The organism is Bacillus seohaeanensis (assembly GCF_042684945.1).
Taxonomy (GTDB): Bacteria; Bacillota; Bacilli; order Bacillales; family Bacillaceae_B; genus Rossellomorea; species Rossellomorea seohaeanensis.
This window is the reverse complement of sequence record NZ_JBHUMF010000002.1, coordinates 1-115,343: the sequence shown is the minus strand read 5'-3', so window position 1 is coordinate 115,343 and position 115,343 is coordinate 1. Positions and strand designations below refer to the sequence as shown.

Genomic DNA, 115,343 nt, shown 5'->3' with positions numbered 1-115,343 from the left:
TGGTATTCACGAAGCGGATCTGTTTGACCATAAGCACGAAGATGGATACCTTGACGAAGCTGATCCATTGCGTCAATGTGGTCAATCCATTTTGAATCAACTGCACGTAGTAAAATAACTTTTTCAAATTCACGCATTTGTTCGCTCGACATTTGCTCTTCTTTTTCATCATAACGATTTTTCACTGCGCCAAAGATAAGATCCATCATTTCTTCAGGGTCTTTTCCTTTAAGTTGTTCGACTGTGATTTCGTCTTCATCAAGAAGCGTTCCTTTTACATAATCAACTAAGCCCTGCAAGTTCCAATTTTCCTCTTCTTCATCTTGCGTATAAAGTTGAACTTGGCGTTCGATTACGGACTTCATCATGCTTTCAACGATTTCACGAAGATTATCGGAATCGAGTACATCAAAACGCTGCTTGTAGATGATTTCACGTTGTTGACGAAGAACATCATCATACTGAAGTAACTGTTTACGAGCATCGAAGTTATTTCCTTCTACTCGTTTTTGGGCAGATTCAACAGCACGGCTGACCATTTTACTTTGGATTGGCTGTGAATCGTCCATTCCAAGTTTTGTCATCATGTTTTTCATATTGTCAGAACCGAAGCGACGCATAAGCTCATCTTCCATAGAAAGATAGAACTGCGTAACACCAGGGTCACCCTGACGTCCAGAACGACCACGTAGCTGGTTATCGATACGACGGGATTCATGACGCTCCGTACCAATAACGGCAAGTCCACCTAACTCCAATACGCCTTCACCAAGCTTGATATCTGTACCACGACCGGCCATGTTCGTCGCAATCGTAACTGCTCCCTTTTGACCAGCTTCTAAAATAATATCTGCTTCGCGTCCATGGTTTTTCGCATTCAATACGTTATGACGGACGCCGCGTTTTGTTAGAAGTTTTGAGATAAGCTCTGACGTTTCTACGGCAACTGTACCGACAAGTACTGGCTGTCCTTTTTCATTACGCTCTTTAATGTCCTCCACAACTGCACGAAATTTCCCTTCCATAGAAGCATAAATAAGATCGGCACGGTCATCACGGACAATTGGTTTATTCGTAGGAATAACCACGACATACATATTGTAAATATTACGGAACTCTTCTTCCTCTGTCTTCGCTGTACCTGTCATACCAGATAATTTTTCATACATACGGAAGTAGTTCTGGAATGTAATAGATGCCATTGTCATACTTTCGTTTTGAATATCAAGTCCTTCTTTTGCTTCAATCGATTGATGAAGTCCATCACTGTAACGACGCCCTTTCATCAGACGACCAGTGAAGGAGTCAACGATAACAATTTCACCATCTTGGACAACATAGTCAACATCGCGGTGCATACTAACATGTGCTTTCAATGCTTGGTTGATATGATGGTTTAATGTAACATGAGAGATATCAAACAAGTTATCAATATTAAAGGCTCTTTCAATTTTATTCATACCTTCATCTGTTAAAAGAACACCTTTTGTTTTTTCATCATATGTGTAATCTTCTTCTTTTTTTAGCGTGCGAACGACAGCATTTGCTTGCATATAAAGCTGCGTTGACTTTTGCGCTTGACCTGAAATAATCAACGGAGTTCGTGCTTCATCAATTAAAATTGAGTCAACCTCATCAATTACAGCAAAATAAAGTGGACGCTGAACCATTTGCTCTTTGTAAAGCACCATATTGTCACGCAAGTAATCAAATCCGAACTCATTATTCGTACCATACGTGATGTCCGCTGCATACGCTTCACGCTTTTCGTCTTTTGATAAAGAATTTAAATTTAAGCCCACTGTTAAACCGAGGAAATTATACAAACGTCCCATTTCCTCCGCATCACGACTAGCCAAATATTCATTGACCGTGATAACGTGGACACCTTTTCCTGTAATAGCATTAAGATAAACAGGCATTGTTGCTGTTAACGTTTTACCTTCCCCTGTTTTCATCTCAGAAATGTTCCCACCATGAAGGGATACACCACCCATAAGCTGAACGCGGTAAGGATATAGTCCTAATACACGTTTTGCTGCTTCCCGTACAACAGCAAATGCTTCCACAAGCATACTATCAAGGTCTTCTCCGTTTTGATAGCGTTGTTTAAAATCTTCTGTTTTCCCACGGATCTCATCATCCGTTAGCTTCTCCATCTCCGGACCTAATGTTTCTATTTGATCAGCTAGTTTTTCAAGCTTTTTGATTTCTCGTTTATTCGAATCAAATACTTTATTTAAAATTCCAAGCATGTAATACGCTCCTTTATTTTGGAAATGTGAGAGATGAAAAAGGCAAAGAGACAAGCCTAGTCACCATTTCCTCTGCAAATTCTCACCCAATACTAATTCGTGAAAAAAACAAAAAAACCTCTCACAAAAATACGCTAGATTCCCTATTAATATTACCACTATCCCAAAACAGTGACAACTTAAGACACAAACGATAGATGTTACTTTATTACGTTAATTGAGCGAGGGACGGACCTAAGGGTGGAAGATGGGGCAAACATTGTTGGATGCTTCTCGTTTTTTGATGACTGTCATTCTTATGACTGTCGTACTTAGGACTGTCACCGATTCTCCTTTTTATGACTGTCACCCCGCCCCACACAAAAAAAGACAGCCCCCACCGCCCAAAAGCGATAAAAGGACTGCCCCCCTCATACTAAATGTTTAAACTGGTTGTTTCATTAATTCCATAATAGTTTCTTGATGTTTTTCCCAAATCTGTTTGCTACGGCGAGAGATGCTGTTAGCTGAGACGCCAAATGCTTCCGCTAAGTCTTTTTGCAAATAACTTATGCCTATACCGTCGATATTTTTAGTCACATCGACGACTGCCGCAGAATAGATTTTTGGATTTCGAATCGTTGGACGTTCTGCACTTAAGTACGCTTCCAAAATCCGATTTAGAAGTTTTGATTCTTGACTGTTTTCACCTTTTTCTTGTAAAAACTGATTCAATGCATCAAAAGCTTCCTGGTAAGACGGTTGCATCCAATCGGAATCGTCTCCATCTTCTCTTTCCTCTACAACAGCTGTTTCAGCCTCTACCTCTTTTACTTCGTCTTCCTTTTGCTCGACAGCATTATTATCTTGCTTCTCTTTCTTCGTGCTGTACAAGACGAAGCTTAAATCGGCCAAAGTTAAGTAATGTGTACAAAGGTAGTCATGTAAGCTTTCCGCTTGATCTTGTTCGACTCTATTTTTCACAATTTCTGAAGCAGCTTCTTCAATCGTTGGATAAATGAAGTATTGCGCAAACGGTAAATAGCTGTCTTTATAAGGAAGAAGAATTCCTAAAAAGAAACTACCTGCCTCCAATTCCCCAAATTTCTCTTTGACCTGCAGTGTTTCTCCTGTACCAACCTCTGTCACGATAACCGTCTTGTCATCAAGCATCTTAACAGAGCCTGCAGTTAATCGAACATCTTTCCAAGACTCTACTATTTCCTTTGTTTGTGGACGCGAGATTGTACTTGAGTGTTTTTCTATAAAACCATCAATCAATCTTGTGCCATCTTCTAACTTCCTACTAACACCGTACCAGCTGACAAAAGCCATTTCAAAAACATCTTGATCTGCCTTCATCATCGCCATCTTATCCAATTGTGCGTGGTATTCTGCTTCTATTTCTGATGAGTTAGTTGTCGCAATATAATCATAGAGCTGCGCTTGCAATGTATCCAATTCCTGAGCGACTAACTCATCTATATGTACCGCTCCCGCTTTCCCACAGCACTTTTTGTATTTTTTCCCACTGCCACAAAGACAGGGCTCGTTTCTTCCAATAGTTGTCATTATTTACCTCCAATACGAACATTCCGTATACAACCATTCATTATATAACACAAACATAATAGGTTAAAGGGAAATTTCCACCAGTAGGGAGTACAGCATGTAAATTCACGTTAAACTCTCTTTCATTAGTAGCTCCATCCCCACCTCTACTAAAAAAGAGTAGCAACTCAAAGTCCACTACCCTTTTCACCTATTATTCCCTTTGATTTTTCATAAAGTCAAGTACATCTAAATCAATCATATTTTCCTCTTGCTCACGCATTTCAAAGTTTTCGGTGTGCAAGTAGTCTTTCAAACTTTGCTGCAGTGATTTTTTCTTATCCCTGTAACCAAGCCGGAACAGCTCTCGTTCTAACTCTTCTGCTACTTCTCCTTCTATTAAAACAACTCTCCCTGTTTCCGATTCAGCAAAGTATAGTCTATGGAGCTTATAAATACGGATTAATTCCTTAATAGGATCCGGATGATCATCCACACGGACATCAATATACCAATCATTGAAACCCCCGTAACCACCTTGTTCTTTTACAACCAACAGTGCAGCAGACTGCATTCCACGGGAGTCTCCACCAGCAGATTGCCCTGCATCCAGTGCAGTTAATAGTCGATGTGCAAGTGGACCTTCCGTAGAAGTAAATATTTCTCCCATTGCATGTACCGTATTTTCACCGACTAGAATATTTCCTTGAGCAGCAAAATTAGGACCTGTTATTCCACCAGCCCAATCGTAGCAGCCTTCTCCTGTAAAAGTAGCCGGGTTCCCCATTGCATCAAGGAGACCAACCTGACGTAAATGGCGTTCGGGATCATCCTTTGTGATTAGCTCTAACGCTTCCTCTGCTGTTTTCCCTTCTTCCATTAACTGCAGCGCTTGCGGACCATACGAAGTATTTGCATAGGACTGTGTCGCAACTGCCCCAACTCCTGCCTTCGCAAATGGTACTACAGCTCCCACTCCAATGAATTTTGATTGAACAGCAATTCCCCATTCTTTCGCTTCTGGATCGTATCCAACTATAGAATATGTCATAAACACTGCCTCCTTGTCTTTCTAATATCCCAGATACAGCTCTGGTAAACCTTCCTTATTTCAACGCATCCGGATTTAACCCTTTCAACTCTTCTAAAACAAAGACGCCATCTTTTCTCACTAACACATCATCAAAGTAAATTTCTCCTCCACCATAATCCGGGCGTTGAATGCACACCATATCCCAATGGACACTTGAACGATTTCCATTATCAGCTGATTCATAAGCCTGACCTGGCGTAAAGTGGAAGCTCCCACCAATTTTTTCATCAAAAAGAATATCAAGCATCGGTTCTTGAATTTTCGGATTCACTCCTAAAGCAAATTCTCCAATAAAACGAGCACCTTCATCCGTATCTAAAATCTCATTTAATTCCTTTGTTTTATCTGCCTTCGCGTCGACAATTTTCCCATCTTTAAATTCCAAATAAATATTTTGGAACGTATGTCCTTGATAAAGAGTCGGCGTATTATAGGTGATATACCCGTTCACACTATCTTTCACAGGCGCAGAATAAACTTCCCCATCTGGAATATTGCGTTCACCAAAACACATAACTGCTGGAATATCTTTTATGGAAAAATGAAGGTCCGTCCCTTCACCAGTGATTCGTACTTTATCCGTTTTGTCCATTAATTCTTTCAATGGTTTTTGTGCCTCTTCCATCTGTTTGTAGTCCACCGTACAAACGTCAAGAAGATAGTCAAAAAAGCGGTCATAGCTCATCTTCGCTTTTTGTGCAAGAGCAGAGTTCGGATAATTCAACAGCACCCAGCGTTTTTCATTGATTAAATAATCATGTGATTCCTTCGTATGCTTCGTTAGCATCTGCCACTGCTCCGCTGGCACCTCACTTAATTCTGCATCGTTCTTTTCACTAACCACTTGCACAATCGCATCAATTTCCTTATAACGTGCCATATTCAACCTATTCTGAATGATTGCTTGTTCATCATTCGCATTTGTCGCAAGAATTCTATTTAACTCCTGATCATCAATTTGATAATAAGGAATTGCTCCCATTTCATACGCTTTATTCATTAATTCCTTTAACAACGGCTTCGCTTCATAGTCGCCACCAAATAACACTTTCTCGTTTTCCTTTAATTTTAAAGAATGTGTTAACAATAGTTCCGCCAGTTTTTCAAGACGTTGGTCTTTCATATGTAACTCCCCCTATTTTGTAAGTCCATTTACATAATTCGCCAAAAATTGAGGGATTCCTTTATTTAAACTTACTAATTAAGAAGGGGGAGTATATTTTAAAAGTCTCTTTCCACAGAGATTGTTGTTTTTACTTGTGAATTCTGCCCGTTGATTTCCGCTACGGGCACTTGCTTTCCGCGGGGAGGAATGGGAGCCTCCTCGGCTTCGCCTACGGGGTCTCCCACTTTCCTCTCTTCCCGCAGGAGTCAAGTGCCCTCCGCTCCAATCAACTCAGTAGGTACAACTTAGTTTTCAGCTAAAAGCAACAATCTTTACGAAAACTCCCATGGCGGCTGAAACTAAGCCGCCACCATCTACTATAAAAAAGCAAATTTAGTGCCAAATTGGTATAGAGTCAATTCATTTTGGTTATCCTAAATGATTTTACGATGCTTAAAAATACTTTTTTTTATACAAACAGCCTTTTAAAAACAGGAAACATCTCCAAATATAATGTAATTCACCAATCCCCCTAGAATTGCAATGGGAGGTATAATAACCTATAATTATCTATATAATAAAAAATGACCGAGTGCTACTAACACTCGATCAAAGCAACTACATGCCGCATGAAGAGCGGCTGACCAAAACATAATTAGTATCATTGAAAAAAAGTAACTATCCTATCCTTTGGTCGGGGGCTGGACGGTTACTTTTTTCGTATCTCTTTGACAATTTGAACTACCAAGGCTAGTCCGTTAAGAAGAACTAGACTTGCTGTCAATGCAATCGTAATCGCTTCATATGTCGTCATTTTACCACCTCCCTTCTTTTGGGAGATGGTCAACCGCCCATCCGCTTTATGTAGTTGCTAGTACTAATTGTAGCAATTCCACTAGAAAAAATCTATCCTAGTAAAAAGGCATGCCAAATCTGAATTTGACACACCTTTCGAAACACCTTAAGCCAAAAACACCGCTCCATACACCAATGCCCCGCCAATCACATAAACAGGATGAACTTTAAGCTTTTGAAGCAGCAAATAACTCAGTCCTCCAATAATAATCGTTTGCAAAAGACCGACACCTTCGTACGAATTGGAGATAAACCCCCATGTCATCACACCGAGTAACACCGCAATCGTCGGCCTTACAAGGTTCGTCATTTTTTTGACTTTCGGTGAATTTTTGAATTTCATTAATAACCCTAACAAAGCAATCATGAGAATCAAGGAAGGGGCAACCGTTGCAAAAACGCCGACAGCCGCTCCGAGAATCCCGCCTTGTTCATAACCGATATAACCGGCCATTTTCGTCGCGATTGGACCCGGAAGCCCATTTCCTAAAGCAAGCACTTCACTGAATTCATTTACTGTCAGCCAACCGTACCGATCGACGACTTCGTTTTCTACAAGCGGTATCGAAGCAGGACCACCGCCATACCCGAGAATTCCTGGAATAAAAAACGCCAAGAAAATTTCCCAATAGATCATGAGGCCTTCACCTCTTTCTCCGGTTTTTTCTCTTTAGAAAGAAGTGCATATCCGAGGAGACCTAAGATTAACAACGCAGGATGCAACCCTAAAACCTCCATCAGTACTAAACTTCCTACTATTATAATAGAAGTAATCGCCCAACCAAGACCATTAGAAGACTTCTTCACAAAATCCCAAGTCAGCACACCGAGCATAACCGCGACAACCGGTACGACGGCATTTGCCATCCCTTGTACCCACGGTCGGTCCTTATACGAATTCAACACCGTCAGAAGTAAAATCATTAATGTGATCGTCGGAACAATCGTCGCTAGAATAGAAACAATCATCCCAAGCGCTCCGCCAACTCTCCAGCCGATATACCCTGCCATCTTCGTTGCGATTGGACCAGGCAAGGCGTTTGCCAATGCAAGCGTATCGGAAAAATCATCATCATTCATCCATTTATATTTATCAACGACCTCTTTATGGACAAGTGGTATCGAGGAAGGACCTCCTCCATATCCAAGAATCCCAACCCGGAAAAAGGCTAAAAATAATTGTAGTTGTTTCAAGGTTTCATCACCCTCTTAAGATGCTTTATTGTACGAGCTTTTACCAAGCTGCGACAGTCCCATCTGTTCGTGATTCTGTTCCACCCATTAACACACCAGTTTCCGAATTCCGCCAAATAATTTGTCCTCGACCAAAGCTTCCCGGATCTGTTGTAACGTGAATGTCATGTCCTTTCCTTGCAAGAGCTTGTGCGACATGGTTTGGAAAACTTGGCTCAACCAATACCTTTTTCCCTTCTATCCATTGCCACCTCGGAGCATCCAATGCCGCTTGCGGATTCAAATGAAAGTCAATCGTGTTCATCATTACTTGGAAGTGTCCTTGCGGCTGCATATATCCTCCCATTACACCAAAAGGTCCAACCGCTTTATTATCTTTTGTTAAAAACCCAGGAATAATCGTATGATATGTTTTCTTACCTGGCTTCAATGCATTCGGATGCTCTGGATTGAGCGAAAAATCATGCCCACGATTTTGAAGAGAAATTCCTGTGTCAGGCACAACAACACCGGAACCAAAGCCCATATAATTACTTTGTATATAAGAAATCATATTACCTTCTTCATCAGCAGCAGCTAAATAAACAGTACCACCTCTAGGAAGATCATAAGGTTCAGGCGTCAACGCTTCTTCGTTAATAAGCGATCTGCGTTTTTCCGCATAACTATCAGATAAAAGTTCGTCAACAGCACATGGCATCTCATCCGGCTGTGTAATATACGCCTTGCCATCTGTAAATGCTAACTTCATCGCCTCAATTTGTTTATGATACGTATCAACGGCATCTTTTTCTGTAAAATCAAATCCTTCGGCAATATTCAATGCCATTAACGCAACTAACCCTTGACCATTCGGTGGTATCTCCCAAACATCATAGCCACGATACTTCGTTGAAATTGGATCAACCCATTCTGCACGAAAGTCCTCTAGATCCTCTTTTGAAAGATATCCACCATGCTTTTGAACATGAGAGGCAATCTTATCAGCAAGCTCTCCTCGGTAAAAACTTTCTGCGTTCGTTTCCGCAATGGATTTCAACGTTTCTGCATGCCCTTTAGAAGACCAAACCTCCCCAATTTGAGGTGCTTTGCCATCTGGCGCAAAGGTATCAAACCACGCTTGGAACTCTTCTCCTTTTAACGTTTCTTTAAACTTTTGATAGGCTGCGTTCCAGTACTTTCCTAGTGTTGGTGTTAACGCATAACCTTCTTCTGCATAGCGAATTGCTGGTGCGAGTACATCTTGTAATGGTAACTTTCCGAACTTCTTCGATAGCTCTGCCCATGCAGAAGGCGCTCCTGGAACAGTGATTGGTAAAACTCCATGAGTAGGTATTTTATCATATCCCTGTTCTTTTAGTTTTTCAATAGAAATCGCTCTTGGAGACGGACCACTCGCGTTTAATCCATGAAGTTTATCTTTCATCCACACTAACGCAAAAGCATCTCCACCAATACCGTTCGAAGTCGGTTCTACTACGGTCAGCGCAGCCGCTGTTGCAATCGCTGCATCCACCGCATTTCCACCTTTTTGTAAAACCTCCAAACCAGCCTGTGCTGCTAAAGGCTGTGATGTTGCCACCATTCCTTTTTTTGAAAAAACGGTATTTCGTTGCGACGGATATGGATTATATAAGCAATCTACATTCATTCTGTATACCTCCCTGTTTGTTATGTGAATACTACTAGCAAGTCAGAAATTTTTTAAAAAGTTAAGCATAATGACAGGCGCTAAAGTGGTTTTCAGAAACTTGATGAAAAGCTGGTTCTTCCACTTTGCACTTTTCTGTTGCTAACGGACATCTCGAATGGAATCGGCATCCACTTGGAATATTTAATGGGCTTGGTACATCCCCTTTTAAAACCACACGCTCTCGTTTGTCATTTTTTTCAACAGATGGAACAGCAGAAAGCAATGCTTGTGTGTACGGGTGATTAGGGTTATCAAACAAGCTTTTCTTATCGGCAAGCTCCACAATTTTCCCTAAATACATCACCGCTACTCTGTCACTAATATGCTTTACCACACTCAAGTCATGGGAGATAAAAAGATAAGTAAGTTCTCTTTCTCTTTTCAACTTCTGCAGTAAATTTAAAATTTGTGATTGGACCGAAACATCTAGCGCCGAAACGGCCTCGTCACAAACAATTAACTTTGGATCCACACAAAGTGCTCTCGCAATTCCAACCCGCTGACGCTGTCCACCTGAAAATTCATGTGGAAAACGATAATAATGTTCTTTCCGCAATCCAACTTCTACCAATAAATTAGAAACGTACTCAAACGTCTCCTTTTTCGGAACAAGCTTGTGCGTATTCACAATTTCAGACAACATCGCTCCTACCGTCATCCGTTGATTCAAGGAACCATATGGATCTTGGAATACGATTTGAAGGTCTTTTCTTCTTTTTCGCAACTCTTTTCGCTTTAACGAAATAAGATCTGTTTCCTCAAATTGAATCGTTCCACTAGTAGGCTCGTGCAGTCGCAAAATCGCTCTACCCATTGTCGATTTCCCACAACCTGACTCACCTACAATCCCTAATGTTTCTCCTTTTTTTAATGTAAAAGAAACACCATCGACTGCTTTTACAACTTGTTTTTTATCAATTGCGAAATGCTTTGTTAAGTTTTCTACTTTAAGAAGAAATGGCTTGTTGGTAGTCTCCAGCACTTGTGTCATTCTGCTCTCCTCCCTCTTGATGGTTCCACTGTTCTGTATAGCTCCAGCATGCAACACGATGGTCATCGATATTGACTGTTGGAGGCTGACTAGCAAAACAAACTTCCTGTGCAATAGGACAACGATCAGCAAATCGGCATCCCACTGGCATGTTATCGGCCGTTGGTACCGTACCTTTGATAACGAATAACTCTTCCTTTTCTTCTTCATTATTAATAGTAGGAATACAGTTTAGTAACCCTTGCGTATAAGGATGCAATGGCTTTTCAAATAATTGGTCTCTCGAAGCTTGCTCCACCGCTTTTCCGGCATACATAACAAGTACTTCATCGGCAACTTCTGAAACGACCGCTAAATCATGGGTAATCATAATAATTCCCATATTCAATTCTTCTTGAAGCTTCTTCATCAACTCTAAAATTTGGGCTTGAATCGTAACATCTAATGCGGTTGTTGGTTCGTCGGCAATTAATAATTCTGGTTGACAACTTAAAGCAATCGCAATCATGACACGCTGCCTCATCCCGCCGCTTAACTCATGTGGATAGGCATCAATTCGCGCTTCCGGTGACGGAATACCAACTAGTTTCAACATATCAATTGCTCGTTGTCTTGCCGCCTTTTTATTCATTTTTTCATGAAGCATAATCGTTTCCATTATTTGTCGTCCGACTGTATGGACAGGATTTAAAGACGTCATCGGCTCTTGGAAAATCATTGATAATTTCTTTCCACGAATTTTACTCATTTGTTTTTGTGTTTTTTTCGAAAGATCGTCATCCTTAAAGAGAATTTGACCGCCGTCAACTTTCCCTGTTTTCGGTAAAAGTCCCATGATTGATAAAGACGTAAGACTCTTTCCACAGCCTGACTCCCCTACGACGCATAATGTTTCTCCTTTATTCACATGGAAGCTGACTCCGTCAACAATCGTTGTTTTGTTCTTTTTATTTTCAAATGCTACTTTTAAATCTTTTACGTTTAATAGTGCTTCACTCATCGCTGCTTCCACCACCTTTTTTCTGTCGTTTAGGTAAATTTTTAGTGTATGGAAATAAATCCTTCTCACAAACACGATATACTCTTATTAACTCCGCTACTGGATTCGAATGTTCATCCACCCGCAAATCGATATAAGGATATTGTTCGGTATCTACTATATAAAGTGCCGCCGATTGCTTGCCTCGTTTATCTCCACCTGCTTCTTGACCACTCTTTAAAACGTCTAATAACTTTTCCGGAAAAGATTTTTGAGATGTTTCGTACGTCCTTTTCATGGCATCCAATGTTTCTGGGCCAGTCAGCATATTACCTGCTACAACAAACCCTTCGCCCAGGTGATGACCCTGCCAAGGCACCGTGTCACTTCCCGTATACCCAAGAACCTCTCCATTGTTTGAAACGATTGCCAGTTGTCTTTTCTCCTTTTCCTCATCTGCGGCTAAAAGCTTTTCTAGTACTTCTTCCGGAGAAAGACCACTTTCCAAATAATTCAAACCATCTATACCGTAAAAAGGATTTACTAGCGCCTGTGTAGCAATCGCTCCGACTCCGGCCTTTACATATGGAGCGAGTGAACCAACCGCTGGACGTGCTGTCGATACGGCAACACCGAGCATCCCTGTCTCCGGACATCTCGCTGTAATCGAAAATGTTGAAAAAACTACCATACTACCTTCCCCTTACTTCGTTTTCGGATCTAGCGCATCACGTAATCCGTCACCAAATAGATTAATAGCTAAAACAGTTAAAAAGATAAACAGTCCAGGGAATAAAGCAATCCAAGGAGCATCAGCCAAGTACCCTTGACCACTTGAAAGCATCGCACCCCAGCTTGGTGTCGGTGGTTGTGTACCAAGCCCTAAGTAACTTAAGGAAGCTTCCGCAATAATTGCTCCTGCTATTGCAAGTGTTGCCTGCACTAAAATCGGTCCGAGACAGTTAGGGAAGATATGCACAAAGATAATTTTCAAATCACTTATACCAGAAGCTCTCGCCGCTTCCACATATTCTCGTTCCCTTTGACTTAATACTTCTGCCCGCATCAAACGAATAAAGTTTGGCGTAAAAACAATTCCAATTGCAATCATGGCATTTTCTAAACCAGCACCAAGTACTGCAGCCAATGAAAGTGCAAGCACTAGTGATGGAAAAGATAATAACGCATCGGTAAATCGCATAATGATAAACTCATCGAGAACCCCTCGATAATAGCCTGAAAATAAACCGATTGGAATTCCAATAATTAAGGCAATCCCAACAGAGATCATTCCAGCTTTCAATGATACTTGTGCTCCGTATATAACACGGCTTAGCAAATCTCTCCCAAGCTCATCGGTACCAAACCAATTTTCAGCACTTGGTCCTTGAAGAAACTTCGTATAATCCTGTGCCGTAGGATCACTCGGTGCAATAACTGGAGCGAAAATCCCCGTCAAAATAAGCAGGAGTGTAAAGATTCCCCCAAACACAGCTAATTTATTTTGTAAAAACCTACCTGCCATTTCTTTGAAAAACTTCTTTTTCGGACTAATTTCTTTTACTTTATAAACATTTTCCTCCACTTTCACATTCGCTGCTCCCATTATGACTTACCTCCAGAAAGCTTAATTCTCGGATCAAGGATGGAATATAAAATATCTACAACAAAGTTAACGACAATGACGGCCAAGGCCATAAACATAACAGCACCCTGAACTACCGGAAAGTCTCTCGTCAAAATAGCATCAACTACTAATCTACCAACCCCTGGAATCGCAAAAATTGTTTCGGTAATTACCGCTCCACCTAAGAAAGAACCTAACTGTAATCCACTTACAGTAATAACTGGGATCAACGCATTTCTCAACGCGTGGCTGATAATAACCGATTTTCCTAACAACCCTTTTGAATAAGCAGTTCGTATATAATCAGCATTTAAAACCTCAAGCATCGAAGACCTTAACATTCTCGTAATCTCTGCAGAAAGTCGAACACCTACTGCAAATGCTGGTAAAATCATTAGCAATAAACTTTGCTTCCAATCATCCCATATGGACACATAACCAGAAGGTGGTAACCACTCTAGCGTTACGGCAAAAATGAAGATAAATAGGATTCCTAGAAAGAAAGGCGGAATGGAAACACCTGATAAAGCAAATGTTGTACCGAGATAATCCCAAAGTGTCCCTTTTTTCGTAGCAGAAATAATCCCTGCAGGAATAGCAATAAGTAGCGAAATAGCAAATGAAAATACCGTTAATTGAAGCGTAACCGGAACCTTCTGCATCAATACTGTTAATACTGGTGTATTATCTTTTAGAGATGAACCGAAATCACCTTGGAAAATGCCACCGATCCAGTTCAAATATTGTTGATAAAGAGGTAGATTCAAGCCCATCTTTGCTCGCAATGCCTGCACCGCTTCATCTGTCGCTTCTTGACCAAGCATCATTCTAGCCGGATCTCCCGGGGTGATATGTACAAGCGAAAAAATAATAATACTAACCAAAAGTAAAATGACAATCATAAGTCCTAATCTACGAAGTAAAAATCGACCCACGTCTGTACCTCCTTTAAACCATTTTGTAAAAAAAAGCGCCATAGGGTTCATCGTTCGCGAACCCTATCGGCATGTTCAAAAAACTAATTTTCTAATGAAATGTTATGGAATCTCATCATTGTATCTGGAATATGTTTGAAATCTTTTACATAATTTTTGTACGCTTTATAATCTGTTTCATGATAAATGAAGATAAATGGAACTTCTTCTTGACCAAGTTTCATAGCTTGAGAGTATAACTCTTTACGTTTTTCTTGATCACTTTCAGAACGAGCATCATCTAATAACTGGTCCATTTTTTCATTCGAGTAACCATAATTGATTGTTCCATCCGTTCTGAATAAAGAGTGAATATTACCATCTGGATCAATACGTCCGCTCCAACCAAGTCGTATTGCATCAAATTCGTAATTATCCATTTGATCAATCATCGTACCGAACTCTACCATTTCAATCTCCACTTTGATTCCAGCCTCAGCAGCCATCGATTGAATCATTTGTGATACTTGCTCTTCAACAGGTGAAGGAGCCAATTTTAATGTGAAAGAGAATCCATCAGGGTAGCCTGCATCACTCATAAGTTGTTTTGCTTTTTCAATATCTCTTTCTTTCGGTTTAATGCTTTCATCATATGCCCATGAGCTAGGTGCAATCGCACTTGCAGCTGGAACAGCCGTACCATGCAGTGCAACTTTAATAATTGCTTCACGGTCAATAACTAAATCCAATGCTTGACGAAGTGCTTTGTTGTTAAAAGGTTCACTCTTATGATTTAGGTAAAGTCCTTGGAAACCAGGTCCAGGTACTTCTGAAAGAGTGATATCACTATTATTCTTTAATTCTTCTACATCTTTTGGTGGGATTTTATTAACAATATCGGTTTTACCGGAAACAAGGTTTGTCTTTCTTACATTTTCATCCGTGTATGGACGATAAACGATCTTATCAACCTTAGGTGCCCCGCCCCAGTAATCTTTATTTGCTTCGACTACAATTTTGTCTTGCTTCACTCGTTCAACAAATTTGAATGGACCTGTTCCAACTGGAGAATTACTAAAGTCTTCTCCTTTTTCTTCCACAGCTGTCGGAGAAACCATCATTCCCGCTCTGTCAGATAAAACAGATAGGAATGGGCTGAATGCTTCTTTCAACTGAACCTTCACTGTAAGGTCATCGACAACTTCAACTGTTTCAATAGAGCTGATTTCCGATGTACGAGCAGTACCGATGCTTGGATCAAGCATACGCTCTAAATTGAACTTTACCGCTTCTGCATTAAACGGTGTGCCGTCATGGAATGTAACACCCTCTTGTAAAAGGAACGTATATGTTTTCCCATCCTCTGAGATTTCCCACTCTTTCGCAAGTTGAGGAATAATATTTAAGTTTTCATCGACATCGACCAATTTGTCATAAATACTTTGGTAAACCTGTCGATCAACAGCAGCAGTAGAGAAATGTGGATCCAATTGCGGTGGATCAGCATCTAATCCAACATTTAATGTATTCCCTTCTTTCTTGGAAGTTCCGCTATCTGCGCTCTCCCCACTTTCAGAACTACTACTTTGTTCGCCACCACAAGCGGCCAAAACGAGAACGATTAATGAAATAAGTACTAGCACGAAATAATTCTTCTTTTGCAATATTCTTCACTCCCTTTTGTTATGTAGATATTCTACTTGTAGTTGACTTACATTATGTCTGTTTTTTTCGCAAATCAACTACGAAAAGTAAGGATATTTTGATTTATTCTTACTTTTTTTAAAATTTTAATTTATTATAATACATGTATTTTTAAAAATCTACAAATTTTCTGATAAAAATAATATTTTTGTAATAATAGGTGTTTTTCCGTATAAATTTGTTATTTAATAACATTTTATAGCGTTTATTTTGTATGCGTTTTCATTTTGTGATTCATGTATTATTGATGAGTGTGAATAAATATTCATATTACATGGTAAAAAATGTATCATTCGTTTATGAACCAGTATTCATTTCGGTACGCGAAGGGAGTGAATGATTGACGGAGAGTGGATTGAGCATTTGTTAAGGGTTCTTTCTTTTATAGATGGTATATATTCATACTGCAGTTTGTCATAGAGAAAATGGGCTTTGGAGAAGAGAATCGGTGTAGTTACGTTGACTATTTGGGTATGCGGTACCTTGGGGTCTGGCACATTTCAATGGCTTTGGGTCTGGCACCTTGGGGTCTGGCACTTTTCAATGATTTTGGGTCTGGCACCTTGGGGTCTGGCACTTTTCAATGATTTTGGGTCTGACCCCTAGGTTCCGGAGTCAAATTTGAACATTTGTATAATGTAACAAAAAATAAAAAAACCAACCTTTATGGTCAGTTTCTATTTTCCTTATTTTAATAGATACGAAGAAATACAATCGAGGGATGAATAGAATCCTTAAAGTTTAAGCCCACTTCTACTTTTAAATCTCCGTAATAGGATATGACTTTCCACTCGTGAGATCCCTTCTAGCGAATAAAGCTCATTGTTGATAAACTGTTCAAGCGCAATAAAGTCTTCGACAAGGACATGCATGTGTAATGTACTAGGACCCGTCATTTGATAGCAGCTGGCAACGCGGGGATTATCTGCAAGAGCTTGGGCAACTTCAACAAGATAAGATGGTTCACAATCAACCTCAAAGAATGCTGATACACCCATCCCGACCTTCTCCGAATTAATAACAACACTAAAACGTTCAATGATCCCCTTATTCATTAACTGACTAACCCTCTCCCGAACCGAAACCCTCGAAAGATTTAACTCCTTGCCAATATCGACATAAGAAAGCCTTCCATTTTCGGTGAGGAGCTGGAGAATTTTACGATCCACTTCATCAATCTTCATTCCAACACCACACTATTTAGAATTTTTTGTATTTTTATTATAGCAATAAACCGTAGTCTGTCAAAACATTTTTGCCAAATCGCTAAAAAGCACCCCACAACACAGTGCAGGGTGCTCATGAATATTTTATTAAACTAATAAATTAGCTGTTCGTTTCAATCAACCCATACTTCCCATCACGACGCTTGTACACGATGTTGGTAGCATCTGTATCTGCGTCTGTGTAAATGAAGAAGTTATGGCCCAGTAGGTTCATCTGAAGAATCGCTTCTTCGCTATCCATCGGTTTAAGATTGAACTGCTTCGTGCGGACTAATTCCATCTCGTCCTCTTCTTCTGTTTGCACCGCAGTACCACTTGGAGCAACATTCTTCAAATCCTCTTGCGCTGCAAAGAACTCTTTCGGACTTCCTTGCTCACGCATCTTACGGTTTACTCTTGTTTTATGTTTACGAATTTGTCGTTCTAATTTATCAACAATTAAATCAATTCCAGCATACATATCTTCATGACGTTCCTCTGCACGTAACACTAAGTTCGGCATCGGAATCGTTACTTCCACTTTTGTTTGTTTATCAGGATACACTTTCAAATTAACATGTACCGTTGCATCAGGAGTTTCATTAAAGTAACGTTCCAACTTTCCAATCTTTTTCTCCACGTGCTCGCGAATAGCTGGAGTTACCTCAATGTTCTCGCCTCGAATGTTGTAGTTCAACATGTAAACTCCTCCTTTAAATAAAAGCTTGTATATATATTTCTATATTTACCCTGTGAAATCCTTCTTAAACTTTTAGATTTTTTGTCGAAATGGAAAGATTTTTTTATGTGGACGAAGGTTATTTGAAAATAGAGTGTGGATGGTGGACAATCTAGTTTATGTTTTGGGGGATGGCTTTATTCTATTCATCTGTTGAATATTTCCTTTTATTCAACAGATGAATTTTCAAGTAAATTCACCTGTTAAAATCTTAGCTAAATTCAACTGTTGAATTGATGGTGCTTCATCTCCACATAAAACTTATAATGGCTTTTAGATCCATTATTCGTATGAGCAAGAATCCTATCCGTATGAACATGTTTATTCGATTGGTTAGTAACAAAGGCCTTGTAACTAGACCAGCGATATTCTTCTGGTTTACTAGTAATCCCTGCCTTAACAGGGTTCAAATGGATATAGCAGCTCGTGTCCATCATTTGCTTTGAATTCCTAATCAGAACTGACTTATAACGGCCTTCAAATAAATGTCCGCTAAAGCCATTTTTCTTATTAAAATATCTCGCATAGCGATAGTGAATATGATGAATGATTTTGCCAGGAGGGTGTTCCTTCGTTTCAAGGAGAAGATAAATGTGGTTTGTCATAAGGCAATAAGAGTGAAGAATAAAGGGATATTTTTCTCGGGCATCTTCCAAAATTCTAAGGTACTTGAGCCTGTCCGTGTTGGTTCGAAATATTGAGTACCTTCGATTTCCACGTGCGGTAATATGGTACATGGAGCCAGGTGACCATTGTTTTGTTGGAGACATAACATCTTCCTTTCGTTAGATAATTTTGACCAAAATACTTATTCTAGTTGTGGCTGTAAAACTCCTGCAGGTTTTGTTACTTTTTCTAGTTGAACATAAGTCTAGCTTTGGGGTGGAGGGGTATCTTTGTTTGGCTGTTGAATTTTGTTCGTTTTTTGACAGGTGAATTTTTGGTTTTATTCAACTGTTGAATTCCTCTCTTTTTTCAACAGATGAATTCCGGTCCATATTCAACTGTTGAAAAAAGACGCATTTTCATCTGTTGATTTTCATTAGATATTCAACAGATGAATCATAACCCCCAAACTAAAAAACCCCCGGCGCATCAAACGCCAAGGATTCCTTAATTTCTTATAAACGGCTTCATAACCTTCTCTACTTCCATTTTCCAAGCAGAAAATGCCGGAAATAAACTCTCTTTGATAACCTTCTCTTTTACATTTTGGTCGTTAAAGTTACCTTCTAGTTTTAACGCTTGGTTTGGTACTACATCGAACTTCTCTAGTGTTGTCAAAACCTCGTTCTCCTCTTGGAACAATTCCTTTAACAGCTGATTACTGCTTTCTATTTGACCTAGTGCAGCAAAAATATCGGATAACACTAGATCGCCTTCTGTTTTGCTGTAATCATCAAAGCTTGATTCTACGTATTCAAATGCTTCTTCTACTGTTTGGAGCATTTCTGTGTATTGGTGAATAAGCGTGTATTGTTTTTCGTCTAGTTGCTTGATTGTTGTCATCGAATCACCTATTTCCTTTTGTCGTAATAGACTCCATCAAATTGCATGTTTTCGTATGGATTGGAGTATTTTTTGACGTTTGTTTTCTTTTTATTGATTCCGTTCATGTCGCGTTTTATTTCTTCTCGCAATAGGGAAAGTTTTTGATCGATGACTTTATTCATTTTTACCATTTGCTGACCCAGTTCTTTTTCTTTCTCCGAAAAAGGGGGCTGAATATCCTTCAGTAGCCCCTCCCGTTTGTCAATAAGGTTATCAATTCGTTCGATGGTTTGGTCGCGGTCCTGTTCACCTGAGTGAGGTGCTGTTAGGACCTCAAATAGTTCTTTTGTTATGTCAAAGCAGTTTTGAACGGCGGCATTCATTAAACTTGGCCACCTTGACCAGCGTGTTGTTTTTGGCGGTTCACTTGGATAACCTGTTTCCAAGTGTCGCGGAATTCTACGATTAACCCTTCTGCTTCTTCGAGTGCTTGTACATCATTTTTGACGTTTGCATCGATTAAACGACGATTAATAAAGTCATAGAGGGACATGATATTTTTCGACATTTCCACATCCATATTTAACGTAACCATCATTTCGCTTACGATATTTTGAGCCTTTTGAATGTTCGTATTCTTTAATTCTACATTTTTATCTTGGATACCCTTTTTGGCCAGTTGGATAAATTTTAAGCATCCGTTGTATAGCATTAATGTTAGTTCGCCTGGAGATGCAGTTGTTACTGCGTTGTTTTGATAGGTTTGATATGGATTATTAACTGCCATTTTGATTGACACTCCTTTTATTTCTTGCTTTTAAAAATTACATTCCACTGAATTGCTGCATAAGATATGCCGATTGCGAGTTAGCCTGTTGAATTGCTTTTTCCATAGCGGTAAATTGGCGCCAGTAGCGGTCTTCCACTTGTTTCATGCGGTCTTCGAAGCGATCAATTCTATCATCTACATTAGATAGTTCCTTTCCAATCGCAAACTGTTGATTGGTTGAGAAGGCACCTCCCGCTTTTTCATCTAACTTTTCTTTTGTTTTATTTACGGTATCAAATAAACGATGGAGAATCCCCTGTTGAGATTCGACTGTACTGTCTCCTCCACCTCTAAATAAGTTCTCAACGGAATCTGGGTCTTCTTCAATAGCCTTCTTCAGATCCGCTTCATTGATTTCAAGCTTTCCACCTTCTAAATAACTACTCGTTGTTGTAATTCCAATACTAGCAAGTTGGTTAAATAACGGAGAAACATCGACATTTTCAACGGGTTGATAAAAGTCCATCCGCATTTCAGAAAGAACACTTGAAAGAATAGGATCTCTTCTTAATAACCCACTTTTAGCCATCTCCTCCCATTTTTCTTGTTGTTTATCAGATAACGATTCTCTTTGATCATCCGTAAGCGGTTTATAGGAACGATAGTACTCCTCTGAAGTTTTATCCTTAATTTTATCGATTAGTTCGTTATATTTTTCGATAAAGCCCTTAATATTTTCAAATACCTTTTCTGAATCATTACTAACAGACATACTGACACCATTGGGAGTGTCGGTAGCGTCGAATTTTTGTTTAACGGTAAAGGTAACACCGTTCATTTCAAAAGTATTCGAATAACGTTCTGTAGTTAAACCATTGATTTCAAATTTCACATTTGTTCCACCGGTTTCAGTTGCATTATCAGCAGTACTATTAGGATCAGAATCAAATTTTAATAATTTATTTATAAAATCGCCTGAGGTTGTAATTTCTTCCCCACCTACATTAAAATCGCCTGTTTCCGACCTCGTCAACGATACCTGATCAGCGAAAGAATCATAGAACATAGTCACACCCACATCTGAGCTATTGACTTTGTCTATTACAGCATTCAAAGAGTCATCACCTTGAATGAAAAAGTTTTCTTTCAGTTGACCATCTTCATTATGTGTAGTCAAAGAAAAGTTTGTATAGTTTTGAGTATAGTTGGCGGTAATAGTGGAATTAGCCGCCTGTTCATTTGTAAAAGTAATTTTCCCAGTATCCTTATTGATGGTACCAATTACTCCTCCATTTCCATCTTCTAAATTCGTATTCCCGTCCGTATCGGTTGTTTCAGCTAATGTATAATCCGTAGTACCTACAGTCAACGTTAACGAGCTTATCGACCCTTTTGCCAACTGAAACTCTTTTATGGGCTCTTCAAAGGTTCTTTTCTCGGTTTTATTCTTTGCAATATAATCAACTTCAATCGAGCTTTCTTTTTTTATTTCAGTTCCAAATGTAAGGCTTCCGTCATTTTCTACCAATACTTGATTATCTCCAGCAGCCCCTGAAGTGACTACTTCAAACAACTTCCCATTTACTCTTACGTTCATAGGTAGCAAGTTACCACTGTCATCAGTTTTTAATCCTGTCGTCCCTGTTAAGTCTAACTTAAAAACGGTGTCATCTCCTGTTACAGGAATCGTCTGTTTTTCAACGACTCCTGTGGACCATTTAAAGTTCGTAATATCATCAGGATCACCAAGGTCAAATTTAGTAGTTTCGTTAAAAAGACTAGCCGCTGGATCTATTTTATTATTATCATCCATTGATAGCTTTGTTCCATTATTACCGCTACTTCCGTTCACTTTAGTAGCAGCACTCGCTAACTGAGTAACCTCAGTAATAGTATAGGAAGCCTGCGACGCTGCAGTACTTGCCGTTGCCGTAACTTTTGATTCATCCGTCGAAGATGTCGTTCTTGCGCGGAAATTTCTAGTGTATTTCATCTCAGTAAGTTCTGAACGAAAGTCTAACAACAACGTATTAATTTCACGATAATCATCACGTTTCCATTCTAAAATCTGCTTTTCTTGCTTTAATTTATCAAGAGGTATCCGCTCTGCCTTCATTAAGTCAGATACTATGGAGTCGATATCCATACCGCTCGCTAATCCGCCAATCCTCATCTTCTCACTCCTCTAAATCTTTTTATCTACCATTAAACCGACAAACTCGGTCATTGCTGCATACATATCTAGCACTTTTTTCGAAGGGATCTCTTTTACCACTTCTTTTGTGCTGTCATTAACTATTGTTACGTAGTATTCTTTTAACTCATCATGAAATTCAAACTTCAAATGGGTACTGGATGTAGTTAAAAACTCATTCATTCCCCGGACGACACTTTCCACTTTTTCTTTCGTGACAGGCTCTGGTTGTATGGAATTATCTTGTTGCTCCTGTGTCTGAATTTGTTTTACTTCTTGATTATTTTCGCTATTCTCTGGTTTAAGAAATGATTGTAAACTAGTAAATCCACCCATCACTTTTTCAATCATTTTTCTTTCCTCCTATTGGTTGTATATTGATTATATCGGATGGAGGAGGGGGAAAGTTTAGTGGAAAAATGGTGAAAAGATTGAGTAAAATATTGTAGAAATGGATGAGAGGAATTGTAGTTATAATCTAGGAGATTCCTGACTGAAAGCTGTTACTGGACATGTCCCTGACTAGGTAATATTGAGAAAAGAGCTATACACCACCGTTCTATTCTAATGGACAATAGAATGTAACTGTTTTTCAAGGGAAAGCACTTCATTCTTTAAATCGTTCAATTGACCATTTAGTATGTTAATTTCAATTGGTGAAAGCTCATGTTTAAGAGCGTATTCAGCTATCTCTTTCATCTTGTGAAGCTTCTCCTCTATTTCAACTAGGATACGAGATTGTTCCTTACTCCACTGAAGCTGCTGCTCTAGGAATTTTTTCTGTTCTTGTTGGTCTTCATCCATCTTGTTCCCTCCTAGTTAACGGCTTTATATATGTATATCGTAACAGAAGAGATTGAAAGAAACTATTTTATTTAGCACTAAAGTAAGCACGAGAAGTGGATGCTTTCACAATTAGTTTAATGTGGGTGATGTACTAAGACTACTAGAAATAGAATATGTGGAACAGGATTATTCGAGTAATACTAGGCACGGGAGCCAATATGATTACATCAAAAAACCCCACCCATTTTTAAAAATAGAGTGAGGAAAAATTTACTATATTAATTTAATATTCCAATCTCCTTCAAATGCTCCCAAGCCTTTTCAATATGCTTCTCTTTAAATATTTTCCGTTTCCGTTCATTCCAATTATGAACTTCCTCTACAATTTTTCGAATATCGCCTTTTATTTCCGGCTTTGCATTAGTAACCCAATGAACCGTCGAAAGTAGTTCAAGACCATATGGCGTTTCAAAACCTTGAATTATATCCCGTACTTTTTCCAAGTGTTCAAATTCTTCTTGGTCATCTTTTATAACTTGTTCTGCTTGGTTTGCTGCACCTTCGATTAAATAGATTTCAGCGTCTCTGCTCCTATCACCAAACCCTCGAATAAAATGACCTTCCAAACGTTCTAATACATGATTAAGGTTATCCGCATACGGACCAAATTTCCCTTTTTCAAATCTTAACCTAAGAGGCTCACCAACTGTTTGAAGGAAATATGCTAATTTTTGAATTTCTAATAATGACAATTTGTATCCCGGTATAGAATAGTCGTTCATAAGCATTAGAAATAAAGCTCTGGCTCTTGTTATTTTGGGGCGATCCGTATGAATTTTTATTTTATCAGGTTTAGGACTTCCTGCTGGTTCGTATAGATGAACCTCCACACCTGACAATTGTTCAAATGCTTCGTCTATTTTTGGTCGTACATCTGCCCACTTTAATCCCCCGTTTCCACATCCAAGCGGCGGCACAGCAACTGATTTTATCTTTAATTTCTTAATTATCTTAATTAAATCCACTAACCCTGATTCTATATCATCCATTCGGGATTTGTTTTTCCAATGACGCTTTGTCGGAAAATTAATAATATATTTCGGATTAAACAGTGACTTCGTTTCAACAACGTGCATTTTCCCCGGTGTCACTTCTTCACGCCGACAAGCTTTTTTATATTCAGAAAATACTTTCGGATATGCCTGTTTAAACTGTAGTGCGATTCCTTTTCCCATTACACCTACGCAGTTTACCGTATTTACTAATGCCTCCGCTTCATCTTCAAGAAGATTGCCCTGTTTTAAAATAATCATTTCACTCACCTCCTTTTTAGTAGTACCAATTTCGAATGGCTACTGGTTTATTGAAATTATATTTATGTATAGCGTCTTCAACTTTTCGCTTCATCCCTTCATTCTTAACCGCAAAACCTAAAACTAAATCCAGCGGGACAAGATTGTGTACTAAAAATTCAGCTTGCCTGCGACGTTTTCGGTCTGGATCTTCTTCAGTATCAAACCAAAAGCGGGATTCCATTACATCCCAGTTAATCTTATTAAGGTCTTTTAATTTCTTAAAAAAATCAGTAAACCCCATAACTGCATGACCGTCTGTGAACATATACTCAAACCCAGCATTATGTATAATATCCGTCCTAGATACTAAGTAAATGATTTGCTCCTGCCCTTTTTCATATCCTTCAACTTGACCTTTATATATCGCATATAGCATTGGCGACTTAGGAGCAAAATAAAAAGGAACATAATCATGCAAATTACCATTAGGTGGAAGCGGCACAGTTTTCATAGATCTTCTATCTTGTATATTATTGTGTGCAATATTCTCATACTCAACACCCTTTTCCTTCACTACGTTACTGGCCAACAGACCACCTTCTTGAAGAATTGATTCGAGGTTATTAAAATCAGTAATATGGTAAAGTAGCTTCTTATCATCCATATATCCACATCCAAACCTTATAATTATATAAAATCCTTAACCTGCTGTCACTATCGTCATTTGTACTTATAAAGCATTTCCATAGCATTTTGTTTATCCTCTTAATTTTGTATAGAGTAACGGGACAAAATCTCTAGCGAAGAATGTCCGCTCAACGATTGAATAAGTATTAAATCCGTCCCACTTCTTTGTAAATCAGTAATGAATGTATGGCGAAGCTGGTGAACATGATACCCATATTTATGAATAAGGTTCTGTACCGTTCGTACACTGATTCTTTTCCCTCTATTGCTTAGGAATAATGCTGGATGTTGTCCTGTTCGTTCTTCCAAATATCTATGAATGGCGCGTCTAGTCTCACTATTTAATGGAATGGTACGCTCCTTACTCCCCTTACCAATAACTGTTAAGCGACCTTTCCTTTCACTCAATTCAATATCTGTCTGATCTATTGAAACCAATTCAGACACACGAATACCTGTGTTTAATAGCACCATTAGAATCGCAAAATTCCTTTTATTACCTGTGCGATCAATCTCACGAATAAGGTGATTACACTCATTTCGTGATAAGGCTTGTGGCGCTTTCTTTTTGTAATCTGGTGCTTTTACAACTGAAATACCTTCAATACATTCCTCTTTGTGAACGAACTTACAATACTTCTTAATCGCATTCCAAATTTTATTGATGGTAGAAGCACTTTTTTTCTTCACTGCTAGAAAATCTATGTACTGCTGAACATCGGACCAGGAAAATTCTTCAAGGTTAGTCCCGGTGCCATCGAGCCATTTTTCGAACTGCTCAAGGCAATACATATACGTTTTAACAGTAGTAACAGATTTCCCCCTCAGCCCTTCTTCCCGAAAGTGTGTAAGCAAATATAATCTCCCCTAAATACGACATTAAATAATTCTACGCAATAATTTCTCTTGTTTAAATTCTACATTATTATTAAAAACCCTGCAAAATAGAATTAAAAACAAAAGAAAAAAGCGTAGAATTGTAGTTCTACACTGTTATTCCACACATCTTTTTGTTATTTTGATTTATTTTCGATAAAATCTAGCAAACTTTGGGGAGTAACTAAGCACGCGACCTAAGAGGAAGTCAATTATTTTAATATAAGGCTAAAAGCTCAAAAGGGACACAAAGGTACCTGTGTCCCTTTTTATAAAGCTTAGACCATTTATTTCTAGTTGTTCATTAAACTTCTTGATAGAAGCTAAAAATTTTTTCCTCTCGGGGTGTCCCAGGCACCGAACCCTTTAAATAGCAATTTCTAAAGAGGAATAGATAAAACTGTTGATTAAAAAAGAGCACTCTTTATGATCGCTTAACATTAACTAATTAACTTTTTTGGGAATATAATTTTTCATAAACTACCTTGTATTCTGCATGTAATCGGCTGTATATATTATTTAACGCAAGGTTTGATTTGGTCAGCCAAACATTTTTCGATCGGCCCGCACTACTTTCATCAAATATCTGGACGTATAAGCCAGATCGAAATTTAATTTCGTTTCGAACAGAGAGACTTTCATTTAAAAAAATTATCAATTCATCTATTTCTCGTATTTCCCCCGTGGACATTGACTTACTGCTATCTTTGTTATCAGGGTACCTAGTCAAATAATGTTTTTCAAGCCGCTCCAGAAACGGATTAAATTTCTCTAAATGAAGGCCAGATAACTTCTGCAACTCATTTTTTAGGTCTACCAATCCATGTGATAATTTACGCGTATCCTTATTCTTATCTAAAAACAAAATACTCCCTTTCAAATACTTTTCTACGGCTTGTGCACCCAGTACTAAACCAGGAAACAAACCATTTAGGAGTAGGCATCTAGCTGAAGCATAATCTGTTGTCGCATTCATAATCATCAACATTGCTTTTTGATTTTCCCTTGCAAACATAATCATATCCTTATTTGTATTAATCTCGATTGTAAACACATCCTTCCTATATTTTGTCTAAAGTTTCGACAAAATAGGAAAAAAATCTTCTAAAAGCATTTTGTACATATGTTTCCATTACAAAATAAATAACCGTCAAATAGTCCCCACCTTCGTAGAGACTGATAACTTATCATAGACAAATAAGAGCACCATATCCCTTAAAACTTAATCCCCACCAACCTACAAATGTCAACATATCTCGGGGCGTCACAGGCACTGATCAATAAGTTCTACATTGTTATTCCACGCATTTTTTATTTTTGACAAAGTCTAGAAACCCCTTGAGGAGTGACTAGGCACGGGATCTAAGAGGCGGTCAATTATTTTAATACAAGGCGGATACAGTACTTGTGTCCCTTTTTGAAGTTTATTAAATCACTTCAATGTTATATCTCAATTGTCCCGCTGCTCCTCCTAAGTCAATAACCACATGCCAGTGTCCCGAATACGGAACTCCAATATCAAATGGCGTTTTAGTTGCTGGACCTCCATAATATTCGAATCCCTTACCACACCGGTAATTGGAATGGTTAATATCATTAAGTAACAGTACATTTGCTTGTCGATCCAGAGTAACTCTTACGATATCCCCTGCATTTAAAAATTTATGAGCATGAATATAGTCCATTTTTTTACCTCACTCCCATTATTGATTGTGTTGCTATTTATTAAAAAGAGGTCCACTTTTTCCTCTCACATAAAAAGTTTATGACAGATTATTATATATAAGCAAACGATAAAATAAGCAAAAACCCTGTAAAAACCTTGATAACATTTAATTTATCATTTATATTGGTTTCGAATAAGTTGTATAATAAACACATTAAAGTTGTCCAAATTACAATTTTAAATATAAAAGTTGTAATTTGGACAACAAAAAGGGGATTTTACATGTCGAAAAGGAGAAGAAAGACAAAGAACAATTATTGGGGTGCCATAATTCTAGAATGGTTTCACTATTTACGGGATTCTGACTTCACGAGCTTGGATTATCGAGTTCTATTCTTTCTTTGCGAGAGAATGAAATCCGACGATAACACTACATATTTGAAACAAAAGCAAATTGCTGAGGAGTTAAATTCAGATAAGGGGAATATCTCTAAGTCCATCAAAAAATTACGTGACAAACAATTTATTGTTAAAAGTCAAAACGGTTTTATGATAAATCCACATCTTTTTTATGTAGGAAAGCCAACACTAATTAGTCGGGAGGAAATAAGAGAAGAATTTGATGATTTACTTTCTGAAGAGATACGATTTTCATTTAATGAAGAGGATCGAAAACTAGAAGAGTATCCAAACCAGGATTAAAAGTTAGTTTCTCAATAAGTGCAGAATTGCTTTAAGTGTTTATAATTCTTTTGTTTTAAACATAAGAGCGACAATTACATGCTGTCACACGCCTAAAAAGAAGATTCCTCGCTATTTTGATGAATCTTTTCATTCATTATACTAATCCTCCGTGAAACAAAATTTTTCGGGGAATGACCAGGCACGGACTTTCTAAAAAGATTTCTCATCATGGGGAAAAATGGTAGAAAGCTAGACCTATCCACGTGTCCCTTCTGAAACAAGATTTTTCGAGGAGTGCCTATCACCAGTTATCATATTTGACAAAAATTCGGGGGTGTCACTGTGACCATCCTGATGTATAGCCTAAACTAAAGGATGGAAAAAAATGGTGGGACGCGGAACCTGTCCCCTTGTCTCTGACAGCGTTCCACTACTTACTTTCGTAGCAGCACTTGCTAACTGAGTAACATTATTAATAGTATAGGAAGCTTGCGACGCTGCAGTACTTGCCGTTGCTGTAACTTTTGATTCATCCGTCGAAGATGTCGTTCTTGCACGGAAGTTTCTAGTGTATTTCATCTCAGTAAGCTCTGAACGAAAGTCTAACAACAACGTATTGATTTCACGATAATCATCACGTTTCCACTCTAAAATCTGCTTTTCTTGCTTTAATTTATCAAGAGGTATCCGCTCTGCCTTCATTAAGTCAGATACTATGGAGTCGATATCCATACCACTCGCTAATCCGCCAATCCTCATCTTCTCACTCCTCTAAATCTTCTTATCTACCATTAAACTGACAAACTCAGTCATTGCCGCATACATATCTAGCACTTTTTTCGAAGGAATCTCTTTTACCACTTCTTTTGTGCTGTCATCAACTATTGTTACATAGTATTCTTCTAATTTATCATGAAATTCAAACTTCAAATGGGTCTTAGATAGAGTTAAAAATTCATTCATCCCACGAACGACACTTTCCATCTTCTCTTTTGTGACAGGCTCTAGTTGTAGTGAGTTACTCTGTCGCTCCTGTACTTGAGGTTGTTTTACTTCCTGATTATTTTCATTGTTACTTGGTTTTAGAAATGATTGTAAACTAGTAGATCCACCCGTCACCTTTTCAATCATTTTTCGTTCCTCCTATTGCTTGTATATTGATTATATCGGATAGAGGTGGGAGAAAGTTTAGTGGAAAAATGGTGAAAAGATAGAGTAAGGTATTTCGAGGAGTGGCACTGGATCCATAAGAAAATAAGTTATTTATGGGTATATAAAAAAAGGTACCACTTTACCTAAAACTGATTTATTTATGTTATAATAAGAACAAACATTCGTATACTGGAGGTGGGAGAATGGAGGAAGAAATGAGTAGTCGCTTTCATTCGCAAATATGCGGAAAATTACTTGGGGATGGATGCATCATTAAACAAACTGGAAGGAAACCAAGATTTCAATTTATGCATAGAATAGACGACTATGAATGGTCTAACTACTGCTATATGAATCTTAAAAGTTTCATTCCATTAAACGGTCCTAAATATAAACGTGCTAACGATAAACGAGTTAAAAGGGGTTTTACTGAAAGCTATATGGTTCAATCTAGAACAAGTGACATCATCACTCTGCTGGAGAAAATATGGTATTATAAAAAAATTAAACAAATTCCTTCTGACTATGTAGATTCTTACCTAAATGAAGAAGCTCTCGCATGGTGGTATCAAGATGATGGTCATTTAAAAATGGCAAATGGAACCCCTAGAAAAGTTATATTGTCCACCGACAACTTTACTACTTCCGAAAATCAACAAATCATTGGTATTTTACAACAGAAGTTTTCCTTATACTTTTCATTAGACAGTCAAAACCGTTTGATACTCTACAATCAGTCACAAATCTTATATTTTCATCAATTAGTTCGCCCATATTTACACTCTTCAATGGATAGAAAGGTAATAAAATTCAATGAAGAAAATAAGGTCTTCTCTCCCAAAAGAACAACCATTTACTTACCAACTAATATACACATTAAAAAGCCAACAAATGAAATTAACCTAAAACTAAACCTTTTGCCTCACCTTTATAAAATAATTGCTTCCCGAGAATCCTACCTAGACTTTTACAAGAAAAGAATTCTTCCATTAAGAACAATACAACCTAGGAAATCCTATCAAATTATAGTTGAACAAAAACACTGGTTCTATTTAAACATAATTAAAAAACTGACAGGGTTGAATTATAGTGAAATTGTAAATCTTTGCTTTAAACTAGAGCTTACTCGGCAGATCTAAGGTTTAGTTTTTTCATTCACAATGTTGCTTGGTATATAACCATCATATACTTCAGAATCCTTTGAATTCTAAAGTCTGAAAACCATCATTGACACAAAAAGAAAAAGAGCAACCTCAACTTGGCTACTCTAGGGCATTTCTTCTACAATTTTAAATCAATGTTACCACCCAAATGAGGCTGAGCAGCGTGTTGGATTGCTGTTGCATCAGCGGTACCCATCAACTTCTGAAGTGCCTCACCTTGTTGCTCGGCATTTCCCATTGCCATCTTCATGACTGACATCGAAGCTTGTTGCTGCACTTGCCCTTGACTTAACGCCATTGACATTAAAGCTATATCCATAAAAAACACCACCTTTCTAATGGATCACCGACTGTAACTGCTTTTCTAGAAAGTGAACCTCCCTTCTCAAAGCATTTAATTGACCGTTCAATTTGTCAATTTCCAACGATGTAAGTTCATGATCACGAGCGTACTTAGCTAGTTCTTTCATTTCATAAAGCTTTTCCTCTATCCCTTCTAAGATGCCATCTTGCTTCCTACACCATTCGACCTGTTCTTCTAGAAACTTTTTCTGCTCTTGCTCACCTTTATCCATCTAGTTGCCTCCTATCAAACAGCCTTTTTATGGAGTCTATGTGAATTAAACTATCGAACTGGGTAACGATAGTAATTGTTTTATTAAAGGTTGTAAGCAGTATTAATAATATCATTTTGCACTTTAGTTGAGTAAGAGGCTGACCCCATAGCCCGATCACGTGGAACCATTCTGTGAAATAAGATTTTCCGGGAAGTGACTAGGCATGGACTTTTATGATTGTTATTTATAAGAAAGCTAAAAAATAGTGTTATGATAACTAATAGCCCTAAACCGTAGGGACGGTTTCTTGAAATGAAGCAGAGAAACATCCCTGATGTTTCATTGCTTGTGTTGCTTAATAATGATTCTGCTTATTTTAATAGCTGTAATACTTGTTGTGGTTGCTGACTTGCACGTGAAAGCATCGGTTGAGAAGCTTGAGACAATATTTGATTTTTTATTAGTGCCATCATTTGTTTAGCCATATCAGTATCACGAATACGTGATTCAGAAGCAGTTAAATTTAATTCATAGTTTGAAACATTGTTATGAACGTGTTCAAGTGCATTTTGATAAGCACCATACTTTCCTCGTTCTGATGAAACTTTTTCCATTGCTTTATCAATTTTAGATAATGCTGATTCAGCACCTTGTCTAGTTGATAAATTAATAGTATCAATGCCTAATGCTTTTGTGCTAGCGTCAGTTAGTTCAATAGAGAATGTATCTCCACCATTTGCTCCTATTTGCAAATTTATTTTTTCTAATGCACTATTTGTCGTGTAAACAGCCGTTGAACGAAGGAACTTTCCTTCAAATGTTGAAGCAATATATTCATTGCTATTCTCCAAAAACTCAATATCTAATATTTGTGAATTACTAATGGCATCCAAATTAGTCCAGCTTTGTCCATCAGCTGCGATGAACAAATTTTCTTTGGACGGTCCATCCCACCCACCAACAATTATGGATTGATCATTTGTCGCTAAAGTATTTAGTCTTAAAGAATCTAAAGAAGACTCCACACTCCACGTACTACCATCAATAGAAGAAATCATGGTACCATTTTCTCCAACTGAAATAAATTTACCATTTATCCATTCTATACTATGTAAAGCGTTCGTTGTGTTTGAATTCTGAGAGGTCCACGTTACACCATCATCGGAAGTAGCAACCTTGCCCATATTACCAACTACAACATACTGAGTTCCATTAAAAGCAATGTCCTGATATTGGGTATTATCTGTCGAGACCGCATAAGACCAATTGATACCATCTGATGACGATAGAATATACCCCCTATCAGCAGCTATCCTATATTCGTTACCATCCCAAATACCATTGTGGAGTTGGAGTTGGGATGGATTCCAAACTCCGTCTGTCGGAAAGTTTTGTTTGGACCAATTAATACCATCATCAGTAGTGTAAAGGTTACCACGATCACCTATAGCAACCAATTGACTTCCGTTGGAAATGACTTCATAAAAATTATAAGGAGTACCAACATTCACAACGTTCCAACCTTTTCCATCTACGGACGACAAAATATTACCATCTTCCCCAACACCAATATACCGTTCTCCAATTTTATCCACTCCTGCTATATATCCAGAAAAACCTGTATCGAAACTCTCCCAATTATAACCGGGTTCTTGGGTAATTTGAGTAGATTCTACAGTTCTATTTAACAGCTTAATGTTATTAAAGTGAGTGTTATTTGCAATCTCATTTATCCCCTGCTTAATCTGTACAACCTCTTTTTGAATCTCTTGTCGATCGTCACTCGTTAATGTGTCATTAGCAGCCTGTATTGCCAATTCTCTCAATCTTAATAGATTTGGTTCTTGGATTGTTGATAAGGCAGATTCGGCAGTTTGAATGAGAGATATACCATCTTGAATATTTCTCTGCGCCTGTCCTAGTCCACGAATCTGCGCTCTCATCTTTTCAGAGATAGCAAGACCCGCTGCGTTATCACTGGCTTTGCTTATCCGTAAGCCAGATGACAACTTTTCCATTGCAGTAGCTGTGTTTTTATTGTTTTTATTTAATCTATTCAATGAATTTAATACTGATATATTATGATTGATTATCATTAATCAAAACTCCTCACAAAAGGACCTCTTTCTTATATCGGTAATTCGATCCAATTTGTTTAACAATCCTCTTTGGAGATTTGTATTTCCTATTATGTTTTTGCTGCACAGTCTTCTAGAAGGCAGGACCTATTACTTCCCCTTCCTCGGTCCTTATTATAAATATATCAACCTAATATTAGAAATTTCATTAAAAAAGAAATCCCATCATAATTGGGATTTCTCTCAAAAAGTCTAAAATTAATGAAAAGGTTGTAAGACTCCTTGTCGCTGTCGGTTGGCTTGCATTGCCGCTAGATTTTTTAATCATAGGACAGACTATATCTACATCCTAGTCTTCTTCGAATCTATTCGACAAAATTCGAGAAGTGACAGTGGACCGAATCCTAGCCCCTACTTCAGTAGAGACTTAGGTAGCTAGTATCTTGAACATCTAGTGTTCATAGAACAAACGTGCATTCTATAATTATAATATATACCTAAATATCGAATTATTACTGGTTATATATTTTACTACTTGATTTTGTATGTACAGAGGTTAATGTTAATAGGTGGATTTTCAGGGCACATCTGCGTTCCCCATTTGCCCCAAAAGAAAAAAGCTCAGTTATCTACTATTTACTACTTTTCAGAAATAGCAAGACCTGCTGCATCATCTGCAGCTCTATTAATTCGCAATCCTGAAGAAAGCTTCTCCATAATTTGGGACACTTTCACTTGTTTGTTCGTTAAGTAGCTATACGTATTTAAAGCTAAAATATTGTGTTGTAATCGCAACTTCTATCATCCTTATTATTCTAAGCTGTTATTTCTATTGTGATTACCAAGAAGTAACGTAGAGAAAAAAAGAAATTTTCTTCCCCATGTAAAAAAAGACCCTAGTAAAACTAACGGTCTATCCAATTAATCTAATAATAACTACCGAAGAAGCTGTAATACTCCCTGTGGCATTTGATTTGCTTTAGCAAGCATCGCTTGAGACGCTTGGGCAAGAATGGATGCCTTCGTTTGGTTCATCATTTCCTTCGCCATGTCAATATCTCGGATGCGAGATTCAGCACCAGTTAAATTCTCTGCTGATGTTCCTAAATTATTAATAATATATTCTAAACGATTTTGGTATGCACCAAGCTCTGATCGGAAAGAGGAAACTTTTTTTATCGCATCATCAAAAACTTCAATGGCTGCAGTAGCTTTTTCATGTGTCGATACATCTAATGCATATTCCACCACTTCGTTATCGGTACCATCCGTTACACCGTTAGATGAATTTGAATTATCAACTTCGGTATAATACGCTTTTGTTATTCCATCTTCTGCAGTAACCTTTTCACCTGCACCCCCACTAATATTTAGCGCATCTGCACGCATATCTTTTAGTTGGATATTAAAACTCTGTCCTGCATTTGCACCAATTTGTAAAGTAATATCAGAGTTTTTTGTTTCTATTGCTTCAATTTCATCACTTTCCGGCCAAACTATTTGAAAATGCTGTAGCGGTTGACCATCTGTATCTAATGTAGCTAAACTTTCATCAATGATATTCTCAGCATTAAAATCTGTACCACCATGATCGGAACCTTTGATAGAACCAGTATCTGTTTCATCAGTTCCCCAATCTAGTGAAAGTCCATTAATATAGGTCCCAGCATTTGACTTAAAGTCTGTGATAAAATCATCAAAGGTGGCAAAAGATGTATTAGCTTCTATAGCTTCTTCTACAGCTAGGTCTCCAGCAGAGCTTGAAGCTTTAATATGTCCCATTAAATCAGTAAAATCTTTCCCGCTTGTTAATTTAGTTTCAACGTATTTCATAATGACATAGCCTGCTGAATAATCAGTGTTATCACCGTTCCAAGTAACAGGGTCACCTAAACTGTCTTCACCATTTAACAGATTAGTAGCACGGGTTACAAGGTCAGTTACTTTTGTTGAATCTATAGAACCACTAGTACCTATGACACCTTTCAGCCTTTCATCTCCACCCGGGATAAATTCAGCTGAACCTTCTTTAAACCATTTTTGCATTGCATTCGTCTTCACTGCCCCAAAGGCATCATTCATAACCGCATGGACCATTTCATGAGCAATAACACGATCTGCATAATATCCCGGTCCTAGACTATTACTTCCGTTTTCACCAGTAGCAGGGTCAAAATCCGATAAATCGATATGGAGTTCCATCATGGCAGTAGTACCACCAACAGAAGCTAGCTCACCATAAGGTTCTCCTTCCTCAAGAATCACCTTCAATTTGGAGCCTTGACCCGTGATACCGTATAAATCTTTTATTTCCTGCTCTGCTACTTGGAGCCATCCACCTTCTTTTAGTCCCTTTAGTACATTATCTACAACATTAGAAGAACTTGATGATGATGGTGAAGAGGAACTATTCCCAGAGTTTAATAGTTTTTTCGTATTAAATTCAGTCGTATTTCCAATACGATTCACTTCAGATGTCAATTGATTGATTTCCTTTTGTATTTCTTGACGATCTTCAGTAGTATTTGTATCATTTGCTGCCTGTGTTGCCAATTCACGCATACGCTGTAGAATAGAGTGCGTCTCATTAAGTGCACCTTCTGCTGTTTGAATCAGCGATATACCGTCCTGTGCATTCGTTTGTGCCTGCTCTAATCCACGGATTTGCCCTCTCATTTTTTCCGAGATGGCGAGACCTGCCGCATCATCCCCTGCTCGATTAATTCGCAAACCAGATGACAATTTTTCCATTGAACTAGAAGAAGCATTGTTTGCCGTAGATAGTTGGCGATAAGTATTAAGTGCTGCAATGTTATGATTTATTCTCATACCTATATCCTCCGATTTACTCTAAAAAGAGGCCTTAGATTGAGATAATCTAAGGCCTCTAGTATGGATCCTAGTAGTAGAACTAAGATTAACGTAGAAGTTGTAGAACTCCTTGTGGTTGTTGATTTGCTTTCGCAAGCATTGCTTGAGAAGCTTGTGCAAGGATTGATTGTTTCGTTTGGTTCATCATTTCTTTCGCCATCGTGCGAACATTTACTTTCATAAATGACTAGACTATATCTTCACCCTCTAAATTTTAGTAGGGGTCGGGCACTTCGGTTTCACAATACTGATGATATATTGTTTCACCTATGGATTTCATCACCTCTTGCGGTGGTTTATCCTAGTCGTTGAACCTTCTCCACTCTTTCGAGACAGGAGCTTGGCTGCTGATTTCCCAATCTTTTCCTTTTTTAAACCATCACGTTTGTCGTTTCCAACTACGTTGTGGCAAGAAAAGCTCTAAGGGGTTTCCAGCAATTCACCCGATTATAATCTCTAGCCGTTACCAGCTAGGACGACTGTGACTATTCCTACTTATGCAGCAGCTAAGTCATAATCTACGTCACGGATACGAGATTCCGCAGCAGTTAAGTTTTCAGATGATGTACCTAAGTTGTTAATTGTATGATCTAAACGGTTTTGGTAAGCACCTAAATTAGAACGCTGTGCTGAAACTTGTTCAATAGCATCGTTGATTTTTGTTATTGCTGCAGACGCACTTTCATGCGAAGTCACATCAAGAGCTGCTTCAACTGTTGTGTTATTTGTACCGTTTGTAACAGTGTTAGAAGTAGTAAACCCATCATCTCCAGCATCTCCTGTAAGCCCTAATGCAGCAGAACGCATGTCACTAACTTCAATTGTCATTGATTGACCTTGGTTTGCACCAACTTGGAAGGTAGCAGTAAAGTTTTCTTTAGCCCCACCGTCACTAAATTCAATGCCATTACCTAATTTACCTAATGCATCAGCAGTAACATTTAATTGTGTATTAGTAGATCCGTCTTGTTCTACTTTAACTCCTTCAATTTTAGAGTTTAATTGATCGGCTATTTTTGATACTAAATTAGCACCAGTATTGCTGCTACCAACGTTAATACCAATTGCTTCTCCTTCATAAGAACCTTCATCAGCATTATAAAATTCTACTGTTTGACCATTAATAGTCCATCCTTTACCAACTAAGTCACTTGAACTAGTTGAAGAAAGATCTAATGCAGTACTAGCATTTGTAATAGAAGTTGTTCCAGCACTTGCTCCTACTGCAGTAGTTGCAAGGTCAGCCGCATCACCACTAACTGATCCAATAAATCCAGCACTTCCATCATAGTCTCCATCGGCTACAGCCTTAATTGTCACATTTTCATTAGTTACATCTACTGTATAATTACCAGCTAAATCTGAGTCTGCATCTATCATTGCTTGAAGCGCATCCCCAACCTTAGTAGCTACATCAGTGTTTGCTACTGCAGCGGCAGTAGAATCCTCATCTGAGTCCTGAGTACGATATTCTATTGTAGCTGTAGTTTTAGCACTATCTAAAGAGTGACTTCCTACAGTCCCTTCTCCAGAAGCAAGTGTTGCATTATTATTCAAGTTTACAACAAAATCTTTACCTTGAATTGAGAAGGTAGAAGAAAAGTCCCCAGTTTCTGTATCTGCTAATGCTTTAGCAGAAAAAGTAACTGAAGCTTGTGTATTTGAAGTTGATCCATTACTCAGGTTTTCAATTCCTGCAACATTTGATTTAGCAACGTCAAAACCACTATCACCTTTTAAAAGACTTTGTGTATTAAATTCAGTAGTATTACCAACACGGTTAATCTCGGAAGTTAACTGGTTAATCTCCTTTTGAATTTCACCACGATCTGATTCTGTGTTTGTATCGTTTGATGCTTGAGTAGCAAGTTCACGCATACGTTGAAGGATACTGTGTGTTTCGTTTAAAGCACCTTCAGCTGTTTGAATCATGGAAATACCATCTTGTGCATTACTTTGTGCTTGATCTAATCCACGAACCTGAGCACGCATTTTTTCAGAGATTGCTAGACCTGCTGCGTCATCTCCAGCTTTGTTAATACGAAGTCCTGAAGATAGCTTTTCCATTGAATTGGACATACCATTGTTTGCAGAACCTAACTGACGATACGTGTTAAGTGCCGCGATATTATGATTAATTCTCATTATAAATTTCCTCCTTGAATATAGAGTCCACATCCTTGTGAACCATCTAGTTTTTTAGTTTAGCAAGAGTCAAAAAAGTCGGCCGCCCTTTGTTCTCTTGCTTACACTATTATTATCGGAGGATGTTGTCGGTTTTTAATAGTTTTTGCAAAAAAATTATTATTTTTTTGCAAAAATGTCGAAAAGGTTGCTGATGCCTTTTGAGGCTTCGGCGTTTTCTTCTTGGATGGAGACGTAGATTTCTTTTCTGTGAATTTCGATGTTTTTTGGTGCGTTGATTCCCAGCTTTATTTGGTCGCCTTTGACGGAGAGTACGCTGATTTCGATATCGTCTCCAATTTGGATGGCTTCACCTGTTTTTCTTGTAAGTACGAGCATGATTATTCCCCCTGACCTTGGTGTTGTGGCTGTTCAAAGACGAGGTGTTTTGTTTCATAGCTGGTGTCGTTTAAAATGATTTGCTTCGCTTTGCTGTTTGCTAGGTTTATAACAATCGGTGCTTGAAGATTGGTTGTTGTTTTGTGTAGCGGTTCTCTTACGGTTAGGATTGATAATACTTTGATATTTTTTTCAGACGGATCTTCTAATTGATCTACTGTCGATGGATTTAGTGTGAAATCGTAGTCCTCAAAAAAGAGAAATGGATCTGTCACGACAAACCCTAGTTCGGCTGTTTTCGTAGACTGGAGTACATAGAACCAATCATTTTCTGGTAATGGTAGCAATACAAATTCTTTTTCTTCTTTAAAGCCTGGAATGCCATTTATAAAATGTAAAATTTCTTCTTTATGTATCTCAATTAATCCGTGGTATTTCGTTTCGATGTTCATTGGTCACTATCCTTTCTTGGTCTTAGTGTAGACATATTTCAAGTTACAAAATCAATTTGCAGAGAGTTTTGCTGTTTTAGATGGTAATTCACGCTTCCTTGTTGGTAATTAATAACCGGCTTTTGGGGCGTTATACTACTAATTACCTTTTGAGGCTGAACATTTATCTGCACATCACCAGGTTGATAATTAATTTTCACACTAAAAGGCGAAGGAATAAATCCGAGACCAAATTCGTGCTTTGGAAGCTGGCCATTTCTTTTTGCTTGTGCGGCTATCGCTCCGCCACCGTTTTCAATTTTCATTAATTCGCTGCCTTCTTGTGCGGTTTTCGCTAAGTATTGCATCCACGCTTGATTGCCCTCCGCAGCAGCTTCTTCGTTTCTTCTTAGTATACTTTTCAAATTCATATCTGCCCATGCTTGAGTTTGATCGATGTTTAGCTTTGGTGGAAGCCGTTTCATTTCCATTGTAGCTTTCGGTTGTTGAAGCTCCATTTGTGCATGGGATTGCTGTATATGTAATCTAGCGTTTGATTTTTCAATTCCTAGTATTGCTGGAGTAGATTGCATTTGAATTTGAGGAAGCTGCATTATGATCACCTCGTAATAAAAATGTGGGAGCGGTTTCTTCAAAGGCAACAAGTATTTCCGTAAGAATAGAAGAGGTCTTCTTTTGACTTCAGCTGTTTTACGAAGATAACCTTTAGTACCTAACCGCTAGAACTACATAAAAGGACTATCCATAGCATAAATAATACCATAGATAGTCCTAGTAGAAATCTAACTTACCTTAAGAAATCCATCAACGTAGGTTGAATAATCTTTGCCCCTACGCTTAATGCTGCGCGGTGGATACTTTCTTGAATAGTCAAATCGGTGATTACCTTTTCCATGTCCGCATCTTCGTTATCAGAAATTATTTTATTGGCCATTACTTCCGTTTTTCCTAAACGGTTATCGATCATTTCTAATCGGTTATAGCGTGCACCTATTTCGGAACGCTCTGCTTGAAGGGTGTCTAGTCTATTGTCGATATCTTCTAGGTATTGGTCCATTTGTGCAGAATCATAGTTTCCATCAAATCCTTGAACAACATTTTGAAGGGTATCAAACAATCCTTGGTTAAACACATTTTCTGGATTGATGTTCGTTTTTATATCCACTCCAGCTGATACTTGTACCATATAATCTTCTGTGTTCAAGTTAACGGTTGGCGGATTTCCATCAGTAACAGGGGCATTATCCACTTCTGTTCCATTAAAAATATAGCGTCCTGCAACCTGTGTGTTGGCGGTTTCTACCAAGTCCTGTTTCAGTTGCTCAATCTCTTTTGCGATTGCATAACGGCCATCTTCATCATTTGTGCCATTTTTCCCTTGGATAATCAATTCGCGGACACGTTGGAGCGCGCTATTCGCTTGCTCAAGTCCCGCATCGGAGTTATCCATCCATAAATAAGCTTCGGAAAGGTTGCGTTGATATTGTTCCACTTCATTCAAGTTGGAACGATAGTACATACCCTTCATTGCCACAACCGGATCCTGGGAAGGACGACTGATCTTTTTTCCTGTGTTTAGCTGATCTTGGTAGTTACCTAGTTTCTCATAACTATTACTTAATTGACGTAAGGAATTGGATGCTAGCATACCTTGTGTTACGCGCATTTCATTTTCACCTACCTATCTTTCTTAAGCTCCCATGCCATTAATGATTCTGTCGAGAAGTTCATCTTGAAGGGTAATCATTCTCGCTGAAGCATTGTAGGCATGTTGGAACTTAATCATATTGGTCATTTCTTCATCTAATGAGACAGCACTTGTCGACATTCTTCTTTTTTCAACTTCTTGTCTTAATGTGCCACTATTCTCGGTTAGTCGGACAGCATTTTGAGTGTCGACAGCCATTCCTCCAATTAAAACCTCATAATAACTCCGGAAACTAGCCTTTTCAGAATCTTCTCCGTTAGCGTAATCGAATTCTTGGTTGACAAGATCCGCTAACGCTTGCAGTGTAGTCGCATCTCCCATTGTCGGATCCGTCCCACCAGCATTGGCAATATTATCAAGACTTTCGCGAATTTTATCTGAAATCTCCATACGCTTCGCAAAGCCTTCACGTTCCATGTTAGCCCCAAATTCACTATCTTGGAAGAATGGAATAGCTTCGTCTGTGCTATTACTTATCTCATTAGGACTCATACCAGCAGAATGGACCTTATTGAATTCAACCGCAAAAGTGTATGATAGATTATCTAGTTCCTTCAACATTTCAGGATAATCTCCGCTTACTTCCCCACTTTGGTTCTGCATTCCAAACGATTCGATAAGTCCTTTTAATTTACCATCAGACTTAAAACTTTCAATTGGAATATCCATTTCTCCAACGGTTATGCCCGTTACGTACGATTGCTCATCTGACGGCGGATAATTCACTTTTATTTTTTGAAATCCTTGGGTATTTACTAAATTTGTTGATAGTGCGTTGTTTTGACCCATTAAATCAATAATCGCTTTCCCCTCTGCACCACTTTCCGCGTTACCACCGGTTGGTTGATAGGAAACTTTGATATTAACCAATTGGGATAAGTTATCAATTAAGCGATCTCGTTCATCATAGAGGTCGTTTGGAAGATACCCGTGTGGCTCGACAGCAGCGATCTGATCATTGACGCCATCAATTTGTTCTAATAAAGAATTGACTTCTTTTTCGGTTACGTCTATTTCATTTCCCAAGTCCTGTCTAATATCAGATAAAGAATTGGAAAGGTAACCAAACGTTTCTGCTAACGCAATACCACGTTCACGAACAACCGAACGTGCACCTGGATTTTTCGGGTTGACAGCAAGGTCCTGTAACGATTGCCAGAACATATCCATCGTTTTCGCTAACCCTGAATCAGACGGTTCATTCATAACTTCTTCCATTTGCTTGAGTGCATTGGCTTTTGTTTCCCAGTAGCCTAGTTTATTGTGTTCATTTCTATATTGGACGTCCAGGAATGAGTCCCGAATGCGCTGAATACTTCCCGCTTCCACTCCCGTTCCAATTTGTCCTGGTATTTGTGGACGATTTAAAGCCGGGGAAGGGTATGGCTCTGTTTGTTCAAAATTGACTCTTTGTCTTGAGTAACCGGGAGTATTGGCGTTCGCAATATTATGTCCGACTACACTTAGCGCCGTTTGCTGGGTAAACATTCCCCGTTTTGCTGTTTCTAATCCATGGAAAGTTGAAACCATAAAAATGCCTCCTATCTATAAAAAACTTTAAGCCTTCGAATCAAATAAGGAACGACTAGTACTTTCTTCTTCCTCATTCGAAGAATTATCCGTGTAATTGCCTGATTCTTGCTGTCCAAGAACTAAATCAAGGTTTAGATTGACAAAGTTCAGTGATTGTTGAAGCAGTTGCTGATTAAATTCATTTATTTCTTTTAGACTTTGCGTTTGTTTCACGAGTTTAACTTGGAGTTTTCTTAGACTCTCTTTATCTTTTAACATACTAGATTTTAATAACTGAGAAATAGTGATATTCGTTGGAGGTAGTAATAATTCGTTTGCCAGCTGTCGCTGAATCTGCTCTCGTTCACCATTCACCATTTCGATGGCTTTTATATGTTTTAGCTCATCTTTCATTAATTGACCAAGAGCTTCAATATCATCGGCTTTTAAAATATCCGTTTTCTTTAAAGCAATTTGATGAAGGCTTTTTTGCAACTTCACTATTTTTTCTAAAACGGTAAGCAGTCTATTTTCCGCAGACATACGAATCCCTCCCTTCTTTTTTGTTTTCTATTATATATATCGGCTACTCTACGAAATCTTTTAGATGATTAAGTGTAGATATTTATTAACATTCCTTGGACTTCGCCAACTAAATTTAAAATATTTAGTCCTTTTTTCTCTTTATTCAGTACTTCATTTGTAAGTTCTACTAATTTACTGTCCACTTCTTTTACTATTTTATAAACTTTCGTACGCCCTCTGCGATTGAAGCCACGCTGGTTTTCTAATTGCAAGGCATTATTAACTGCTTCTTCTAGAAATGACTTCACCATTTTTTTGTATTTCTTCAAATCTTCTACCGTTCTAGACTCCGATAGAACCTTCCCTTGATCTTCAATCCCTTTTGCTAGTGTTGCAAATTTTTCATACAGGGCATTTTCTCGTTTTTTAGACATTACTTCTGTGAAGCTTACCGACTCTGTAGCGACTTGTTGTTTTTTTGCTATTTTATTTAAACTCGTTTTACCGACTTTTTGAACATCCATTTGTTTCACCACCATTTAGTGATAGTTATTCACTTTATTTTAGACGATTACCCACCAAGAAAAAAGAGGAGGAGTCATGGTTTGACTTACCTCCCCTGTGGTAATTATTTCAATAATTGCAGAACCCCTTGTGGCAATTGGTTTGCTTGTGCAAGCATTGCTTGACCAGCTTGATTTAAAATATTATTTTTAGTGAACTCTGTCATTGACTTTGCCATGTCCGTATCCCGAATACGTGATTCTGCAGCAGTTAAGTTTTCGTTAGCTGTTTGTAGGTTTGTGATTGTATGCTCGAGACGGTTTTGGAACGCACCAAGTTTACTACGTTCTTCGGACACAAGGCTAATCGCGTTTTCAAAAGCTGTAATAGCCCTACGCGCAGCCTCTGGAGAAGACACATCTACACCGGTAACTGCATTTACTCCAGCTATTGTCATTTGAGTACCGTCACCATTACCAGCAATTCCTAATTTTGCAGCATCCATTACACCAAGAGTTAGTGATAAATTCTCCTCTGCATTGGCACCGATTTGGAGATCAACATCTAATTCTTTGTCATTATTTGTTGCGAAATCAGAATCTTTTAGTTCAATATTTAATCCATTTGTAGAGCTTGTATCAGGACCTAGTATTAGACTATTGTTATTAACAGAATGAATCGGAGGATTTGAAAAGTCTCCCTCTGCATCGGTAAGAATAGTATTTATATCTTTTAGGACAGTATCCAAATCTGTATCTGACACATCGACTGTCGCTGTTCCCCCACTGTAAGGAGTTGCAGAAGTACCAAATTTAATAGTTAATCCACCCACTATTATTCTATCTCCATCTTTAGGAATGTCAGAAAACGTAATAGCGGTTGTTCCTTCAGTAATCTCTCCACTCCATGTCCCATCATTTGTTGACATATCGTAAGCAATCTCATCCGAATTAATAACCGCAAACGGTCTCCCTTCTTCAGATCCGCTTAATAATTTCTTCTGGTTAAACTGTGTAGTATCCGCAATCCGATCAATCTCATAAGTTAGCTGATTGATTTCTTTTTGAATAGCTTCTCTATCATCCTCTTCCAACGTTCCATTCGACGCTTGAACAGCTAGTTCACGCATTCTTTGCAATATACTATGCGTTTCATTTAACGCACCCTCTGCTGTCTGGATTAACGAAATACCGTCCATCGCATTTCTCTCCGCCATATCCAACCCACGAATTTGCGAACGCATTTTCTCAGAGATTGCTAGCCCTGCTGCATCATCTGCCGCTTTGTTAATTCGCATACCAGAAGATAACTTTTCCAATGTTTTCGATGTCTGATTCATTGTTTGTGAAAGGTTTCTATAAGCATTCAATGCTTGGATATTATGATTAATTTTCATTTCGTTACTTCCCCTCTTCCACTGTGTTCATGTCTCTTTCATAGACCATGACATTTTTTTCATATGCATTTGCTTTTTTAAGTCGTCGTTGTTGTGTTTGATTTGGTTTATTATTTTTCATTGCCGTTTGCCAAGCCTCTGCTATTTCTTCAGCGATTGCTTGAACTTCTTTCAGAGGCTCGACATCTTTATTGATATTTGCCTTTATAACAAGGTCGGCCATATAGTTATATAACGCGTCCAATTGATCGGCCATGATACCAGCTTCGTAATTCAAGCCTACGCCTAAACGCTCTAATATGTCGTTCACTTTTTTTAGTTTTTCATTAGCATCTATAAATCTAGTAGCTTGGATATCTTCCATCGCTTTTTTGGTGTTATCTAGTAATGCTTCATATAATAACGAGGTAATTTCTTGAGATGATTTCTGATAAATGATTTCTTTTGTTAAAAAATCCATTGTTTCTACCTCCCATTTAGTTTATCGGCACAATTCGACGATTTTTTTAATAATTTTTTTCCATTTCCTCAATGAGAAGTAGAACTTCCGCTATTACAGAGTAAAGTTGTGGTGGGACGTTGTCTCCTAAATCAATATCTAAGAGGTTTTTCACGAGACCTTCGTCTTCCTGCATTTGGATATTATGCTGTTTGGCAAGTTCCATAATTTTAGAAGCCAAAAGTCCTTTTCCTTGCGCTACGATAGTCGGCGAACCGTCACCAGATTCATCGTAACGGATAACCGCTGCAGAAGGACCATTGATTTGACGGCGTTTTTTTTGATTAAAGTACTGTTGATTCATCATACTGTAAAATCGTATCCTTTCTCTGTCATCGTTGGCCTAGCCGTTTGTTGGACAGTTGGTACTTCTGTTTCTACCTCTTGATTTTGATGGAGAGTGTCAAACTGAATGTTTCCGATAGTATAACCGATATCACTGAGTCTTTCTTTTGCTAATTCCGCTAAAGGCTCCATTCTTTCTTTAAAGCCGTTCTGATCATTTTTTATTTTTACAGAGAGCGTCCGATCAGACGATGTAAGGGCAATCCCTACTTCTCCTAGTTTCTTCGTTTCAAATAAAAAGAATAAACTGCAATTCTCCCAATCTATCTTTTCCTGTTCATTTTTTGAGTTAACGAACACTTTCACATTTTCCATTTTGTCTTGTAATAATAATGGCAATGTGAACATTAAATTTTGGAGGCCAGATGAATCGTTTTTACTTAATAATTGTTGACCCGTTAGGTTGTTCAGTACTTGATCCGCCTTTTGCGATCCGTCGCTTTGAGCCATTTGTAATAAAAGATTTTTAAGTGATGGAGATAGCCCTTCCCTATCTTTTGATACGAGTGCTTGTGCATGATCTGATTCATGCGTTAGCCCTAGATTACGTAAATATTCATAGGAATTCCTTGCTGATGGTTCTTGTTTCAACCCACTCATCGATTGTTCAAAGTTTTGTGTGACTTGCTTTGATAATGGTAAGTTTTCTAGCCTTCCTAGCTCTTGAGAGACATAATGTTTCACTCGAACATCAGACGGTTTGAACATCATTTTGTCTATGACTGTTTTAACCTCAGCTACAATTCTATTCGCTCCGCTATGATCACCTTTTGAGAGAAGTTTTTTTGCTTCTGCTAGCTGCGTGCTTGCCGTTAATAGCTTCTTCTCTGTTTTCATGTCGGCATAAAGCATAAAGTCACTGCGCAGTATTGCTTGGTCTAACTTTTTAATTGTTGTTTCTAGCATTGGTTTTGCGGTAATCGCTGCACGGTTTTTGAACTGTTGCACAAGCTGCTCAACGGTCTGCAAGCTTTTCGTTATATCATTTTTAAAGTTTTTAAAGTCAATTGCAACTTGAGAAAGCTTTTTGGATACTCTCTCTACAATAAAATCCTTTGATTGGATTGGAAGAGAGGAAAGCAATTCTTCCTGCATTTTATATGCTTCTGTTTGTTCCACGTTTGCAACAGGTGTACTTTGAGTAACAGGCATTTCATTATTAATTTTTGTTAAAGTGCTCATCAACTCTTGTCTAGCAGCGAGTTCTTTTCCACTCCGTCCTAACTCTTCTGCTTTCGTTAATGATGCTTCCAACGTTTTTTGTTGCTCTGGATTTAAATTAGTAGAAAGCTCGGATAACTTTTGAAAAACAACATTTAGATTAGCTTCTTTTTTTACAACTGAAATTGCTTGTTGAGCAGCGTTACTAGTACTTGAATTGTTCCCTAGTTTAAGTAATTCGTTTTCTAGCATAGCTACTCCAGTTTTCTCAAGCCCAATTGCATTCTTTAATTGCTGGGCAAGCATTGGGTTTTCTTTTGAAAGAGCCGTGAGTAGTTTTTGGACGGATTGTTCGATACTCTTTCCTTGTTGCAGCCCTTCTTGGACATCTTTGATTCGTTGGAGTTGTTCTGGTGAAGTTGCTGTTTTGCGTAAGGAATTTAGTACGTCATTTATGATTTTTTTAGCCGCTTCACTCATTTTTTCCGCACGTGAAAGAACGTTCTCGGTTTGATTTGTTTTTAGTGCACCAAGCTCGGTTAATTTATTTTTTAATTGTTTTATTCCGTCATCGATTGTCTGTAGTTTATTTTGTTGTTGGACTTGATCTGTTTTTACAGGCTGTTGATTGATTGCTGGTGTTTCTTTTCTCGTCAACCCGTCCTGTGATTTAAATTGAAATTCCGGATCTATTTCCTTTAGCACACCTTCAATAGAGCTTGCAAAGGATTTGTCGTGCAACGCCTGGTGAACCGCCTTTAGTTGATTGGCAGTTGGCTCCAACCCTTTTTTCGCCAAAGCTGAAATCGTTTCTAGCTTTTCATCGAGTGTTCCAGGTCCATTATCTATAAAATTTTGGGTTTGTTGAAAGGTCTCTTTATTTAGTGGAATCCCTTTTTGAAGAAGTGTATTGACAGCCGACTGCGTCCCGTTTGAAACAGGTGCTCCACCATTTAATTGGCTAGCTAACCCCTTCGCATTACCTTGACTAGTAGTCGTTTGCTCGTTAGACAAAGGAATATTTTTCACCCTTGGAACCGCTTGTTTGCTATCGGCTACTTCAATAGCCACTTTGTTTTGTTGAGGAAGTTCTCCTTCGAACTTTACTTTTACGTCCTGACCTCTTATTTGAAGAACTGCTTCGTTTTGAGGCAATCTTTCTTTGACGAGCGCACGGTAAACATCCCCTTCTTTTAGCGATACAGGCTTTGAAGAAGGAATATGAGAAGAGACTTTAAGCTCTTGGTTGATTTGCACTTTTACTCACTCTCCACAATGTTGAATATTCATACGCTCGTCCTTGAGCTAGGGTGAACATCCATGTCTTCTAGCTTCATTTAAACACCTTTATAGTATTTAAGAAGATTTTTTGCTATTTCATGAGAATCTACTTTGTAGTTCCCACTTTCCACTTGCTTTTTCAATTCTGCTACTTTTGCTTCACGTTCCTGCGTTATCCTTGACGTTTCTTGCATACCTTTTGCCGCAGAAGAAATTTCTACTTTATCCAGTGGTTTTTTTGCATTATTAAGTTGATCCATTTTCTCAAGACTTCGCTTATACGGGTTAATTCCCGAGTTTCCAATATTATTGATTTTCATAAATCTTCCCTCACTTTCCTCCGTACCATCTCGTTTTCTATTCCTTATATCGGTTTGAAGTCTGTGATGTTTAATAAGAAACATTAATCATTTATTACGAAAATAAAACCAGACTTTATACCTAATTAATCATGACTTTTTGAAGAAAGATATGTTTTTTGATGGAGTTCCTTTTGCCTTCTTTTCCATTCCTCTTGTGCTTCAAATTGTTTTAAATCACTTGAAAGCTCATGTGAACAATCATTACAAAGTTTCCCATTAGGAATAATTGTTCCACATTTATCACAAGGATAACCCATATTCGGAAAATGTGTCGGATGAAGCCGTCTCTTCCTTACCCACTTATGGATTAGGTCTTCACTTACACCCGTAACCTCCACAACCCTTTCCATCGAAGCTGCTCTATTTTCACGTTTTCTCAAAAATTGATAAACCGTTTCGTACATTTTTTCTTCCTCTTTAAAACAGTTATCACATGTATCACGAAGCCTATTTTTGATAAAAAGCCCTCCGCAGCTAGGACAATTAATTAACTCTGCCATTCTTTTCTCCTCCTGAATCTCTATATATTAATTATATCGGCAGAAAAAGAGGAAGTTTTACCCTCTAGCTAGTGTAAAAGAGGAAACTTTGTTGGCACCTGCCTCTTTTAACAATTTTGCAGCTAGTCGGAGTGTGGCACCGGTTGTGTAGATATCATCGAAAAGGAGGATATTTTTCGAGTGGAAATTTTTCGCGGGATTCAATTGAAAGAGTTGCTTTTGGCTAATTCGTTGCTGGCGCGTTTTTTTCGATTGTTTTTCGGAGTGGAGTCTTGCTAGCGGAGAGTGAAATGGGATTTTCGCTTCTATTAATAACGCCTCTGATTGATTAAATCCCCTTTCGTATAATCTTTCCTCACTCAGTGGGATAGGAATAATGTGATCGTATTCTAATGTTTTATTTACCTTTTGGATATTTGTGGCGAATAGTTTTGCCAACGCATAGTCTCCTCGGTATTTGAATGTCGCTAATGTTTCTTTTAAAAAATCATTGTATTCAAAGATGGAGGTGTTTTCATGGAGGATGCCCTGCCACGTTTCGTCTTTCTCCCAACGGTCACAATCGCTGCAGATCTCTCCCTTAATAAATTGTGCTCCTAGTTTATCTAGAGCGCGCGAGCATTTTGAGCATCGGTTTCCTTTTATTCGTTTTAATTTCGATTCACATTCCTTACAAAGATAGCTTGGATCGCCCGTAAAAATTGTCCCCCATGCAATCGATTCGATTAGTTGTTTTTGACAAAGAAGGCAGTAATTAGCCATCGATAAGCCCCCTTTTTTCCGCTTCCTTATTCATTTTTTCAATATGTAGTAGTGCATTAATCATTTGTTTCGTTCTGCCAAAGTGGTAAAAGCTGATATCTCCTGTCGGGTGTTGTGCGCTCCTGCCAACACGACCAGCGATTTGTACAAGAGCACTTTCTGTAAAAACTTCATCTTCCGCACCGAGTACAGCAACATCAATATCCGGAAACGTGACGCCTCGTTCTAGAATCGTTGTCGTTAATAAAATCGGTGTCTTTTGATTACGCATGTCCTGCACTTTTTCTTTTCTGTCTGAATCTTCTGAGTGTACCGATTCTATATTGGGATGGAGCTTTTGGAACAGAGGCAGTGCTTTTTCCATTGTCTTTATATTCGGAAGGAAAATGAGAGCTTGTTTTTGCTGATGGAGCCTTTGTTCTGTCCACTTTTTTATTTGTAGAGGCAACTTCCCTTTTTCGATTGAACGTTTCCAATTTCCGCACCATTTTAAGGTTGGCTGCGGAATTGGGTGACGGTGGAATCTAGCAGGAATCGTTATATAATTTTGTTGACCTTTTTTACATTGCTGCTGTGTTTTTTTATCTGGAGTTGCGGTTAAGTGGATGAGAGCCGATTCTGGTTTTCTTGCTTGTTGGACTGCAAATTGGAGAGAAGCGTCATACGAAAAGGGGAATGCATCAACTTCATCGACAATTAAGACATCGAAGGCTTCCTTGTACCGGTAGAGCTGATGGGTGGTTGATAAGACGAGCTGTCTATATTCGTGACGCTGCTCACTGCCACCATACTGAGTGCTGAGCAATGTAGCCGGAAAAACCTTTTGCAGACGTGGGGCTAATTCCAGGACGACATCTGTGCGGGGAGTCGCAATACATACCCGCTTGTTGTTTTTTAAAGCTTCATTAATCCCTTGAAAAAGAACCTCTGTTTTTCCAGCACCGCAAACTGCCCATACGAGGAGACTAGAGTTGTTGTGGACAGCTTCTATTACCTTTTCGGAGGCTGTTTGCTGACCTTCGGAGAGAGTTCCGTTCCAGTAGAGTGGTTCGAGTTGCTGGCTTGGAAGTGGTTGGGGGCCTGTCCATTTTATAAGCGGAGTACATTCACTGACGCGTCCCATCATAATACAGTTGCGGCAATACGTGCACGTCGCTTGGCAGCGATGACAGTGGAATTTTGCAAATAAATGGGGTTTAGCGTTTCCACAACGGTAGCAGTGAGGATTGGGTGTAGTCGTTAGGCCGATTGTGTAGGAGATGTAGCCGTTTTTGTAATGGTTGTGAAGTTGGGTGAGATTGAATGGGATTTCATCTAGGAGGAGAGCTCTTCCGGATAGGAATAGTTGGAGGGCTTTGGCGTAAGGGAAAGTTTGGTTGGGTAGTGGGGCTGGTGGGATTGGAAGTTCTGAAAGTTTTTTGTGATAATCCTTATTTTTTGCGAGTGGTTGTGGAACTAGTAGGTTATTTTGTAGTGTGAATTTCATTTTGGGGTGTACTCCTTTTTGTATTAATTATATTTTATTCGCTCTGGCACCTTGGGGTCAGTCACCTTGGGGTCAGTCACCTCGGGGTCTGACCCGTTCTTCACCTTTTGGGTCTGGCACCCTGGGGTCTGACCCGTCCTGCCAAGTTCATCTTATAACTATTAACTCCTATTTAAGCTGTGACGGATGAATCTTTTCACTTTTCATATTAACTCCCACATAAAATTTATATGACTTCTTAGGATTGTCTCCCATTCTAGAAAGAATCGGTTCTGGATCGACTAGCGAGTCAACATGCGATGTAACAAATGACTTATAACTGCTCCAACGATACTTTTCCGGTTTAGTAGTTAGCTTAGCTTTTACTGGATTCAGGTGAATATAGCGGCTCACATCTATCATTTGCTTCCAGTCTGTAATTAGTTTCGAATAGTAACGATCTTGGAAGACGTGACCGACGAAGCCGTATTTTTTGTTGAAATATCTGGCATACATAGAGTGAACATAGCGGATAATTTCTGTTGGAGAATGCTCTTTTGTTTCAATAAGGAGATGGATGTGATTGGACATAAGACAATAGGAGTGAATCTTAAAAGGGGTTCTAGACTTTGCTTTTTCTAACAATGATAAGTAGTGCAAGTAATCCTCTTTTGCTTTAAAAATATCGTATTTTCTGTTTCCCCTTGCTGTAATGTGATACATTGCACCTCGGTACCATATTCTGATTGGTCTGGGCATTAAATCAACCTTTCTATAATTATTTCATTAAGTATATTTCTACATAAACTGAGTGATTCCTTCAAAACAATATAAAAATCGGGATTTTTTATGGGGAGGGGAATGGTTATGGTTACATTTATTGGGTGTGGTACCTGGGGGTCTGACCCATTACACTCTTTTTGGGTCTGGCACCCCGGGGTCTGGCCCACTACACTCTTTTTGGGTCTGGCACCCCGGGGTCTGGCCCACTACACTCTTTCTGGGTCTGGCACCTCGGGGTCTGGCCCATTACACTCTTTCTGGGTCTGGCACCTCGGGGTCTGGCCCATTACACTCTTTCTGGGTCTGGCACCTCGGGGTCTGGTCCATTACACTCTTTTTGGGTCTGGCACCCCGGGGTCTGGCCCATTACACTCTTTCTGGGTCTGGCACCTTGGGGTCTGGCCCATTACACTCTTTTTAGGTCTGGCACCCCGGGGTCTGGCCCATTACACTCTTTTTGGGTCTGGCACCTCGGGGTCTGGTCCATTACACTCTTTTTGGGTCTGGCACCTTGGGGTCTGGCCCATTACACTCTTTTTAGGTCTGGCACCCCGGGGTCTGACCCACTACACTCTTTCTGGGTCTGGCACCTCGGGGTCTGACCCGCGCACACGCGCGCACTCCCCACCCCCACAAACCAAAAAAAGCCAAGCACAGCCCCAACCTGTACCTGACTTCCATCCTATAAACTACATCGCGACTTTCTTACTCCATCCCATCCCCATTGATCCTTCACCGAGATGCGTTCCGATAACGGGACCGAAGTAGCTGATGGTGAATTCCACTTCTGGGAATTTTGCTTCTAGTTCGGCTTTCCATTGTTTTGCTTCTTCTTCACGGTTGGCGTGGATGATGGATGCTTGGAGGAAGTAGCCTTTTTTTACGTCTTCTTCTAGCATGTTTTCGATTCGTTTTAGTGCTTTTTTGCGTGTGCGGATTTTTTCAAAAGGGACGATGACTTTGTCGACGAAGTGTAGCAGTGGTTTTACTTGGAGTAGGCTGCCAATGAATGCTTGGGCACTTGATAGACGGCCTCCTCTTTGTAGGTGTGAAAGGTCATCGACCATAAAGTATGCACGTGTTGTTGTTTTTTTATCGTGTAGGGCGGTCATGATTTCCTTAACGTCTTTGCCCTCATTTGCAAGTTTAGCTGCTTCAATAGCATAGAAACCTTGGACCATGCAGCTGATTTCGGAGTCGAAGGTATGGACGTCGATTCCGTTTACCATATCGCCTGCTTGTACAGCACCTTGGTATGTGCCGCTAATTCCGCTTGATAAGTGAATCGAGATAACTGCATCGTATTCTTTTGAGAGTTTTTCAAAAAGCTCTACGAATTGTCCGATTGGTGGTTGTGATGTTGTTGGAAGTTTGTCTTGGCTTCGGACTTCTTCATAAAATTGACTTGCTGTGATATCGACTTCTTCTTGGTAGGTTTCTCCTCCAATAATGACGCTAAGCGGTATCATATATATGTTGAGTGAATCACGCAATTCTTGCGGAATGTATGCGGTGCTATCCGTGACAATTGCCGTTTTCATAGTTTTCCCATCCTTATTGTGTATTTTTCCATCGGCTCGACCAATAGAGGCATCACCTTATTTCTATGTATCGTTACTATTTTATATGAAAACAATATCAATTGCACCTCTTTCCCAACAAAAACCACCTCTCTTTACCACACTAACGCACTGAGGGACGGACCTAACGGGGGTGTGAACCTAACGATATTGCATATAAAAAAAGGAGAATCAACCATTTAAAGAAAATGCCCCACTCCCCCTTTGGTAGTTTTTATAGATTAATGGGTTAGCTATTGTTAAAATGAGGGGTAGCAATTGCATAAAGCGGATGGGCGGTTGGCACTCCCTGTAAGAAAGGGGGTGTTCGACATGGTGACATATGAAGCAATGAACATGCTATTTCAATTTGGCATTTTTCTTGCCACAACGTTAACGACGATTGTGGCAATCATCGCACTCGTCGCCAATAGAAAAAAGAAGTAACGCCCTCCGCTCTCGACCAAAGAATGTAGGGTAGTTACTTCTTTTAGATAAACCTCAATATTTACTGGTCAGCCGCTCTTCATGCGGCATGTAGTTGCTTTGACCCGAGTGTTACCAGCACTCGGGTCATTTTTTATTATATACCAATTGTATGTTATTATACCGCAGTTTGCAATTTAGATTGAGGCTAGTTTTCATTTAATACGTATTGGAAATATGTTCTAGGTGAAAAGGTAGCTCTGTTGAAAAAATCATACGACTTTACCACACTAACGCACTGAGGGACGGACCTCAACTAAGGTCCGTCCCTCCTCTTAATTTAAACCATTCGATCGAGTTTTCGCTTGATGCTTGTGCTGGACCTGTTTAGTTTTTTTGCAATTTTTTCTTCATCGAGGCCTAGTAATTTTAGTTCGATGAGTTTTTGCATTTCTTTTGTTGTCCAGTTTTTGTAGATTTTTTCTTTTACTTCTTGCGTCATACGTACTTCCCTTACCCAATCAGGTTCTGGTGGGATGGAATTGGGTTCGATTTTTTGGAAGTTTAGTTTTTCTTGGTTATCGAAAGCCCATTCCCAAAATTCTTCGGGTTTTATGAAACAGAACGCTCGCTCTGAATGAGTGATTCTTCTGTACGTATGTAACCCACAATTTTTTGTCCAATAGGAAACTACTTTTCTATCTTTTCCAATTAACTTTGCCAACACAGAAACATTAAGGTACCCCTGATGATTTTTTGTGTTTGCAATCCCTAGACGTTTTGCTTTTAAAACGATGGCGTTTTCTGAACGATTAAGTTTATCGGCTATCGTAGTTATTTTCATCATACCAATATTATCTTTTAAATAGTCAATTTCAATCTCCGACCAGCTCTTTTTTGCCAATCCTCACACTCCTATACCTTTTAAAAAGGCTCTTTTCTTATAAATTGTTGTTTTCACTTATAAATTTAGCCCGTTGATTTCCGCTGCGGGGTCTCTCCCTTCCCTTTCTTCCCGCAGGAGTCAAGTGCCCTCCGCTCCAATCAACTCAGTTTGTTAAACTTAGTGTGTAGTTTAAAAGCAACAAAATTTACGAAAACAGCTTTTAAAAATTACCCATTTATTTTAAAATTCTCCAACTCTTTATGAAGCTCTAGAGCATGGTTTTCTAAGTCGCTTGCAAGAGTGTTGAGCTGTTCCATTGATGCGGTTGTTTCTTCGATAGAAGCAGCTACTTCTTGGGTTCCTGCTGAGTTTTCCTGACTAATGGCTGTTATCTCTTGTGAAATCATTACTAAGATTTCTTTTTCAGTTGTCATTTTTTCAATGGATTCAACGATCTGTTTGTTCATTTCTTGGTTGGTTTTGATTGCAGTGGAAATCGAGTCAAATGAGTCACTTGTTTTTTCTACTGCTTCACCTTGTTCGTCTACTTGGTTGTTGGTTTGTTTTATGAGTTCTACTGTTCTCTTTGTCTCACCCTGCATTAGGCGAATTATTTCGGTAACATCTTTCAACGAGCCTTCTGTTTGTTCGGCTAGTTTTCTTACTTCATCTGCTACAACAGCGAATCCTTTACCTGCTTCTCCTGCACGAGCCGCTTCAATAGCAGCGTTTAGAGCAAGTAAATTTGTTTGTCCGGCAATGTCAGCAATTTTCCCAACGATATCGTTAATAGAACTAGAGCGTTGATCTAATGATGCAACTGCCTCTCCCATTTCTACTGCCATTTCATTTGTGCGCTTAAATTGCTCTTTTAATAAATGAAGAGACTGGATACCCTCGTCCGATGTCTGGGCCATTGCTTCCGATTCCTTCTCCATTTGCTTCGTTTGCTCGTTCACAAGTTGGATCGTTTCCGTCAGTTTTTCTATTGCTTCATTACTACCTTCTACCAACTGTGTTTGATTGGAAGAACCGGATGCGATTTGTTCCATCGTTACCGCAACTTCATTGGAAGCGGCTGTGTTTTCCTCTGCACTTGCTACCATTGTTTGCGATGCATCTGTCACACTATCTGCAATGATCCGCGTCTTTCTCATCATGTCTTTTATGTGATTAATCATATTCGCTAAACTGGTGAAAACATCGCCAATCTCATCGTGGCGCTTCGTATTGATAGAAACAGTCAAATCTCCTGCTTCTACTTTCGCCATAACTTCTTTCATTTCATTCAATGATTTTGTCATACCCCGTGTAATATAAAGTGAAACCAATACGGCAATTACTAAAACAATTCCTACTGTAATTGCAATTGGCTGAAGAACTTGACTACCTTTTTTATCAAACTCCGATTTACTTACAGCCCCAACTATTTTCCAACCCGTTTTTTCATTCGTTTTAAAAGCCATAAATTTCTTTTCGCCTTCTAATGTATAGCTTATAACTCCCTCTTCACCGGCTTTTTCCATCTTTTTGTAGTAATCTTCCTTAGAAGCATCTACTCCAAGGAAATCTTCTTTTGGATGCGCGATAAATTTCCCTGATTTACTAAATAATGCTCCATAACCTGTTTCCGCAATTTTTACGTTATCAACTAAATTAATTAGAGCATCTAGAGACATGTCCACTCCAATGACTCCTACTAGCTCCGAACCATTCATAACAGGTTTGGAAACGCTAACCATCAAATTGTCTGTGGCCGCATCTACGTATGGCTCCGTCCAAATCATATCGTTTTTCGTTACTGCTGTTTCGTACCAAGGTCTTGTTCGAGGATCAAAGTCATCAGGTAAATCATTATTTGGAAATTGAATGGTTTCCCCTGCTTTGGTTCCAAAGTAAATACTATGAATCGACTTATTGGATTGCTTTGTCTCTTGGAAAGACTCAAGCAAAAGTTCTTCATTTCCTTTATAACTCTTTAATTCTGATTTGTTTTCATACCTTCTTATCACGTTTTCAATATTGCTAAAGAAAATATTGTAGGATTCGTTCAAACTATTCATCTGCTGACTCATATTATTTGTCAGTTCATCTGTAGTAATTTCCACACTCTTTTCATAACTAACAAAGGAAATACTCCCTCCAGCTAAAATAATTAATACTAAAAAAGGGATTAATATTTTCATTTGAAGAGATCTAGTAAAAAAGTTACCTTTTCTTACTGTTTTTTCTTTTCTCGATATTTTCTCCTTTTTCGCTCTTTTCATATTACTTCTCCCTCCAATAACTATGCTAAGTCTTATGTAATAGGAATAAAATCATAATTAACTTTTTTATTATATTAATATTTTTACTTTTTAAAAAGGGATTTTAGAGAAAGGTAATAATTCTATTTATTGAAAATTTTATGAATTTTTATGTTAATACAGTTTTTAGTAATGTTTTTTCGGGGAATTGTATACTACATGTTAAAAATCAGGAATTTTATACCTAATTGGGGATTTGGTTTCTAGTAACATTCGAGCTTTCTACGACAGCAATAAACTTAAAAAGCCGGCCCCAGAGAGGACCAGCTATTGATTATGAGGAACTTCCGTATTTAACAATTTGAGCGTTTTCTTCGACTTCCTTGAAGATAAAAATACTCCTGCAAAAATAATTCCTAAACCGATAATCAAGTTATGTGTCACTGGTTCACCTAGTAAAATAAATCCCCAAATCATCGCGGACGCAGGAATTAAGTAGGTTACTGTTGAAGCGAACTCTGGACTTCCTTTTGTCATGATATAAAAGAAAAGAAGTGTAGCACACCCTGAGCCAAAGCAACCTAAACCGATAATACCAAGTACTCCTTCTAAGGTAGCTAATTCACTAAATTGAATGGGCTCTGTGACGAGCACACCGACTAGACCAATAATCGCTCCTACTAGTAGCTGAAAAGTAGAAATAACGACAACACTTGTACCTGAAAGTGCTTTTTTCGTGAATTGTGATGCGAATCCATAACTAATAGTGGCAATGAGCATCGTGCCCACACCGATAAAATTAGAAGTAAAAATCCCGCTCACTTCAAAGTTCATTAATACTAAGATTCCTAGAAAACCTACGATAATTCCCGTCCATTGGAAACCAGTTAGAACAACCGAGAATAATAGAAAACCGATTAACCCGGTCCAGAGCGGTGTAGTCGCATTCAAAATCGAAGCTGTATTACTATTAATCTGCGTTTCACTTAAAGCAATAAGCCCCCAAGGAATCGCAGCATTCGTTAACCCGACAACAAAAAGCTTTCCATATGGGAGTGGTTTTTTTCCAGACTTTTTTCGCTGAATAAAAAAGATTGGCAGCAATATCAAGGCACCAGCCATACATCGCAAAAACACCGTCCCCCATACACCAGCAGGTTCAACAAGCCACTTAATAAAAACAAACGACAATCCCCAAATAAGGCTCAAGCCAACAAGAGCCGAATACAAACGAGCCAACCATAGCCCCTCCCATCATCTCTTCACCATTATGTGTGTAGTTCGTACACTTCAACGGCAAAATTACACAATATAATAAACATTCTAAACCTCCAGCATAGCAATAACAACACAAAACTCCTTTAACGCGGTGAATTAGTGAGGGACGGACCTCTGGTTTAGGTCCTTGAGAAGTTTAAGGACTCACCTTCTTTGAAAGTATCTTCTTTTTAAACAATATGATTATTTGTTCAAACGTTTGTTCAAATTCAGAAAAGCCTTTATTAGTGCGGCTTCAAGCTCTTGAACAAACGTTTGATTGAATTTATCTCGCCTGCTTGTTTACATTTGAACTATCTTCGTTATTAAGCGAGCTTTCTTCCATGGATCCGGTGAGTAGTTTTTAATATGGTACGTTTTTGGGACACTCCTGGGTTTTTCTGGACACTTTTCCAAGTCTATTGGACACTTCCGAACTTTTTTTGGACAAATTACGAAGCTTTATGGACAAACAGAGCGCTTTTTCGGACAAATGGCCAGATACCTACTTAGATAAACTGTTTGTTTCATTTAATCAAACGTTTGTTCAAATTCAAAAAAGCCTTTATTAGTGCGGCTTCAAGCTCTTGAACAAACGTTTGATTGAATTTATCTTGCTTGCTTGTCCAAATTTGAACTATCTTCGTTATTAAGCGAGCTTTCTTCTATGGATCCGGTGAGTAGTTTTTAATATGATACGTTTTTGGGACACTCCTGGGGTTTTTCTGGACACTTTTCCAAGTTTATTGGACACTTCCGAACTTTTTTTGGACAAATTACGAAGCTTTATGGACAAACAGAGCGCTTTTTCGGACAAATGGCCAGATACCTACTTAGATAAACTGTTTTTTCATTTAATCAAACGTTTGTTCAAATTCAAAAAAGCCACTCCCATCAAGCCTTCAAGCTCTTGAACAAACGTTTGATTGAATTTTCGTAAGCCTGTTTTCTGCTTTAAAGCAACGAGGGACGGACCTTCTGTGCAAGTATGCACAGAAGGTCCGTCCCTCACCACGGTGATGCGTTAATATCCTCTAGGAAAGGCCTCTAAAATAATTCTCTACATTCCCCGCTGATATTCCGCAATTGAATTGTATTCGTCGCCTAGTAGTCTTGGTAGGCGGATGAAGATTGGCATTAGTTTTTCGTATGCTTTTACTGCTTCTTTGTTTGGTTGGTGGCTGTGTGTTGCACCTACCATGTCTTTGACTGCTTCTAGTGAGTCGATTTCTCCTCTTCCGTACATTCCAAGTACAACTGCTCCTAGGCAAGAGCTTTCGAAGCTCTCTGGGATGCAAACTTCTTGGTCGAATATATCGGCAAGCATTTGTCTCCATAGCTCGGAACGGGAGAATCCTCCTGTTGCCTGTACTTTTTTCGGTCTACCTGTTAGTTCTTCTAATGCAAGCAACACCGTATACAGATTCATCACAATTCCTTCTAAAACCGCGCGTATCATATGTTCTTTTTTATGATGAAGTCCAAGTCCGAAGAAGGATCCGCGCGCATTGGCGTTCCATAATGGCGCACGCTCACCAGCCATATATGGATGGAATAAAAGCCCTTCTGAACCAGGTTCCACTTTTGAAGCGATCTTCGTTAGTACTTCATATGGATCAATTCCGAGGCGACCCGCTACTTCCATTTCTGATGCCGCAAACTGATCGCGAACCCAACGGAAAATCATTCCACCATTATTTACTGGACCACCAATTACCCAGTGGTTTTCCGTTAGCGCATAACAGAAAATACGTCCTTTTGGATCTGTAACTGGGCGATTGGTTACAGCACGAATCGCTCCGCTTGTCCCAATTGTTACTGCGACGACACCTGGCTCGATTGCATCGACACCCAAGTTAGAAAGTACACCGTCACTTGCTCCTACGATAAATGGTGTATCGGCATTAATGCCCATGAGTTTAGCATATTCGTTTTTCATTCCCATCAATGCTTGTGTTGTTGGTACTGGTTTACTCAAATCGTCAGCAGAAACCCCGACTAGGTCTAATGCACCTTTATCCCAGTTAAGCTCTTCTAAATTGAACATTCCTGTTGCTGATGCGATAGAGTAGTCAACAACATATTCGTCAAACAAGCGATGAAATACATATTCTTTAATAGAGATAACTTTATGTGTTTTTTTTAATAACTCCGGATGCTCTTCCCGTAGCCATGCCACTTTTACTAATGGTGACATTGGGTGAATCGGTGTTCCTGTGCGCAAATAAATTTCATGTCCATTATGTTCGTTCTTAATTTTTTCTGCCCAAGCAGCACTACGGTTGTCTGCCCATGTAATCGAACGAGTTAGTGGTTCACCTTCTTCGTCAACCAAAATTAAACTGTGCATCGCTGAACTGAATGATACAAATCGAACGTCTTCTCCCTTTGCACCGTACCCTTCAACAGCTCCACGAATCGATTCAAAAACGGCATCCAAAATCTGCTTCGGATCCTGTTCCGCTGTGTCTGGGGTTGGCGTATGTAAAGGGTATTCTACCGCTGCACGATGAAGTGCTTCTCCCTTTTCATTAAATAAAACTGCTTTTGTACTTGTTGTTCCTATATCGACACCTATCATATAAGGTTTCATAGTTGAGCCTCCTCAAAATTCGACAAGATTCGGAAAGTTCCTCTCCAACTTCCCAACAAAGACAAGGAAGAACGTATCGAACGCTCTTCCTCCTGTATTTTACTATTAAGAGATGAAAAATCCTATAATGAAGACAGTAGCAAATCCGACAAAACCGATAAGCGTTTCCATTACTGTCCACGTTTTTAATGTGTCTTTTACATTTAGACCGAAGTAGCGGTTCACTAACCAGAACCCTGAGTCATTTACATGAGAGAATACTGTTGCACCTGCTGCAATGGCGATAACCATTAGGCCTAGAACAGGACCTTCCATTCCAAGTGTTGAGATAAGTGGTGACATTAAACCTGCCGCCGTAACCATTGATACAGTCGCAGAACCTTGCGCAACACGAACGACCGTTGCAATCAAGAATGCTAGTAATAATGGAGGTAAAGCTGATCCAGCCATCATCTCTCCAAGAACTTGTCCTACACCAGAATCAATCAATACTTGTTTGAATACCCCACCGGCACCTGTTACAAGAATGATGATACCCGCTGGTTCTAATGCTTTTGTTGCAATTTCTTGTACTTCATCACGTGTATATCCGCGTTTTGTTCCAAGTAAAATGAACGTCGCAATAGTAGCGATTGTTAAGGCCACAAATGGATGTCCTAAGAATGTTAGAATAGAGCGTACGATGTTTCCTTCATCTAAAAGAACTCCTGAAAGCGTATTCGCAAGAATCAACACTAAAGGAATTAAAATTAGAAAAGCAATCAATCCAAAGCTTGGAAGCTCTTTGTCATACTCCACTTCTTCTGTGTTCATATAATCCGGTACTACCACATGAATTCTTTTCGCAATATATTTCGCAAAAAGTGGACCGGCAATAATCATGGAAGGAACACCCGCAATTGCACCGAATAGAATAACCCATCCAAGGTCCGCATCAAGTAAATCTGCAACAGCAATTGGTCCTGGAGTTGGCGGAATGAAACTATGCGTAACCGCAAGACCTGCTAATAAAGGAATTCCATAATATACAAGAGACTTTCCTGTTTTCTTTGCTAAACCGTACACAATTGGTACTAAAATAATAAAACCAACATCAAAGAATACGGGGATCGCAACCAAGAAACCGGTTACACCAAGGGCCCATTGTGCTTTATCTTCCCCAAATTTCTTAATCATTGTTTGAGCTAGACGCTCGGCCCCGCCTGAAACCTCAAGCATCTGGCCGAACATAGCACCTAAACCAACAACAACTGCAACGAATCCGAGGGTACCGCCCATCCCGCTTTCAACGGATTTGACGACTTCATCAAGCGGCATTCCTGCTGCAATACCAACAATTAAACTGACTAATAGTAACGCAACGAATGCGTGTAATTTTGTACGAATAACTAAAAATAATAATAAGAAAATACCAGCTAATGCTACTAAAATTAACATGGAATCTGACATGCCTATTCCCCTCCCTATCTATATCTATCTCTTTATTTCTCGTTTTTTACGACAGCATGTCCACCGAACTCATTTCGTAATGCTGCAACAACTTTTCCTGTAAAAGTATCATCCTCTAACGAACGATTACGCATCATTAATGACAGTGCAATAACTGGTGCTGGTGTTTGTAAATCAAGCGCTGTTTCCACTGTCCACTTACCTTCCCCAGACGATTGCATTACTCCGCGAATTCCTTCTAATTTTTCATCTTTAGAGAATGCGCTTTCCATCAATTCCATTAACCATGAGCGAATAACCGAGCCATGATTCCAAACTTTCGCTACTTTTTCATACTCATAATCAAATGGGCTTTTCTCTAAAATTTCAAAGCCTTCAGCGATTGCTTGCATCATACCGTACTCAATTCCGTTATGAACCATTTTCAAGAAATGACCGCTACCAGTTCTTCCTGTGTAAAGGTAACCGTTTTCTATTGAAATATCATGGAAGACACTTTCGATTTCTTTAAAAACTTCTGCGTCTCCACCGATCATTGTACAAGCACCATGACGTGCACCATCTACTCCACCGCTCGTTCCACAGTCAAAATAGTAAACACCTTTTTCTGTTGCCGCATCATTTCGACGAAGTGTGTCTTTATAATGAGCATTCCCACCGTCAATGACACGATCTCCTTCTTCTAGTAAAGGTAATACCGTTTGAAAAACAGATTCCGTTGCATCGCCTGCAGGCACCATCATCCAAACCGTTCTTGGTTTTTCTAATTGTTGTACAAGCTCTTCAATTGTTTGTACAGAAGTTGCACCTTCTGATGAAATATTTTTTCTTGCTTCTTCGTTTAAGTCGTAAGCAACGACGTCATATTTTTTCTCTACTAAGTTAAGTGAAAGTTGGTAACCCATCTTTCCTAAGCCGATCATACCGATTTGCATATGTTATTCCTCCAATGATGTATATCTATTTTCATGAAATATTTTTTCTTGACTCTCTCTATTATAAAAAATATTTTTTTATTTGCAACCGTTTACAGAAAAATATTTTTCTTTTATTTTTTTTGTGTATAATAGAAATCAAGAAAACCCTTTCATATTATGAGCTTTTTTCAGCATTTTATTACAGTCTGGTAAATCAAACCAGCTGTATTTACTACCCTTGTTTCTTGGATAAAACCCCTTTTATAAAATAAAATTCTAGAAACAAACGGATTTTTCCAATAAAAAAATAACAGGAGCGAAAATTATGGTTGAACACAAGCATTGTCTAGCTAGCATTCGTTCTCGCTACCCACAGTTTAGTGAGACAGAGAAAAAAATAGCAGATTATATATTAGAAGACCCTAACAAAGTTCTTCATACGACTATTAATAGTGTTGCGGAGGATTTAGGCGTTGCCGACTCTACTGTTTTCCGTTTTTGCAAGCGGATTGGTTTTAAAGGCTATCAAGCAATGAAGATTGCCCTCGCAGCAGAAATTGTTACACCGCTTAAAAACATCCATGAAAATGTAAGCGAAGAGGATACTATCGAAACTATTTCCGCAAAAGTATTTCGTTCAAATATGAAGACAATCGAAGACACCTTACTAGTGTTAAACGAAAAAAGCATGCAGCAAGCAGTAAATATCATGCTTGCATCCGATAAAATTGAATTCGTTGGAAGCGGCGGATCTGGGATTATCGCCTTTGATGCTTATCACAAATTTATCCGGACAGGCTTGAAAGTGCATGCAGCAACAGACAGCCATATCCAACTCATGACAGCTTCCCAGTTAACAGAGAAAGATTGTGTTATCTTCATATCCCACTCTGGTTCCACAAAAGATATTTTACAAGTTTTAAAGATTGTTCAAGAGACAGGTGCCAAAACAATTGGAATCACTAACTTTGCCAAATCACCACTTAGCAACAAAGTTGATATTCCTCTCTACACCGTCTCAGAAGAAACCGATTACCGATCCGAAGCCCTCTCGTCACGGATCGCTCAACTATCAATCATCGACGCACTTTACGTCAACATCATGCTAAAGCGAAAAGAACAAGGCCAAGATGCATTAAACAAAATGCGAACAGCGATATCAGTGAAACGGCTTTAGAGGTGGGAGGTTGGGAGGTCCGTCCCTCACCAAGGTGAAGTGGTAAAAGGTTTGGAGATTTGGAAGTTCCTAGGTCCGTCCCTGGTTGCGGTGAAGCGTTAAAGGAAGGGAATATCGGATACTACTGCAAATGTGTATTTATCAGACATAAACGTGACAATATCAATTTAACGAGATATCGCTATGAATACGCAATGCCCAGTCAGCTGTTGGACTGGGCATTGCTTATTCAACTGTTAAATTTTCACCTATATTCAGCTGTTGAATTTCAAGCTTTATTCAACAGCTGAATCCTCTTCTGAATCGAATCCTCTTCTTTCAAATAAATCTCAGGTTACTGGACTAAATTTCACATTTACTAGACACTTTTCAAACTTACCGGACATTTCTTTGAGTTTACTGGACACTTTTTTTACTTTATCGGACAAACTGCCTTTTTCTGTAAAGCCTTAACCACTCTCTTTACTATCTCCTCCCCCTCTTACCAAAAACCACCATGAAACCGTTTCATATTTTTGTTGACAACTTGTATATACATGAATACAATTAACTTAAATCTTGTATATACAACGATAACTTTTCTGTTAAATGAAAGCGTTTCGAAATGACGCAATGCTTCTTCACGAAAAAAGTTATAAAATGTAACGTTTGCCAAACACTATTTAAGGGAACTTTTATATCAAAATGTAAGCGAGTACACGCAATATTCGACAAAATTCGGTAGTTGCCTGTTACTTAGGGAGGGAAATTATATGAGTGTAAATAAAGAGTCTGTACGTGAGATTATTGAAGCAATTGGTGGTAAAGAGAATATAAATACTGCCACACACTGTGTCACTCGTCTTCGTCTTGTGTTGAATGATGAGAGCTTAGTGGATAAGGATCGTTTGGAGGATATTGACCTTGTAAGAGGGTCTTTTTCTACAAATGGTCAGTTCCAAATTGTTATTGGTCAAGGAGTTGTAGATAAAGCTTACAAAATTCTTGCGGAAGAAACGGGTGTTGAATCCGCTTCGAAGCAGGATGTAAAAAATGCTGCAGAGCAAAAAATGAATCCGCTTCAACGTGCAGTTAAAACATTAGCAGACATCTTTATTCCAATTTTGCCAGCTATCGTAACAGCCGGTCTTTTAATGGGGATTAATAATATTCTTACACAACCTGGTATTTTTATGGATGAAAGTGTTGTTGAAGCATTCCCACAATGGGCAGATATTGCTTCTATCATTAACTTAATTGCTAATACCGCCTTCACCTTCCTGCCTGGTCTTATCGGTTGGAGTGCAGCGAATAAATTCGGTGGTAGCCCACTTTTCGGTATGGTGCTTGGTCTAATGCTTGTTCACCCGGATTTACTTAATGCCTGGGGTTACGGATCTGCAGAAGAAATCCCTACGTGGAATATACTAGGATTAACCGTTGAAAAAGTTGGTTATCAAGGACAGGTTTTACCAGTTTTAGTCGCAGCTTATGTGTTAGCGAAAATTGAAATTTGGCTTCGCAAACGTATTCCAGATGCATTCCAATTGCTTACGGTTGCACCGATTTCACTTCTTGTTACTGGATTTTTAGCATTCACCATTATCGGTCCTATCACCTTTACAATTGGTGGCTGGATCACTGACGGTGTAACGTCAATCTTTGATGTAGTGCCGGCACTTGGTGGTTTAATTTACGGTGGTTTATATGCACCACTTGTTATTACAGGTATGCACCACACATTCTTAGCAGTAGACTTACAATTAATCGGATCAATCGGCGGAACATTCTTATGGCCAATGGTCGCTCTTTCTAACATCGCACAAGGTTCAGCCGCTTTCGCTATGATGATTGTGGAAAAAAATAATGATAAAGTAAAAGGTCTTGCGGTTTCTTCTGGTGTATCTGCTTATCTTGGTGTTACCGAGCCAGCAATGTTTGGGGTTAACCTTCGATACAAATACCCATTCATCGCGGCAATTATCGGATCAGCAATCGCAGGTATTGTTATTACAATTGCTAACGTTATCGCACCATCTATCGGTGTCGGCGGTATCCCAGCCTTCTTCTCTATTCCGGCTAACTTATGGGGAGCATTCTTCATTGGTATGGGAATCACAATTGTAGTACCATTTGTGCTTACATTACTATTTTCTAAATTTCAAAAGAAAAAATAATTCTCTTTTATAGAAGAATCGGTGTCAATTGGGGATACTAGCCTAATTGACACCGACTCTTCTCTTTTCTTTTAGAGACAATTTTTCAAAAATACATAATTTTCGGAGGTCCGTCCCTCACTACTATAACGCAGTGAAGCGATGAGGGACGGACCTCCAGACCTCTATTAGGAGTGATGACATGAATAAGAAGTGGTGGAAAGAAAGTGTTGTGTATCAGGTTTATCCTCGTAGTTTTAAGGATTCGAATGGGGATGGGATTGGGGATCTACAAGGGATCATTTCCAAACTTGATTATTTAAAAGAGTTAGGTATTGATGTGATCTGGCTTTCCCCTGTTTATAAATCGCCGAATGATGACAATGGATACGACATCAGTGACTATCAAGGTATTATGGATGAGTTTGGTACGATGGCTGATTGGGATCAACTTCTCGAGGAAATGCATAACCGTGGGATGAAACTGATCATGGATCTTGTTGTGAATCACAGTTCCGATGAGCATAAATGGTTCGTTGAATCTCGAAAGTCTAAAGATAATCCATATCGCAACTACTATATTTGGCGTAAAGGCAAGGATAGAAAAGAACCAAATAACTGGGGATCCAATTTTGGAGGCTCTGCTTGGGAATATGACGAGGAAACGGACGAATATTTCCTTCATCTTTTTTCAAAAAAACAACCTGATTTAAACTGGGAAAATCCGCAGCTTCGTAAAGAAGTGTATAACATGATGACGTGGTGGCTTGATAAAGGAATTGACGGTTTTCGAATGGATGTTGTCAATTTTATTTCGAAAGTGGAAGGGCTACCTGACGATGAAGTAAAACCAGGAAAAAAATATGCATCAGGCAGCAAATACTATCGGAATGGCCCAAAAATCCACGATTATTTTCAAGAGATGAACCGAGAAGTTCTCTCTAAATATGACATTATGACGGTTGGGGAAATGCCTGGTGTTAAACCAGAGCTTGCAAAAAAATATACTGCGGATGACCGCAATGAATTGAATATGGTATTCCAATTTCAGCATATGGGCTTAGATAACGGCAAGAACGGGAAATGGGATTTAAAGCCCCTCTACCTTCCTGACTTAAAAGAAAATCTGACAGAATGGCAAAAGGCGTTAGAAAATGAAGGTTGGAACAGCTTATATTTCAGCAACCATGACCAGCCCCGCTCTGTTTCAAGATTTGGTGACGACGGAAAATATCATAAAGAATCAGCGAAAATGCTCGCAACCATTCTTCATATGATGAAGGGCACACCGTACGTGTATCAAGGAGAGGAAATTGGAATGACAAACGTTCACTTCTCTTCTATTGAAGACTACAAAGACATCGAAACGATTAATTTTTACAACGAGCAAATGGAGGCAGGCAAACCAATCGAAGAAACGATGAAAAGCATTTATGAAAAGAGCCGTGACAACGCTCGTACACCGATGCAGTGGGACAGGTCAACAAATGCCGGGTTTACAACTGGTTCCCCATGGATTGCCGTAAATCCAAATTATAGTGAAGTCAATGTGGAAAGCCAGATTCATGACGAGAACTCTATTTTCCACTACTATAAAAAGTTGATTTCGCTTCGAAAAGAACACGAAATCATCGTTTACGGAAACTACGACTTATTATTACCAGAACACGAAGAAGTTTTCGCCTACTCCAGAGCACTTGGTGATGAAAAACTTCTCGTACTTTGCAATTTCTACGCAAACGAAATAGAAGTCGAACTTCCAACCGAAGGAAACCTAAGATCACCTAAGCAACTCATAAGAAACTACCCTGGTGACGCAACACTATCACCAAAAGTAAAGCTAAAACCGTACGAAGCGGTCGTGTATAAAGGAAGTATTTAAACCGTTTGGAGGTCCGTCCCTCACCACGGTAATACGTTAATTCAATGCGGGACGGACCTACCAAAAGGTCCGTCCCCGACCACAGTAAAGTGTTAAAGTAACTAAATTAAATTTGGCAGGTGTTATGATGATGGAAAAGCAACCATGGTGGAAGAAAGCGGTAGTGTATCAGATTTATCCGAAGAGTTTTAATGATACAACTGGTAATGGTGTTGGAGATATTAAAGGAATTACGGAGAAGCTTGATTATTTGAATACGCTTGGTGTGGAGGTTGTCTGGTTGACACCAATTTATACGTCTCCTCAACGTGATAATGGGTATGACATTGCGGATTATTTTAACATTCACGAAGAGTATGGGACGATGGCAGACTTTGATGAACTTTTAGCTGAAGCACATAAACGCAATATAAAAATCATCATGGATATCGTGGTGAATCATACATCGACGGAACATCAATGGTTCGTTGAATCTCGCAAGTCAAAAGACAATCCACACCGTGATTATTATATTTGGCGTGACGGTAAAGAAGATGGTTCTGCCCCGACGAATTGGGAGTCAAAGTTCGGCGGCAACGCATGGCAGTATGATGAAGAAACAGGTCAGTACTACCTTCACCTTTTCGATGTCACACAAGCCGACTTAAACTGGGAAAATGCTGAACTCCGCAACAAAGTATATAAAATGATGCAATTCTGGCTAGATAAAGGCGTTGACGGTTTCCGTTTAGATGTCATTAACTTAATTTCAAAAAATCAAGACTTCCCTGACGATGATGGCAGTGTAGCACCTGGTGACGGACGCAAATTTTACACAGACGGCCCTAAAGTCCATGAATACATGCAGGAAATGAACAAAGAGGTCTTCTCAAAGTATGACATTATGACAGTCGGCGAAATGTCTTCTACGACAATTGAAAACTGTATAAAGTATTCAAATCCCGACCGTAACGAACTTAGCATGACGTTCAACTTCCATCACCTTAAAGTCGATTATCCAAACGGAGAAAAATGGTCTGTAGCCGATTTTGACTTTTTAAAATTAAAAGAAATTCTTTCTACTTGGCAAGTGGAAATGCATAAGGGTGGCGGATGGAACGCATTATTTTGGTGTAATCATGACCAGCCCCGTATCGTTTCTCGTTATGGAAACGATGGAGAACACCGCATTGAGTCTGCAAAAATGCTTGCGACAACGATTCATATGATGCAAGGTACACCTTATATTTACCAAGGAGAAGAGTTCGGGATGACAAATCCAAAATTCACTTCCATTGAGGAATACCGTGATGTGGAATCAATCAACATTTTCACTATTTTAAAAGAAAAAGGAATGGCTGAAGAAGAAATCCTGGAGATTCTCCGTCACAAATCTCGTGACAACTCACGCACACCGGTACAATGGAATAGTGACGAACATAGTGGATTTACAAGCGGTACACCATGGATTCCAGTCGCAAAAAATCACAAAGAAATTAATGCAGAAAAAGCGCTAGAAGATGAAAATTCAATTTTCTACCATTATAAAAAATTAATCGAACTACGCCAGCAATACGACATCATTACAACTGGTGACTATCAGCTAATCAACGCGGACCATCATGATGTTTTCTCCTACGTACGCAACGGCGAAAACGAAAAGCTACTCGTCCTTAACAACTTCTACGGAAACAAAACAAACTTTGTCCTTCCAAAAGACGAAGTGGATGTTGATGATTGGACAAGCGAGGTTCTGTTGTCCAACTATCATGACACAGCAAACGAGTATGATAACATTATTCTTCGTCCGTATGAGTCAGTCGTGTTTCGTTTTACTAAATAAAAAGAGTGATACCTGTTATAAAACAGTGGTTTTGTAATGGGTATCGTTTTTTATTTTTTGGACACTTTCCGGTATTTACCGGACACTCTCACGTATTTTCTGGACACTTTTTTAATTTATTGGACAAAATTTTGAGTTTATTGGACACATTCAATAACTTACTGGACAAACAGACATATTATTCCAAACAAAACATATTAATCTACTCACAAAAAAGAAGAGCCCCCTTTTCAAGGAAACCCTTCCTAATCATCATTCTTCCTTCTCAGCCTCTCCATTTTCCTCATCTGGATTAGCTATAAAGAAGATAGCTGCAAGCTTCCAGTTGCCATCGCTATCTTTATGGAAAACAGAAACTTGTCTTCCTGAACGGGTTGCTTTTTCACCGTTGTCTGGATCTGTTGTTACCGCAGTAATCTCTGAATAAACATCTGCTTTTTTTCCAGCATAGTTGATAATTGTCGTATTTTCTGTCGTACGTTTGGAATCTACTTGATCAAAAATTGATTTTACATACTTTTCTTCTTCCTCGTATGTAAAATTAATAGGTGTCTTAGAAATTACCTTCATATACGTTTCTATATCTTCCTGATTGAAAGCTTCAATGTACTGATTAAATGAAGCAAGGATCGCCTGCTTGTCCTCAGCAGGAATGCCTTCCGCTTCTTTTATTTCACCGATATCCTCCATTGATAACTCCATATTGCTTTGGGGTGCAGCGTCCTTACTCTTTTCTTCCGCTTTCTCTACATCCTCTTGTTTTGGCTCCTCTGCCCCTTGCTCCTTATCTTCTTCTGAACAAGCCGCTAATAATAGAAGTGAACTCATTCCAATTCCTAACGCAATCTTTTTCCAATGCTGTCTCGACAAAGTTCTTCACCCTTTTCTATTTTTGCACTACCCATATTGTAGTTAAAAAATTCAAAACACTCAAGTTAGAACTGCATGAACCGACAAGAAATATGGTAAAATGGGAATGGTGATACTATGACAAGAAGCAATAAATACATGCAAATATACCAAGAAGTACTAGAAGGAATCCAAGAGGGAAAATACCCTACTAATGAAATTCTCCCGTCAGAAAATGAACTTTCTGAAATGTTCGCTACATCAAGGGAGACAATTCGGAAAGCACTGACACTTCTAGCAGAAAAAGGCTTTATCCAAAAAATCCGAGGAAAAGGCTCACTTGTCTTAGATGTATCAAAGATGAGCTTCCCTGTCTCCGGACTCGTCAGCTTTAAAGAACTTCAAGACTCTCTAGGGCGTGACTCTCATACAATCGTCTATGACTTCGGCCTTATCGAACCTGACGACTGGCTAAAAAAGCAACTGCAAGCCCCAAAAGCCAAAGAAATGTGGAAAGTCGTCCGTGCCCGCCAAATACAAGGAGAAAGAATCATCCTAGACAAAGATTATTTTCTAAAGGATAAAGTCCCTTTCTTAACAAAAGAGGTCTGTGAAAATTCCATCTATGAATATTTAGAAGACGAACTCCACCTTCCTATTAGCTTTGCAAAAAAAGAAATCGTCGTCGAAGAATGCACAGAGGAAGACAGAAAATATCTAGATGTCGAGGGATTCGATCATATCGTCGTAGTGAAAAACTACGTCCACCTCGATAATGCCAGTATCTTTCAATACACTGAATCACGGCATAGACTAGACAAATTCCGATTTGTTGATTTTGCGCGGCGGAAGCAGTAGGTGTAGTGCTATAAAAAACATAAGAGGCTTGAGTATCGGATACTTGGCCTCTTTTTTATGGGTACATTTAGAAAATACCGTTATATTTATTTTAGGATAGTATTTTTGATTTGGGTCTGACACCTCGGGGTCTGGCACACTTCGCCTGATTTGGGTCTGACACCTCGGGGTCTGGCACACTTCGCCTGATTTGGGTCTGGCACCTCGGGGTCTGGCACACTTCGCCTGATTTGGGTCTGGCACCTCGGGGTCTGACCCCAGTAAATTAAATTCATCTGTTGAATATCCGCATTAGTTCAACAGGTGAATTTCATGCTATTTTCAACAGGTAAATATCCGCATAAAATTAACAGTTGAATAAACTAGAGGCTGACCCAATTCGCTGGCACCAATCCCCCAAAAACTACGCAACAAAAAAACGACCCCAACGGATCGTTTTTTTATCTATCGAACTTCTACCCAACCATTTTTGATTGCAGATACGACTGCTTGGGTACGGTCGTTTACATTCATTTTTTGTAGGATATTGCTGACGTGGTTCTTTACTGTTTTTTCACTGATATATAGTCCTTCACCGATGCCACGGTTACTTTTCCCATCTGCAAGCATTTGAAGCACTTCACATTCACGTTTTGTTAGAAGGTGAAGTGGTCGGCGAACTTCAGTCTGTTGGAAGCCAGTCCCGTGTGCATTAGCAAGTCTTCTATACTCGGCTACTAGGTTATGTGTTACTTTAGGATGGATGTAAGACCCTCCCTCTGCAACAACTTTTACAGCATCAATCAATGCATCGGAATCCATTTCTTTTAGCAAGTAGCCAAGGGCACCTGTTTTTAATGCGTGATTAACATAGTTTTCATCATCATGGATGGAGAGGATGATAACTTTTGTATCTGGATATTTTTCAACGAGATCACGTGTTGCTTCCACACCATTTTTTTCTGGCATGTTGATATCCATTAATACGACATCTGGCTTATGTTCTTCTACTATATTGAGCGCTTCGCAACCGTCGTCTCCTTCTGCGACAATATCAAATGTCGGTTCGAACTCAAGGATACGTTTAACCCCTTCTCTAAATAGCTGATGATCGTCAATAATAACTATTTTTGTATTCATACTATTTGCCTCCCTAACCTTTCTCGAAAAAATTACATTGTTAATGGCACTTTAATGAAGACAGTCGTTCCAGCTCCTAGCTTAGAATCAATACTTATGTCTCCATCAAGAAGGTCAATCCGTTCCTTCATCCCCATTATGCCAAAGGATCCCTTTTTGCTTTCTTCTGTATTAAATCCTTTACCATCGTCTTTTATGATGACAGTGACTTTATCTTTTTTTATCTCTGCTTTGACCTGAATTTCTTGTGGTTGTGCATGTTTTAAAGCATTTTGAACAGATTCTTGTACTAATCGGAAAAGTGCAACCTCATATTTGGAAGGGAGCCGTTTTTCCAGACCTAAATTTGTGAATTGAATACTAGTGCCTTTATTATACTCTTCAATTGTACTTAGATATTTTTTAAGGGTCGGAATCAACCCTAGGTCATCTAGCGCCATTGGTCTTAAGTCATAAATAATTCTTCGGACTTCATAAAGTGCCGAGCGGACCATACGTTTTAAGTCACGTATTTCATTTAACGCCTCCGCTGCACCACGCTCCCTAAACACCCTATCAATCAAATCGGAGCGCATAAGAACATTAGCCATCATTTGAGCAGGGCCATCATGAATCTCTCGCGACAAGCGTTTTCTTTCGTCTTCCTGAGCCTCAATAATTTTCAGCCCAAAATCCTGTCGCTGTTTTGCATCCTCTAGTGCTTCCCCTACTTGTCTAAGGTCACTATTTAGATAGCTAAGAACAACGGAAAACTGTGAGCAAAGGTGGTCTGCCTTCTCAATTGTATCCTTTAATGAAAGCAGCCGCCTTTCGAGCTCATCTCGGCGTTGTCGCAATTGCTGCTCTTGCTGCCGGTTAATCGATAGTTTCATTTGAAGATCGTGAGCCTTTTCATACGCCTCTCGTACTTGGTCTTCAGAATACGTTTGGAAATGCTTGCTTACTTCTGACAACCTGCGTCTAGCTAATCGTGACCTTTTATCGAGGTCATCCCCCTCATTAATTACCTTATAGACGGAATCCCGTACTTCTTTTAATTCATTTGTTAAGCTTTCAAAATCATTTCGACATTGTTCACCGATTTGAAAGATTTCATCCTTACTATGGTCTACCGTGTCTACCATCTTTTTTAGAATGTCATCTAACACTTCGGTGTTCATTTTTTTTAGTGACACGGTGCTCCCCTCTTTTCCTAAAATTTATTTTACATAGAAAAGAATAAGGAAACTATTCTTATATAGTGAAAATATTGTTGTTATTACTAAAATCGTTCGAAAGACGCATGTTTCCATTCTTAACATAAGCATAAATCCCTATTCATTTTTTAACTTTTACTATAAAATAAATTCTATAGATTTAATTAAAGTCCTTTATTCTTCTAGGCATATTTGATTTAAAGAGTTGATTTAATATCAACTACTAATAGGAATTATCTCTATCCATTATACCATGTCTAATATTGTCGGAGATTAAAATTTCATTACATTGTATTACCTTTATTGCAACCTTTACTAGTTATCGTAATGGCTAAAAAAGTTTAAGGGCTACTAGTACTTGTTAGTTTTTGCAACTCAATGTTTGTCGCTTTATAGTAAATAATAAAGGGAAACTTCAATCAGTGGGGGGTTCTTCCCCCCTACTGATTGTTAGTGGAACCAATTGGGCGTTTACGGGCAAGTTATCCCCACCTATTCCTCTAAGACTTGAGATGAGAGGGTGACTGCCTGTTAACGCGGGATAAAGAATAAAATAAAGGGGAAATAAATGTGTTACATAGTTACTACACAGTAAAAGGTCATGGAGAAAATGAAATTACTATAGAAAGATCTCGATTTATTGCCCATGTAGCAAGGGTCGAAACAGAAGAAGCAGCACAAGAGTTTATTGCGAAAATAAAAAAACAGCACTGGGATGCCACGCACAACTGCTCTGCTTACATGATCGGAGAAAATAATCTTATTCAAAAAGCAAATGACGACGGTGAGCCAAGTGGTACCGCAGGAGTTCCAATGCTAGAAGTCCTCAAAAAAAGAGACCTCAAAGATACCGTAGTCGTCGTCACAAGATACTTTGGCGGCATAAAACTTGGTGCTGGTGGACTTATCCGTGCATACGGAAAAGCAACGTCAGAAGGTCTCAATGCAACAGGTGTCGTCGAACGGAAACTTATGCGGATAATAAAAACAAAAATCGACTACACCTGGCTTGGAAAAGTCGAAAATGAAGTCCGTTCCTCTCACTATCAACTAAAAGAAATTCATTATCTTGATGCTGTTGAAGTGGAAGTATATGTAGAGGAGGCAGCTAAGGAGAAATTTGTCGATTGGATGACGGAATTGACGAATGGGCAAGGCGAAATTTCAGAAGGTGACGTTGAATACCTAGAAACCGATATTTAATGCTTTGTTACGCTAACGCAGTGGGGGACGGACCTTGTCTCATGAGACAAGGTCCGTCCCCCACTGTACTAAAGTGTTACAAGTTGTAATATAAATTTTAATTTACGGTTTTGGGAAAGCATAGTAAAATGAATGGTAGTGTATTTCGTCGAATTTTAGGGTTTTTACACTTATTCCCTACTAACAAAAGGCACTACATATCGACACTAATAAATAATGATAATGTACAACCACCCGATAAAGGAGTTTTACAAATATGCCGATAGATGAAAGACACCGATTAAAACAAATAAAGAAACGAAAAAAAAGACGAAAGCGAATTTTATATTTTGTTCTAGTGCCTATACTACTTATTGCCTTTTCAGCGGCTGGTTATGGTGCTTACCTTTATAAAAAGGCAGAAACCGTTTTTTCTGAATCCTATACTACCCTCGATGGTAGGGAGAAATCCGATAAAAGAGAAAAACAAGTTGATCCAACGGTTGATAATGTTTCGGTTCTGTTTATTGGAGTGGATGAAAGTAATGACCGTAACTACGGAGATTCATCCCGATCAGATGCACTAATGCTTGCCACTCTAAATAAAAAGGATAAGACAGTAAAGCTGGTTAGCATTCCTCGTGATTCGTATGTATACGTTCCAGAGGTTGGCTACAAAACAAAGATAAACCATGCACATGCATATGGTGGACCTAAAGCCACCATTGAGACAGTGGAAGAAACGTTGGACATCCCTGTTGATTATTATGTGAAAATGAACTTTTATGCGTTTATGGATGTTATAGATGCATTGAATGGAATTAATGTTAATGTCCCTTATGAATTGTATGAAAAAGATGCAGAGGATAATCACAATGCCATTCACCTTCTTCCCGGAGAACAAAAACTTAATGGTGAGGAAGCACTTGCTCTAGCAAGAACAAGGAAACTGGATAGCGATATAGAGCGTGGAAAAAGACAGCAGGAAATTATAAAAGCAATAATATCTAAAGCAGTTTCAGCTGGTTCAGTTGTTAAATATGATAACGTTATTGAAGCCATCGGTAAAAATATGGAAACGAATATGACTTTTGACGAAATGAAATCATTTACTAATTATGGTTTAAGTGGCAAAATTGATTTAGATACGCTGTCGTTAAAAGGTGAAGACACATATATAGAAGATGTTTATTACTGGCAGCTAGATGATACTTCCTTAGCAAACACTTCTAACGAACTAAAAGTTCACCTTGAAATTCCCACCAACGATGATATGGAAGATTTTGCTTCACAAGAGTAATAGTACAACCTGTAAGCCTAATGCTTATAGGTTTTTCTTTACCTAATATACTTACTGTAAAAGAATCAAAAGTGAAAGCATATGCAATTTCATTAAGTAATTACCAGCCTAAAAGGCTTATTTACTCTTCGTTACCAATCTTGGGTAGAAAATGACCTTCTGTTAAAACTGAACCCAGGACATTTACATATGATAGTTATCCCTTGGTATATAAAAAAGCTATCCAAAATGGATAGCTTTTTTATCGATCTCTTACATTTCTTGGTTTTACTAATCTTAACAGGGGTTGATAGTTATGGTTGACTAACCCTATGCTTTCAACAAATAATTCTATAGCGATGATTAGTACAGCTACTACAATTAACGCTCCCCAAACAGTTGACATGGAGAAAATTAAAGCAGCTAAACCAAACATTGCAGCGATTGCATAAATAATAAGAACTGTTTGTCTATGGGTGTACCCCATTCTTAGCAAACAATGATGCAAATGCGATTTATCTGGAGCCGACAAAGGCTGCTTGTTTACCTTTCTGCGTACAATTGCAAAAAATGTATCAGAAATAGGCACTCCGAGAATAATAAGTGGGATGATAAGCGAGATCATTGTTACATTTTTAAAACCAAGCAATGCAAGTACAGAAATAATATAGCCTAAGAACAGTGCTCCCGTATCTCCCATAAATATTTTCGCAGGATGGAAATTGTAAAAAAGGAAACCAAGTGTGCTCCCAAGTACAATTAATCCAATGCTCATAACAAAAATGTCACCTTTTAACGCCGCCATCAGAGAAATCGTAATGAGTGCGATGGATGAAACACCAGCAGCCAATCCGTCTAACCCGTCAATTAAGTTAATGGCATTTGTAATTCCTACAATCCAAAGAATTGTTAACGGGATACTAAACACACCAAACTCTAACACTCCTCCAAAAGGGAGGTTAATGTATTCCATTTGTGCTCCTCCAAGCACGACAATGAAGGCAGCAACGAGTTGTCCTAAAAGCTTTACTTTAGCAGATAGCTCTATCATATCATCTAGAACTCCTGTCAGAATAATGACAGCAGATCCGATTAGGATTGGAATCGTTAAGGAATCTTCTGGTCTTAAGACAATCAATCCAATAATAAAACTAATATATATTGCTAATCCCCCTAAACGAGGCATTATTCTTTGGTGAACTTTTCGTTGATTCGGTTTATCTGTTGCTCCGATTGCTATGGCTAGTTTTTTTACAAGAGGTGTTATAAGAATCGAGGCAATTAAGCATAATAACAAGGTTACATAAACCATGTAATACCTCCTTGAATTTATCTTTTCCATGTTTTATTGGTTTTATTGATGCTATTTTTTTGTAATTTGCATTTCATTTCTAAATTTAAACAAACTCATTGATGATTATATCACTTATTTTTATAGTTTAATATAAAAATTTTGTCAATAGATTAGATATTTTATTTGAGATTCATTCGACAAATTAGTTTCATATTTTACTAAATTTTTCATGTAGTAGTTATTTATGTAGGTTTTTGTTAAAATTATTAGATGATGGGTCTAAAGTTTAACACTCAAGGAGAGACAAAGAATGATTAAAATGCTTAGCAAGTTTTCCTCTCAAAAATCGTCACGTTACTTAAAAAAATACTTTACTCAAGTTGAAAAAATAAATAACTTAGAATCAAAATATGAAAGTTTTACTAATGAAGAACTTAAGGGAATGACTACTAAATTCCAGGAAGACCTTAGAAATGGTAAAACGATTGAAGATATTAAACTAGATGCTTTTGCAGTTGTCCGAGAAGCTTCTAAACGTGTTTTAGGAATGAGACATTATGATGTACAACTGATTGGTGGCCTAGTTTTAGTAGAAGGTAATATTTCTGAAATGGCCACAGGTGAAGGGAAAACATTAGTTGCTTCCCTCCCCTCATATGTCAGAGCTTTAGAAGGTAAAGGTGTACATGTTATTTCTGTAAACGAATACCTAACTAGACGTGACCGTGATCAAATTGGGCAAATACACGAGTTCCTCGGTCTTACCGTTGGACTAAATTTGCCTATGATGGATCCTGAACAAAAGAAATTAGCTTACCAAGCTGATATTACTTATGGTGTTGGTACTGAATTCGGCTTTGATTTTTTACGAGACAATATGTCAGGCAGTTCACAAGGTCAAGTTCAAAGACCTTATCATTACGCCATAATTGATGAAGTTGATAGTGTCCTTATTGATGAGGCAAAAACCCCTTTAATTATTGCAGGAAAAATGAAGGCTAGTGCTGATTTACACATTATTGCAGCTAAATTGGCAAAACGTTTTGTACAAGAAGTCGACTATGAATTTGACGATGAGACAAAGGCAACTAGCTTAACAGAAACTGGTATCGAAAAAGTTGAGAAAGCATTTGGTGTAGATAATTTATATGAACTAGAACATCAAACGCTTTATCATTATGTTATTCAAGCTGTTCGTGCCCATGTCATGTTTACATTAGATGTTGATTATATCGTTAGTAGCGATGGGAAAATACAACTCGTAGATATGTTTACCGGACGAATAATGGAAGGTCGAACATTAAGTGATGGCCTGCACCAAGCCCTAGAAGCAAAAGAGGGTTTGGAAATTACGGAAGAAAATAAAACACAAGCGCAAATCACGGTACAAAACTATTTTAGAATGTATCCTGTTTTATCAGGAATGACTGGAACTGCCAAAACAGAAGAAAAAGAATTTCGTGAAATTTATAATATGCAAGTTATCCCTATTCCAACGAATAAACCAAAAATCCGCATAGATATGGATGACAAAGTTTATCAGACAAAAGACCAGAAGTATAAAACTGTAGTGCAAGAGGTAAAGCGACGCCATCAGAAAGAACAGCCTGTACTCATCGGTACAACTTCTATCTTACAATCTGAAAAGGTTGCAAAGACCCTTGATGAAGAAGGGCTAACCTACCAATTACTAAATGCAAAAAGCGTGGAGCAAGAAGTACAATTAATCTCTCTAGCTGGGCAAAAAGGGCAAATCACCATTGCTACCAATATGGCTGGGCGGGGAACTGATATAATTTTAGGAGAAGGTGTATCGGAACTAGGTGGGCTACATGTTATAGGTACTGAAAAACATGAAAGCCGACGTGTTGATAATCAGTTGCGTGGACGTTCTGGACGCCAAGGAGATCCAGGTTCTAGTCAATTCTTTATTTCTCTTGAAGATGATATGTTCCGCCGTTTTGCAAAAGATGATCTTGAAAAATTGACTAAAAAACTAAAGGTAAATGAGGATGGACTCGTATTAAACAAGAACATTTATGAGTTTGTGGAGCGTACCCAACGAATTGTCGAAGGTGCCAATTATTCCATGCGCGAATATAATTTGAAGCTTGACGACGTTATCAATGAACAACGAACTGTTCTTTATGATTTAAGAGAGAAAGTACTTAAAGGTGAAAAACTCTTTCCAATTCTTAAGGACATGATAACAAACACTGTTGACTATACTGTAAAACAAACGTGTAGCGAAGAAACAACACCTGACTCTTGGAATTTAGATAAACTTACTACTACTATTAACCACCTATTATTTAATAAAGTAACAATACCTAATGAGGTGGAAAATCAAAAAGAAGTTATAGATTATCTCAAGCCTACGTTAAATGAAACGATAAAATACATTGATGATTTAGAAGAAAAAGACCAATTAACCCAAACTTTATCTATGGTTATGCTGAGTTTTATAGACCATCACTGGATAAAACATTTAGAAAGTATGACTAGGTTAAAAGAGGGTATAGGATTACGTTCTTACCAGCAGGAAGACCCAATGAGAATTTATGGACGAGAAGCTCTTGAATTATTTTCTGAAATGTATGCTTCCCTAGAAAAAAATATCTCAACGGAATATGTAAGTTTCCTTAAAAAGCAACAACAAAGTAAGCAACAAGGATAGGAGTGAGAAAATGCTTCCATTTTTCAAAAGAAAAAACAAAGGACAAGTAACAAAAACTGGACTAGATAGCTCAGTTTCATCAGAGGACCTTCTGGATATAACGGAAAACTCTTATAATGAAGAAGTGGAAACGTCACTTTCTTTTCATCCAGGCTGGAACCTTTCAAAAGAACAAGAATATGTATTTCGGTTTTTAAATAATGACCTAACCCCATTAAAGCCAAACCAGATATCTTTAGCTGGGGTTGAATTAGAAAGGGAAGGGAACACCCTTCAAGTGACAGCCTTTGTTCGTAACAGTCTCTCTAAATCAATTAAATTAGGGGAAGTCGAACTTCTTCTTCTTGATAATGAGAAGAATACGATGGCACAAAAACAATTTGACCTCTCTCTTTTAGACAAGATTCCTGCTAGAAGTAGCCGTCCGTGGATGTTTACTTTCGAAAAGGAAACAATTGTTTCAGACTTAAACCTCGAGGAAAATGGGTGGTCAATAGCTTTTAACGTAAGCTCTCTTCAACCTCATCGTCTAGACTTAGCAGAGTCTTGGAAAGAGAATATCTCCGAAGATATTAAAACAAAATTAGTAAATATCGTAAATTCTGTGCCAAAACCAAAACCAAAAGAATTCAACATTATGGGAATTTCAGCTAAATTCTTGGAAAATGGTGATTTAAATACAACAGTGCTATTAAGAAATGGTAACCATAAAGGAATTAGTATTCAGCAGCTTCCGCTAGAGGTGGTAGATGCTAATAACGAACTTGTAGTGCGTGGGGCATTCAAATTAGAAGACTTTGAGGTAAAGGCCAACACATCTAAGCCTTGGTCATTTATCTTTCCAAAAGAAATGATCCAAAAAGAAAGTCCAGACTTTAGCAAATGGTCAGTTCGTCCTATCTTAAACAAATAATTTTACTTAAAAAGAAAAAAGCTGTTGAACTTTAACAGCTTTTTTCTTTACTTTTATTTTACTTTAAACTGGGTAATATGGTCTTTAGTCATAAGTACATTCTTTTGAGACTTAGCAAATCTTGTCACCACTAAGCGGTATTCCCCCGACTCATACCCATTGGAAGGGGCATATACCTCAACTGCCTTTCCATTAGATACTAACTTAACATCAACTGGTATTCTTTTGCCTTCAATATTTTCTACATAAATAGTCTTATTATTAATCCAGCTTGATGACATAGATGTGTTAAATCTAATCGTCCATTTTTTGTTAAGATCTACCACTTTAGCTTTGGAACTAGAGTTGAATGCTACTTCTTCATATTGAGAAGAATAAACTGCCTGTAATTTATCAAAATAGAGGAAACCTTTATTTTTATTTGATTCTAATGGTTCTGCAACATAAATTTGTTTAAAGGATACCGGATAGGTTATTGAACTTGTTGGAAGTGGGGCCTCAACATACTTCCATCCATACCAATTCAGTTCTCCTTCCCCTGTAAAATTGAGAGTATGCTCTCTCCCTGATGCATCTTTAATTCTTCCTCTTAACCAATGATTTTGACCATCTCCATATACCCAAACACCTATTTTAGTTGGTTTTCCTTGTATTTTTATTGGATTGACTGCCGAAATATAGGAAGCCGCTACACCTGACTGATTAGTCGGAAATTGATATCTTAGTTTACCCGAGCCATTCCCTTCTTTACGTTGAAGAATAGAGTCCAGTTCAAGTTTTGCTGAAGCCCTTATGTCCTCTTGCTTGAGGTTAGATAGAGTATTAAAGTTATGAATTATTAAGGGATCAGTTGTTACCTCCACAGGAGCTATTACCTCGTGTTTACCAAAACTAGCTACTAATGAACCTTTTCCTTCCTTGTCACTCGCTATAAAATGACCAGATTGAACCTTTCCGACACTACCGTTTACTGTCCATTCTATTCCTTCTAGATTAATAGTTAAAGGCTCACCTGTTTTAGAAATTGCTTTAACATTAAGTTCTTGTTTTTGGCCAGGAGCGAGACGAATATTTTTCGGTTCTATAGAAATATTCGCGAGATTGTCCGCCACCGTAACAGGAACTTTGGTTTTCGCCCCACCGTACTGGATGACAACGTAGCCCTTTCCAGCCTTCGTTCCAACAAATTTATCATCTTCCATCTTGCCAATATCCCCTTCGACAGAATACTTCATTTGACTAGTATCGAAAGCAATTTTATTAAGATATTCATCTAATACGTAATCTATAGAAAAACCTACCGAAGCACCTATAGCTACTACACCGCTTTTTTCTAGTTTTGCTTTTATAATATTCGGATGGCCCGCTGGTGCAATGTTGACCGCTTGAAGAATAGCTGAAACACTTCGTTCATAGCCATCTGAAGGGCGGTTTACAATGCTAGCGTATGTATCACCATGCTGTCGGGCAACCATAGCAGTCGAACCACCGCCATCTAGGTTCAATGCGTAATCTGCTCCAAGACTCACTAAATGTTTGGCAAATTCAATTAGTGTCATGCCTCTACTATATCCAGGTTGGCGACCATCTACTGTTACAAAAAAAACACGGTCCCCTGTATTGTCAACTGCAACTGCTGTATGAGGAGCACGCTGGGTTACTTTTGGACTGTTGGAGTCAATAGTCATATCAACTTTTCCATTTTGGACTAGTAATGGCCCACTTGCTAACATAAAGTCTGAGTTTTTCCATTTATCCTCAACATCTAATGAAATAGTGACATCATCCCCAATTTCAAGGTTGCGAATTTGATCAATGGCTGCCCCATGAGCTGATAACACAAATCCGTCCTTTGGAATGGTGGCACTAGTTGTCTGACCATACGGCCGAATACTCTTGACTTTTCCTGTTACCTTCTCACCAAACTTCAAATCATGATCTATTCGCTTTGGTACGCCGGTCACGACTACTTCCATACCGTAAGGATTTGTTCTCGTATGATCAAATTTATAACTAGAAGTAAACAATATACTTTCATCAATATCTCGTGCACGATTAAAGTCTGTTAGTGTAAATGTTTGATTATTATGGGTAATATTTACATTAAGGTCAAAACGATCAATTTGCCCTTTTCCTGCTTTATTAATCCCAAAAGCTGCAGGAGTGTGCATATAATTATTGGATTTCGTTGATACAGCACCTAAGTTGACAATTTTATTATCCTTTGCCAATAAATAAGAAGGCAGACGACTATCCCAATGAAAAAAGGAAGCGTTGATTGCCCCTACTACGCGATGCTGGGTAAAAGTATTTTTTCTAGCTAATGATGAAACCGTATGTAAAGAGTTAATCGGGTTAGGCAATCCTATCTTAACCTTTGTATAAGGATCGGATAGGTTGATGCTCATTGTGTTTATCGTTTGCTTATAGCCAGACACATTTCTTTGTTCCTTCTGATGGTTGACTCCCGATGTTATTTGTAATGCTAAGGAACGGTTAGGTAATAAGACCAGTGATAAGGCCAGTGACAAAATAACTATCCATCCCCAATATTTTCTTTTTTTCGTTATCAAAGCATACCTCTCCTTTAATTCTACCTATCTAGTATTTTTCAATATATTGGTTACACTATAAAATTATAACGGAATTTGTAACTTTTTAAATAGATTAAAAGAATAAACTCGAAGAATATCGAAATAAACGGAGAGTGTCCTAGAGACATATAAAAAGAAAGAAACGTCTCGAAGAATATCAAGACGTTTCTTTCTTTTACCGGCTCAACCTAGCCCTACACGCACTTATTAAAACAAAACAGGAAGTAAAACTTACAAGAATATTGTATCATATTTCAAATAAGTTACAAGAACATAATAAGATAATTTTAGTTATAATGGCTGTTTTAGCATATAAAGGAATAATAATCCATACTAAGCCATTTGTTTTATTAATAACAAACAATACCTGCTCTTTTTAGTTCCATTTCACTAATTTTGAATAGAAGTCATATGCTTTGCATTCATTCGACCAAAGAAGGCTGAAATCTCCGAACGTTTTAATATCTTATTAGCTTGATAGTCTTCAAAAGTTTTTTTTCCACCCATTCCATTAGATAGTCCTTCATCATACATAAACTGAATAGCTTTTCTTAAATCAGTACTTTCTCCTTGTGTGGCAGCAAGAATTTTCGCTAGTGTTCCACGGGTCCTGGAGCATTTTTAATTATATTGTCTTTATACCCTTTGAATGGAAGATTGTAAACTTGTAACATATCATAAATAGGTTGTGCTCGATGACCATATTCCTGATCTGTATGAAGTCCGAAATACCGTGCAAGCACCATCGCTAATTGACCTTCTGTTAAATCATCAGTTGGCTTAAATTGATCTGTTGGGTATCCTTGGATAATCCCTTTTCTTGCAGCCCATAAAATATCTTGATATGCCCAATTGTCAGTAGCTATATCTGTGAACGTTGGGGTGAAGTAGTTGTTTAGGTTGTAAGTATAATAAGCAAAATTCCCCTTGTCTGAAGCTGCCTTTAAATCGTTTCCTGAATAAACTACCGAAAAATTATCATAATCGGAAAGTCCATTAAAGCTTAAACCATCTACTTTTAGCTCGGTAAAACTAAAGTAAACACCATGCGTCATTCCTGGTTTAAAAGTTAATGGGCTCAATTCCTTATTTCTATTCATCATGACTTCATTAATTTCCACATCATCTGGGACGGAGAGGTCAAAGCTTGTTTTCGTATCATGAGTGTATTCAAAGAACGTAGCCTTTGTTGCATCTAAATATTTAAAGTGGATGTAACTTACATTGTCCACTGTTGGTCCAGCTAATATTTTTACAGATTTCCTAACAATGTTTCTTAAGCTTTCCTCTTCATTCGGATTGACGCTGGGGAGAGCAGTTTCGTTTAGATCTTTAAAATAAATAAACCATTCTTTGTCACTATGAGTTTATGCTTATTATAATTGGAAGCTGGTGCTCTACCTATTATGTAATCTTTTGTTTCGGTCTCCACATTCCATAAATAGTCTTTAGCCCTTTTTAAGTCTATTTTTATGTCCGTGTATATGTAGGAAGCAATGCCAGTGTTATTTAATAAATAATAGTATAAACCCGGCGGAATCTTAGCATCTCTTGTATACCATAAATCTGTAGGATTAGTGATATTGCTTGCTGCATTTGTTTTAGGAATTAATACTATTGACGATGCCAAACACATAATCAAGCTTAATAATAATAGTTTCTTTTTCATTTTTATCTCCTTCGTATTAATTATTTTAGTAGTGGATAAAATCACCACCCAAACTCCTTATAAAAAAACAGGGTGAGTTTATCAGTATTTTAATTGAAATTACATACCCCCATATTTTTTCATTTACACTTTTTACTAGATTAATTTATTGGGATATCTTTAATTAATCCCTTAATAGTAAACTTATACTGGTAATAAAATACTACATTATAGTATACAACATGTTATTGGAAATCCTAACCTACAGTGGAATCATTTACTTAATGTTCTCACTCTGTTCTCTGCTATTCTCGCTCATCAACATTAACTTGTTATAGCATCCTATCCACTTCTTTCATTTTTAACCTACACTAAACGATTTTCCTATTCAGAGCATAACCTTTGTGATTATAAAGGAAGAGAAAAATTGGAAATATCATCAATTTAATTGCATAAAATGAATAATATTGAAGGCTTAGAAAAGTAGTCATTTAACCATTAGCTCTATTCTTACAGTTAGGGGGAATCTAATGAAGAAAAAAGTTATCCGTTGTCTGTTAGTTATGGTGGTGTTGTCACTTATGATATTCATAATTAATTTTCAAAGTAAAATAAACTCTACAGAACCAATTTCAAATGATACAAAAGCAGAAGACACTAAGGATGACTTGGATCAGCAACGAGGAGAGTCATTTACTAATACAAACGAGGTGATAGCACCAAAAGAGAAAAAAACTATCATAAATGGAGAAGAAGGAGAATTGTCTTCAGCCAATGAAGAAGTTAATAAAAAGACTATTAACTATCCTGAAACTCCTCGTAAAAAAACTGAGCATTCAACCAAAAAAGAGGTTAATGAAGAAAAACAAATTGCCCCCCTCCCTTCTCCGCCAATAGAAAAACTAGACTCACCATCATTAACTTACCAAGAGATAATGAACCTTACGGATAACAAATATACTCAGTTTCTTCAGAGATTTTATGAAATTGGCAAAGAATATAGTTGGGATAAAAATGAAAATCCCGCTGACAAAGAGATAATGAAAAAGGAACTTAGTTCACTAATTACAGCAGATTTTTTTAATACAAAAATACAACCTTATGATTCTTTTTATTGCAGTTGTGATGTAAGTGTGTTTCTCCCTATTGATGTTCATGCACGGTTTCAGGTCTTAGAACAAACCGAAAACTTTATTAAAGTGAATACAGTCAGCCTTGCGACAGTCCTCCGGGGTGGTCACACTATAGAACTTGGATTAAAAAAATCAGAGGATAATCACTGGAAGCTTGATAGCTTACAAGATACCCATTATTTTCAACAACCTTTAAATCTAACCTGGGAAGAAGCTAAAAATTGGATTAAAAAAGAGGAAGGCAAGTCCGCTATCTTAGTGAAGGAGATTTATCTTACTTCCCCTGTAGGATACGATGATAGTAAAAAAGAAATTATTACTGCTAAAGTGAAACATTACTTATTGGAGTATGAAGGTGAAACAAAGCAATATACTTTCTCTTCTAATAGTGGATTAAAATATGAATATACACCGGGGGAAGTCAAAACAAACACGGAAAATAATGAATAACTATGTAGGATGAGAAATACGGTAACCATATTTAAAAAATACCCTATACAAAAGCCAACTTAAAATTTGAGTTGGCTTTTTGTTTCGACAAATTCCGAGAGAATGCCTGCCACTTTTATGATACTATAGTAATGCAACTATACTCACATCAAGGAGACCGTTTATGCGCAAATTAACTATTATTATATTCTTACTAATTGCTAGTTTCTTTACATTAGATTATCATTCGAAGGCTTCAGCATTATATGTAAAGGCAAATAGTGATGTGCAGCTTTATGATACGATTGCAGGAGACACAGTTAGGGTCGGAACGTTGCTATCTGGACAATCTATGAAATTAATTAATGAAGATGAGCAATACTATTTTATTCACTTTGGTAATGGAACAGCTTTTATAAAGAAATCAGGAAAGGTCGAGGTCAGTGGGAAATCGCCCTCTACTACTTCCACTCAAAATTCTAAAAAGTTGAATAAAGTTATCATCACAACAAGACAAACAGTTGTTTATGACAGTGTGAAGGAATCGAAAAAGGCATTCGCGATTTTAAATCGAAATGTTCGCTATCCTATTATTTCAGAAGAAGAAAATTGGTATACAATTTCTCTCGGAAATAAGGTTGGTTACATTTACAAAGAAAATACGAAGGTTGATAGTGGTGTACCTGTACTAATGTATCACCACATGCTAAGAGATGAAGAGAATGTAAGATTTCGAGACAATAATATGGTTATATCTGTAGAGTCGTTTGAAGAACAAATGCAGTACTTACATAAGCAAGGATACCGTACCATTCTATTACAAGAACTAGAAAAGTATTTAAATAGCCAACAAAACTTAGTAGGGAAAATTGCTGTTATTACATTTGATGATGGGATGTTAAGCAGTGAGAAGTATGCTTATCCGATATTAAAAAAGTTTGACTTCAAAGCAACACATTTCCTCATTGGCTATCGAACAAGAGACAAAAATGTTTCGTTTCATCCAGACTCATTACAATACTTTAGTTTTAATACGATGAAAGAAACAAATGACATATTTGACTTTCAACATCATACCTATAATATGCATGTTCGAGATCGAGAAACAATGCTTCCCTTTTTAATCTTCAAATCATTCGAAGAGGTTCAAACTGATCTACTACGTGGAAAAAAACGGATAGGTGAACATCACCAAGGGGAAGATGCTGTTAAATATCTAGCTTATCCATGGGGGCAATTTGATCAAAAAACGATAGAAGCAGCAAAAGCAACCGGAATCAAACTAGCATTCACGACTGAAACTGGATACGTTAAAATTGGAGACTCCCCTTATCAACTAAAACGGCAAGGTGTTGGACCTCGACACTCATTAAAAGATTTTATTATGAAAGTCAACGGAAGCTATTGATACCGTAATAAATATTCCAAAAGATTATCAAAATTAATAAGCCAACTCAGATTTTGAGTTGGCTATTTTATATAAAACATAATGTTATTATCCGACTCTCTCTAAGGCCTGACATATAAATATAGATATGGTGAATAATAATCTTGGCACAACTAATAGTTACTTATAACAACTTATTCTTCACTAAACTCTTATTGATCAAAATAAGCACCTAATAAGTATTAAACTTCCTTGTACACACTTCAAGTTGACCATCGTGAGCCTTTCATATTATAAAAAGACTAAATTTTTCTAAAAATAGAATAATTATTCTGTTATAATAGACACGGGTTGATTCATTTTGACAGCTTTTTTTATGAAATTGTTTTCATAGAGATCTTTCAGAGTGATTACCCCTATTAACATATTAAAGGGGAGAGTTTGAGAAATGACAAATAAGTCTTACCGTAAATTATTAGCCACTGCTACGACAACTACTCTTGTTGCAAGTGCTTTTGCACCTGTAGTTTCTGCAGATGCCAAGGAATTCACTGATGTACCAGATCGTTATACAGATGCTGTTAACTTTTTAGTATCAAAAGGTGCTAAAGGTCTAACCGAAAGTCAGTTTGGTACAGAGAAATTCATCAAACGGGTAGATGCTGCTATACTATTAGCAAATGTTTTAGATCTCGACACAGCGAATGCTCCTGAATCTGGGTTCACAGATGTACCAAAACGTGCTGAAGGTGCAGTTAATGCATTAAAAGCCGCAAACATTACAAATGGTAAAACAGCTACATCATTTGGGTCCGAAAGCAATATTACTCGCGGAGAGTTAGCCTTGTGGATTCAAAGAGGTTATGGACTAGTAGGAACTGCTGAACTTTCCTTTACTGATGTAAAAGAAACATATGAACCCGCTGTAAAAATGTTAGTCGCTAATAATATTACGAAAGGTGTTTCTCAAACGCAATTTGGAATAGAGCACCCTGCTAAACGCGGAGATTATGCTACCTTCCTTCATAAAGCAACACAAGCAAAAGAATTACAAGAAGAAGCTTTCAATCTATCTATTATGCATACAAACGATACTCACGGACATATTGAAGACATCGCGAAACGGGCTACCGCAATTGAGAAAATAAGAGCTAAAAAGCCAGACTCTCTTTTACTTGATGCTGGTGATGTCTTTTCTGGAACATTATATTTTAATGAATTCTTAGGACAAGCTGATCTAAAGTTTATGAATTATCTTGAATATGATGCTATGACATTTGGTAACCATGAATTTGATTTAGGAGCTAGTGAAAATGGGCATAAAGCTTTAGCGGACTTTGTAAAAGGTGCTGAATTTCCATTTGTTAGTGCAAATGTTGATTTTTCCAAAGACGACCTATTTACTGGCCTTCAACATTCAGAAATCTCTAAAGAAGCAACAGACGGTCAAATTTACAATGGGATTGTAAAAGAAATTGATGGTGAAAAGGTGGGAATTTTTGGTCTAACAACAGAAGAAACTCCTGATATTTCTAGCACAGGAAATGTAGAATTCTCAAGCTACATTGAAAAGGCAACTGAAACAGTTCAAGCATTTAAAGACCAAGGAATTAATAAAATTATTGCTCTTACACATATTGGCTATGATGATAGCCTAGAATTTGATAATGACCTCGAGCTAGCAAAACAAGTAGAGGGAATCGATGTAATCGTTGGTGGACATACTCACTCTACACTAGAGGAGCCTACTGTTAATGAAGATGGTGATGAGCCTACTATTATCGTGCAAACAGGTGAATACGGCAAAGCACTTGGTACGTTAGATGTAATATTTGATGAAGGTGGAGTCGTTACGAACTATGGAGGAAAGCTAATTTCCGTTGCTGACCAAGAAGCTGATGCAGAAGTTCTTGAAATGTTAAAACCTTATTCAGACCAAGTGGATGCTATTAAAGACCAATCCATTGAAGTAAAAGCCGTTTCATCATTAGACGGTGCACGTGAAAATGTACGTACAAAAGAAACAAATTTAGGAAACCTCATTACAGATGGTATGTTGGCAAAAGCAAAAACGATTAACCCCGACACAGTAGTAGCTCTTACAAATGGTGGAGGAATTCGTGAATCCATTGATGAAGGAGACATTACAATGGGTGAAATTTTAACCGTTATGCCTTTTGGTAACTCACTTGGAATCATGAATCTAACAGGTAAAGAGATTAAAGAAGCGCTAGAGCATAGTGTAAGTCAAGCCCCGAATGCAAATGGTGCTTTCCTTCAAATGTCTGGACTAAAATTTACTTATGATAGCAGTAAACCTGCAGGTGAAAGAGTTATATCCGCAGAGGTAAACAATGGAACAGATTATGCTACTTTAGACGAAGATGCTTCTTATTTTGTTGCCACAAATACATTCACTGCAAAAGGTGGAGATGGTTACGACATGTTCAAGAAAGCTTACGATGAAGGACGTGTAAGTGAGCCTGGGTACGTTGACTACGAAATGTTCACAGAGTATTTACAAACTCTAGAAACTGTTGACCCTGCAGTGGAAGATCGTATTGTTGATATTAATGAGTAAACAGAATCAATAAAAAGATTAGTACAAAAGCCAATCGTTATTATATCGATTGGCTTTTGGTTGTTATTTATTATAGTTATAAGAATGCGTACACCTAAAACTCTTGGCTATACTATTATTGAGGCTTCACACATAATTGCCCCATTATTTATTCAGTAACAATTCGCATTAGTACTTTAGGCTACCCGCTCTAAACAAAAAGATTGCCATTTCTCCACGAGTAATTGGGCTGCCAGTTCCGTAGGAAATTGCCGTTTTACCTTGCGTTATTTTATTTTTCACAAGAGACTTCACGGCTAATTCATAGCGATCTGAGACATCTGTGAAAGAAAGATTTACTCCTGACCCTTCTAATTCATAGGCTCTTTTTATCATTAACGCCATCTCACCACGCGTTAAATTATCATTAGCTCCAAATCTCTCTTTCGATTTACCATTAAGGATATCTTTTTCCACTAGGGCATTAACAGCATCTTTTGCACGACTTGGAACATCTTTAAACCCAGCTTCTTTGGATGATTGGAGATCCAATTTCAACGCTTTCGCAAGTAAAACAGCTGCATCAATTCGTTTTATTTTGTTTCGTGTTCCGAACATTGTATTAGTTAAACCTTGTGTAATATCCTCTTGAACAAGATGACCCACAGCTTCTTTATAGCGATCTGAAACATCTGTGAAAGCTTTAAGTGTGGACGGATCTTCTACATTTAATAAGTAGGTGCCTGTTGTATCTCCCCAATTACCTTTACTGATTTTAATATAATAAGTGCCTGCTTCTAATTCCTTTTCCTCTGACCACTTCTGCGGATCATTTTCCTTTCCGTAAGTAACAGAAGAATCTAAAAGCTCATTTCGGTCGGTATCAAGCAATTGAATATCCATATGCTCAAAGTAAGAGGAAATATTTATTCTTACTTGTCCTGCTTTTGGAAGAACAACTTTATAGTAGTCCTCAGAATCACTCCAGCTTAGAAAGCCTTTGACCGATTTATCGTTTAACGTTAATAGTTGAGCGATTTCTGTTCCATTATTAGGCTCTACTTCATTATTTTCAGCAGCTTGGAATACTGTCCCTAGCGTATAGGTGCCTGTTGTATCTCCCCAGTTACCCTTATTAATTTTAATAAAATAAGTACCTGCCTCTAAATCCACTTGCCTTGATAATTTCTGCGGGTTGTACTCTTCTCCGTATAAAATACTATCATTCCATACTTCTTCTCCGTTTACATCGTATAATTGAACATCCGCATGCTCAAAATAGGAAGAAGCATTTACTGTTAATTTTCCTGCTTGTGGCAGTTGTACTTTATAGTAATCTACTGAATCACTCCAACTTAAAAAGCCTTGAACTGTTTGCTCATCCAAAGTCAGCAGTTGTGCAATTTCTGTCCCATTGTTTGGTTCGACTTCATTGTTTTCTGCTGGTTTGAAATCTGCTTCTACGATATAGCTTCCCGTGGTCACACCCCAATTACCCTGCTTTATCGTTAAAAGATAAGTACCAGCCTCTAAATCTACTTGATTCGACCATTTTTCCGGATTATTTTCTTCTCCATACAAAACACTACTATCCCATATTTCTTCCCCATTAAAATCATGTAATTGAACATCCATATGCTCAAAATAAGAAGAAATGTTTACCGTTAGCCTTCCTGCTTCCAACAAATCAATTTTATAAATTTGCTCGCCATTCTCTTCTGAAATTTCACCAGATGCTTTATCACCAATTGCAAGCTCACTCTGTGAACTAGCAGCGGCAGTACTTGCAGCAAAAGGACCAATAGACCCCAACACTAATAAAATAATAGTAATAGCTAAACTAAATTTCTTCATTTTCTCTCTCCTCTTTCTGTTTAAACATGAAGTCAAAAAAATTGTACCCTCCCTTAAAAATAAAATGAAATAATTACATAAAAATAGAAAACTACTATATAAGTACGAAAAACCAAAGTAGGTCTTCTTACTCATTTTAAATCTCCTCAATAATTCCGTAAAGTGTAATTTTCACCATAATATATGACTCATCTATCATTCCTTAGTCTTACGCTTCGTTACTTCCTTATAATAAGTATAAGTAGAGTTATCTCCAAGAGACCAACGAGAAATATGACAGGTTAACCTAGTCCTTTTATTAAATGAGGAAAAGCTCTGCAGAGAGAAAATCTTTGCGGGGCATTTCTTCTTTTTCAAAGAAATGCTATAAAAGAATACTGTGATAACCATTAGATTATTTTGCAAGAAATCTATGTAGAGGTAGGAATATACTGTATTTAAAGAGAAAAATGCCGAGGGGGACCTCCCTCAGCATTTTTCAGTTAGCTTGACAATTATTTAATTGGTGCTAATTGAATTACAGGTACGTTTACATCTTTTCCTTCAACTGTAATTGCTTGCTCAGACACAACATATCCATCATGGTAAACAGCTAAAGTATAATTACCATCAACTAATGCTAAATCCTCAGTACCAGCTGTAGTAGTTAGAATGTCTTTGATTGTGCCGTCTTCTTTGAAGACTACAACATAAGCACCTTCAACGTTTGCATTTGCTTCATTAACTACACGGAAGTTTACATCACTTTGTGCAGCTACTTCATCAACTACAATCTTAAGCTCAATCTCTTCTCCTGCAGCTACTGAAACTGTAGTTTCTACATCAACATAGTCTTCTGATGATACATCAATGTCAAGATCATAAGTTCCCGCTGAAAGGTTGTTAAATGTAACAGTGTCAACAGCAGAATCAGCTTCTTCCCAAGTACCAACAGTAGGATTAGTCACTCCAACAAATGCATCAGCTAAATCAAATCCATCAATTGCAACATCTACCGGGTTTCCTTCACTGTCAACTACAGTAACTTCTAAGGAAGCATCGCCGCCTTGAGTTAAGTTATAGTTAACTTTTGTTAAGTTATCCCCTGCTGCAATAGTTTGAGTAGTAGTGTAAGTTTCAACAGCATCTCCACGAACTACTACATCATAAGTTCCTGCTTCTAAGTCAGAAAGAGTGTAAGAACCGTTAGCTTGAACATCTGCAGAATCTACCTCTTCACCTTCTGCATCATAATAAGTTACTGTAGCATTTGCAACTGATGCTAATGTTCCACTTGTACGAACATAACCTGCAACGTCACCTGTAGTTACTACAGCATCAAGATCAATATCAACCCCCGAAGTTTCAGCATTCTTCGTAACTGTTACCTCATCGGAAGTTTCAGCTACAAAGCCTGTTTTAGAAGCTTCTACTTTATAGTCACCAACAGCAACACCAGTGAACTCATAAGCACCAGCAATACCGGCTTCTGTAGTATCAACGACATTGCCATCCGCATCTACTAAGTTTACTGTAGCACCTTCTGAATCAGTAACCGCACCAGAGATTTTTCCTGCTGGCATAGCTCTTCCTTCAAATGTCTCGTCACCATCAACTGTAATTGAATATTCTTTTGTTGCAACATAATCACCAGATAGTTTTAAAGTATAAGTTCCTGGTGCAATGCGTGAAAAGTCAAATGATAATGTAGAGTCAGAACCAGAAGATTGACTAACAAATTCATTTGTACCAATAACTGTTTTACCATTTAAAATTTCCATTGTGTACGTTGCTGCATCCGCATCAGAAGAACCAAAGTCATCGCTTAATAATTCTGTACCAATTGTTGCAGCAATTGCATTACCTGCTTCAAGCTGTACATTATGAGTAGCGTCAGTACCTTCTACAGCTTCAAATTCTGTATAAGAAACTGCAGAATCAGCGTGATCAATTACCACATTGTAAGTGCCGCTAAGCAATTGCATATCTTCTACGCTATAAACACCTTCTGCATCAGTAGTAGTGGTTTCTAATTCAGTACCTTCTGCATCATAAATAGTTACATCCGCAGCGCTAACTTTCTCACCAGCAGCATCAGTAACAATTCCTGTTACATCCATTGCAGCAATTGCATCAAGTTCAATACCTTTTAGCACATTTGAAACTTTTTGATTATCAAGGGTGATTGTTTGGATACTATCTTTATAACCATCAATGCTAACCGTTAGACGATACTCTGCACCTAATTTCAAGTTAGAACTTGCTGCTGATTGGTCAATAACATATTCACCAGTAGCATCAGTTTGAACTTCTGCAACAGCATTCCATTCTTCAGTCTCTGCATCATAAGATTCAAGAGTCACATCTGCCGCATTAATAGCAACACCTGTATCAGAATCTACAACCACACCAGATACTTCGATAGCACCGGTATTGATTTCAACTGAGTTAATATCCTTAGTAAAAGTTGAGACTTTATCAGCTAAAACCTTTACATCAGAAGTAGTCACTGTTTGGTATCCATCAGCTGCGACTGTTACATCTTGACTTCCTGGTTGAACATCTAGAAGTTTATAGTAACCTTTTTCATCAGTTGTAGCCGTTTTATCGCCGACTGTTACAGTTGCATCTACTACTGGCTCACCGCCATCAAAAATGAATCCAGCAATACCAGATTCTAAAGCAGGGGCTTTATCTTCTACAGCAAGACTCGCTTCATGTAAGAAAATAGCATAATCTCCACGCTTAGCATTTTGACCTACTCCGAATTTTGTATCAGAAACACCGTTTGTGATTTCGTTCGTCACTAATGCTTTAACAGCCTCTACATAACGGTCGCCAACATCAGTGAAAGCAAGGTCAGCAGAACCTTCTAATTCAAATCCTCTTTGAATCCAGATAGCTAATTCACCACGAGTGATTGGGCTTTCAGCATCAAATTTTGTAGTAGTTTTACCAGAAGTAATTCCAGCTTCTTTAAGAGCGTTAACGTGACCTTGTGCACGTGCTGGAACATCTGTAAAACCAGATGCGGGAGCATTCTCAATATCTAACTCAAGAACATTTGCAAGTAAAACCGCAGCGTCAACACGTTTGATTTCTTTGCTAACACCAAAAGAAGTTTCAGTTAAACCGTTAGCTCCTTTTTCTACTACAAAATCTACTGCTTCCTTGTATTTATCTGATACATCTGTAAATCCAGCCGCAGATACAGGTGCTACAGCAGATGCTACTATTGTTGCAGTTGCTGCAGTTGCAACAAACTTGCGATAAGACTTTGGTTGGTAAGCCATGTAAAAAATCCCCCTACGAAATATAATATATTTTATCTCAGTAAAAAATAGAGAAGTAACTTATTTTTTGTTTAACAATCCAAATACCACATCTAAAAATGGTAGATTATTAATAACATGGTAAGGATTAATTAAACTTGTAATCTCTTCTACCTGTTACTTAGTCTATCAGAATAAACATGGTGCCTCAATGGTACTTGATTCCATTTATTTTCCAACTAATGGGGTTTTTAGTCCTGATTCATTGTGATAGATGGGGTGTTAGAGACTAAAGACCTAAGAAGTTTTTCCTTTCCAACTGAGGATATTAGCAACCAGCCACGAACCTTTTCAGCTTGCATTACCAGATCATCTTCTCCTATCTCAAGTATTGAGAGAATAGCAGAAAAATAGACGGGATTAACTACCCATAAAAATTCGATTGGTGAGATATAACTTACTAATGTACCTGCATCCCGCAGAAGTCAAGGATCTTCCGCTCCAATCCTCTCTATATTTTCAACTGTTGTTAAAAGCAACACCCTTTCAGAAAACAGCCTTCAATAAAGATATTACGGGTGTAATAAAGGAAACGAGGAACACGGTCCTATGCCCCCCCCTGACAAAAAAGCCCCGCAGAGACTTTTCTCTACAGAGCTTTCCTAAAGATAAGAGCATCCATTCGTTAAAGTTTAGGGAGCGATAAGTGCCCTGCCCAATCAATTTTACGAACAAATTCTTCTCAATTTTTTTCATAAGGGCTTGTTCCATTAGATTGTTCTTGCTCATTAGTAAACCCATCTTGATCAAAATCCTCATTATTATCAGTAGTACCATTTCCGTCTGTATCTGGGTTTAACGGGTTTAACTCTACCGGTACATAAACCATGTTTTCAAGAGAAAAAGTGGAATTACTTGAAGAATGATAAATAATCTCGAAATAATCTGTTAGGCAATCTCCATCAGAATCTACATTTAATGGATTTGTCTTGAACTTTCTTACTTCAAGATAGTCAGAAACTCCATCCCCATCGGTATCTTTATTAAATGGATCCGTTCCTAACGCCCGTTCTTCATCATTTGTTAGTCCATCTCCATCAGAATCTCGATCATTGTCATCTCGGTCATCATCAGGCTTTTCTACTATTGGTTTTTTCTTTGTAAGGGAAAAATCTAATTTAATTATGCTATCTAATAATGAATGAATATCATTATCTTCTGTTTTATTTACAGATACCTTATTTAAAATATAGAGCGTTCCCCATTCAAAAGACTCACTGTATTCTTGAAAATGTTCAAAAGGACCATTTTCTAAATCAACTGTTTTCTTAAACTCCTTTTTTTCGCCATTAACTATTATCGATTGTAGTATTTCGAGGGTCGTTTTTGTTGCCTCTTTTCTAATTATATCTACTCCATTTGAAGCTGTCGCTGTGATGTCTACATTTTTACCATCTTCAGCTTCTTTATCTGCTGATGCCTCAACAGTTTGCTCTTGTTTGATTGTGGCATCTCCAGATGTCTCTGATTCGTGTTTTTGAGTTGTAGTAACTTCTGTTTCTTGTTTCGTACTATTAATATTTTCCTTTACATCTATCTCACCTTCTTGTTTCGTCTTGATGTTTGTTTCTTGTGTCTGTTCGACAGAGTCTGTGTTAGCATCTGTATTAATCGACTGGTGTTGATCCGTTGTCACCTTTGTATTTTGGTTTTGACCATCTTTTTGTGTTACTTGCTGAGATTGGTTAGATTCTAAAGAAGCATCTTGGTCTTGTTCTGCATCTGCTTTATCGGCTCCTTCGACGGTTTGCTTTTGATCAGCTATTATTTCAACGGTTTGCTCTTGTTTATTTGCTTCTTTTTCATCTGAACTAGATTGGTCCTGCGATTTTTCGCTTGACGCATCTTGTTCCTGTTCTATCTTATCTGCTGTTCCATCTGTATCAACACTCTGTCCTTGCTCTACTGTACTTTCTGCATTTTGAGTTTGTTCTGTCGTTTGGGTTTGCTTTATAGCTTCGTGTGCGGTTGTATCCTCTTCATCTTCAATCTGTTCTGTATTCTCAGTCTGTTTCAGAGTCTGAGTCTGCTTTACCGTTTCAGATGAGGCTTTATCCTCACCATCTTTAGTGTGGGTCTGCTTTATCGTTTGAGGTGCAACTGTATCTTCTGTTGGAGTTGGTGGAGATTGAGCCAAAGTTGTTGTACTACCAATTATTAAAAATTGAATGGTCAAAAGGGTTATAAATATTCGTTTCAACAAGGTATCCACCTTTCTTTTAGTAAACTCACCTTCCTTTGTAAAACAAACAAAGAACGATTACTTTAATATATTTGAAGTAAAACTTTACTTGTTTAAGAACAAACTCTACCCACTATAGTGGGTAGAGACTTTCCCAAGGTGAACCCTTAATTTGCACTTTGATTTTGAACAACTGTAGAACTTGAACTTTGACTTTGGTTATTTCCTACCCCACTGGAAGTTTGAGTATGGCTTGTTTCTGTTCTAGATTTTTGTCTTTGGTCTAAAAAGCTTCCCCAAGACCAAGAAGATTGGTTTGTTTCATTTTCTACTTCTTGCTCCTGCTTATTCCCCACACCAACAGAAACTGCTGTTTGGTCTGTTTCATTTTCTACTTCCTGCTCTTGCTCATTTCCTACACCAACAGAAACTGCTCCTTGCTCTGTTTCATTTTCTACTTCCTGCTCTTGCTCATTTCCTGCACCAACAGAAACTGCTCCTTGCTCTGTTTCATTTTCTACTTCTTGTTCTTGCTCATTTCCTACACCAATAGAGCCTGCTGCTTGATCTGTTTCACTTTCCGATTCTTGCTCTTGCTCATTTCCTACACCAATAGAGCCTGCTGCTTGGTCTGTTTCATTTTCGGACTCTTGCTCTTGGTCATTTCCTACACCAACAGAGCCTGCTGCTTGGTCTGTTTCATTTTCGGACTCTTGTTCTTGGTCATTTCCTACACCAATGGAGCCTACTGCTTGATCCGTTTCATTTTCGGACTCTTGTTCTTGATCATTTCCTACACCAATAGAGCCTGCTGCTTGATCTGTTTCATTTTCTGATTCTTGTTCTTGATCATTTCCTGCACCAATAGAGCCTGCTGCTTGATCTGTTTCACTTTCCGATTCTTGCTCTTGCTTATTTCCTACACCAATAGAGCCTGCTGCTTGGTCTGTTTCATTTTCGGACTCTTGCTCTTGGTCATTTCCTACACCAATAGAGCCTGCTGCTTGGTCTGTTTCATTTTCGGACTCTTGCTCTTGGTCATTTCCTACACCAATAGAGCCTGCTGCTTGGTCTGTTTCATTTTCGGACTCTTGTTCTTGGTCATTTCCTACACCAATGGAGCCTACTGCTTGATCCGTTTCATTTTCGGACTCTTGTTCTTGATCATTTCCTACACCAATAGAGCCTGCTGCTTGATCTGTTTCACTTTCCGATTCTTGCTCTTGGTCATTTCCTATACCAATTGTTCCCGCTGCTTGATCTGTTTCACTTTCCGATTCTTGCTCTTGGTCATTTCCTATACCAATTGTTCCCGCTGCTTGATCTGTTTCATTTTCTGATTCTTGCTCTTGGTCATTCCAAATACCATCTGTTCCTTGATATGAATCTGTTTCATTTTCTGATTCTTGTTCTTGGTCATTTCCTACACCAACAGATCCCACTGCCTGGTCTGTTTTATTTTCTGATTCCTGTTCTTGATCATTTTCATCGCCAAAGGCCTCTTGATCTAAATCAGTTCCATTTTCGGACTCTTGTTCTTGATCATTTCCCACACCAATTGTTCCCGCTGCTTGGTCTGTTTCATTTTCCGATTCTTGTTCTTGGGCATTTCCATTACCAATTGTACCTTGGAAACTATCAGTTCCATTTCCGGACTCTTGTTCTTGATTAAGCCCTACTCCTGTTGCATCAGAAGACTGGTCTGTACTATTGTAAGAGTCTTGATCTTGATCATTATCATTACCATCTGTTATCTGTGTTCCTATCGTCCCATTGGCTGATTCCTGCTCTTGATCTATTAAAGCTCCTGTTCTAGTGGAAGATTGATTGGTGAAGTTATCTGAATCTTGGATTTGACCATTTTTATTTCCATATAAATCTTGGTAAAGATTTGTATAATTTATACTTCTAGCTCTTTGTCTACTAAACCAAAGGTTGTCAGCATTTTGATTTTGAACTGTGAAATTATTAGCAAATTGGGATTGATAATAATTATGATTTCCGTCTATATGTTGTTCTAAATCTTTCTTCTCCCAATTTACCTCTTTCTGATATACCCAGCTTGACGCGCTTGCTGCTGTCCCTCCGAATAAAGATGCTGCAATAAAACTTGTACTTAATACTTTTAAAAATTTCCCTTTTTTCATCTTATACCTCCGTTATTAATAAGTATTGGAATACCTCTCCCCATATAGTATAGAATCGTTATACAACAATTAAAAATCTGAATAATGACAATTATACGTTAAAAAGAACGCTTTTTTGTTCTTTATCATGAATTTGCTACTTTTTTCTTAGTTTTTTGTTTTTTATAAAGAACGATAATTCTTTATATTGAACAATATGGGAGAATGAACTATAACCAGAATATAAAAAAGCAGCATTATTCGAGTTTTCCTATGTACACAAATGGAATACCCACTTATATTAAAATAATTATTGTGGACGGAGTATTATATCTGAATAAGAAAGTACTTTCGAAAGCGCAGATAAAAGAAGGAGAGAAAAAAACAATATAGTACGTATCTCTGAACATTCTATTACTTACAATTCAAAATTAAGGCTATATTGGATAGACTTAACGGGGAATCTCTTACTATAATTTTTACTGAAAATGGATTTACTCTTGAAATTATAGACAAAGATATACCAAAGAAAAAAATATACAATTGGCAAAAAGTTTATGATAAAGATGGAAAATTGGGATTACAAACAGATACTAGAGGACAAGCAAAGGCCTATCAACCTTCACAGAAAGAATTATCCGTGGAAGAAAAATTAAGAATGTAAGAATTTAAGAGAACTAAAGCGTTTAATAAATATATAAAGATTTTAACCATGATCTTTACCAATGGAGATTAAACAAAATGCCCCCCGGCTCAATAATGAGATCATTTATTAACAGCTTAGTGTTCCTTTATTACTTTATCCATATATTATTGGGTATAGTTTACTGTCCCTGTGTCCCTCTAAATCGTGGCAAATATAAAAAACAGGAATTAATAACACCTAAATCGAATTAATAACATGGTGAGGAAATTATGAAATTAAAAAGTAATATCGGCTGGTTAATTGATAAATTATATTACACTAGAGCAGACCTTATGAGGATATTTAATAAGTTTAGAAATACTATTTCTGCATGGTGTGCTTCTAAAAGTTATCCAAACACCCTCGGTTTGTTCCATTTAGCAGACTTACTAGGGGTGAAAGTTGATGATTTATATGATGTGATAACGGTTGAGGACTAAGACTAAATCAATTGGAGGAAAAAATGAATTCTAATAATCTAAAAAGGATAAAGAGAAATATTCAATATTCTAATTTAGTTAGAGGATTGTTCATGCACTGTAATACTTGCTCTTTAGATAACGTATTAATCCATGATAGACACTTTGAAATAACGGACCCTTATTGTACATTCTGCGGAAATAAGGTTGCATTAGAAAATTGTGAGTGGAGAAATGGAGAATTTTATGGTGAATGATATAAGAAGTGAGTTACAAGATTTTTTAGAAAGCAAGCAATATATTCCTTTAACTTCTCCATTATGGAATTACTTTTATTTCTCTCAAAAAAAGCCACAAAGTAGTGAAGAAGAATCTAAACAACTCGACAAAATAAAAAGTCAATTAAAAAAAGAAAGAGGGATTTATGCACTTGAGTTAATTAAAGAAAATAAATCTGAACTACTCTACATAGGAAAAGGTAATCCAATTAGGGATAGAATACTTAGTCATTATAAAAAGTTAAGTAAAAATCCTAAGAAAGATAAAGACAATAGAATTAAGTTCTTTCAAGAAAATCAAGGTGAAGTTAAAATATACTACCTTGAGTTAAACGAAAAAGGAGAACAAGAAATTATAGAGCATTTACTATCATATATATTACAACCCAAATACAAGAAATGGAGACCTATATAATGAAACAAGCTAAAGAAGAATTAGAAAGGATGATTAAAGGTATCAAAGTTGATAACACTGAATTAGATAAGGATGATATTCTAGGGAGGGAATATCCTAAAATTTCTAATAATAAAGAAAGGTTTTTAGAAGAAAGCGAAAACATAATCTCTCAATTAAAATACGAAACCAATCAAAATAAAGCTAGACAAGTCCTAAATTACATTGTCTCGAATTATGACAATCAATTAGATTATTCTGTTGATGTTACTGACTGTATCCCATTCAAAAGTAAAAACTCTAGATTCAAATCGGTCACTATTACAATGAGGCAAGATAGACTATTATTTCATTTTCCAGCTGATTACAGGATTGTAGCTGAAAATTTGTTAAACACCTATAAAGTGCCTTCAGTTTTTGATAAGTACTCCAAAACACAACTTGATGTAAAACTACAAGATGTAACAGAAGTAAGATTACTGGAACAGACCATTGAATATGCATTTCAGCATTTAAAATAATAACAAGTAGCACACAATCTCATTATGTTCTCCACAGAGTTTTCCGAAGAAGGAACCAGCGTCCCTTCTTCGGATTTCTTCAAAAGAAAAGCCCTGCAGAGATTTCTACAAAATACTTATGTTTACCAATCTCCCTCAAAATATTTCAAATGAACTGCAATATTTCTTGGGTTACTTAGGATAAGAAACTTGTCGCCATGTTCCAAATTTTCGGTACACAGTATAATCTATCTTATTTGCATTTTAATAAAGTCATAGATATCCTGAAAATCCCTTGGGGGAATATGAGTAATGCGCTCCGTCTTTTCACCAAGTAATCCCGATTTCTTCAAGTAAATCATATAGTTTTCGCTTCCTAAGAGCTTTGCGTAATCATGGTCTACATTCTGAAATTTAGAATACTCATAATTGTGGACAGCCATTCGTCCAAACGGTTTTACTTCTACCAAAACAACTTGCTTCTCCGTCACATAAAGATACCCAAAAGTTGTTCCTTTAAAAGCACCAGTTGTATGAAAATAAATTTTTTCGTCTTCTTTAATTTTTTTCTTTAATAAACTAAGAACTTTCATATATAATCCGAGAAGACTTGGGTAGTTTCTCTGCTTCACAGATAAAGTCTGAATAAGTAGAGTACTCTCCTGTAATTGTTATCTGTATTTCTATTTTTGACATAAGTATTCTCCCCTATTATATTGCTAATAAAAGTAATTCTATAGGAAGAAAATATTTAAGTATATTAGCAGCATTTGTATTCTCCCTGCCGAAACACTTATTTAGAGAACTAAATTCGATACAATTATAAGGAAAATATCGCTTTAATAACCTAGTATTGGATGCTATTCTATTACTTTATTAATATTTAACAATAGGAGAGTACACATAATGATGCTAGAAGATGCCAAATACATAGAAATTTTAGAATTCATTCTGAAAGGACGACCATATCGTGAAATTGCTGACTCACTAAAAGTCTCCAAAAACACTATTACAGACTTAATCAAAAGATTAAGAAATACAGGTTCTATATTCCCTTCCACTACTAAAAAGTCAATCTACGACCCTATCATTAAAGAAATTCAAGAACATGTGGTTCAGCTTTTAAGAATGAGAAGGAGTACCTATAATCTTCGCCATAAAATTAAATTAACTAATACAGAAATATATTTATTAATCTTGGCTAAGGGATATAAAATTTCATTTACGAAAGTAAAAGAACTCATAAAGTTTGGAAAAAATATCATTAAAGAAGGTTATTTGAATATTATTCACTTGCCAGGAGATGCGGTTGAATTCGACTGGGGGACATTGCAACTTCAAATTGAGGATGAAGAGAACGCTACTAGAGTCTCACTTGCTGTATTTTCATTTCCCTATAGTAATTTCAGAAAAGCTTATGTATTACCCAACGCTAGCGGTGAATCCTTTGTCATCGCATTTAAGAAATTTATAAAAGACATGCATGGAGTCCCTCGCTTATTCATTTTAGACAACATGAGAATTGCTCGAAAGCTTTCATCAACTAGTGATAATGAAGTCAAACTAACTACCTTATTCAAGGATCTCAGTAAGCATTATCAATTTAATGTGACTTTTTGTGCACCACACTGTCCAAATCAAAAAGGGAATGTAGAAAACAATGTCGGTATTCTAAAAAAACATTTTGAGCAATCGTATATCCATTCATTTAACACTATCGATGAAGTGCAAGAATATGTCGATCGAATCATCGGAGACTTGAATGTAAAAAAACATCCGCGGAAAAATGATACATGTGATAATCTCATCAATCACGAAAGAAAATACCTTCTCCCATTACCAAAAAAAGAATTTATCTTCTTTCATCAAAAGGAATGTACAGTTTCAAATCACGGAACGATTACATTTCAAAAAAACCATTATACTGTTCCAGAAATGTTTAAAAGGGAGAAAGTACTAGTTAAATACAATGATAAAGTCATTTATATTTTTAAAAAGGGTACAGATACCGTCATTGCAAAATACTCTCCTATTACTAATAAAGGAAAAAGGAAACATAGAATCTGGTATATGATTAACAAACTAAAGAACAAGGGTAATGGATTTATAGATAGCGAGGAGTATAAGTCTATGCCCAAACAAGAAAAACTGATTCTTGAAAAGGTTTTTAAAAATAACTCTCATGAGTTTCTCGCTTTCATTAAAATAATCAAAGATCGTCCAAGAGATATCATTCGCAAATTCGTTTACAAATATAAAGATACCTTAGAAGGGTGGACTGTAAATCAATTGATGGAAGAAATTCAAGTCATCTAACTATTATACTGCTCCTTGAAAACTAAAAAATTCACTGTCATGACAATAGGGCTTTTTATGCCTTTTTTATTTTTGTAATATTCGGATTTATATATACAGCATGAAAAAAACTCTATTTCAAGAGGTTTTTCTTTTGTACCAAGTTTAGATAGTCATTTTTGAATGGAACCAGCAAATTTTATCCACATACACGTCAGATACCTTTCCTGTCTTTTTTAGGGCAAAAAATCGATTGCTATCCACAGAAGGACGAATAGATTCTACGTAATCAACGAGAATGGGTAAAAGCTTATCATTTATTGGAACAACACGTTCTTTATTCCCTTTCCCGTTTTTAACGTGAACCGTTTTCCGTTCCAAATTAACCTCATCCAAAGTTAATGATAGGCATTCTGTAATTCTCAACCCTGTATAATATAAGAATTGAATGACCGTTTTAATGGTTGGATGTTCTATAGCGTTAACCAATTCTTTATATTCATCTTCTTCAATAAAAGTACGTTCCTTCTTAGGTACTTTTAATTGGTCAATAGGTGCTGCCGCATGGTAGGTTGTCCATCCTTTTTTAACAGCATAGTTATAAAAAGACCTTAATGTGTTTAGATGACGATTAACACTAGCTGGTTGGTAGTTTTTCTTTGTTCTTAAATTTGCTAAATAGTCTTCCAGATCCTTTGTTTGTACATCTGCTAACACGACTAAACCATTATAGCGTTCTTCTAGGAAACGGTTGACCATCTCTAGGTCTTTACCATAACCATTGACTGTTTCCTCACTTGCATTTTTTGCTAGTAATCCCTCTAGATAAGCTTTGGAATATATGCGAAAAGGTTTGAACCCCATAGGTTTTTCTAAATGGTTTTGATTATAATAGTTCTTCATTAAAAATTCGCTCCTTTTTCATTTCATTTATTTTTAAAAGAATAATAGATTGAGTTTGACCCAACGGACTCACAGAAGACCAAGAGAAAGAACCAATCTTCTTTCCATGCCCCTCAAGGAAAGTCGAAGAAACGACCCAATTGACCCAATCCATAAAAAATATTTTTTGGAAAGTCTCATCACCAAAATTTTTTACGAATAAGACGCAAAAAGGGGAGGGTCAAGCGGGTCAATTGCGTTAAATCCATGTCTAACAGGGAAATTCCAGCGGGTCTCTCTTTGTCTGTCAGAAGGTCAATGGGTCAACCCAAATCACCAATATCGTTCACTTCTTCTTCCGTTGTTTGAATAAAGTCACCTTGTTTCCGCCAATGCCTTACGATTGGATTTTCCACTACATTCAAAAAGTTTTCTTCAAAACGAACCAAAAATATATCTCGTTTCACTGTACCTGGAATTGTTTTCTTCTTCGTAAGTTTTGATGCTTCAGTATCAAGTAATCCTTTGCTCTTCCACTTCGAGAGAATCTGTTGTGGATTTTCAAATCCTTTTTTAATCATCTCTTCCCTGAATATTTCTTTAAGAATAGCAACCTCAATACCATTCCCTTTGGTAAAAATCTTCCCCCATGTTTCATGAGCAATTGGAGGTTCTGAATCTCTAGCAAACTTTGTTCGGTGTTGAATGACCAGTTGCTTGAAGGAAGCATAGGCTCGTTCACTGTAATCTCCCTCAAGAGCTACGGACTGTTGATGCTGAATCAGGAAATCTAAGAGGTCATCAAGGTCAATCGTAAAATCAAAACATTCATTGGCTAACTCCGCTGTTGCCATTAGTAACCCATACTTTTGAGCCAACCGCTGAGATAATCCATTCTGAATCTCCATTTTTTCTAGACAGCGTTCACTCCATTGAGAGACCAAGTGATAAACAGTATCTTTTCCCTTTTTTGCTATAAATTTAACAAAGATTGGTCCAGCTTCTCCATAATGCTGCAATAATCCCCTGCGAAGACGTTCGGCATGATCCCCATCCTTTGTCCAAGAAACATTTCCAAATTCCTGTAGTCGAATTAATAATCCACCATTTTGATTCGATTTCATCAAAAGAGAGTGTTCAGCTGTAGAGAAGAACGTTCCTGACCATGTACGTTGATCTCGTAGTTTAATATCTTTCGTCATTCGTGCTTTTTCCTTACCTTCCGCAAGCAAATAAATCATTTCTGTAAAGTCTTTTAATCGATTCATCGAAGCCTCGTCAAGAGCAAGAGGGATACCATGATTGTTTGAAATTTGGGCAATTATTGCATTCTGCGTTGCTTTCCACAATAATATAAGTCCCCCATCCTTTCGAGCAGGTCGACCAAATGGTGAAACAAACACTCGAGCTGCCGTTGTTTTACCTTTAGAAGTGTCACCATACGCATGGATTACAAGTACTTCCATGTCGAAGTCTCGTGCTACCCAAGATACAAGTGGAGAAGATAATCCAGCCACAAGAGCAAATTCCAATGGAGTATGCCCTATGACCTCATTGTTAACTACATTTATCCATCCAGATAAGTCACCTTTTTGAAGGGAGAAGTCTCCACCATATCTTGATGGTTTAATTGAATTTCCTATTATGTTTTGATGTTTATAATTTTCCATTGATTCATCAACCTTCCATCCTAAATGTATATGCTCGTATCGTTTCGGTGCTTCAGATTCTTGATAGCTTAGAAAAATCGCAACTCGTTTAGCTTTATGGGAGGGTACGTCCATCCCTGTAGACATTAATTTTGATAACTCATTTACTTGGAGCTGTTCTCTACCTATTGTTACTTCATACCATTGGGAGTGAAACCAGTAGCGTAAAACTAAAAATACATGAATTTCCTTCTCATCTGTTCGTTCAATAACTTCTTTGATGTATACCAAGTTTCCAAGCAATATTTCTTTTTCCGTTCCGTCATCTTTTTTATCCACCGTATATAACGTACTTCCCTTTACTCGGAAAAAGCCATAGTTGCCTTTTGGAATATAAGATTTAACATATTTATTCGATGATGTATCGGAACGCCTATATTTTTCACTCTTTTGAACAAGAGGAACATCTTTTATTTCCTGCACTTCAACATCTAACTGCTCTGTTTCTATTTCTTGACCAAATTCATCATCAATCATTTCCAAATTATCTAAGTCCATTTCATCAAAATCAGTAATCTTTTTTCTTCTTCTAGATGTCGATGGAAAACGACTGTTAGAATAGTTTTCTTCTTGGTAAAATTCATCTGTCTCTTGCATAATATCTAAATCTATTTCAGCCTTTTGGCTATGACTCATTCGCAAATCCTCCTCCGTGTAGAATGGATAATACCGCTTAACCTAATAAACAAATCAACACCACGCATTCTTATTGCCGACCCATTGCTTTCCGTGAGACCCCTCTGACTTAACACACTTTTGAGTAATTCCTTAGAAGGTCAAAAGTTGAACGCATAAGAAACTCTAGGCTTTCTACAAATCGTACTTAATAAGGCACAGTTCTAAAGTTCATTCTCATGACAGCGTCAACAGGGTCATGCGGGTGCTTCCCTTGATGTACTAACTTTTACAATGGGTCAAGGCAAATTCATTCTTAGGTCAGAAGAGTCAATAATTAATTCTTGCTGATGATAGCAATGACTTGGTCGTTCATCTTTTTGTAAGTTACCGAATGGAATGTAATAGATGTACGGTTGCTAAAATCAAGCTGAAAATGATTAGTAATTTGCTCAACCAAGGCTTTACTGTAGATCATTTGCTTTGCTCCTTGCTTTCTTAGTGGATAAGAAGTGTACGTATCTCCTAACTGCTTGCCAAGAAGCATACAGTTATTCATGAAGCCTATTTGTAAGCTTGAAGGTTCACTTAATTTTTGATGTACGTCACGAGCAATAGCAACACGCTTTCCATTGTCTTTCGAATTCACAACAGATAGGACACCTGCTTCTGGAATTCGGCTCACAGTTTTAGAAATAGATGGAGTTACATCGTCAAGATTAAAATCTAATTCTTCGATATCCTCATCTTGTGTCGATTCATCTGGATCATTCGATTCTTCGTCAGTTTCATCATCGTTAGTTGTGTCTTCAAGGTCATCCATGTCTATTTCTGTGTCATCGGATAAGTCCAGCTCATCAACCATGTCTATTTCTAGGTCAACCCCTTCAGCATACGCTGCATCTTGGTCCTCTAATTCGATTTCTACCTCTGCTTGATTAGTTGCACTTGTTACTTGTCTTCTCTTTTTCATTGCTTGATCTCTCCCTTTTAAAGTTCAACTAAATCAAGCTTCAGCATCTTTTTTAAGCAACAAAAAAGACGCCAAAGCATAACAAAGACTTCAATGAAAAGGGTATAGTTCCCCATTCCAATTACATGAAATCTTTGTTGCTAAGGCGTCTGTAGCAGGCTTCACACGCAGTTAATGCCTGAGTAATGACTTTAGTCAGCATGGACACGGATAAGTAGATTTATCCACCAGTTAGCTTCCTTATCAGCAACAATCAATAGATTGTAGTTTTGATTTAATTGTTGACTTTATACTAAACTGGTACTCTTTTTATGTCAATAGCCTTTTTTCTTAACTTCGTTGCTGCATTACTACTTCTGTTTTGTGCATTTCTCCTATTCGGCAGTCCTCGCTTACTAATAGGGTTATGGTAGGCTTCTTTTCTGCGCAAAAACATTTTTAAAATATTTTTCTCTGCTCATCTTTTCATGACTTTGTCCCATAACTCCGAATGAGCTATGGGACGATTATTTATATCAATAAATATCAATTACTATTAATTTTCGTTATGGTAATTATTCATTAAGTATTCCTTAACACTATCATTCACAAACTTCGTAATCGATTCAATTTGTCCCTGGCTTTGCAACATCCGAATGATTTGATGAATATTCTTTTCAAGGTAAGTTGTAATTCGTACATGGGTTTCCGCAAAGGTTTGCTTCTTCTTTATTGGCTTTGGTACAAATGGTTTTCCATCAATGAATAGTGGATTAGCTGCTATCTCATTAACGTCTGTGGATTGGCTATTTACTATTACTTGCTCTTCCTCCGATGGTTCCTCGTATTCTATTATTTCCTCTTCGTATCCTTCTTCCAGTTCTTCTTCATCTTCCTCTGGTTCCAATTCAATTTCTTCGAAGTCCTCTTCTAATTCATATTCTGTATGATCCAGGTCGTTATTTGGTAATGGCTGTTTCAAGTGGCTCAAATCAAGATTCCTTTTCCTTCTTCCATAATATCCGTCCATTTTTTATCTCTCCCTTTATCATTGTTTAGGTCTACATCTACGTCTACATCTACGTAGACCCATTATTTTATTGTTTTTATATCTGTGTATAGGGAGAAATAAAAAAATGGCTGCTATAATGATTACCGAAAACGATGAGCCATTACTGCTTGCCTACGCTACATTAAGTAAACAAGCAGTAACTATTCATCAATAATCTTCTGGGAATAACACAATGACTCCTTCACTGCCTTGATCCATGACCCATACCTTACGATTAATTGGCTTACTCCTTTTCAATTGTACATATATAGTTGTTTCTCTATTTGGTATCTCCTGTCTTTGTATAAGCCATTGTTCGTTATTTTCTATATAGAACTCAAATACCTGTAAATAGTCATCTAGTTTTGCTTGGTTATTTAGTAGGTACTCAACAATGAAATTTAGATGTTCTTCACTTAACTCTTCAGAAACTGCTTTCGTCATATACAACGGCTTATTTCTTTCAAACATATTAGTCGCAACTCCTTTCCTGTAGCGATTGTTCAAACTGTTCATCAAGCATTCCTTCTACAAAGAAAATTACACTCATTTCATGATCGTTCATGATGCCGATGCGAAAGTAAGTACAATCATCCGTTACTTCTTTCTCTACATATTCTATGAATAGTGACTGATTGGCTATGAAACTAGTATCTCTTTCACCTTCTAAATAATAGATACATGCATGGTTAGGTAACCGGAAAGAAGTAAGTGATTCTTCTGTTCCTTCAGCTTCAAACCAATTCATGAATTCTAACTCAACGACATTTAAAAAGCTTTTGGCTATGTTACTTTGTATTTTTAACGCTTCAATATCTGCAATGGTTTGTATTCTTTTCATGAAATCACTCCTTGTACATTTTCATTCCTTTTCCATTTGTCCATTTCGAGTGGAGCAAAGGAAAAATCGGTGTCCATTTTTTCCTTGAGACCTTTTGCACTCGTTCCTCAAAAATCGAGCGATCTGAGAATTTCTTTTCTGGAACCGCGGGCGAGGACTGCCGATTTCTTGTTGTACATTTTCCATGTTCTACAATCGGTCAACGGCATTCTGCTTTTCCTGTCGTGTTGTTTGGATGTAAAACTTTGCAGTCATGTTAACGGTTGAATGTCCTGCTAGTTTACTAACTGTTGTTAAATCTACTCCCTTATGAAGCAAACGCGTACAGAATGTATGTCTAAACAAATGCGGGTGAAGTTTGAACCCTAGTTCCTTAGATATTATTTTTAACCACCCTCGGACTCTATCCCTATGAATCTTTTTGGCTCGTTGACTGACTAGCAAGTACTCACTTTCCTGGAAGCGTGACTGCATTCGTTCACCTAGTTGGTATTGCTTTATTAGTTGTAGCACATCTTGACGCAAACTTATTTCTCTAACCTTTCCACCTTTTCCCCTTACCGTTAGGCTGTAAGTTAATGAATCTATGTCAGCTAATTTAATATTTACTAATTCTGTCACTCGAACACCTGTATATAAAAGGAGATAGGCTATTAACTTATTTCTAATGCTGACTTTTGCGTGATCCTCAAGGTAGAAGAGTAGCCGTTCAATTTCTTCTTCAGATAAAGCCGTAACGGTATGTTCACTTCCTGCAGCTATTTGGACTTTATCCTTTTTCAATTGAATATAATTGGCATCTACTAACCCTTTGCTTTGCAAGAAGTCGTTATAAACCTTTAAGCTATTGATTTTCTTGCTAATTGTAGCCACCTTATACTTGTTGTCTAATAAATATTGCTTATACCTTACAAAAGAAAAACGTGAAAGCGGCTTTGATTCAGTTGCCGCCTTCTCAGACAAATATTTTTGGAACCCTTTAATGTCACCTACATAGGATTCAATTGTTTTTGGTGATCGTCCTTCTTCCGTAAGCCACTGTTGAAAGGCTTTTGCTAGTTCATTCATGCCTTTTCCTCCTAACATAAAAAGAGCCATGAACGCTTTTTTTGCATTCATGACTCCTTATTTTTTCACAATATCAATAATATCTTTTATTGTACACATGGGACATGTACAGCCACATTGACAAGGAAAGACTTTCATTAATGAACATCACCTTTCTATTATTTATCTTTTGCTATTTCTCTTACAACTTCGGTAGCTACCGCAACGACCACAGGTACAATGATTTTCTCCAGCATTCTTTTCACCCCCTTTCAAGGTGAGCTCACGACAGTAATATAATAATGACGTGAGTTTTTCCTAGGCTAAATGGGTTGCTTTGTATGGTAATATTGGATTTTATTCCACTCTACATTTCTGCCTTTACTTTTGTCGTAAGTTTTCACTAAGAAATGTCGTGAGCTTATTCCAATGACTCCACAACAGCTTCAAGATAGGTGATGTAGTTTTGAACCATTTCTCTTTGGAAACTAGATGGAATGTAATTAATGGCTCTTTCAATCTCATCTTCATCAATATCAATTTCAGATGTTACTGCGTCCTCTAGTAATCGTTGGGTTAGTTCCTTTTCTGTCAACAGTTCTTCTTCGTAATATCCTGTGCTTTCATCAAAACTTCTAAAGAATACTTGACCATTCATAATGACTTTGTGGTATGTTGGCATCTCAATTCTCCTCTTCTATTCTTTTTCTTAGTACTGGTACTCCGTCTTTCAAGATGATTTGCAATAACCATTCCCTATTACTTGGATGCAAAGCAATGATTCCAATCCATTCTGTTCCTACCTCATCTTCAAAAATCATTGTTTCAAATAGGAGTACTTCAGGTAATCCTTCTGTCATTTCAGACGGGATAAGGGACTCGTCGATTTCATCCAAGCACAATTCATTACCTTCATAGCTAACTTGGTCCTTATTAACATCGACTAAAAACTCCTTTTCAAGTGTTTCTACAAACCAATTAGTCTCTTTCATCTTTCTATCCCCCTTTCAGATGTACCCTTTTTCTTTTAATGATACGAATTCACCATCACCTAAAATGATGTGGTCGAGAACGTCAATACCTATGATTTTACCTGCTTCTACTAATCTATTCGTTACTTCGACGTCCTCCCTTGAAGGTGTTGCCTGTCCGCTAGGATGGTTGTGCCCGATTAAAATGGATGCTGCATTACTTAAAATAGCAGGCTTGAAGCATTCCCTTGGGTGGACAATACTTGCATTTAGACTTCCAATGTGGCAAATATTAATCGCTGTTGGCTGATTCTTCGTGTCCAAACAAACCACGACAAAATATTCTCTATCCACCTCACCTAAGAATTGCTTCAACAATTGATAGCTATCCTCTGGACTACGAACACAACGCCCCTTGTAAAGTAGGCTTGATTCCTTCACTAGTTTTAGGCTTACAATGTTCACTCGCTTCGCTGGTTGATTCTTCATTTTGACTCCTCCTTCTAGTAGTTGCATTTGCTTTGGTTCTGAAGCTTTGTAATGATTCATACTAATTCCTCCTCAAATAAAAATAGCCCTAACTCCTCGAAAGGAATTAGAGCTTATTAAGACTATATCAATTTAATAATATAATCTTATCTTTCTATTTGATTCGGATTCTGCCAAAAAGAAAAGCCCTGTAAAGATGTTAATCTCCACAGAGCCATGTACTAGTGAATCTTTCGAACCACAAAATTATTTAATACTTCTGCATCATCATCAATCTGACCTACAACTAATGTGAGTAGTTTCCATATAGCAACTTTAGTGTTATCAGTCTGATAGGTAACATCATAAGGTTTAAGTAATCGGAATTCCACTACAACTTCCTTATCTAGATATTCAAATTGATATGGTGCTGCTTCAATGCCAAACTGAACAAAAGGAATGTTAATAACTTTATTACAAAGTCTTGTTAACTCATTTGAATTCACAGTATCATTGAATTCTGTGAGTGGTGTTGAACCTAAAGGACTCGAATCCTTAAAAGTCTGTATGTAATCAGTAGAGTTCATTTTAAATTTAACTTGAAACTTTTCTATAAAGCTTTTCCCAATTTGTTCACTTGTATATTCATAAACTGGATAGTTAAGAAACTGTTTTTTGCACGATTCTTCAAACGTTTTTAATGAATTAATCTCTTTTCCTTTCAAATCATTTCATCCCTATCTGAAAAGCATTTGTCTAATAGTCACACCTATCATAGCACACTTAATAGATTCTTCACTAAATATCTTTTCTTACGAATAGGAATAACAGTGCTAATATTCCTGTTCAACAAATTAAAGAACAAATCGAATGGCTTTATGAATTCCGAAGAATATGGAGCTATGCCTAAAGCTGAGAAGTTGCTTCTTGAAAAGGTTTTTAAAAACGACTGTCATGAGTTTCTCGCTTTCATTAAAATAATCAAAGATCGTCCAAGAGACATCATTCGCAAATTCGTTTACAAATACAAAGATACCTTAGAAGGGTGGACTGTAAATAAATTGATGGAAGAAATTCAAGTCATCTAACTATTACACTGCTCCTTGAAAACTAAAAAATTCACTGTCATGACAATAGGGCTTTTTATGCCTTTTTATTTTTGTAATATTCGGATTTATATATACAGCATGAAAAAAACTCTATTTCAAGAGGTTTTTCTTTTGTATCAAGTTTAGATAGTCATTTTTGAATGGAACCAGCAAATTTTATCCATGCATCAAAGCGACGAACAATGGTAGTGGCAGAACTACCATAATTCTCTGCGGTTTCTTTAAATGTCTTCCCTTTAATTGTTCGGATAGAAAT

At 37.7% G+C, this 115,343-nt stretch carries 101 protein-coding genes and 4 pseudogenes (1 of these 105 running past the window's edge); 21 read left to right on the top strand and 84 right to left on the bottom strand.

Features of this window, described 5'->3' with window-relative positions; genetic code table 11:
- The 27 genes from secA to ACFSUL_RS01020 all read right to left on the bottom strand — a co-directional run.
- A protein-coding gene (gene secA / locus ACFSUL_RS01150; RefSeq protein ID WP_377931914.1) for a preprotein translocase subunit SecA crosses the window boundary here: on the bottom strand, positions 1 to 2,255 show its 5' portion. The gene continues 259 nt to the left of window position 1, outside the view; 2,255 of the gene's 2,514 nt are visible here — the first part of the coding sequence; it begins with the start codon at positions 2,253 to 2,255; the stop codon falls past the left edge of the window.
- 423 nt (positions 2,256 to 2,678) lie between these two features.
- Complete coding sequence (locus tag ACFSUL_RS01145; RefSeq protein ID WP_377931912.1) at positions 2,679 to 3,806, bottom strand: SEC-C metal-binding domain-containing protein; 1,128 nt, start codon at positions 3,804 to 3,806, stop codon at positions 2,679 to 2,681.
- 193 nt (positions 3,807 to 3,999) lie between these two features.
- Positions 4,000 to 4,836 (bottom strand): DUF1028 domain-containing protein, encoded by an 837-nt coding sequence (locus ACFSUL_RS01140; RefSeq protein ID WP_377931910.1) that lies wholly within the window; start codon positions 4,834 to 4,836, stop codon positions 4,000 to 4,002.
- 55 nt (positions 4,837 to 4,891) lie between these two features.
- Entirely contained in the window at positions 4,892 to 6,001 is a 1,110-nt protein-coding gene (locus ACFSUL_RS01135) for an aminopeptidase (RefSeq protein ID WP_377931908.1), read from the bottom strand.
- 943 nt (positions 6,002 to 6,944) lie between these two features.
- Positions 6,945 to 7,475: a chromate transporter gene (locus ACFSUL_RS01130; protein ID WP_071410736.1), complete on the bottom strand. Its 531-nt coding sequence runs from the start codon at positions 7,473 to 7,475 to the stop codon at positions 6,945 to 6,947.
- On the bottom strand, positions 7,472 to 8,032 hold the full coding sequence (locus ACFSUL_RS01125) for a chromate transporter (RefSeq protein WP_071410735.1): 561 nt from the start codon (positions 8,030 to 8,032) through the stop codon (positions 7,472 to 7,474). Before ACFSUL_RS01125 ends, ACFSUL_RS01130 begins: the two co-directional genes overlap by 4 nt.
- 40 nt (positions 8,033 to 8,072) lie before the next feature.
- A complete protein-coding gene (gene ggt, locus ACFSUL_RS01120; RefSeq protein ID WP_377931906.1) occupies positions 8,073 to 9,683 on the bottom strand; it encodes a gamma-glutamyltransferase in 1,611 nt (536 codons plus the stop codon).
- Between the two features lie 61 nt (positions 9,684 to 9,744).
- The gene (locus ACFSUL_RS01115; RefSeq protein ID WP_377931904.1) at positions 9,745 to 10,716 is read right to left on the bottom strand and encodes an ABC transporter ATP-binding protein; all 972 of its coding nucleotides are present in this window, start codon (positions 10,714 to 10,716) and stop codon (positions 9,745 to 9,747) included.
- Positions 10,673 to 11,716 carry an ABC transporter ATP-binding protein gene (locus ACFSUL_RS01110; protein WP_377931902.1) on the bottom strand — a complete coding sequence of 348 codons (1,044 nt, stop codon included), beginning with the start codon at positions 11,714 to 11,716 and terminating at the stop codon, positions 10,673 to 10,675. The genes ACFSUL_RS01115 and ACFSUL_RS01110 overlap by 44 nt, the downstream gene beginning before the upstream one ends.
- Positions 11,709 to 12,386 (bottom strand): DUF1028 domain-containing protein, encoded by a 678-nt coding sequence (locus ACFSUL_RS01105; RefSeq protein WP_377931900.1) that lies wholly within the window; start codon positions 12,384 to 12,386, stop codon positions 11,709 to 11,711. Before ACFSUL_RS01105 ends, ACFSUL_RS01110 begins: the two co-directional genes overlap by 8 nt.
- Positions 12,387 to 12,398: 12 nt before the next feature.
- Positions 12,399 to 13,220 (bottom strand): ABC transporter permease, encoded by an 822-nt coding sequence (locus ACFSUL_RS01100; protein ID WP_377932159.1) that lies wholly within the window; start codon positions 13,218 to 13,220, stop codon positions 12,399 to 12,401.
- Between the two features lie 80 nt (positions 13,221 to 13,300).
- A complete protein-coding gene (locus tag ACFSUL_RS01095; RefSeq protein ID WP_377931898.1) occupies positions 13,301 to 14,257 on the bottom strand; it encodes an ABC transporter permease in 957 nt (318 codons plus the stop codon).
- An 83-nt stretch (positions 14,258 to 14,340) separates the two neighbouring features.
- The gene (locus tag ACFSUL_RS01090; protein WP_377931896.1) at positions 14,341 to 15,900 is read right to left on the bottom strand and encodes an ABC transporter substrate-binding protein; all 1,560 of its coding nucleotides are present in this window, start codon (positions 15,898 to 15,900) and stop codon (positions 14,341 to 14,343) included.
- 774 nt (positions 15,901 to 16,674) lie between these two features.
- The gene (locus ACFSUL_RS01085) at positions 16,675 to 17,124 is read right to left on the bottom strand and encodes an Lrp/AsnC family transcriptional regulator (protein WP_071410729.1); all 450 of its coding nucleotides are present in this window, start codon (positions 17,122 to 17,124) and stop codon (positions 16,675 to 16,677) included.
- A gap of 142 nt (positions 17,125 to 17,266) precedes the next feature.
- Positions 17,267 to 17,845, bottom strand: coding sequence for a ribosome hibernation-promoting factor, HPF/YfiA family (hpf, locus tag ACFSUL_RS01080; RefSeq protein ID WP_071410728.1), 579 nt, complete (start codon positions 17,843 to 17,845; stop codon positions 17,267 to 17,269).
- Between the two features lie 260 nt (positions 17,846 to 18,105).
- Positions 18,106 to 18,654: a transposase gene (locus ACFSUL_RS01075; RefSeq protein WP_377931893.1), complete on the bottom strand. Its 549-nt coding sequence runs from the start codon at positions 18,652 to 18,654 to the stop codon at positions 18,106 to 18,108.
- A gap of 343 nt (positions 18,655 to 18,997) precedes the next feature.
- Positions 18,998 to 19,393 carry a hypothetical protein gene (locus ACFSUL_RS01070; RefSeq protein ID WP_377931891.1) on the bottom strand — a complete coding sequence of 132 codons (396 nt, stop codon included), beginning with the start codon at positions 19,391 to 19,393 and terminating at the stop codon, positions 18,998 to 19,000.
- A gap of 8 nt (positions 19,394 to 19,401) precedes the next feature.
- A complete protein-coding gene (locus ACFSUL_RS01065; RefSeq protein ID WP_377931889.1) occupies positions 19,402 to 19,758 on the bottom strand; it encodes a hypothetical protein in 357 nt (118 codons plus the stop codon).
- Entirely contained in the window at positions 19,758 to 20,162 is a 405-nt protein-coding gene (gene fliS, locus ACFSUL_RS01060; RefSeq protein ID WP_377931887.1) for a flagellar export chaperone FliS, read from the bottom strand. Before fliS (ACFSUL_RS01060) ends, ACFSUL_RS01065 begins: the two co-directional genes overlap by 1 nt.
- Positions 20,163 to 20,199: 37 nt before the next feature.
- Entirely contained in the window at positions 20,200 to 22,317 is a 2,118-nt protein-coding gene (gene fliD, locus ACFSUL_RS01055) for a flagellar filament capping protein FliD (RefSeq protein ID WP_377931885.1), read from the bottom strand.
- 12 nt (positions 22,318 to 22,329) lie between these two features.
- Positions 22,330 to 22,689, bottom strand: coding sequence for a flagellar protein FlaG (gene flaG / locus ACFSUL_RS01050; RefSeq protein WP_377931883.1), 360 nt, complete (start codon positions 22,687 to 22,689; stop codon positions 22,330 to 22,332).
- Positions 22,690 to 22,902: 213 nt separating this feature from the next.
- Entirely contained in the window at positions 22,903 to 23,142 is a 240-nt protein-coding gene (locus ACFSUL_RS01045) for a hypothetical protein (protein WP_377931881.1), read from the bottom strand.
- A gap of 260 nt (positions 23,143 to 23,402) precedes the next feature.
- Positions 23,403 to 24,437 carry a type II toxin-antitoxin system antitoxin DNA ADP-ribosyl glycohydrolase DarG gene (gene darG / locus ACFSUL_RS01040; RefSeq protein WP_377931879.1) on the bottom strand — a complete coding sequence of 345 codons (1,035 nt, stop codon included), beginning with the start codon at positions 24,435 to 24,437 and terminating at the stop codon, positions 23,403 to 23,405.
- A 16-nt stretch (positions 24,438 to 24,453) separates the two neighbouring features.
- Entirely contained in the window at positions 24,454 to 25,083 is a 630-nt protein-coding gene (gene darT, locus ACFSUL_RS01035; RefSeq protein WP_377931877.1) for a type II toxin-antitoxin system toxin DNA ADP-ribosyl transferase DarT, read from the bottom strand.
- Positions 25,084 to 25,184: 101 nt separating this feature from the next.
- Positions 25,185 to 25,961, bottom strand: coding sequence for a tyrosine-type recombinase/integrase (locus tag ACFSUL_RS01030; protein ID WP_377931875.1), 777 nt, complete (start codon positions 25,959 to 25,961; stop codon positions 25,185 to 25,187).
- Positions 25,962 to 26,430: 469 nt separating this feature from the next.
- Positions 26,431 to 27,036, bottom strand: a complete 606-nt coding sequence (locus ACFSUL_RS01025) for a HEPN domain-containing protein (RefSeq protein ID WP_377931873.1) — start codon at positions 27,034 to 27,036, stop codon at positions 26,431 to 26,433.
- A 373-nt stretch (positions 27,037 to 27,409) separates the two neighbouring features.
- On the bottom strand, positions 27,410 to 27,667 hold the full coding sequence (locus ACFSUL_RS01020) for a DUF1883 domain-containing protein (RefSeq protein WP_377931871.1): 258 nt from the start codon (positions 27,665 to 27,667) through the stop codon (positions 27,410 to 27,412).
- Between the two features lie 263 nt (positions 27,668 to 27,930).
- Here ACFSUL_RS01020 and ACFSUL_RS01015 point away from each other — a divergent pair, with 263 nt between their 5' ends.
- Positions 27,931 to 28,350: a replication/maintenance protein RepL gene (locus ACFSUL_RS01015; protein ID WP_377931869.1), complete on the top strand. Its 420-nt coding sequence runs from the start codon at positions 27,931 to 27,933 to the stop codon at positions 28,348 to 28,350.
- Positions 28,351 to 28,695: 345 nt separating this feature from the next.
- Here the strand turns inward: ACFSUL_RS01015 and ACFSUL_RS01010 are convergent, their stop codons facing one another.
- Together ACFSUL_RS01010 and flaG (ACFSUL_RS01005) are read right to left on the bottom strand one after the other, a co-directional pair.
- Positions 28,696 to 29,091 (bottom strand): flagellar cap protein FliD N-terminal domain-containing protein, encoded by a 396-nt coding sequence (locus ACFSUL_RS01010; protein ID WP_377931867.1) that lies wholly within the window; start codon positions 29,089 to 29,091, stop codon positions 28,696 to 28,698.
- A 12-nt stretch (positions 29,092 to 29,103) separates the two neighbouring features.
- The gene (gene flaG / locus ACFSUL_RS01005) at positions 29,104 to 29,463 is read right to left on the bottom strand and encodes a flagellar protein FlaG (protein ID WP_377931865.1); all 360 of its coding nucleotides are present in this window, start codon (positions 29,461 to 29,463) and stop codon (positions 29,104 to 29,106) included.
- Positions 29,464 to 29,687: 224 nt separating this feature from the next.
- Between flaG (ACFSUL_RS01005) and ACFSUL_RS01000 the strand changes: the two genes are divergently transcribed.
- Complete coding sequence (locus tag ACFSUL_RS01000; protein ID WP_377931863.1) at positions 29,688 to 30,623, top strand: endonuclease; 936 nt, start codon at positions 29,688 to 29,690, stop codon at positions 30,621 to 30,623.
- Positions 30,624 to 30,765: 142 nt separating this feature from the next.
- Here the strand turns inward: ACFSUL_RS01000 and ACFSUL_RS00995 are convergent, their stop codons facing one another.
- The 25 genes and pseudogenes from ACFSUL_RS00995 to ACFSUL_RS00880 all read right to left on the bottom strand — a co-directional run bounded on the left by ACFSUL_RS00995 (position 30,766) and on the right by ACFSUL_RS00880 (position 53,472).
- On the bottom strand, positions 30,766 to 30,966 hold the full coding sequence (locus tag ACFSUL_RS00995) for a YjfB family protein (protein WP_377931861.1): 201 nt from the start codon (positions 30,964 to 30,966) through the stop codon (positions 30,766 to 30,768).
- Between the two features lie 16 nt (positions 30,967 to 30,982).
- Positions 30,983 to 31,222: a hypothetical protein gene (locus ACFSUL_RS00990; RefSeq protein ID WP_377931859.1), complete on the bottom strand. Its 240-nt coding sequence runs from the start codon at positions 31,220 to 31,222 to the stop codon at positions 30,983 to 30,985.
- Between the two features lie 353 nt (positions 31,223 to 31,575).
- Positions 31,576 to 33,300, bottom strand: a complete 1,725-nt coding sequence (locus ACFSUL_RS00985) for a flagellin N-terminal helical domain-containing protein (protein ID WP_377931857.1) — start codon at positions 33,298 to 33,300, stop codon at positions 31,576 to 31,578.
- 624 nt (positions 33,301 to 33,924) lie between these two features.
- A pseudogene (locus ACFSUL_RS00980) lies at positions 33,925 to 34,059 on the bottom strand (flagellin N-terminal helical domain-containing protein); the annotation flags it as partial.
- 159 nt (positions 34,060 to 34,218) lie between these two features.
- Positions 34,219 to 35,751, bottom strand: a complete 1,533-nt coding sequence (locus ACFSUL_RS00975) for a flagellinolysin (protein ID WP_449237058.1) — start codon at positions 35,749 to 35,751, stop codon at positions 34,219 to 34,221.
- Between the two features lie 3 nt (positions 35,752 to 35,754).
- Positions 35,755 to 36,111, bottom strand: a pseudogene (locus ACFSUL_RS21350) (flagellin N-terminal helical domain-containing protein); the annotation flags it as partial.
- 88 nt (positions 36,112 to 36,199) lie between these two features.
- A pseudogene (locus ACFSUL_RS00970) lies at positions 36,200 to 36,313 on the bottom strand (flagellin); the annotation flags it as partial.
- Between the two features lie 335 nt (positions 36,314 to 36,648).
- Positions 36,649 to 38,298 carry a flagellin N-terminal helical domain-containing protein gene (locus tag ACFSUL_RS00965; RefSeq protein WP_377931853.1) on the bottom strand — a complete coding sequence of 550 codons (1,650 nt, stop codon included), beginning with the start codon at positions 38,296 to 38,298 and terminating at the stop codon, positions 36,649 to 36,651.
- Between the two features lie 159 nt (positions 38,299 to 38,457).
- Positions 38,458 to 38,676, bottom strand: coding sequence for a carbon storage regulator CsrA (gene csrA / locus ACFSUL_RS00960; RefSeq protein WP_377931850.1), 219 nt, complete (start codon positions 38,674 to 38,676; stop codon positions 38,458 to 38,460).
- A 2-nt stretch (positions 38,677 to 38,678) separates the two neighbouring features.
- Positions 38,679 to 39,128 (bottom strand): flagellar assembly protein FliW, encoded by a 450-nt coding sequence (gene fliW, locus ACFSUL_RS00955; protein WP_377931848.1) that lies wholly within the window; start codon positions 39,126 to 39,128, stop codon positions 38,679 to 38,681.
- A 38-nt stretch (positions 39,129 to 39,166) separates the two neighbouring features.
- Positions 39,167 to 39,721 carry a DUF6470 family protein gene (locus ACFSUL_RS00950; RefSeq protein WP_377931846.1) on the bottom strand — a complete coding sequence of 185 codons (555 nt, stop codon included), beginning with the start codon at positions 39,719 to 39,721 and terminating at the stop codon, positions 39,167 to 39,169.
- Between the two features lie 194 nt (positions 39,722 to 39,915).
- Entirely contained in the window at positions 39,916 to 40,794 is an 879-nt protein-coding gene (gene flgL, locus ACFSUL_RS00945; RefSeq protein ID WP_377931844.1) for a flagellar hook-associated protein FlgL, read from the bottom strand.
- A gap of 24 nt (positions 40,795 to 40,818) precedes the next feature.
- Positions 40,819 to 42,366 (bottom strand): flagellar hook-associated protein FlgK, encoded by a 1,548-nt coding sequence (gene flgK / locus ACFSUL_RS00940; RefSeq protein ID WP_377931842.1) that lies wholly within the window; start codon positions 42,364 to 42,366, stop codon positions 40,819 to 40,821.
- A 27-nt stretch (positions 42,367 to 42,393) separates the two neighbouring features.
- The gene (locus ACFSUL_RS00935; RefSeq protein ID WP_377931840.1) at positions 42,394 to 42,891 is read right to left on the bottom strand and encodes a flagellar protein FlgN; all 498 of its coding nucleotides are present in this window, start codon (positions 42,889 to 42,891) and stop codon (positions 42,394 to 42,396) included.
- 68 nt (positions 42,892 to 42,959) lie between these two features.
- Positions 42,960 to 43,397 (bottom strand): YaaR family protein, encoded by a 438-nt coding sequence (locus ACFSUL_RS00930; protein ID WP_377931838.1) that lies wholly within the window; start codon positions 43,395 to 43,397, stop codon positions 42,960 to 42,962.
- A 104-nt stretch (positions 43,398 to 43,501) separates the two neighbouring features.
- Complete coding sequence (locus tag ACFSUL_RS00925) at positions 43,502 to 44,773, bottom strand: flagellin N-terminal helical domain-containing protein (RefSeq protein ID WP_377931836.1); 1,272 nt, start codon at positions 44,771 to 44,773, stop codon at positions 43,502 to 43,504.
- A 4-nt stretch (positions 44,774 to 44,777) separates the two neighbouring features.
- On the bottom strand, positions 44,778 to 45,233 hold the full coding sequence (fliS, locus tag ACFSUL_RS00920) for a flagellar export chaperone FliS (protein WP_377931834.1): 456 nt from the start codon (positions 45,231 to 45,233) through the stop codon (positions 44,778 to 44,780).
- Between the two features lie 46 nt (positions 45,234 to 45,279).
- The gene (locus tag ACFSUL_RS00915) at positions 45,280 to 45,576 is read right to left on the bottom strand and encodes an EscU/YscU/HrcU family type III secretion system export apparatus switch protein (RefSeq protein WP_377932157.1); all 297 of its coding nucleotides are present in this window, start codon (positions 45,574 to 45,576) and stop codon (positions 45,280 to 45,282) included.
- A complete protein-coding gene (locus ACFSUL_RS00910) occupies positions 45,576 to 48,035 on the bottom strand; it encodes a hypothetical protein (protein ID WP_377931832.1) in 2,460 nt (819 codons plus the stop codon). The genes ACFSUL_RS00915 and ACFSUL_RS00910 overlap by 1 nt, the downstream gene beginning before the upstream one ends.
- 80 nt (positions 48,036 to 48,115) lie before the next feature.
- Entirely contained in the window at positions 48,116 to 48,379 is a 264-nt protein-coding gene (gene flgM, locus ACFSUL_RS00905) for a flagellar biosynthesis anti-sigma factor FlgM (protein WP_377931830.1), read from the bottom strand.
- A 125-nt stretch (positions 48,380 to 48,504) separates the two neighbouring features.
- Positions 48,505 to 48,921, bottom strand: coding sequence for a TIGR03826 family flagellar region protein (locus ACFSUL_RS00900; RefSeq protein WP_377931828.1), 417 nt, complete (start codon positions 48,919 to 48,921; stop codon positions 48,505 to 48,507).
- 57 nt (positions 48,922 to 48,978) lie between these two features.
- Positions 48,979 to 49,683, bottom strand: a complete 705-nt coding sequence (locus tag ACFSUL_RS00895; RefSeq protein ID WP_377931826.1) for a ComF family protein — start codon at positions 49,681 to 49,683, stop codon at positions 48,979 to 48,981.
- The gene (locus ACFSUL_RS00890; protein WP_377931824.1) at positions 49,676 to 51,169 is read right to left on the bottom strand and encodes a DEAD/DEAH box helicase; all 1,494 of its coding nucleotides are present in this window, start codon (positions 51,167 to 51,169) and stop codon (positions 49,676 to 49,678) included. The genes ACFSUL_RS00895 and ACFSUL_RS00890 overlap by 8 nt, the downstream gene beginning before the upstream one ends.
- Positions 51,170 to 51,337: 168 nt before the next feature.
- The gene (locus tag ACFSUL_RS00885) at positions 51,338 to 51,907 is read right to left on the bottom strand and encodes an REP-associated tyrosine transposase (protein WP_377931822.1); all 570 of its coding nucleotides are present in this window, start codon (positions 51,905 to 51,907) and stop codon (positions 51,338 to 51,340) included.
- Positions 51,908 to 52,620: 713 nt separating this feature from the next.
- On the bottom strand, positions 52,621 to 53,472 hold the full coding sequence (locus ACFSUL_RS00880; RefSeq protein ID WP_071410690.1) for a DegV family protein: 852 nt from the start codon (positions 53,470 to 53,472) through the stop codon (positions 52,621 to 52,623).
- 351 nt (positions 53,473 to 53,823) lie between these two features.
- Between ACFSUL_RS00880 and ACFSUL_RS00875 the strand changes: the two genes are divergently transcribed.
- Positions 53,824 to 53,937, top strand: a complete 114-nt coding sequence (locus ACFSUL_RS00875; protein WP_377931820.1) for a putative holin-like toxin — start codon at positions 53,824 to 53,826, stop codon at positions 53,935 to 53,937.
- A gap of 319 nt (positions 53,938 to 54,256) precedes the next feature.
- Here ACFSUL_RS00875 and ACFSUL_RS00870 read toward each other — a convergent pair whose 3' ends face one another.
- From ACFSUL_RS00870 to gnd, 7 genes and pseudogenes are all read right to left on the bottom strand, one after another.
- The gene (locus tag ACFSUL_RS00870; protein ID WP_377931818.1) at positions 54,257 to 54,820 is read right to left on the bottom strand and encodes a hypothetical protein; all 564 of its coding nucleotides are present in this window, start codon (positions 54,818 to 54,820) and stop codon (positions 54,257 to 54,259) included.
- Between the two features lie 209 nt (positions 54,821 to 55,029).
- Positions 55,030 to 55,854, bottom strand: a complete 825-nt coding sequence (locus tag ACFSUL_RS00865) for a methyl-accepting chemotaxis protein (protein WP_377932155.1) — start codon at positions 55,852 to 55,854, stop codon at positions 55,030 to 55,032.
- Between the two features lie 123 nt (positions 55,855 to 55,977).
- Positions 55,978 to 56,877 (bottom strand): annotated as a pseudogene (locus ACFSUL_RS00860) (cache domain-containing protein); the annotation flags it as partial.
- A gap of 498 nt (positions 56,878 to 57,375) precedes the next feature.
- Positions 57,376 to 58,287 carry a DMT family transporter gene (locus ACFSUL_RS00855; protein ID WP_377931816.1) on the bottom strand — a complete coding sequence of 304 codons (912 nt, stop codon included), beginning with the start codon at positions 58,285 to 58,287 and terminating at the stop codon, positions 57,376 to 57,378.
- A gap of 1,078 nt (positions 58,288 to 59,365) precedes the next feature.
- Positions 59,366 to 60,886 carry a gluconokinase gene (gene gntK / locus ACFSUL_RS00850; protein ID WP_377932153.1) on the bottom strand — a complete coding sequence of 507 codons (1,521 nt, stop codon included), beginning with the start codon at positions 60,884 to 60,886 and terminating at the stop codon, positions 59,366 to 59,368.
- Between the two features lie 117 nt (positions 60,887 to 61,003).
- Positions 61,004 to 62,347 carry a GntP family permease gene (locus ACFSUL_RS00845; protein ID WP_071410686.1) on the bottom strand — a complete coding sequence of 448 codons (1,344 nt, stop codon included), beginning with the start codon at positions 62,345 to 62,347 and terminating at the stop codon, positions 61,004 to 61,006.
- A 32-nt stretch (positions 62,348 to 62,379) separates the two neighbouring features.
- Entirely contained in the window at positions 62,380 to 63,282 is a 903-nt protein-coding gene (gene gnd, locus ACFSUL_RS00840; protein ID WP_377931813.1) for a phosphogluconate dehydrogenase (NAD(+)-dependent, decarboxylating), read from the bottom strand.
- A gap of 307 nt (positions 63,283 to 63,589) precedes the next feature.
- Between gnd and ACFSUL_RS00835 the strand changes: the two genes are divergently transcribed.
- The 4 genes from ACFSUL_RS00835 (at position 63,590) to treC (ending at position 70,280) form a co-directional block, all read left to right on the top strand.
- Positions 63,590 to 64,441, top strand: coding sequence for a MurR/RpiR family transcriptional regulator (locus ACFSUL_RS00835; RefSeq protein ID WP_377931811.1), 852 nt, complete (start codon positions 63,590 to 63,592; stop codon positions 64,439 to 64,441).
- 752 nt (positions 64,442 to 65,193) lie between these two features.
- Complete coding sequence (gene treP, locus ACFSUL_RS00830; RefSeq protein ID WP_377931809.1) at positions 65,194 to 66,597, top strand: PTS system trehalose-specific EIIBC component; 1,404 nt, start codon at positions 65,194 to 65,196, stop codon at positions 66,595 to 66,597.
- Positions 66,598 to 66,778: 181 nt separating this feature from the next.
- On the top strand, positions 66,779 to 68,458 hold the full coding sequence (locus tag ACFSUL_RS00825) for a glycoside hydrolase family 13 protein (protein WP_377931807.1): 1,680 nt from the start codon (positions 66,779 to 66,781) through the stop codon (positions 68,456 to 68,458).
- A gap of 130 nt (positions 68,459 to 68,588) precedes the next feature.
- Positions 68,589 to 70,280: an alpha,alpha-phosphotrehalase gene (gene treC / locus ACFSUL_RS00820; RefSeq protein WP_377931805.1), complete on the top strand. Its 1,692-nt coding sequence runs from the start codon at positions 68,589 to 68,591 to the stop codon at positions 70,278 to 70,280.
- A gap of 252 nt (positions 70,281 to 70,532) precedes the next feature.
- Here the strand turns inward: treC and ACFSUL_RS00815 are convergent, their stop codons facing one another.
- Positions 70,533 to 71,150, bottom strand: coding sequence for a YybH family protein (locus tag ACFSUL_RS00815; RefSeq protein ID WP_377931803.1), 618 nt, complete (start codon positions 71,148 to 71,150; stop codon positions 70,533 to 70,535).
- A gap of 117 nt (positions 71,151 to 71,267) precedes the next feature.
- Here ACFSUL_RS00815 and treR point away from each other — a divergent pair, with 117 nt between their 5' ends.
- Positions 71,268 to 71,987 (top strand): trehalose operon repressor, encoded by a 720-nt coding sequence (gene treR / locus ACFSUL_RS00810; RefSeq protein WP_377931801.1) that lies wholly within the window; start codon positions 71,268 to 71,270, stop codon positions 71,985 to 71,987.
- Between the two features lie 444 nt (positions 71,988 to 72,431).
- Here the strand turns inward: treR and ACFSUL_RS00805 are convergent, their stop codons facing one another.
- Together ACFSUL_RS00805 and ACFSUL_RS00800 are read right to left on the bottom strand one after the other, a co-directional pair.
- Positions 72,432 to 73,106 carry a response regulator gene (locus ACFSUL_RS00805; protein WP_377931799.1) on the bottom strand — a complete coding sequence of 225 codons (675 nt, stop codon included), beginning with the start codon at positions 73,104 to 73,106 and terminating at the stop codon, positions 72,432 to 72,434.
- A 32-nt stretch (positions 73,107 to 73,138) separates the two neighbouring features.
- Positions 73,139 to 74,281, bottom strand: coding sequence for a sensor histidine kinase (locus ACFSUL_RS00800; protein WP_377931797.1), 1,143 nt, complete (start codon positions 74,279 to 74,281; stop codon positions 73,139 to 73,141).
- A 591-nt stretch (positions 74,282 to 74,872) separates the two neighbouring features.
- Here ACFSUL_RS00800 and ACFSUL_RS00795 point away from each other — a divergent pair.
- Positions 74,873 to 75,505, top strand: coding sequence for a YigZ family protein (locus tag ACFSUL_RS00795; RefSeq protein ID WP_377931795.1), 633 nt, complete (start codon positions 74,873 to 74,875; stop codon positions 75,503 to 75,505).
- A 256-nt stretch (positions 75,506 to 75,761) separates the two neighbouring features.
- Positions 75,762 to 76,784 carry an LCP family protein gene (locus ACFSUL_RS00790; protein ID WP_377931793.1) on the top strand — a complete coding sequence of 341 codons (1,023 nt, stop codon included), beginning with the start codon at positions 75,762 to 75,764 and terminating at the stop codon, positions 76,782 to 76,784.
- Positions 76,785 to 77,025: 241 nt separating this feature from the next.
- Here ACFSUL_RS00790 and ACFSUL_RS00785 read toward each other — a convergent pair whose 3' ends face one another.
- Complete coding sequence (locus ACFSUL_RS00785) at positions 77,026 to 78,075, bottom strand: glycosyltransferase family 4 protein (RefSeq protein WP_377931791.1); 1,050 nt, start codon at positions 78,073 to 78,075, stop codon at positions 77,026 to 77,028.
- A gap of 292 nt (positions 78,076 to 78,367) precedes the next feature.
- Between ACFSUL_RS00785 and secA2 the strand changes: the two genes are divergently transcribed.
- Together secA2 and ACFSUL_RS00775 are read left to right on the top strand one after the other, a co-directional pair.
- Positions 78,368 to 80,734 (top strand): accessory Sec system translocase SecA2, encoded by a 2,367-nt coding sequence (gene secA2, locus ACFSUL_RS00780; RefSeq protein ID WP_377931789.1) that lies wholly within the window; start codon positions 78,368 to 78,370, stop codon positions 80,732 to 80,734.
- Positions 80,735 to 80,744: 10 nt separating this feature from the next.
- Positions 80,745 to 81,647, top strand: coding sequence for an accessory Sec system S-layer assembly protein (locus ACFSUL_RS00775; protein ID WP_377931787.1), 903 nt, complete (start codon positions 80,745 to 80,747; stop codon positions 81,645 to 81,647).
- Between the two features lie 53 nt (positions 81,648 to 81,700).
- Here the strand turns inward: ACFSUL_RS00775 and ACFSUL_RS00770 are convergent, their stop codons facing one another.
- The 3 genes from ACFSUL_RS00770 to ACFSUL_RS00760 all read right to left on the bottom strand — a co-directional run bounded on the left by ACFSUL_RS00770 (position 81,701) and on the right by ACFSUL_RS00760 (position 85,910).
- Positions 81,701 to 84,220, bottom strand: coding sequence for a phosphodiester glycosidase family protein (locus ACFSUL_RS00770; RefSeq protein WP_377931785.1), 2,520 nt, complete (start codon positions 84,218 to 84,220; stop codon positions 81,701 to 81,703).
- A gap of 614 nt (positions 84,221 to 84,834) precedes the next feature.
- Positions 84,835 to 85,473, bottom strand: a complete 639-nt coding sequence (locus ACFSUL_RS00765; protein ID WP_377931783.1) for an S-layer homology domain-containing protein — start codon at positions 85,471 to 85,473, stop codon at positions 84,835 to 84,837.
- Positions 85,474 to 85,565: 92 nt separating this feature from the next.
- On the bottom strand, positions 85,566 to 85,910 hold the full coding sequence (locus tag ACFSUL_RS00760; RefSeq protein ID WP_377931781.1) for a hypothetical protein: 345 nt from the start codon (positions 85,908 to 85,910) through the stop codon (positions 85,566 to 85,568).
- A 509-nt stretch (positions 85,911 to 86,419) separates the two neighbouring features.
- Between ACFSUL_RS00760 and ACFSUL_RS00755 the strand changes: the two genes are divergently transcribed.
- The 3 genes from ACFSUL_RS00755 (at position 86,420) to ACFSUL_RS00745 (ending at position 91,419) form a co-directional block, all read left to right on the top strand.
- Positions 86,420 to 87,472: a hypothetical protein gene (locus ACFSUL_RS00755; protein ID WP_377931779.1), complete on the top strand. Its 1,053-nt coding sequence runs from the start codon at positions 86,420 to 86,422 to the stop codon at positions 87,470 to 87,472.
- A 163-nt stretch (positions 87,473 to 87,635) separates the two neighbouring features.
- A complete protein-coding gene (locus ACFSUL_RS00750) occupies positions 87,636 to 88,859 on the top strand; it encodes a polysaccharide deacetylase family protein (protein WP_377931777.1) in 1,224 nt (407 codons plus the stop codon).
- Between the two features lie 427 nt (positions 88,860 to 89,286).
- Positions 89,287 to 91,419 carry a 5'-nucleotidase C-terminal domain-containing protein gene (locus ACFSUL_RS00745; RefSeq protein WP_377931775.1) on the top strand — a complete coding sequence of 711 codons (2,133 nt, stop codon included), beginning with the start codon at positions 89,287 to 89,289 and terminating at the stop codon, positions 91,417 to 91,419.
- Positions 91,420 to 91,587: 168 nt separating this feature from the next.
- Here ACFSUL_RS00745 and ACFSUL_RS00740 read toward each other — a convergent pair whose 3' ends face one another.
- The 4 genes from ACFSUL_RS00740 to ACFSUL_RS00725 all read right to left on the bottom strand — a co-directional run bounded on the left by ACFSUL_RS00740 (position 91,588) and on the right by ACFSUL_RS00725 (position 100,892).
- Positions 91,588 to 93,252: an S-layer homology domain-containing protein gene (locus ACFSUL_RS00740; protein WP_377931773.1), complete on the bottom strand. Its 1,665-nt coding sequence runs from the start codon at positions 93,250 to 93,252 to the stop codon at positions 91,588 to 91,590.
- A gap of 494 nt (positions 93,253 to 93,746) precedes the next feature.
- The gene (locus tag ACFSUL_RS00735; RefSeq protein ID WP_377931771.1) at positions 93,747 to 96,524 is read right to left on the bottom strand and encodes a carboxypeptidase regulatory-like domain-containing protein; all 2,778 of its coding nucleotides are present in this window, start codon (positions 96,522 to 96,524) and stop codon (positions 93,747 to 93,749) included.
- Positions 96,525 to 97,245: 721 nt separating this feature from the next.
- A complete protein-coding gene (locus ACFSUL_RS00730) occupies positions 97,246 to 98,763 on the bottom strand; it encodes a hypothetical protein (protein ID WP_377931769.1) in 1,518 nt (505 codons plus the stop codon).
- 149 nt (positions 98,764 to 98,912) lie between these two features.
- Positions 98,913 to 100,892 (bottom strand): hypothetical protein, encoded by a 1,980-nt coding sequence (locus ACFSUL_RS00725; protein ID WP_377931767.1) that lies wholly within the window; start codon positions 100,890 to 100,892, stop codon positions 98,913 to 98,915.
- 421 nt (positions 100,893 to 101,313) lie between these two features.
- Here ACFSUL_RS00725 and ACFSUL_RS00720 point away from each other — a divergent pair, with 421 nt between their 5' ends.
- The 4 genes from ACFSUL_RS00720 (at position 101,314) to ACFSUL_RS00705 (ending at position 103,168) form a co-directional block, all read left to right on the top strand.
- Positions 101,314 to 101,535: a hypothetical protein gene (locus tag ACFSUL_RS00720; protein ID WP_377931765.1), complete on the top strand. Its 222-nt coding sequence runs from the start codon at positions 101,314 to 101,316 to the stop codon at positions 101,533 to 101,535.
- Positions 101,536 to 101,786: 251 nt separating this feature from the next.
- Positions 101,787 to 101,996 carry an XRE family transcriptional regulator gene (locus ACFSUL_RS00715; RefSeq protein WP_377931763.1) on the top strand — a complete coding sequence of 70 codons (210 nt, stop codon included), beginning with the start codon at positions 101,787 to 101,789 and terminating at the stop codon, positions 101,994 to 101,996.
- 225 nt (positions 101,997 to 102,221) lie between these two features.
- Positions 102,222 to 102,668 carry a GIY-YIG nuclease family protein gene (locus tag ACFSUL_RS00710; RefSeq protein ID WP_377931761.1) on the top strand — a complete coding sequence of 149 codons (447 nt, stop codon included), beginning with the start codon at positions 102,222 to 102,224 and terminating at the stop codon, positions 102,666 to 102,668.
- Entirely contained in the window at positions 102,668 to 103,168 is a 501-nt protein-coding gene (locus tag ACFSUL_RS00705; protein ID WP_377931759.1) for a hypothetical protein, read from the top strand. Before ACFSUL_RS00710 ends, ACFSUL_RS00705 begins: the two co-directional genes overlap by 1 nt.
- 227 nt (positions 103,169 to 103,395) lie before the next feature.
- Here the strand turns inward: ACFSUL_RS00705 and ACFSUL_RS00700 are convergent, their stop codons facing one another.
- Entirely contained in the window at positions 103,396 to 103,740 is a 345-nt protein-coding gene (locus ACFSUL_RS00700) for a PH domain-containing protein (protein WP_377931757.1), read from the bottom strand.
- 313 nt (positions 103,741 to 104,053) lie between these two features.
- On the opposite strand from ACFSUL_RS00700, the gene ACFSUL_RS00695 reads away from it, so the two are divergent.
- Positions 104,054 to 105,463, top strand: coding sequence for a hypothetical protein (locus ACFSUL_RS00695; RefSeq protein WP_377931755.1), 1,410 nt, complete (start codon positions 104,054 to 104,056; stop codon positions 105,461 to 105,463).
- Positions 105,464 to 105,607: 144 nt separating this feature from the next.
- Here the strand turns inward: ACFSUL_RS00695 and ACFSUL_RS00690 are convergent, their stop codons facing one another.
- From ACFSUL_RS00690 to ACFSUL_RS00640, 11 genes are all read right to left on the bottom strand, one after another.
- Positions 105,608 to 106,345: a tyrosine-type recombinase/integrase gene (locus tag ACFSUL_RS00690; protein WP_377931753.1), complete on the bottom strand. Its 738-nt coding sequence runs from the start codon at positions 106,343 to 106,345 to the stop codon at positions 105,608 to 105,610.
- Between the two features lie 302 nt (positions 106,346 to 106,647).
- Positions 106,648 to 108,669, bottom strand: a complete 2,022-nt coding sequence (locus ACFSUL_RS00685) for a DUF927 domain-containing protein (protein WP_377931751.1) — start codon at positions 108,667 to 108,669, stop codon at positions 106,648 to 106,650.
- Positions 108,670 to 108,985: 316 nt separating this feature from the next.
- Positions 108,986 to 109,621 (bottom strand): hypothetical protein, encoded by a 636-nt coding sequence (locus ACFSUL_RS00680; protein ID WP_377931749.1) that lies wholly within the window; start codon positions 109,619 to 109,621, stop codon positions 108,986 to 108,988.
- 535 nt (positions 109,622 to 110,156) lie between these two features.
- Positions 110,157 to 110,630: a hypothetical protein gene (locus ACFSUL_RS00675; RefSeq protein WP_377931747.1), complete on the bottom strand. Its 474-nt coding sequence runs from the start codon at positions 110,628 to 110,630 to the stop codon at positions 110,157 to 110,159.
- A 189-nt stretch (positions 110,631 to 110,819) separates the two neighbouring features.
- A complete protein-coding gene (locus tag ACFSUL_RS00670; protein WP_377931745.1) occupies positions 110,820 to 111,122 on the bottom strand; it encodes a DUF960 family protein in 303 nt (100 codons plus the stop codon).
- 1 nt (position 111,123) lies between these two features.
- Positions 111,124 to 111,492, bottom strand: coding sequence for a hypothetical protein (locus tag ACFSUL_RS00665; RefSeq protein WP_377931743.1), 369 nt, complete (start codon positions 111,490 to 111,492; stop codon positions 111,124 to 111,126).
- Between the two features lie 189 nt (positions 111,493 to 111,681).
- Positions 111,682 to 112,560 carry a tyrosine-type recombinase/integrase gene (locus tag ACFSUL_RS00660; RefSeq protein WP_377931741.1) on the bottom strand — a complete coding sequence of 293 codons (879 nt, stop codon included), beginning with the start codon at positions 112,558 to 112,560 and terminating at the stop codon, positions 111,682 to 111,684.
- Between the two features lie 400 nt (positions 112,561 to 112,960).
- Positions 112,961 to 113,221 (bottom strand): hypothetical protein, encoded by a 261-nt coding sequence (locus ACFSUL_RS00655; protein ID WP_377931739.1) that lies wholly within the window; start codon positions 113,219 to 113,221, stop codon positions 112,961 to 112,963.
- Position 113,222: 1 nt separating this feature from the next.
- Entirely contained in the window at positions 113,223 to 113,531 is a 309-nt protein-coding gene (locus tag ACFSUL_RS00650) for a hypothetical protein (RefSeq protein WP_377931737.1), read from the bottom strand.
- Between the two features lie 15 nt (positions 113,532 to 113,546).
- Complete coding sequence (gene radC, locus ACFSUL_RS00645; RefSeq protein WP_377931735.1) at positions 113,547 to 114,059, bottom strand: RadC family protein; 513 nt, start codon at positions 114,057 to 114,059, stop codon at positions 113,547 to 113,549.
- A 161-nt stretch (positions 114,060 to 114,220) separates the two neighbouring features.
- Positions 114,221 to 114,703, bottom strand: coding sequence for a hypothetical protein (locus ACFSUL_RS00640; protein WP_377931733.1), 483 nt, complete (start codon positions 114,701 to 114,703; stop codon positions 114,221 to 114,223).
- Between the two features lie 153 nt (positions 114,704 to 114,856).
- On the opposite strand from ACFSUL_RS00640, the gene ACFSUL_RS00635 reads away from it, so the two are divergent.
- On the top strand, positions 114,857 to 115,066 hold the full coding sequence (locus tag ACFSUL_RS00635) for a hypothetical protein (RefSeq protein ID WP_377931731.1): 210 nt from the start codon (positions 114,857 to 114,859) through the stop codon (positions 115,064 to 115,066).
- Positions 115,067 to 115,343: the final 277 nt, after the last annotated feature.

Bases quoted from the DNA above. Each gene is read 5' to 3' on its own strand.
- ACFSUL_RS01145 (WP_377931912.1), bottom strand. From the start codon at position 3,806: ATGACAACTATTGGAAGAAACGAGCCCTGTCTTTGTGGCAGTGGGAAA.
- ACFSUL_RS01140 (WP_377931910.1), bottom strand. From the start codon at position 4,836: ATGACATATTCTATAGTTGGATACGATCCAGAAGCGAAAGAATGGGGA.
- ACFSUL_RS01135 (WP_377931908.1), bottom strand. From the start codon at position 6,001: ATGAAAGACCAACGTCTTGAAAAACTGGCGGAACTATTGTTAACACAT.
- ACFSUL_RS01130 (WP_071410736.1), bottom strand. From the start codon at position 7,475: ATGATCTATTGGGAAATTTTCTTGGCGTTTTTTATTCCAGGAATTCTC.
- ggt (WP_377931906.1), bottom strand. From the start codon at position 9,683: ATGAATGTAGATTGCTTATATAATCCATATCCGTCGCAACGAAATACC.
- ACFSUL_RS01115 (WP_377931904.1), bottom strand. From the start codon at position 10,716: ATGACACAAGTGCTGGAGACTACCAACAAGCCATTTCTTCTTAAAGTA.
- ACFSUL_RS01110 (WP_377931902.1), bottom strand. From the start codon at position 11,716: ATGAGTGAAGCACTATTAAACGTAAAAGATTTAAAAGTAGCATTTGAA.
- ACFSUL_RS01105 (WP_377931900.1), bottom strand. From the start codon at position 12,386: ATGGTAGTTTTTTCAACATTTTCGATTACAGCGAGATGTCCGGAGACA.
- ACFSUL_RS01100 (WP_377932159.1), bottom strand. From the start codon at position 13,220: ATGGCAGGTAGGTTTTTACAAAATAAATTAGCTGTGTTTGGGGGAATC.
- ACFSUL_RS01085 (WP_071410729.1), bottom strand. From the start codon at position 17,124: ATGAAGATTGATGAAGTGGATCGTAAAATTCTCCAGCTCCTCACCGAA.
- hpf (WP_071410728.1), bottom strand. From the start codon at position 17,845: ATGTTGAACTACAACATTCGAGGCGAGAACATTGAGGTAACTCCAGCT.
- ACFSUL_RS01075 (WP_377931893.1), bottom strand. From the start codon at position 18,654: ATGTCTCCAACAAAACAATGGTCACCTGGCTCCATGTACCATATTACC.
- ACFSUL_RS01070 (WP_377931891.1), bottom strand. From the start codon at position 19,393: ATGACAACAATCAAGCAACTAGACGAAAAACAATACACGCTTATTCAC.
- ACFSUL_RS01065 (WP_377931889.1), bottom strand. From the start codon at position 19,758: ATGAATGCCGCCGTTCAAAACTGCTTTGACATAACAAAAGAACTATTT.
- fliS (WP_377931887.1), bottom strand. From the start codon at position 20,162: ATGGCAGTTAATAATCCATATCAAACCTATCAAAACAACGCAGTAACA.
- fliD (WP_377931885.1), bottom strand. From the start codon at position 22,317: ATGAGGATTGGCGGATTAGCGAGCGGTATGGATATCGACTCCATAGTA.
- flaG (WP_377931883.1), bottom strand. From the start codon at position 22,689: ATGATTGAAAAAGTGATGGGTGGATTTACTAGTTTACAATCATTTCTT.
- ACFSUL_RS01045 (WP_377931881.1), bottom strand. From the start codon at position 23,142: ATGGATGAAGACCAACAAGAACAGAAAAAATTCCTAGAGCAGCAGCTT.
- darG (WP_377931879.1), bottom strand. From the start codon at position 24,437: ATGATTATTTTAAAACAGGGCAATCTTCTTGAAGATGAAGCGGAGGCA.
- darT (WP_377931877.1), bottom strand. From the start codon at position 25,083: ATGGATGATAAGAAGCTACTTTACCATATTACTGATTTTAATAACCTC.
- ACFSUL_RS01020 (WP_377931871.1), bottom strand. From the start codon at position 27,667: ATGGACTATATTCATGCTCATAAATTTTTAAATGCAGGGGATATCGTA.
- ACFSUL_RS01015 (WP_377931869.1), top strand. From the start codon at position 27,931: ATGTCGAAAAGGAGAAGAAAGACAAAGAACAATTATTGGGGTGCCATA.
- ACFSUL_RS01010 (WP_377931867.1), bottom strand. From the start codon at position 29,091: ATGAGGATTGGCGGATTAGCGAGTGGTATGGATATCGACTCCATAGTA.
- flaG (WP_377931865.1), bottom strand. From the start codon at position 29,463: ATGATTGAAAAGGTGACGGGTGGATCTACTAGTTTACAATCATTTCTA.
- ACFSUL_RS01000 (WP_377931863.1), top strand. From the start codon at position 29,688: ATGGAGGAAGAAATGAGTAGTCGCTTTCATTCGCAAATATGCGGAAAA.
- ACFSUL_RS00995 (WP_377931861.1), bottom strand. From the start codon at position 30,966: ATGGATATAGCTTTAATGTCAATGGCGTTAAGTCAAGGGCAAGTGCAG.
- ACFSUL_RS00990 (WP_377931859.1), bottom strand. From the start codon at position 31,222: ATGGATAAAGGTGAGCAAGAGCAGAAAAAGTTTCTAGAAGAACAGGTC.
- ACFSUL_RS00985 (WP_377931857.1), bottom strand. From the start codon at position 33,300: ATGATAATCAATCATAATATATCAGTATTAAATTCATTGAATAGATTA.
- ACFSUL_RS00965 (WP_377931853.1), bottom strand. From the start codon at position 38,298: ATGAGAATTAATCATAATATCGCGGCACTTAACACGTATCGTCAGTTA.
- csrA (WP_377931850.1), bottom strand. From the start codon at position 38,676: ATGCTCGTACTTACAAGAAAAACAGGTGAAGCCATCCAAATTGGAGAC.
- fliW (WP_377931848.1), bottom strand. From the start codon at position 39,128: ATGAACATCGAAACGAAATACCACGGATTAATTGAGATACATAAAGAA.
- ACFSUL_RS00950 (WP_377931846.1), bottom strand. From the start codon at position 39,721: ATGCAGCTTCCTCAAATTCAAATGCAATCTACTCCAGCAATACTAGGA.
- flgL (WP_377931844.1), bottom strand. From the start codon at position 40,794: ATGCGCGTAACACAAGGTATGCTAGCATCCAATTCCTTACGTCAATTA.
- flgK (WP_377931842.1), bottom strand. From the start codon at position 42,366: ATGGTTTCAACTTTCCATGGATTAGAAACAGCAAAACGGGGAATGTTT.
- ACFSUL_RS00935 (WP_377931840.1), bottom strand. From the start codon at position 42,891: ATGTCTGCGGAAAATAGACTGCTTACCGTTTTAGAAAAAATAGTGAAG.
- ACFSUL_RS00930 (WP_377931838.1), bottom strand. From the start codon at position 43,397: ATGGATGTTCAAAAAGTCGGTAAAACGAGTTTAAATAAAATAGCAAAA.
- ACFSUL_RS00925 (WP_377931836.1), bottom strand. From the start codon at position 44,773: ATGAAAATTAATCATAATATCCAAGCATTGAATGCTTATAGAAACCTT.
- fliS (WP_377931834.1), bottom strand. From the start codon at position 45,233: ATGGATTTTTTAACAAAAGAAATCATTTATCAGAAATCATCTCAAGAA.
- ACFSUL_RS00915 (WP_377932157.1), bottom strand. From the start codon at position 45,576: ATGAATCAACAGTACTTTAATCAAAAAAAACGCCGTCAAATCAATGGT.
- flgM (WP_377931830.1), bottom strand. From the start codon at position 48,379: ATGAAAATCAATAATATTGGAAACTCGGGAATTAACCCGTATAAGCGA.
- ACFSUL_RS00900 (WP_377931828.1), bottom strand. From the start codon at position 48,921: ATGGCAGAGTTAATTAATTGTCCTAGCTGCGGAGGGCTTTTTATCAAA.
- ACFSUL_RS00895 (WP_377931826.1), bottom strand. From the start codon at position 49,683: ATGGCTAATTACTGCCTTCTTTGTCAAAAACAACTAATCGAATCGATT.
- ACFSUL_RS00890 (WP_377931824.1), bottom strand. From the start codon at position 51,169: ATGAAATTCACACTACAAAATAACCTACTAGTTCCACAACCACTCGCA.
- ACFSUL_RS00885 (WP_377931822.1), bottom strand. From the start codon at position 51,907: ATGCCCAGACCAATCAGAATATGGTACCGAGGTGCAATGTATCACATT.
- ACFSUL_RS00880 (WP_071410690.1), bottom strand. From the start codon at position 53,472: ATGAAAACGGCAATTGTCACGGATAGCACCGCATACATTCCGCAAGAA.
- ACFSUL_RS00875 (WP_377931820.1), top strand. From the start codon at position 53,824: ATGGTGACATATGAAGCAATGAACATGCTATTTCAATTTGGCATTTTT.
- ACFSUL_RS00865 (WP_377932155.1), bottom strand. From the start codon at position 55,854: ATGGAACAAATCGCATCCGGTTCTTCCAATCAAACACAGTTGGTAGAA.
- gntK (WP_377932153.1), bottom strand. From the start codon at position 60,886: ATGATAGGTGTCGATATAGGAACAACAAGTACAAAAGCAGTTTTATTT.
- ACFSUL_RS00845 (WP_071410686.1), bottom strand. From the start codon at position 62,347: ATGTCAGATTCCATGTTAATTTTAGTAGCATTAGCTGGTATTTTCTTA.
- gnd (WP_377931813.1), bottom strand. From the start codon at position 63,282: ATGCAAATCGGTATGATCGGCTTAGGAAAGATGGGTTACCAACTTTCA.
- ACFSUL_RS00835 (WP_377931811.1), top strand. From the start codon at position 63,590: ATGGTTGAACACAAGCATTGTCTAGCTAGCATTCGTTCTCGCTACCCA.
- treP (WP_377931809.1), top strand. From the start codon at position 65,194: ATGAGTGTAAATAAAGAGTCTGTACGTGAGATTATTGAAGCAATTGGT.
- ACFSUL_RS00825 (WP_377931807.1), top strand. From the start codon at position 66,779: ATGAATAAGAAGTGGTGGAAAGAAAGTGTTGTGTATCAGGTTTATCCT.
- treC (WP_377931805.1), top strand. From the start codon at position 68,589: ATGGAAAAGCAACCATGGTGGAAGAAAGCGGTAGTGTATCAGATTTAT.
- treR (WP_377931801.1), top strand. From the start codon at position 71,268: ATGACAAGAAGCAATAAATACATGCAAATATACCAAGAAGTACTAGAA.
- ACFSUL_RS00805 (WP_377931799.1), bottom strand. From the start codon at position 73,106: ATGAATACAAAAATAGTTATTATTGACGATCATCAGCTATTTAGAGAA.
- ACFSUL_RS00790 (WP_377931793.1), top strand. From the start codon at position 75,762: ATGCCGATAGATGAAAGACACCGATTAAAACAAATAAAGAAACGAAAA.
- ACFSUL_RS00785 (WP_377931791.1), bottom strand. From the start codon at position 78,075: ATGGTTTATGTAACCTTGTTATTATGCTTAATTGCCTCGATTCTTATA.
- secA2 (WP_377931789.1), top strand. From the start codon at position 78,368: ATGATTAAAATGCTTAGCAAGTTTTCCTCTCAAAAATCGTCACGTTAC.
- ACFSUL_RS00775 (WP_377931787.1), top strand. From the start codon at position 80,745: ATGCTTCCATTTTTCAAAAGAAAAAACAAAGGACAAGTAACAAAAACT.
- ACFSUL_RS00760 (WP_377931781.1), bottom strand. From the start codon at position 85,910: ATGAAAAAGAAACTATTATTATTAAGCTTGATTATGTGTTTGGCATCG.
- ACFSUL_RS00755 (WP_377931779.1), top strand. From the start codon at position 86,420: ATGAAGAAAAAAGTTATCCGTTGTCTGTTAGTTATGGTGGTGTTGTCA.
- ACFSUL_RS00750 (WP_377931777.1), top strand. From the start codon at position 87,636: ATGCGCAAATTAACTATTATTATATTCTTACTAATTGCTAGTTTCTTT.
- ACFSUL_RS00745 (WP_377931775.1), top strand. From the start codon at position 89,287: ATGACAAATAAGTCTTACCGTAAATTATTAGCCACTGCTACGACAACT.
- ACFSUL_RS00740 (WP_377931773.1), bottom strand. From the start codon at position 93,252: ATGAAGAAATTTAGTTTAGCTATTACTATTATTTTATTAGTGTTGGGG.
- ACFSUL_RS00735 (WP_377931771.1), bottom strand. From the start codon at position 96,524: ATGGCTTACCAACCAAAGTCTTATCGCAAGTTTGTTGCAACTGCAGCA.
- ACFSUL_RS00725 (WP_377931767.1), bottom strand. From the start codon at position 100,892: ATGAAAAAAGGGAAATTTTTAAAAGTATTAAGTACAAGTTTTATTGCA.
- ACFSUL_RS00715 (WP_377931763.1), top strand. From the start codon at position 101,787: ATGAAATTAAAAAGTAATATCGGCTGGTTAATTGATAAATTATATTAC.
- ACFSUL_RS00710 (WP_377931761.1), top strand. From the start codon at position 102,222: ATGGTGAATGATATAAGAAGTGAGTTACAAGATTTTTTAGAAAGCAAG.
- ACFSUL_RS00705 (WP_377931759.1), top strand. From the start codon at position 102,668: ATGAAACAAGCTAAAGAAGAATTAGAAAGGATGATTAAAGGTATCAAA.
- ACFSUL_RS00700 (WP_377931757.1), bottom strand. From the start codon at position 103,740: ATGAAAGTTCTTAGTTTATTAAAGAAAAAAATTAAAGAAGACGAAAAA.
- ACFSUL_RS00695 (WP_377931755.1), top strand. From the start codon at position 104,054: ATGATGCTAGAAGATGCCAAATACATAGAAATTTTAGAATTCATTCTG.
- ACFSUL_RS00690 (WP_377931753.1), bottom strand. From the start codon at position 106,345: ATGAAGAACTATTATAATCAAAACCATTTAGAAAAACCTATGGGGTTC.
- ACFSUL_RS00685 (WP_377931751.1), bottom strand. From the start codon at position 108,669: ATGAGTCATAGCCAAAAGGCTGAAATAGATTTAGATATTATGCAAGAG.
- ACFSUL_RS00680 (WP_377931749.1), bottom strand. From the start codon at position 109,621: ATGAAAAAGAGAAGACAAGTAACAAGTGCAACTAATCAAGCAGAGGTA.
- ACFSUL_RS00675 (WP_377931747.1), bottom strand. From the start codon at position 110,630: ATGGACGGATATTATGGAAGAAGGAAAAGGAATCTTGATTTGAGCCAC.
- ACFSUL_RS00670 (WP_377931745.1), bottom strand. From the start codon at position 111,122: ATGTTTGAAAGAAATAAGCCGTTGTATATGACGAAAGCAGTTTCTGAA.
- ACFSUL_RS00665 (WP_377931743.1), bottom strand. From the start codon at position 111,492: ATGAAAAGAATACAAACCATTGCAGATATTGAAGCGTTAAAAATACAA.
- ACFSUL_RS00660 (WP_377931741.1), bottom strand. From the start codon at position 112,560: ATGAATGAACTAGCAAAAGCCTTTCAACAGTGGCTTACGGAAGAAGGA.
- ACFSUL_RS00655 (WP_377931739.1), bottom strand. From the start codon at position 113,221: ATGCCAACATACCACAAAGTCATTATGAATGGTCAAGTATTCTTTAGA.
- ACFSUL_RS00650 (WP_377931737.1), bottom strand. From the start codon at position 113,531: ATGAAAGAGACTAATTGGTTTGTAGAAACACTTGAAAAGGAGTTTTTA.
- radC (WP_377931735.1), bottom strand. From the start codon at position 114,059: ATGAATCATTACAAAGCTTCAGAACCAAAGCAAATGCAACTACTAGAA.
- ACFSUL_RS00635 (WP_377931731.1), top strand. From the start codon at position 114,857: ATGAATTCCGAAGAATATGGAGCTATGCCTAAAGCTGAGAAGTTGCTT.